92 protein-coding genes and 3 pseudogenes (1 of these 95 cut by a window edge) are annotated in these 115,343 nt (G+C 71.3%); 70 read left to right on the top strand and 25 right to left on the bottom strand.

The window, feature by feature from the left end:
* The 8 genes from AB0I66_RS03925 to AB0I66_RS03890 form a co-directional block, all read left to right on the top strand.
* Positions 1 to 13,104, top strand: the 3' portion of a protein-coding gene (locus AB0I66_RS03925; protein WP_363206074.1) for an amino acid adenylation domain-containing protein. It extends 1,008 nt beyond the left edge of the window; only the last 13,104 of its 14,112 coding nucleotides appear in the window; its start codon lies beyond the left edge, outside the window; the stop codon is at positions 13,102 to 13,104.
* A 40-nt stretch (positions 13,105 to 13,144) separates the two neighbouring features.
* Positions 13,145 to 19,687 (top strand): amino acid adenylation domain-containing protein, encoded by a 6,543-nt coding sequence (locus tag AB0I66_RS03920; protein WP_363206073.1) that lies wholly within the window; start codon positions 13,145 to 13,147, stop codon positions 19,685 to 19,687.
* The gene (locus AB0I66_RS03915) at positions 19,684 to 19,911 is read left to right on the top strand and encodes an MbtH family protein (RefSeq protein WP_363206072.1); all 228 of its coding nucleotides are present in this window, start codon (positions 19,684 to 19,686) and stop codon (positions 19,909 to 19,911) included. The genes AB0I66_RS03920 and AB0I66_RS03915 overlap by 4 nt, the downstream gene beginning before the upstream one ends.
* Positions 19,912 to 21,198: a cation:proton antiporter gene (locus AB0I66_RS03910; RefSeq protein ID WP_363206071.1), complete on the top strand. Its 1,287-nt coding sequence runs from the start codon at positions 19,912 to 19,914 to the stop codon at positions 21,196 to 21,198.
* Between the two features lie 115 nt (positions 21,199 to 21,313).
* Positions 21,314 to 22,819, top strand: a complete 1,506-nt coding sequence (locus AB0I66_RS03905; protein WP_363206070.1) for a tryptophan 7-halogenase — start codon at positions 21,314 to 21,316, stop codon at positions 22,817 to 22,819.
* 33 nt (positions 22,820 to 22,852) lie between these two features.
* Positions 22,853 to 24,025, top strand: coding sequence for a cytochrome P450 (locus AB0I66_RS03900; protein ID WP_363206069.1), 1,173 nt, complete (start codon positions 22,853 to 22,855; stop codon positions 24,023 to 24,025).
* Between the two features lie 7 nt (positions 24,026 to 24,032).
* Positions 24,033 to 25,241 carry a cytochrome P450 gene (locus tag AB0I66_RS03895; protein WP_363206068.1) on the top strand — a complete coding sequence of 403 codons (1,209 nt, stop codon included), beginning with the start codon at positions 24,033 to 24,035 and terminating at the stop codon, positions 25,239 to 25,241.
* Positions 25,242 to 25,265: 24 nt separating this feature from the next.
* Positions 25,266 to 25,484, top strand: a complete 219-nt coding sequence (locus tag AB0I66_RS03890; protein ID WP_363206067.1) for a ferredoxin — start codon at positions 25,266 to 25,268, stop codon at positions 25,482 to 25,484.
* Positions 25,485 to 25,965: 481 nt separating this feature from the next.
* On the opposite strand, the gene AB0I66_RS03885 is transcribed toward AB0I66_RS03890, so the two are convergent.
* A complete protein-coding gene (locus AB0I66_RS03885) occupies positions 25,966 to 27,039 on the bottom strand; it encodes an alpha-hydroxy acid oxidase (protein ID WP_363206066.1) in 1,074 nt (357 codons plus the stop codon).
* Between the two features lie 10 nt (positions 27,040 to 27,049).
* Positions 27,050 to 28,153: a 4-hydroxyphenylpyruvate dioxygenase gene (gene hppD, locus AB0I66_RS03880; RefSeq protein WP_363206065.1), complete on the bottom strand. Its 1,104-nt coding sequence runs from the start codon at positions 28,151 to 28,153 to the stop codon at positions 27,050 to 27,052.
* Positions 28,154 to 28,331: 178 nt separating this feature from the next.
* On the opposite strand from hppD, the gene AB0I66_RS03875 reads away from it, so the two are divergent.
* From AB0I66_RS03875 to AB0I66_RS03845, 7 genes and pseudogenes are all read left to right on the top strand, one after another.
* On the top strand, positions 28,332 to 29,675 hold the full coding sequence (locus AB0I66_RS03875) for a PLP-dependent aminotransferase family protein (protein ID WP_363206064.1): 1,344 nt from the start codon (positions 28,332 to 28,334) through the stop codon (positions 29,673 to 29,675).
* On the top strand, positions 29,672 to 30,571 hold the full coding sequence (locus tag AB0I66_RS03870; RefSeq protein WP_363206063.1) for a prephenate dehydrogenase: 900 nt from the start codon (positions 29,672 to 29,674) through the stop codon (positions 30,569 to 30,571). The genes AB0I66_RS03875 and AB0I66_RS03870 overlap by 4 nt, the downstream gene beginning before the upstream one ends.
* Before the next feature lie 125 nt (positions 30,572 to 30,696).
* Positions 30,697 to 31,269 (top strand): hypothetical protein, encoded by a 573-nt coding sequence (locus AB0I66_RS03865; RefSeq protein ID WP_363206062.1) that lies wholly within the window; start codon positions 30,697 to 30,699, stop codon positions 31,267 to 31,269.
* A complete protein-coding gene (locus AB0I66_RS03860; RefSeq protein ID WP_363206061.1) occupies positions 31,269 to 32,624 on the top strand; it encodes a peptidoglycan-binding protein in 1,356 nt (451 codons plus the stop codon). Before AB0I66_RS03865 ends, AB0I66_RS03860 begins: the two co-directional genes overlap by 1 nt.
* Positions 32,621 to 33,328, top strand: a complete 708-nt coding sequence (locus AB0I66_RS03855) for an ABC transporter ATP-binding protein (RefSeq protein WP_363206060.1) — start codon at positions 32,621 to 32,623, stop codon at positions 33,326 to 33,328. The genes AB0I66_RS03860 and AB0I66_RS03855 overlap by 4 nt, the downstream gene beginning before the upstream one ends.
* A gap of 92 nt (positions 33,329 to 33,420) precedes the next feature.
* Entirely contained in the window at positions 33,421 to 34,593 is a 1,173-nt protein-coding gene (locus AB0I66_RS03850) for an ABC transporter permease (protein WP_363206674.1), read from the top strand.
* A gap of 139 nt (positions 34,594 to 34,732) precedes the next feature.
* Positions 34,733 to 35,200 (top strand): annotated as a pseudogene (locus tag AB0I66_RS03845) (PPOX class F420-dependent oxidoreductase); the annotation flags it as partial.
* Positions 35,201 to 35,316: 116 nt separating this feature from the next.
* Here the strand turns inward: AB0I66_RS03845 and AB0I66_RS03840 are convergent.
* Positions 35,317 to 36,168, bottom strand: a complete 852-nt coding sequence (locus tag AB0I66_RS03840) for a LysR family transcriptional regulator (RefSeq protein WP_363206059.1) — start codon at positions 36,166 to 36,168, stop codon at positions 35,317 to 35,319.
* 246 nt (positions 36,169 to 36,414) lie between these two features.
* Between AB0I66_RS03840 and AB0I66_RS03835 the strand changes: the two genes are divergently transcribed.
* From AB0I66_RS03835 to AB0I66_RS03825, 3 genes are all read left to right on the top strand, one after another.
* Positions 36,415 to 37,221, top strand: coding sequence for an EamA family transporter (locus tag AB0I66_RS03835; RefSeq protein WP_363206673.1), 807 nt, complete (start codon positions 36,415 to 36,417; stop codon positions 37,219 to 37,221).
* A gap of 198 nt (positions 37,222 to 37,419) precedes the next feature.
* Complete coding sequence (locus tag AB0I66_RS03830; RefSeq protein ID WP_363206058.1) at positions 37,420 to 38,325, top strand: DMT family transporter; 906 nt, start codon at positions 37,420 to 37,422, stop codon at positions 38,323 to 38,325.
* Positions 38,326 to 38,354: 29 nt separating this feature from the next.
* On the top strand, positions 38,355 to 38,573 hold the full coding sequence (locus AB0I66_RS03825; RefSeq protein ID WP_363206057.1) for a hypothetical protein: 219 nt from the start codon (positions 38,355 to 38,357) through the stop codon (positions 38,571 to 38,573).
* A gap of 26 nt (positions 38,574 to 38,599) precedes the next feature.
* Here AB0I66_RS03825 and AB0I66_RS03820 read toward each other — a convergent pair whose 3' ends face one another.
* The gene (locus AB0I66_RS03820; RefSeq protein WP_363206056.1) at positions 38,600 to 39,367 is read right to left on the bottom strand and encodes a hypothetical protein; all 768 of its coding nucleotides are present in this window, start codon (positions 39,365 to 39,367) and stop codon (positions 38,600 to 38,602) included.
* A 168-nt stretch (positions 39,368 to 39,535) separates the two neighbouring features.
* On the opposite strand from AB0I66_RS03820, the gene AB0I66_RS03815 reads away from it, so the two are divergent.
* The 5 genes and pseudogenes from AB0I66_RS03815 to AB0I66_RS03795 all read left to right on the top strand — a co-directional run bounded on the left by AB0I66_RS03815 (position 39,536) and on the right by AB0I66_RS03795 (position 42,340).
* Positions 39,536 to 40,039: a methylated-DNA--[protein]-cysteine S-methyltransferase gene (locus tag AB0I66_RS03815; protein ID WP_363206055.1), complete on the top strand. Its 504-nt coding sequence runs from the start codon at positions 39,536 to 39,538 to the stop codon at positions 40,037 to 40,039.
* Positions 40,040 to 40,079: 40 nt separating this feature from the next.
* Positions 40,080 to 40,813, top strand: a pseudogene (locus AB0I66_RS03810) (2OG-Fe(II) oxygenase).
* Positions 40,810 to 41,124 carry an Ada metal-binding domain-containing protein gene (locus AB0I66_RS03805; protein ID WP_363206054.1) on the top strand — a complete coding sequence of 105 codons (315 nt, stop codon included), beginning with the start codon at positions 40,810 to 40,812 and terminating at the stop codon, positions 41,122 to 41,124. Before AB0I66_RS03810 ends, AB0I66_RS03805 begins: the two are co-directional and overlap by 4 nt.
* Entirely contained in the window at positions 41,121 to 41,684 is a 564-nt protein-coding gene (locus tag AB0I66_RS03800; protein ID WP_363206053.1) for a hypothetical protein, read from the top strand. Before AB0I66_RS03805 ends, AB0I66_RS03800 begins: the two co-directional genes overlap by 4 nt.
* Entirely contained in the window at positions 41,681 to 42,340 is a 660-nt protein-coding gene (locus tag AB0I66_RS03795; protein WP_363206052.1) for an alpha-ketoglutarate-dependent dioxygenase AlkB, read from the top strand. Before AB0I66_RS03800 ends, AB0I66_RS03795 begins: the two co-directional genes overlap by 4 nt.
* 22 nt (positions 42,341 to 42,362) lie before the next feature.
* Here AB0I66_RS03795 and AB0I66_RS03790 read toward each other — a convergent pair whose 3' ends face one another.
* Both AB0I66_RS03790 and AB0I66_RS03785 read right to left on the bottom strand, forming a co-directional pair.
* Entirely contained in the window at positions 42,363 to 42,983 is a 621-nt protein-coding gene (locus AB0I66_RS03790; protein WP_363206051.1) for an L-threonylcarbamoyladenylate synthase, read from the bottom strand.
* An 84-nt stretch (positions 42,984 to 43,067) separates the two neighbouring features.
* Entirely contained in the window at positions 43,068 to 43,832 is a 765-nt protein-coding gene (locus AB0I66_RS03785) for a protein phosphatase 2C domain-containing protein (RefSeq protein WP_363206050.1), read from the bottom strand.
* Between the two features lie 221 nt (positions 43,833 to 44,053).
* Between AB0I66_RS03785 and AB0I66_RS03780 the strand changes: the two genes are divergently transcribed.
* From AB0I66_RS03780 to AB0I66_RS03770, 3 genes are all read left to right on the top strand, one after another.
* Entirely contained in the window at positions 44,054 to 45,010 is a 957-nt protein-coding gene (locus AB0I66_RS03780) for an AraC family transcriptional regulator (RefSeq protein WP_363206049.1), read from the top strand.
* Between the two features lie 79 nt (positions 45,011 to 45,089).
* On the top strand, positions 45,090 to 45,755 hold the full coding sequence (locus AB0I66_RS03775; protein ID WP_363206672.1) for a dioxygenase: 666 nt from the start codon (positions 45,090 to 45,092) through the stop codon (positions 45,753 to 45,755).
* Positions 45,756 to 45,891: 136 nt separating this feature from the next.
* Positions 45,892 to 47,430: an FG-GAP-like repeat-containing protein gene (locus AB0I66_RS03770; protein ID WP_363206048.1), complete on the top strand. Its 1,539-nt coding sequence runs from the start codon at positions 45,892 to 45,894 to the stop codon at positions 47,428 to 47,430.
* 90 nt (positions 47,431 to 47,520) lie between these two features.
* Here AB0I66_RS03770 and AB0I66_RS03765 read toward each other — a convergent pair whose 3' ends face one another.
* Entirely contained in the window at positions 47,521 to 48,099 is a 579-nt protein-coding gene (locus AB0I66_RS03765) for a TIGR04222 domain-containing membrane protein (protein ID WP_363206047.1), read from the bottom strand.
* 214 nt (positions 48,100 to 48,313) lie between these two features.
* On the opposite strand from AB0I66_RS03765, the gene AB0I66_RS03760 reads away from it, so the two are divergent.
* The 3 genes from AB0I66_RS03760 to AB0I66_RS03750 all read left to right on the top strand — a co-directional run bounded on the left by AB0I66_RS03760 (position 48,314) and on the right by AB0I66_RS03750 (position 50,979).
* A complete protein-coding gene (locus AB0I66_RS03760; protein ID WP_363206046.1) occupies positions 48,314 to 49,294 on the top strand; it encodes a winged helix-turn-helix domain-containing protein in 981 nt (326 codons plus the stop codon).
* 185 nt (positions 49,295 to 49,479) lie between these two features.
* Complete coding sequence (locus tag AB0I66_RS03755) at positions 49,480 to 50,193, top strand: peptidoglycan-binding protein (protein ID WP_363206045.1); 714 nt, start codon at positions 49,480 to 49,482, stop codon at positions 50,191 to 50,193.
* Positions 50,194 to 50,268: 75 nt separating this feature from the next.
* Positions 50,269 to 50,979, top strand: a complete 711-nt coding sequence (locus AB0I66_RS03750; protein WP_363206044.1) for a C39 family peptidase — start codon at positions 50,269 to 50,271, stop codon at positions 50,977 to 50,979.
* 247 nt (positions 50,980 to 51,226) lie between these two features.
* Here AB0I66_RS03750 and AB0I66_RS03745 read toward each other — a convergent pair whose 3' ends face one another.
* Positions 51,227 to 51,817, bottom strand: coding sequence for a sigma-70 family RNA polymerase sigma factor (locus AB0I66_RS03745; protein WP_363206043.1), 591 nt, complete (start codon positions 51,815 to 51,817; stop codon positions 51,227 to 51,229).
* Positions 51,818 to 51,971: 154 nt separating this feature from the next.
* Here AB0I66_RS03745 and AB0I66_RS03740 point away from each other — a divergent pair, with 154 nt between their 5' ends.
* Positions 51,972 to 52,985 (top strand): MerR family transcriptional regulator, encoded by a 1,014-nt coding sequence (locus tag AB0I66_RS03740; RefSeq protein WP_363206042.1) that lies wholly within the window; start codon positions 51,972 to 51,974, stop codon positions 52,983 to 52,985.
* 130 nt (positions 52,986 to 53,115) lie between these two features.
* On the opposite strand, the gene AB0I66_RS03735 is transcribed toward AB0I66_RS03740, so the two are convergent.
* The 3 genes from AB0I66_RS03735 to AB0I66_RS03725 are packed head-to-tail and all read right to left on the bottom strand — an operon-like array spanning position 53,116 to position 55,061.
* Complete coding sequence (locus AB0I66_RS03735; RefSeq protein WP_363206041.1) at positions 53,116 to 54,162, bottom strand: iron-containing redox enzyme family protein; 1,047 nt, start codon at positions 54,160 to 54,162, stop codon at positions 53,116 to 53,118.
* Entirely contained in the window at positions 54,152 to 54,439 is a 288-nt protein-coding gene (locus AB0I66_RS03730) for a CDGSH iron-sulfur domain-containing protein (RefSeq protein WP_363206040.1), read from the bottom strand. The genes AB0I66_RS03735 and AB0I66_RS03730 overlap by 11 nt, the downstream gene beginning before the upstream one ends.
* On the bottom strand, positions 54,423 to 55,061 hold the full coding sequence (locus tag AB0I66_RS03725) for a HemK2/MTQ2 family protein methyltransferase (RefSeq protein ID WP_363206039.1): 639 nt from the start codon (positions 55,059 to 55,061) through the stop codon (positions 54,423 to 54,425). The genes AB0I66_RS03730 and AB0I66_RS03725 overlap by 17 nt, the downstream gene beginning before the upstream one ends.
* A 410-nt stretch (positions 55,062 to 55,471) precedes the next feature.
* Between AB0I66_RS03725 and AB0I66_RS03720 the strand changes: the two genes are divergently transcribed.
* The 3 genes from AB0I66_RS03720 (at position 55,472) to AB0I66_RS03710 (ending at position 59,410) form a co-directional block, all read left to right on the top strand.
* Positions 55,472 to 56,776, top strand: coding sequence for an ATP-grasp domain-containing protein (locus tag AB0I66_RS03720; RefSeq protein WP_363206038.1), 1,305 nt, complete (start codon positions 55,472 to 55,474; stop codon positions 56,774 to 56,776).
* Between the two features lie 51 nt (positions 56,777 to 56,827).
* Positions 56,828 to 58,891, top strand: a complete 2,064-nt coding sequence (locus AB0I66_RS03715; protein ID WP_363206037.1) for a CocE/NonD family hydrolase — start codon at positions 56,828 to 56,830, stop codon at positions 58,889 to 58,891.
* Positions 58,892 to 59,053: 162 nt separating this feature from the next.
* Entirely contained in the window at positions 59,054 to 59,410 is a 357-nt protein-coding gene (locus tag AB0I66_RS03710; RefSeq protein WP_363206036.1) for a PRC-barrel domain-containing protein, read from the top strand.
* Positions 59,411 to 59,484: 74 nt separating this feature from the next.
* Here the strand turns inward: AB0I66_RS03710 and cpt are convergent, their stop codons facing one another.
* On the bottom strand, positions 59,485 to 60,051 hold the full coding sequence (gene cpt, locus AB0I66_RS03705) for a chloramphenicol phosphotransferase CPT (RefSeq protein ID WP_363206035.1): 567 nt from the start codon (positions 60,049 to 60,051) through the stop codon (positions 59,485 to 59,487).
* Between the two features lie 23 nt (positions 60,052 to 60,074).
* Positions 60,075 to 60,590, bottom strand: a complete 516-nt coding sequence (locus AB0I66_RS03700) for a hypothetical protein (RefSeq protein ID WP_363206034.1) — start codon at positions 60,588 to 60,590, stop codon at positions 60,075 to 60,077.
* Positions 60,591 to 60,695: 105 nt separating this feature from the next.
* Between AB0I66_RS03700 and AB0I66_RS03695 the strand changes: the two genes are divergently transcribed.
* The 5 genes from AB0I66_RS03695 to AB0I66_RS03675 all read left to right on the top strand — a co-directional run bounded on the left by AB0I66_RS03695 (position 60,696) and on the right by AB0I66_RS03675 (position 65,622).
* On the top strand, positions 60,696 to 61,919 hold the full coding sequence (locus AB0I66_RS03695; RefSeq protein WP_363206033.1) for a 4-hydroxybenzoate 3-monooxygenase: 1,224 nt from the start codon (positions 60,696 to 60,698) through the stop codon (positions 61,917 to 61,919).
* Positions 61,920 to 62,025: 106 nt separating this feature from the next.
* A complete protein-coding gene (locus tag AB0I66_RS03690; protein ID WP_363206032.1) occupies positions 62,026 to 63,567 on the top strand; it encodes a SulP family inorganic anion transporter in 1,542 nt (513 codons plus the stop codon).
* Between the two features lie 143 nt (positions 63,568 to 63,710).
* On the top strand, positions 63,711 to 64,241 hold the full coding sequence (locus AB0I66_RS03685; RefSeq protein ID WP_363206031.1) for a YceI family protein: 531 nt from the start codon (positions 63,711 to 63,713) through the stop codon (positions 64,239 to 64,241).
* A gap of 56 nt (positions 64,242 to 64,297) precedes the next feature.
* Positions 64,298 to 64,846, top strand: a complete 549-nt coding sequence (locus tag AB0I66_RS03680) for an isochorismatase family cysteine hydrolase (RefSeq protein WP_363206030.1) — start codon at positions 64,298 to 64,300, stop codon at positions 64,844 to 64,846.
* Positions 64,843 to 65,622: a uracil-DNA glycosylase gene (locus AB0I66_RS03675; protein WP_363206029.1), complete on the top strand. Its 780-nt coding sequence runs from the start codon at positions 64,843 to 64,845 to the stop codon at positions 65,620 to 65,622. Before AB0I66_RS03680 ends, AB0I66_RS03675 begins: the two co-directional genes overlap by 4 nt.
* Positions 65,623 to 65,649: 27 nt before the next feature.
* Here the strand turns inward: AB0I66_RS03675 and AB0I66_RS03670 are convergent, their stop codons facing one another.
* The 4 genes from AB0I66_RS03670 to AB0I66_RS03655 all read right to left on the bottom strand — a co-directional run bounded on the left by AB0I66_RS03670 (position 65,650) and on the right by AB0I66_RS03655 (position 67,833).
* Positions 65,650 to 66,336: a DUF6766 family protein gene (locus AB0I66_RS03670; RefSeq protein ID WP_363206028.1), complete on the bottom strand. Its 687-nt coding sequence runs from the start codon at positions 66,334 to 66,336 to the stop codon at positions 65,650 to 65,652.
* An 83-nt stretch (positions 66,337 to 66,419) separates the two neighbouring features.
* Positions 66,420 to 66,830: a hypothetical protein gene (locus tag AB0I66_RS03665; RefSeq protein ID WP_363206671.1), complete on the bottom strand. Its 411-nt coding sequence runs from the start codon at positions 66,828 to 66,830 to the stop codon at positions 66,420 to 66,422.
* A 227-nt stretch (positions 66,831 to 67,057) separates the two neighbouring features.
* On the bottom strand, positions 67,058 to 67,249 hold the full coding sequence (locus AB0I66_RS03660) for a CsbD family protein (protein WP_363206027.1): 192 nt from the start codon (positions 67,247 to 67,249) through the stop codon (positions 67,058 to 67,060).
* Between the two features lie 122 nt (positions 67,250 to 67,371).
* Positions 67,372 to 67,833, bottom strand: coding sequence for a VOC family protein (locus AB0I66_RS03655; protein WP_363206026.1), 462 nt, complete (start codon positions 67,831 to 67,833; stop codon positions 67,372 to 67,374).
* A gap of 92 nt (positions 67,834 to 67,925) precedes the next feature.
* Between AB0I66_RS03655 and AB0I66_RS03650 the strand changes: the two genes are divergently transcribed.
* Positions 67,926 to 68,906 (top strand): YafY family protein, encoded by a 981-nt coding sequence (locus AB0I66_RS03650; protein WP_363206025.1) that lies wholly within the window; start codon positions 67,926 to 67,928, stop codon positions 68,904 to 68,906.
* Positions 68,907 to 68,998: 92 nt separating this feature from the next.
* On the top strand, positions 68,999 to 70,126 hold the full coding sequence (locus AB0I66_RS03645) for a S1 family peptidase (protein WP_363206024.1): 1,128 nt from the start codon (positions 68,999 to 69,001) through the stop codon (positions 70,124 to 70,126).
* 86 nt (positions 70,127 to 70,212) lie between these two features.
* Here the strand turns inward: AB0I66_RS03645 and AB0I66_RS03640 are convergent, their stop codons facing one another.
* Positions 70,213 to 71,343: an agmatine deiminase family protein gene (locus AB0I66_RS03640; RefSeq protein WP_363206023.1), complete on the bottom strand. Its 1,131-nt coding sequence runs from the start codon at positions 71,341 to 71,343 to the stop codon at positions 70,213 to 70,215.
* A 135-nt stretch (positions 71,344 to 71,478) separates the two neighbouring features.
* On the opposite strand from AB0I66_RS03640, the gene AB0I66_RS03635 reads away from it, so the two are divergent.
* A complete protein-coding gene (locus AB0I66_RS03635) occupies positions 71,479 to 72,069 on the top strand; it encodes a helix-turn-helix domain-containing protein (protein ID WP_363206022.1) in 591 nt (196 codons plus the stop codon).
* Between the two features lie 54 nt (positions 72,070 to 72,123).
* Here AB0I66_RS03635 and AB0I66_RS03630 read toward each other — a convergent pair whose 3' ends face one another.
* A complete protein-coding gene (locus AB0I66_RS03630; protein WP_363206021.1) occupies positions 72,124 to 72,684 on the bottom strand; it encodes a DinB family protein in 561 nt (186 codons plus the stop codon).
* A 320-nt stretch (positions 72,685 to 73,004) separates the two neighbouring features.
* Between AB0I66_RS03630 and AB0I66_RS03625 the strand changes: the two genes are divergently transcribed.
* The 4 genes from AB0I66_RS03625 (at position 73,005) to AB0I66_RS03610 (ending at position 78,524) form a co-directional block, all read left to right on the top strand.
* Positions 73,005 to 74,087 carry a serine hydrolase domain-containing protein gene (locus AB0I66_RS03625; RefSeq protein WP_363206670.1) on the top strand — a complete coding sequence of 361 codons (1,083 nt, stop codon included), beginning with the start codon at positions 73,005 to 73,007 and terminating at the stop codon, positions 74,085 to 74,087.
* Positions 74,088 to 74,457: 370 nt separating this feature from the next.
* Positions 74,458 to 75,963: a hypothetical protein gene (locus AB0I66_RS03620; protein ID WP_363206020.1), complete on the top strand. Its 1,506-nt coding sequence runs from the start codon at positions 74,458 to 74,460 to the stop codon at positions 75,961 to 75,963.
* 147 nt (positions 75,964 to 76,110) lie between these two features.
* The gene (locus AB0I66_RS03615; RefSeq protein ID WP_363206019.1) at positions 76,111 to 77,529 is read left to right on the top strand and encodes an NAD-dependent succinate-semialdehyde dehydrogenase; all 1,419 of its coding nucleotides are present in this window, start codon (positions 76,111 to 76,113) and stop codon (positions 77,527 to 77,529) included.
* Between the two features lie 167 nt (positions 77,530 to 77,696).
* Positions 77,697 to 78,524: an aldo/keto reductase gene (locus tag AB0I66_RS03610; RefSeq protein WP_363206018.1), complete on the top strand. Its 828-nt coding sequence runs from the start codon at positions 77,697 to 77,699 to the stop codon at positions 78,522 to 78,524.
* 12 nt (positions 78,525 to 78,536) lie between these two features.
* Here AB0I66_RS03610 and AB0I66_RS03605 read toward each other — a convergent pair whose 3' ends face one another.
* Positions 78,537 to 80,981 carry a SpoIIE family protein phosphatase gene (locus AB0I66_RS03605; protein WP_363206017.1) on the bottom strand — a complete coding sequence of 815 codons (2,445 nt, stop codon included), beginning with the start codon at positions 80,979 to 80,981 and terminating at the stop codon, positions 78,537 to 78,539.
* A 221-nt stretch (positions 80,982 to 81,202) separates the two neighbouring features.
* Between AB0I66_RS03605 and AB0I66_RS03600 the strand changes: the two genes are divergently transcribed.
* Positions 81,203 to 82,081: a carbon-nitrogen hydrolase family protein gene (locus AB0I66_RS03600; RefSeq protein WP_363206016.1), complete on the top strand. Its 879-nt coding sequence runs from the start codon at positions 81,203 to 81,205 to the stop codon at positions 82,079 to 82,081.
* Positions 82,082 to 82,108: 27 nt separating this feature from the next.
* On the opposite strand, the gene AB0I66_RS03595 is transcribed toward AB0I66_RS03600, so the two are convergent.
* A complete protein-coding gene (locus AB0I66_RS03595) occupies positions 82,109 to 83,884 on the bottom strand; it encodes a siderophore-interacting protein (RefSeq protein ID WP_363206015.1) in 1,776 nt (591 codons plus the stop codon).
* Complete coding sequence (locus AB0I66_RS03590; protein WP_363206014.1) at positions 83,884 to 84,870, bottom strand: ABC transporter substrate-binding protein; 987 nt, start codon at positions 84,868 to 84,870, stop codon at positions 83,884 to 83,886. Before AB0I66_RS03590 ends, AB0I66_RS03595 begins: the two co-directional genes overlap by 1 nt.
* Positions 84,871 to 85,010: 140 nt before the next feature.
* On the opposite strand from AB0I66_RS03590, the pseudogene AB0I66_RS03585 reads away from it, so the two are divergent.
* The 7 genes and pseudogenes from AB0I66_RS03585 to xdhC all read left to right on the top strand — a co-directional run bounded on the left by AB0I66_RS03585 (position 85,011) and on the right by xdhC (position 94,876).
* Positions 85,011 to 85,756, top strand: a pseudogene (locus AB0I66_RS03585) (helix-turn-helix domain-containing protein).
* A 101-nt stretch (positions 85,757 to 85,857) separates the two neighbouring features.
* Positions 85,858 to 86,907 carry an iron chelate uptake ABC transporter family permease subunit gene (locus AB0I66_RS03580; RefSeq protein ID WP_363206013.1) on the top strand — a complete coding sequence of 350 codons (1,050 nt, stop codon included), beginning with the start codon at positions 85,858 to 85,860 and terminating at the stop codon, positions 86,905 to 86,907.
* Positions 86,904 to 87,938 carry an iron chelate uptake ABC transporter family permease subunit gene (locus AB0I66_RS03575; RefSeq protein WP_363206012.1) on the top strand — a complete coding sequence of 345 codons (1,035 nt, stop codon included), beginning with the start codon at positions 86,904 to 86,906 and terminating at the stop codon, positions 87,936 to 87,938. The genes AB0I66_RS03580 and AB0I66_RS03575 overlap by 4 nt, the downstream gene beginning before the upstream one ends.
* An 86-nt stretch (positions 87,939 to 88,024) precedes the next feature.
* Complete coding sequence (locus AB0I66_RS03570) at positions 88,025 to 89,647, top strand: AMP-binding protein (RefSeq protein ID WP_363206011.1); 1,623 nt, start codon at positions 88,025 to 88,027, stop codon at positions 89,645 to 89,647.
* Positions 89,648 to 90,133: 486 nt separating this feature from the next.
* Entirely contained in the window at positions 90,134 to 91,648 is a 1,515-nt protein-coding gene (locus tag AB0I66_RS03565; RefSeq protein ID WP_363206010.1) for an FAD binding domain-containing protein, read from the top strand.
* Positions 91,645 to 94,035 carry a xanthine dehydrogenase molybdopterin binding subunit gene (gene xdhB / locus AB0I66_RS03560; protein WP_363206009.1) on the top strand — a complete coding sequence of 797 codons (2,391 nt, stop codon included), beginning with the start codon at positions 91,645 to 91,647 and terminating at the stop codon, positions 94,033 to 94,035. The genes AB0I66_RS03565 and xdhB overlap by 4 nt, the downstream gene beginning before the upstream one ends.
* Position 94,036: 1 nt before the next feature.
* The gene (xdhC, locus tag AB0I66_RS03555; protein ID WP_363206669.1) at positions 94,037 to 94,876 is read left to right on the top strand and encodes a xanthine dehydrogenase accessory protein XdhC; all 840 of its coding nucleotides are present in this window, start codon (positions 94,037 to 94,039) and stop codon (positions 94,874 to 94,876) included.
* A gap of 7 nt (positions 94,877 to 94,883) precedes the next feature.
* Here the strand turns inward: xdhC and AB0I66_RS03550 are convergent, their stop codons facing one another.
* Positions 94,884 to 96,104 (bottom strand): metallophosphoesterase, encoded by a 1,221-nt coding sequence (locus AB0I66_RS03550; RefSeq protein WP_363206008.1) that lies wholly within the window; start codon positions 96,102 to 96,104, stop codon positions 94,884 to 94,886.
* Between the two features lie 97 nt (positions 96,105 to 96,201).
* On the bottom strand, positions 96,202 to 96,882 hold the full coding sequence (locus AB0I66_RS03545; RefSeq protein WP_363206007.1) for an SGNH/GDSL hydrolase family protein: 681 nt from the start codon (positions 96,880 to 96,882) through the stop codon (positions 96,202 to 96,204).
* A 253-nt stretch (positions 96,883 to 97,135) separates the two neighbouring features.
* On the opposite strand from AB0I66_RS03545, the gene AB0I66_RS03540 reads away from it, so the two are divergent.
* The 6 genes from AB0I66_RS03540 to AB0I66_RS03515 all read left to right on the top strand — a co-directional run bounded on the left by AB0I66_RS03540 (position 97,136) and on the right by AB0I66_RS03515 (position 103,787).
* Positions 97,136 to 98,716 (top strand): MmgE/PrpD family protein, encoded by a 1,581-nt coding sequence (locus AB0I66_RS03540; RefSeq protein ID WP_363206006.1) that lies wholly within the window; start codon positions 97,136 to 97,138, stop codon positions 98,714 to 98,716.
* Positions 98,717 to 98,867: 151 nt separating this feature from the next.
* A complete protein-coding gene (locus AB0I66_RS03535; protein ID WP_363206005.1) occupies positions 98,868 to 100,013 on the top strand; it encodes a cytochrome P450 in 1,146 nt (381 codons plus the stop codon).
* Between the two features lie 7 nt (positions 100,014 to 100,020).
* Positions 100,021 to 100,797, top strand: a complete 777-nt coding sequence (locus AB0I66_RS03530; RefSeq protein WP_363206004.1) for an HAD family hydrolase — start codon at positions 100,021 to 100,023, stop codon at positions 100,795 to 100,797.
* A complete protein-coding gene (locus AB0I66_RS03525) occupies positions 100,794 to 102,251 on the top strand; it encodes an MFS transporter (RefSeq protein ID WP_363206003.1) in 1,458 nt (485 codons plus the stop codon). Before AB0I66_RS03530 ends, AB0I66_RS03525 begins: the two co-directional genes overlap by 4 nt.
* Positions 102,248 to 102,871: a GDSL-type esterase/lipase family protein gene (locus AB0I66_RS03520; protein ID WP_363206002.1), complete on the top strand. Its 624-nt coding sequence runs from the start codon at positions 102,248 to 102,250 to the stop codon at positions 102,869 to 102,871. The genes AB0I66_RS03525 and AB0I66_RS03520 overlap by 4 nt, the downstream gene beginning before the upstream one ends.
* 175 nt (positions 102,872 to 103,046) lie before the next feature.
* Complete coding sequence (locus tag AB0I66_RS03515) at positions 103,047 to 103,787, top strand: BTAD domain-containing putative transcriptional regulator (protein ID WP_363206001.1); 741 nt, start codon at positions 103,047 to 103,049, stop codon at positions 103,785 to 103,787.
* Positions 103,788 to 103,811: 24 nt separating this feature from the next.
* Here the strand turns inward: AB0I66_RS03515 and AB0I66_RS03510 are convergent, their stop codons facing one another.
* On the bottom strand, positions 103,812 to 104,849 hold the full coding sequence (locus AB0I66_RS03510) for a DUF2156 domain-containing protein (protein ID WP_363206000.1): 1,038 nt from the start codon (positions 104,847 to 104,849) through the stop codon (positions 103,812 to 103,814).
* A gap of 97 nt (positions 104,850 to 104,946) precedes the next feature.
* On the opposite strand from AB0I66_RS03510, the gene AB0I66_RS03505 reads away from it, so the two are divergent.
* The 11 genes from AB0I66_RS03505 to AB0I66_RS03455 are packed head-to-tail and all read left to right on the top strand — an operon-like array spanning position 104,947 to position 115,246.
* On the top strand, positions 104,947 to 106,632 hold the full coding sequence (locus AB0I66_RS03505) for an aldehyde dehydrogenase (protein WP_363205999.1): 1,686 nt from the start codon (positions 104,947 to 104,949) through the stop codon (positions 106,630 to 106,632).
* Complete coding sequence (locus tag AB0I66_RS03500) at positions 106,620 to 107,756, top strand: acyl-CoA dehydrogenase family protein (RefSeq protein ID WP_363205998.1); 1,137 nt, start codon at positions 106,620 to 106,622, stop codon at positions 107,754 to 107,756. Before AB0I66_RS03505 ends, AB0I66_RS03500 begins: the two co-directional genes overlap by 13 nt.
* An 8-nt stretch (positions 107,757 to 107,764) precedes the next feature.
* Positions 107,765 to 109,075 carry an aminotransferase class III-fold pyridoxal phosphate-dependent enzyme gene (locus AB0I66_RS03495; protein ID WP_363205997.1) on the top strand — a complete coding sequence of 437 codons (1,311 nt, stop codon included), beginning with the start codon at positions 107,765 to 107,767 and terminating at the stop codon, positions 109,073 to 109,075.
* A complete protein-coding gene (locus AB0I66_RS03490; RefSeq protein WP_363205996.1) occupies positions 109,062 to 109,580 on the top strand; it encodes an SRPBCC family protein in 519 nt (172 codons plus the stop codon). The genes AB0I66_RS03495 and AB0I66_RS03490 overlap by 14 nt, the downstream gene beginning before the upstream one ends.
* The gene (locus AB0I66_RS03485; protein WP_363205995.1) at positions 109,580 to 110,074 is read left to right on the top strand and encodes a hypothetical protein; all 495 of its coding nucleotides are present in this window, start codon (positions 109,580 to 109,582) and stop codon (positions 110,072 to 110,074) included. Before AB0I66_RS03490 ends, AB0I66_RS03485 begins: the two co-directional genes overlap by 1 nt.
* On the top strand, positions 110,065 to 110,613 hold the full coding sequence (locus tag AB0I66_RS03480) for a flavin reductase family protein (protein WP_363205993.1): 549 nt from the start codon (positions 110,065 to 110,067) through the stop codon (positions 110,611 to 110,613). The genes AB0I66_RS03485 and AB0I66_RS03480 overlap by 10 nt, the downstream gene beginning before the upstream one ends.
* Positions 110,610 to 111,602 carry a VlmB-like protein gene (locus AB0I66_RS03475; protein WP_363205992.1) on the top strand — a complete coding sequence of 331 codons (993 nt, stop codon included), beginning with the start codon at positions 110,610 to 110,612 and terminating at the stop codon, positions 111,600 to 111,602. Before AB0I66_RS03480 ends, AB0I66_RS03475 begins: the two co-directional genes overlap by 4 nt.
* Entirely contained in the window at positions 111,599 to 112,678 is a 1,080-nt protein-coding gene (locus AB0I66_RS03470; RefSeq protein ID WP_363205991.1) for an acyl-CoA desaturase, read from the top strand. The genes AB0I66_RS03475 and AB0I66_RS03470 overlap by 4 nt, the downstream gene beginning before the upstream one ends.
* On the top strand, positions 112,675 to 113,700 hold the full coding sequence (locus AB0I66_RS03465; protein ID WP_363205990.1) for a beta-ketoacyl-ACP synthase III: 1,026 nt from the start codon (positions 112,675 to 112,677) through the stop codon (positions 113,698 to 113,700). Before AB0I66_RS03470 ends, AB0I66_RS03465 begins: the two co-directional genes overlap by 4 nt.
* Before the next feature lie 53 nt (positions 113,701 to 113,753).
* On the top strand, positions 113,754 to 114,002 hold the full coding sequence (locus AB0I66_RS03460) for a phosphopantetheine-binding protein (protein WP_363205989.1): 249 nt from the start codon (positions 113,754 to 113,756) through the stop codon (positions 114,000 to 114,002).
* Positions 113,999 to 115,246 (top strand): beta-ketoacyl-[acyl-carrier-protein] synthase family protein, encoded by a 1,248-nt coding sequence (locus tag AB0I66_RS03455; protein ID WP_363205988.1) that lies wholly within the window; start codon positions 113,999 to 114,001, stop codon positions 115,244 to 115,246. The genes AB0I66_RS03460 and AB0I66_RS03455 overlap by 4 nt, the downstream gene beginning before the upstream one ends.
* The last annotated feature ends 97 nt before the right edge of the window (positions 115,247 to 115,343 follow it).

Genomic DNA, 115,343 nt, shown 5'->3' with positions numbered 1-115,343 from the left:
GTGCAGGGGCTCGCGGATTCCGGTGGCGCGGTCTTCGACACCCTCGTCGTGTACGAGAACTACCCGAGCCCGCCCGCCGAGCGCCCGACGCGGGACACCTTCGGCGTGCGTCTCGCTGTGGGCCAGGAGACCGCGCACTATCCGCTCACGCTGGTCATCGCGCCTGACGGCGAACGGATGCTCTGCAAGCTCGACTACCGCCCTGACCTGTTCGACCGCGAGACCGCCGACTCGGTGTACGCCTGGCTGGTGCGGGTGCTCGAACAGCTGGTGGCGGACCCCTCGGTCCTCGTGGGACGGATCGGAGTGCTCGCGGCGCCCGAGCGCGGCCTGGTCGTTGAGGGCTGGGGCGGCACGGCGGGCGAGGTGCCGAGTGGCCCGGTCCCGGAGCTGATTGCCGGACGCGTGGCGGCGATACCGGGCGCGCCTGCCGTGGAGGGCGAGGGTGTGGGCGAACAGACGCTCTCGTACCGGGAGTTGTGGGAATCCTCCGGCTGCTGGGCCCACTACCTCGCGGACGCGGGCGTACGGCGCGGTGACCGCGTCGCCGTCGTGATGGAGCGGTCAGTGGAACTGCTGCCACTGCTGCTGGGAGTGTGGCGGGCGGGCGCAGCCTATGTGCCGGTCGACGCGGGCTCTCCGCCGGAGCGCGTGGGGTTCGTCCTCGCGGACTCGGCTCCGGTCGTCGTGCTGTGCACGGAGAAGACCCGGGCCGTCGTACCGGACGGCGGTGCCGAGCTGATCGTGGTGGACGACCCGCGTGTGCGGAGGGCTGTGCTCGCCGTGGACGCCGCGGACGATTCGCCTGTCCTCGTGGGTGCGGAGGACGTGGCGTACGTGATGTACACCTCGGGTTCCACGGGCGTGCCGAAGGGCGTGGCCGTGTCGCACGGCAGTGTCGCGGCGCTGGTGGGGGAGCGGGGCTGGGCGGTCGGCCCGGACGACGCGGTGCTGATGCACGCGCCGCACGCCTTCGACGTATCGCTCTTCGAGGTGTGGGTCCCGCTGGCGGCGGGCGGCCGCGTGGTCGTCGCCGGGCCGGACGCGGTGGATGCCGAGCAGGTGCGGGAGCACGTGGGCCGCGGGGTCACTTCGGTGCATCTGACCGCGGGTTCGTTCCGTGTCGTCGCGGGGGAGTCGCCCGAGTGCTTCACCGGGCTGCGCGAGGTCCTGACCGGTGGGGACGTGGTCCCGGTGGGGGCGGTGGCACGGGTGCGCGAGGCGTGCCCCGATGTGGTCGTACGGCACCTGTACGGGCCGACCGAGGTGACCCTGTGCGCCACTTGGCGGCTCTGGGGACCGCAGGACGCCATCGGGTCGGTGCTGCCCATCGGCCGCCCCTTGGGTAACCGGCGGGTCTTCGTCCTCGACGCGTTCCTCCAGCCGGTGCCGTCTGGCGTGACCGGGGAGCTGTATGTGGCGGGCGAGGGCCTGGCGCAGGGGTACTGGGGCCGCGCTGAGCTGACGGCGGAACGCTTCGTGGCCTGCCCGTTCGTGCCTGCCGGGCGCATGTACCGCACCGGGGACCTGGTGCGTTGGTCCGACACCGGTGAACTGCTCTTCGTCGGGCGTGCGGACGCGCAGGTCAAGGTACGCGGCTTCCGCGTCGAGCTCGGCGAGGTGGGAGCCGCGCTCGCCGCGCATCCGACGGTGGCGCAGGCGGTGGTGGCCGCCCGTGAGGACGGGCCGGGGGAGCGCCGACTGGTCGCCTACGTCGTGCCCGCGACGCCGGACGGCGTGGAACCCTCCGTCATCCGCGCACATGTGGCACGGACACTGCCCGACTACATGGTCCCGACTGCCGTGCTCGCCCTGGCGGAACTCCCCGTAACCCGTAACGGCAAGGTCGACCACGACGCCCTGCCCGCCCCCGACTTCGCGGCACGGGCGACGGGGCGCGCACCGGGCACGGAGACCGAGGCGACGCTCTGCGACCTCTTCGCCGAGGTGCTCGGTCTGGAGCGGGTCGGCGTGCAGGACAGCTTCTTCGAGCTGGGCGGCGACTCGATCATGTCGATGCAACTGGTCGCACGAGCCCGCCGCGTCGGCCTGGTGATGACGCCTCGGCAGGTCTTCGACGAGAAGACCCCCGAGCGGCTGGCACGCGTGGGGGCGGAAGCCGGGGGCGCGGGGGGTGCCGGGCATGCCGCCGAAGGGGCACGCGGCGTCGGATCTTCGCGGGAGGCGGCGCTGGGTGACGTGCCCTGGACGCCGGTGATGCGGGAGCTGGGTGAGCGCGGTCTGCGCGGTGGGTTCGCGCAGTGGATGATCGTCGGCGCCCCGGCCGGCCTCGGTTGGGACGTGCTGGTGGGCGGCTTGGGCGCCCTCCTCGACGCGCACGACATGCTGCGGGCACGGGTGGAGGCCGACGGGGGCGAGCCCAAGTTGTCCGTACGGCGCCGGGGTTCGGTCTCTGCCGAGAGCCTGGTCGTCCGAGTCGGCGCGGAGGTCACGTCGGCGGACCTGCTGGATGACGTGGCGGTGCGGGCGGCGCGCGAGGCGGTGCAGAGGCTCGACCCGGCCGCGGGTGTGATGGTCCAGGCCGTGTGGGTGGATGCCGGGCCGGAGCGTGACGGCCGACTGGTTCTTGTGGTGCACCACTTGGTGGTGGACGGGGTTTCGTGGCGGGTTTTGCTGCCTGATCTGAGGGTGGCGTGTGAGGCGGTGGCTGCGGGTGGGGAGCCGCGGCTGGATGCGGTGGGGACGTCGTTCAGGCGTTGGTCGCGTTCGTTGGTGGCGGAGGCGGCTGGTGAGGGGCGGGTTGCTGAACTCGGCGCGTGGGTGCGGCTGTTGGAGGGTGCTGAAACGCCGTTCGGTGGGCGGGAGTTGGACCCGGGTCGTGATACTGCCGCGTCGATGGGGCGTCGTTCGTGGGTGGTGAGGGCTGAGCTTGCGGCGACCTTGGTGGGTCGGACGCCGGTGGTCTTTCACTGTGGTGTGCATGAGGTGTTGTTGTCGGCGTTGGCTGGCGCGCTTGCCCATTGGCGACCGGAGGGGGCTCCGAGTGTGCTGGTGGATGTGGAGGGCCATGGTCGCCGATCCGACGGTGGGGTGGATTTGTCGCGGACGGTGGGCTGGTTCACGAGCGTGCATCCGGTCCGGCTGGATGTGGGCGGTATTGATGTGGGTGAGGTGGTGGCCGGTGGCCCGGCTGCCGGGGTGTTGTTGAAGCGGGTCAAGGAGCAGGCTCGGGCGGTGCCGGGGGATGGGCTCGGTTTTGGTCTGTTGCGGCATCTCAATCCCGACACCGCACCCGTTCTGGCAGCGTTGCCTCGCCCGCAGATCGGCTTCAACTACCTGGGCCGCTTCACTGCCGACACGGCGCAGAGCACGGTGGGTGCCTGGCAACCGGCCGGGAGTGAGGCGGTCGGCGGCTCCATCGATCCCGACACGCCCGCGCTGCATGCCGTGGAAGCAAGCGCCGTCGTACAGGACACTCCCGAAGGGCCGGAGCTGACCGTCACGTTGAGCTGGCCCTCCGCACTCCTCGACGATGCCGACGTGGCGGAGCTCGGCCGTGCGTGGGAGCAGGCGCTCGGCGGTCTGGCCGCGCACACGGCCGACGATCCGGCCGCCGGCGGGCACACGCCGTGCGACTTCCCTCTCCTTGACCTCGCGCAGCACACCGTGGCGGAACTGGAGTCAGTGGAACCGCAGTTGGAGGATGTCTGGCCGCTGTCGCCGTTGCAGGAAGGGATGCTGTTCCACGCGACGTTCGACGAAGAGGGGCCGGACGTCTATCAGAGCCAGCGGCTCATGGCGCTGGACGGCCCGCTGGACGTGGACAGGCTGCGCGCGTCATGGGAGGCGCTCATCGCCCGGCACGCGGCACTGCGGGCGAGTTTCCATCGGCCCGGTTCGGGTGAGGCGGTGCAGGTCGTCGCTCGGCGGGTGGAGCTCCCCTGGCGTATGGCCGACGTGTCCGGGCTTGCGGAGGCCGACGCGCAGGCCGAGGCGGAGCGGCTGGCCGAGCGTGAGATGGCGCAGCGTTTCGATCTGACGAGGGCCCCGCTGCTGCGCCTGCTGCTCATCCGCTTCGGGGAGAACAGGCACCGCCTCGCCGTCACCAGCCACCACATCCTGGTGGACGGCTGGTCCATGCCGGTCATCCTGAACGAGGTGTCCGCGCTGTACGCGACAGGCGACCGGGCGGCAGACGGCGATGCCCGGCCTCTGACGCCGACCGCCTCCTACCGCGACTATCTGGCCTGGTTGCGGCAGCAGGACGCGGAAGCCGCACACGCCGCCTGGCAGACGGAGCTGGCCGGTGCGGACGAACCGACGCTGGTGGCGCCCGCCGACCCGGGCCGGCCACCGGTGCTGCCCGAAGTCAGCTCGGCGGAGCTTTCCCGGGAGGAGACCCGGGCGCTGACCGAGCTGTCCCGCGCTCATGGTCTGACGGTGAACACCGTGGTGCAGGGCGCGTGGGCGCTGGTCCTCGCTCGCCTCGCCGGGCGCACGGACGTCGTGTTCGGCGGCACCGTGGCCGGGCGGCCACCGGAGCTGCCCGATGCCGAGTCGATGATCGGCCTCTTCATCAACACCCTTCCGGTGCGCGTGCGGCTCGACGCGGATCAGCCGGTTCTGGAGATGCTCGCCGAGCTGCAGGAACACCAGGCCGCGCTCATCGCCCACCAGCACGTGGGCCTGTCGGAGATCCAGCAGCTCGCGGGCCCCGGCGCGGTCTTCGACACCATGCTGATGTTCGAGAACTATCCGCGGAACGCGGCCACGCTCGCTGGACCGGCTGGACCGGCTGGACCGGCTGGACCGGCTGGACCGGCCGGCGGCCCCGCGGCCGACGAGGTCACGATCACCCAGCTGCACACCCTGGCCGGGACGCACTACCCGCTGGCGGTCGGGGTCGTCCCCGCCGAGCGGCTCCGCGTCCTGGTGACCTACCGGCCGGACCTGATCGGCAGGGAGAACTCCCTCCGCACGGCACGGGAGGTCGTACGGGTCCTGGAGCAACTGGTGGCGAATGCCGACCTGTTGGTGGCGCAGGTGGACGCGTTGGGCGCTCGTGACCGCGCGACGGTCGTGGAGGAGTGGAACGCCACGGGGGCGCAGGCCGTCCGTGTGACCGTGCCCGAGTCGATCGCCGGGCGGGTGGCTTCGTCGCCGGACACCGTGGCGATCGAAGCCGAACGGCAGGTGTCGTACGCGGAGTTGTGGGCGGAGTCGGGGCAGTGGGCCGCGTACCTGGCCGGGCTCGGTGTGGGGCGGGGTGACCGGGTGGCGGTGGTGATGGAGCGGTCGCCCGACTTGCCTTCGCTGCTCCTGGGGATCTGGCGGGCCGGAGCCGCGTATATGCCGATCGACGTCGGATGGCCGGTGGAGCGGACCGCTTTCGTCGTGGACGACGCGGCACCAGCGGCCCTGGTGTGCACGTCGGACAGCCGTGGAACCGTGCCGGTTGGAGGCGCCGTGCCCGTCGTGGTCCTTGACGACCCCCGGGTGCGGGCGGCGCGGGCCGAGGGCGACGGCGAGCGGCCGGTCGTCCCGCTGACAGCGCGGGACATGGCGTACGTGATGTACACGTCTGGCTCGACCGGCACACCGAAGGGTGTGGCCGTGCCGCACGGGAGTGTGGCGGGACTTGTGGGGGAGCACGGCTGGTCCGTGGGCCCGGACGACGCGGTGCTGATGCACGCCCCGCACGCCTTCGACGTGTCGCTGTACGAGATGTGGGTGCCGCTGGCTGCCGGTGGCCGCGTGGTCATGGCCGAGCACGGTGTGGTCGATGCTCGGCGGATGCGCGAACTCGTGCAACGCGGGGTGACGTCGGTCCATGCCACGGCGGGCCAGTTCCGGGCGCTGACGGAGGAGACACCCGACTGCTTCTCCGGCCTGCGAGAGGTCCTGACCGGCGGCGACGTCGTCCCCGCCGGATCAGTGGCCCGGCTGCGCGAGGCGTGCCCCGACGTGACCGTCCGCCACATGTACGGGCCGACCGAGGTGACCCTCTGCGCGACCTGGCATGTGCTGAGGCCGGGCGACGCGATGGGCGCGGCGCTGCCGATCGGGCGCCCGATGAGCGCGCGGCGTACCTACGTCCTGGACGCGTTCCTCAAGCCTCTGCCGCCGGGCGTGACCGGCGAGCTGTACGTGACCGGGGATGGCGCCGGGGCCGGGTTGGCGCAGGGCTACTGGAGCCGTCCCGGCCTGACCGCCGAGCGGTTCGTGGCCTGTCCGTACCTGCCCGGCGAGCGGATGTACCGTACCGGCGACCTGGCGCGCTGGACCGAGGACGGGGAGCTGCTCTTCGTCGGTCGGGCGGACGCGCAGGTGAAGATCCGGGGCTACCGCGTGGAGCTGGCCGAGGTGGAGGCGGCCCTGGCCGCGCACCCCGACGTGGCTCAGGCGGTCGTCGTCGCCCGCGAGGACCGGCAGGCGGAGCGCCGCCTGGTCGGCTACGTCGTGCCGGACGGCGGAAGTGCGCCGCCGGATCCCGAGCTCGTACGTGCCCACGTCGCGAAGACGCTGCCCGAGTACATGGTCCCCGCGGCCGTGCTCACCCTGGACGCCCTCCCGGTGACCCGCAACGGCAAGGTCGACCGCGACGCCCTGCCCGCCCCGGACTTCGCGGGGAAGGCCACCGGGCGCGAGCCGCGCACGGAGACCGAGGCGGTCCTGTGCGCGCTGACGGCCGAGCTGCTCGGCCTGGAACGGGTCGGGCCCGACGACAGCTTCTTCGAGCTGGGCGGCGACTCGATCATGTCGATGCAACTGGTCGCCCGCGCGCGCCGGGCGAACCTGCTCCTGACGGCGCAGGACGTCTTCGAGCACGAGACGCCCGCGGGCCTCGCGGCCGTGGCCCGGCACGAGGGCGTACGACCGGCCACCCCGGAGTCGGGCGTCGGTGAGATGCCCTTGACGCCCGTGATGCGGGAGCTGGGCGAGCGAGGGCTGCGCGGCAGGTTCGCGCAGTGGACGATCGTCGGCGCCCCGGCGGAGCTCGGCCGGGATGTGCTGATCGGTGGCGTGGCGGCCCTTCTCGACACGCACGACATGCTGCGGGCCCGCGCCATGACGGGCGCGGCCGATGACCCCGGTGAGCAGGGGTTCGAGCTGACTGTGGGTCCGCGTGGCTCGGTCGACGCGACAGCCCTGGTCACGCGCGTCGACGCGTCGGACCTGCCGGACGACCGGCTGGACGACGCGCTGGACGGCCTCGCGTACGACGCGGCCCGTGCGGCCACCGAGCTGCTCGATCCCTCGGCGGGGGCGCTGCTGCGGGTCGTCTGGGTGGATTCAGGGCCGGGGCGGACCGGCCGACTGGCGCTGATCGTGCACCACTTGGTGGTCGACGGACTGTCGTGGCGCCTCCTCGTCCCCGACCTGCGGGCCGCGTGCGAGGCGCTGGCGGCCGGGCGGCCGCCGGAGCTCGACGCGGTGGGCACGTCGTTCAAACAGTGGACGGAGATCCTCGCCGGTCAAGCCATCGGCGAGAGCAGGACCGCCGAGCTCGCGGACTGGGCGGCTCTGCTCGGCGGCCCGGCCCCGGCCGGCCCGGCCTCGCCCGAACCGCTGCTGGGCGCAAGGGAACTGGACCCCGCGCTGGACACCGCCGCGACCATGCGGCGCCGGTCCTGGACCCTGCCGCCGCACCTCGCGGACGCGCTGGCGGGCCGGGTGCCGACGCTGTTCCACTGCGGGGTCCACGAGGTGCTCATGGCGACGCTCGCGGGCGCGGTCACGCACTGGCGCGGTGAGGGCGGACATGAGGGCGGACTCGGGGGCGGAAAAGCTAGCGGACACGTACTCCTCGACGTGGAAGGCCACGGCAGGGAGCCGTTCGCCGGCGCCGAACTGTCGCGCACGGTCGGCTGGTTCACCGCCACCCACCCCGTTCGCCTGGACGCGAGCGGCATCGACCTGGACGAGGCGCGGACCGGCGGACCAGCGGCAGGCGCCCTGCTGAAGACCGTCAAGGAGCAGGCGCGCGCGATACCCGGCGACGGGCTCGGCTTCGGGCTGCTGCGCCACCTCAACCCCGAGACCGCGCCGGCCCTCGCGGCTCTGCCGGCCCCGCGGATCGGCTTCAACTATCTGGGCCGGTTCAGGGCGGAGGCTCCGGCGGGCCCGGTCGCCCCCTGGCAGCAGGCGGGCGGCGAGGCGATCGGCGGTTCGGTCGACCCGGACATGCCCGCCCTGCACGCCCTGGAGGCGGGCGCCGCGGTACAGGACACGCCAGCAGGGCCGGAACTGACGGTCACGCTGACGTGGCCCACCGGCGTCCTGGAGGACGCGCAGGCGGAGCGGCTCGCCCGGACCTGGCTCGACCTGCTCGAAGGTCTGGCCGCGCACACCACTGCCCCCGAGCCCAGCTCCGCCACCAGCCCCACCCCCGGCTCCGCCACCAGCCCCACCGCGGGCGGGCACACCCCCTCCGACTTCCCTCTCCTCGACCTCGCACAGCATGAGATCGACGAACTTGAAGCCGGTGTACCCGAGTTGGTAGACGTATGGCCGCTCTCGCCCCTGCAGGAAGGGCTGCTGTTCCACGCGGGGTTCGACGATCAGGGACCGGATCTCTACGAAGGGCTTCGTGTCCTGGACCTGGACGGCCCTCTGGACGTGGACCGGCTGCGAGCCTCGTGGGAGGCCATCCTCGCCCGGCACCCGATCCTGCGGGCGAGCTTCCACCGGCGCGCGTCGGGCCAGGCCGTGCAGGCCGTCGCCGGGGAAGTGCACCTCCCATGGCGCGAGGTCGACTTGTCGGCACTCCCGGCCGCCGAGGCACGTGCCGAACTCGACCGGATCGTCGGGGAAGAACGTGCCCGCCGACTGGACGTGACGGCGGCTCCGCTGCTGCGCCTGCTGCTGATCCGCCTCGGCGAGAACCGGCATGCCCAGGTGGTCGTCAACCACCACATCGTCACGGACGGCTGGTCGCTGCCGGTCCTCATCGCCGAGATGTCCGCGATCTACGCCGCGGGCGGCGACGGGCACACCCTGCCCCCCGCGACCTCGTACCGCGAATATCTGGCGTGGCTGCAACGCCAGGACAAGGAGACGGCCCGCGCGGCCTGGCGCACGGAGTTCACGGGCGCGGACGAACCCACCCTGGCGGCGCCGGACGACCCGTCGGTCGCGCCGGCCGTGCCCGAACGTCTGCCCTTCGAGTTCGGTGAGGAACTCACCCGGAGCGTCGTCGAACTGGCACGTGGACACGGCCTGACGGTGAACACCGTCGTGCAGGGCGCCTGGGCGCTGCTCCTGGCCCGGATCGTGGGGCGTACGGACGTGGTGTTCGGGGCGACGGCGGCCGGACGGCCCGCCGAGCTGCCCCGCGTGGAGTCGATGGTCGGCCTGTTCATCAACACGCTTCCCGTACGGGTCGACCTGCGCGGGGAGCAGTCGGTCGCCGCGATGCTGACCGGCCTCCAGGAGCGGCAGGTGTCGCTCATGTCCCACCAGCACATCGGCCTCTCCGAGATCCGTGGCCTCGCCGGACCGGGCGCAGGCTTCGACACCCTCGTCGTGTACGAGAACTACCCGCGCCCACCCCTGCGGGAGCCCTCACCCGACACCCTGTCCATCCGCCCCGGCGGCACACCGGAGGACACCGGCCACTACCCGCTGACGCTGATCGCGGTGCCCGGCGAGCGCCTGCACGGCGAGTTCATCTACCGGCCCGGCGTGTTCGACCGCGCCTGGGCCGAGGAGATGGTGGCGTCACTGGGCCATGTGCTCGAAGGCATGGCCGCCGATCCGTCGGCGCCCGTGGCCCGGGTGGGCGTCCTGGACGGGGCGCGCCGCGAGCGCGTCGTGCGCGCGTGGAACCGTACGCGGGTCCCGGTGGCCGCCGAGACATTGCCCGAGCTGTTCCGGCGACAGGTGGAGCGGTCGCCGGATGCCGCCGCCCTGGTGTCGGGCGAGCGGACGCTGACGTACGGAGAGCTGGCGGGCGAGGCCGGGCGCTGGGCGCGCTGCCTGATCGCGGCAGGCGTGGGGCCCGAGCGCCGGGTGGCCGTCCTCGCCCCGGGGTCGGCGGCGACGGTGGTCGCTCTCCTCGCGGTGTCCATGGCGGGCGGGGTCTTCGTGCCGGTGGACCCGGGATACCCGCCGGAGCGGGTGACGTTCGTGCTCGCGGACACGGACCCGGCGGTGCTGCTGTGCACGCGGGAGACGCGTGCCTCGGTGCCGGAGGGGTTCACGGGCCGCCTGATCGTCCTCGACGACCCGGAGGTCGTCGCCGACGTCGCCGCGCGAGCCGCCGGTCCCGTCGGCCCCGGGGAACGGTTTGGGCCGCTCGGACCGGACAACGCGGCCTACGTGATCTACACCTCGGGGTCGACGGGGACGCCGAAGGGCGTGGTCGTCCCGCACGCCGGGCTCGCCAACCTCGCGCGGGCGCAGATCGAGCGGTTCGCGGTGGGGCCGGACGCGCGGGTCCTTCAGTTCGCGTCACCGAGCTTCGACGCGGCGGTGTCCGAACTGTGCATGGCGCTGCTCTCGGGAGGCACGCTCGTGGTGCCGGGCGCGGACGCCCTGCCGCCGCAGGTGCCGCTCGGGCAAGCACTCCGCACCTGGCACGCCACCCATGTGACGGTGCCCCCGAGCGTGCTCGCGGTGGAGGAGGAACTCCCCGAAGAACTGACGACGTTGGTGGTCGCGGGAGAGGCCTGCCCTCCGGCACTCGTGGACCGCTGGTCCCCGGGGCGGCGCATGGTGAACGCGTACGGGCCCACCGAGCTGACGGTGTGCGCGGCCATGAGCGCGCCCCTGACGGCGGGGGAGGGAACACACCGGCCACACCGGGACGCGGTGCCGATCGGCCGCCCGATGGCCAACGTCCAGGTGTTCGTGCTGGACCGCTTCCTGCAGCCCGTACCACCGGGAACGCCGGGCGAGCTGTACGTCACGGGCGCGGGTGTGGCCCGCGGCTACTGGGCGCGGCCCGGTCTGACCGCCGAGCGGTTCGTGGCGTGCCCTTACGCGAGCGGCGAGCGGATGTACCGGACCGGCGACCTGGTGCGCTGGACCGAGGACGGCGAACTCGTCTTCATCGGGCGCGCGGACGCGCAGGTGAAGGTGCGGGGCCACCGGATCGAGCCGGGCGAGGTCGAAGCGGCCCTCGCTGCGCATCCCGGGGTCGCCCAGGTCGTGGTCGTGGCCCGCGACGACCGGCGGGCGGGCGAGCACCAACTGGTGGCGTACGTCGTCACCGATACCTCCGAGCCACGGCCGACCAATCAACTCATCGCCGAGCTGGGGGACTTCGCCGCTCAGCGGCTCCCCGCCTCCATGCTTCCCTCGGCGTACGTCCCGCTGGAACGCCTGCCCCTGACCCCGAACGGGAAGGTGGACCGGCGTGCGCTGCCCGCCCCCGACTTCGCGGGGAAGGTCTCGGGAGGGGAGCCGCGGACGGAGACCGAGGCACTGCTGTGCGGTCTGTTCGCCGAGGTGCTCGGTCTGGAACGCGTCGGTGTCACGGACGGCTTCTTCGAGCTGGGCGGCGACTCGATCTCCTCGATGCAGCTGGCTTCCCGCGCCCGCCGCTCCGGCCTCGTGGTGACGCCCCGGCAGATCTTCGAGGAGAAGACTCCCGAGCGTCTCGCGACAGTGGCGGAGACGACCGACGGCGGCGGGCACGACACCGTCGAGGACATCGGCGTGGGTGAGGTGCCCTGGACCCCGGTGATGCGGGAGTTGGGCGAGCCCGCACGCCGGCCGCGATTCGCGCAGTGGGCGGTCGTCGGCGCCCCTGCGGGCCTCGGACACGACGTACTCCTGGCCGGTGTGGCCGCGCTCCTCGACACCCACGACATGCTGCGCGCACGCGTGGTCACGGCGGCCGACGACCACACCGCACCGCTGCTAGTCGTCGGCGAACGGGGGTCCGTGGACCCGGAGGCCGTGGTGACCCGCGTGGCCGCCGAAGACGCGGCAGCCGAAGCCCTGGACGAGATCGCGGAACACGCGGCGAAAGAGGCCGTCGGACGCCTCGATCCGGCGACGGGGACGATGTTCCAGGTCGTGTGGGTGGACGCCGGTCCGGAACGTGTCGGCCGACTGGTCCTGATGGTGCACCACCTGGCCGTGGACGGAATGTCCTGGCGGATTCTGGTGCCCGACCTGGCCCTCGCCTGCGAGGCCGCGGCGGCGGGACAGGAGCCCGTGCTCGACCCCGTGGGGACTTCCTTCCGGCGCTGGGCGAACCTCCTTGCCGCGCAGGCGACGGGACCCGACCGAGTGGGGGAGCTCCCCGCGTGGACGGCACTCCTGGACGGCACGGAACCGCTCCTCGGCCGACGCGCGCTCGATCCCGCCCTGGACACCGCCGAGACGACGCGCCGGGCGTCCTGGCAGGTCCCACGGGAGGAAGCGGCCACGCTGGCGGGCCGGACCCCCGCACTGTTCCACTGCGGGGTCCACGAAGTGCTCCTGGCTACGCTCGCGGGCGCGGTCACGCACTGGCGCGGCGAGGACGGGCCCGTACTCCTGGACGTGGAAGGGCACGGCCGCGAACCGGTCGAAGGCGTCGAACTCTCACGCACCATCGGCTGGTTCACGGGCACGCACCCCCTGCGCCTGACCGTCGCCGACGTGGATCTCACCGAGGCGGCACAGGGCGGACCGGCGGCCGGAGCACTCCTGAAGGCGGTCAAGGAACAGGCGCGGGCGGTGCCCGGCGACGGCCTCGGACACGGCTTGCTGCGCCACCTGAACCCCGAGACGGCCCCCGTCCTCGCCGCCTTGCCCAGGCCGCAGATCGGCTTCAACTACCTGGGCCGGTTCACCGCCGGTGACCCGGCCGACGGCCGCACCGTCACTGCCTGGCAGATGGCCGGCGACACGGCGATCGGCGGCTCGGCCGACCCGGACATGCCGTCCATGCACGCCCTGGAAGCGGGCGCGGCCATCGTGGACACTGCTGACGGGCCCGAGCTGACCGTCTCGCTCAGCTGGCCGGGCCACGCGGTCGACAGCGCCGACGCCGAACGTGTCGGGCGGCTCTGGCTGGACATGCTCCGCGGCCTCGCCGCCCACACCACCGATCCCACGGCCGGTGGCCACACACCTTCCGACTTCCCCCTGCTCGGCCTGGCGCAGAGCCAGATCGAGGAGCTCGAAGCCGGGTTCGGTCCGCTCTGACACGAAGTTCCGAGGCTCCGAAGCTCCGAGGAGAGAAGAGATGACCCGATCACCGGTCGAGGACGTGTGGCCGCTGTCGCCGCTCCAGGAAGGACTGCTCTTCCACGCCGCCTTCGACGACCAGGGCCCGGACGTGTACACCGTGCAGTCCGCGCTCGACATCGACGGTCCCGTGGACGCGGGCCGGTTACGGGCATCGTGGGAGGCGCTCCTCACCCGGCACGCCGCACTGCGCGCCTGCTTCCGGCAGGTGAGCGGCGCGCAGATGGTGCAGGTCATCGCACGCGAGGTGGCACTGCCCTGGCGCACGGAAGACGTGTCGCACCTCGTCGGGTCCGAGAGGCCCGCCGCGCTGAAGCGCCTTGCGGAGAGCGAGCGGGCGGAGCCCTTCGACCTGGGGGCGCCCCCGTTGCTGCGCCTCCTCCTGGTCCGCGTCGGCGAAGAGCGGCACCGCCTGGTGATCACCAGCCACCACATCCTGATGGACGGCTGGTCGGCGCCGATCCTCATCGGTGAACTCTCCGCCCTCTACGCGGCGGGCGGCGACGCCTCCCGCCTTCCCCGTACGACCTCCTACGGCGCGTACCTGAAGTGGCTGGAACGCCAGGACAGGGAAGCCGCGCAGGAAGCCTGGCGGGCGGAGCTCGCGGGTGCGGACGAACCGACGCTGGTGGCACCGGCCGTCCCTGACCGGCTCCCCGTCTTCCCCGAGAACGTGAGCGAAGACCTCTCCGAGGAGGTCACGCGGGGTGTGGTGGAGCTGGCCCGCGCCAACGGCCTGACGGTGAACACCGTCGTGCAGGGCGCGTGGGCGATGGTCCTCGCGCGGCTCGCGGGGCGCACGGACGTGGTGTTCGGCGCGACGGTGGCGGGGCGTCCCCCCGAGCTGCCGGGCGTGGAGTCGATGGTGGGGCTGCTCATCAACACGCTGCCCGTACGCGTACAACTGCACGGCGCGCAGCCGGTGATGGAGATGTTCCGGGCCCTGCAGGAGCGCCAGTCCACCCTGATGGCGCATCACCACCTCGGTCTTTCGCGGATCCAGCAGGCCGCGGGCCCCGGAGCGGGTTTCGACACACTCCTGGTGTTCGAGAGCTTCCCCCAGCCCCCTGCCGCCTCCTCAGAGGCTGCCGCAGTCGGCGAGAGCCTCTCGCTCAGGCCGGCGGGGTTCACCCGCGAGGCCGCGCACTATCCGCTGACCCTGGTGGTCGGCCCCGGCGAACGCATGCACCTGAAGCTGGAGTACCGCCCGGACCTGTTCGACCGCGATGTCGCCGTGGCGGCGCTCGCCTCGCTGGTGGGGGTCCTCGAACAGGTGGCCGCCGATCCCGCGGCGGTGGTGGGAAGCCTCGGATCGATGGCGCAGGCCGGACGTGCGGCGGTGGTCCGGCCCCCGCGCGAGGTGGTGCCGGAGCTGATCGCCGGACGCGTGGTGTCGTCGCCGGGTGCGGTGGCCGTGCAGGGCGAACGGGAGCTCTCGTACGGGGAGTTGTGGGCGGAGTCCGGACGCTGGGCCCAGTACTTGGCCGGCGCGGGAGTGCGGCGCGGCGACCGTGTCGCGGTGGTGACGGAACGCTCGGCGGACCTGGTGCCGCTGCTCCTGGGAATCTGGCGCGCGGGCGCCGCCTACGTGCCGGTGGACGCGGGCTGGCCGAGGGAGCGCGTGGCCTTCGTGCTGGCGGACGCCGCTCCGGTGCGTGTGGTGTGCGCGCCGGAGTGCCGGGACCTGGTGCCGGAGCGGGACGCCGCGCGTCTCGTGGTCCTCGACGACCCGCAGGTGCGCGCGTCACTGGCGGCGTGCGGAACCGACAAGCCGCCGATCGTTCCGGTGGACGCGCGGGACGTGGCGTACGTGATGTACACGTCGGGTTCGACCGGTGCGCCCAAGGGCGTGGCGGTGCCGCACGGAAGCGTCGCGTCGCTGGTGGGGGAGCGGGAGTGGGCGGTCGGCCCCGCGGACACGGTGTTGATGCACGCGCCGCACGCCTTTGACGCCTCGCTCTTCGAGCTGTGGGTTCCGCTGGTCGCGGGTGCCCGCGTGGTGGTCGCCGAGCCTGGCGTCGTCGACGCCCAGCAGGTGCGCGAGCACGTTAAGGGCGGTGTCACGGCGGTGCACCTGACCGCCGGGTCGTTCCGGGTGCTTGCCGAGGAGTCGCCGGAGTCATTCGCCGGGTTGCGTGAGGTGCTGACCGGCGGGGATGTCGTCCCGGCCGCGTCGGTGGCCCGGGTGCGTGAGGCCTGCCCGGACGTCACTGTCCGGCACATGTACGGGCCGACGGAGACGACGTTGTGCGCGACTTGGCACGTGTTGCAGCCGGGCGATGCGATGGACTCCGTACTGCCGATCGGAAGCCCGCTGCCTCAGCGTGAGGCATTCGTGTTGGACGCGTTCCTCAGGCCGCTGCCTCCAGGGGTGACCGGCGAACTCTACGTGGCGGGTGCTGGGTTGGCGCAGGGCTACTTGGGCGGGTCCGGTGCTACCGCCGAGCGGTTCGTGGCGTGCCCGTACGCGCCGGGGGAGCGGATGTACCGCACCGGGGACCTGGTGCGCGAGACCTCGGGCGGGGAGCTGGTCTTCGTCGGGCGGGCGGACGCCCAGGTGAAGATCCGTGGTTTCCGGGTGGAGCTGGGCGAGGTGGAGGCGGCTCTGGCATCTCACCCGGACGTCGCCCAGGCCGTGGTCGTCGCGCGTGAGGACGGCCCGGGCGAGCGGCGGCTTGTCGGCTACGTCGTACCCGAGGGGACGGCGGCCCTCGACCCCCAGCTCGTGCGTGCCCACGCCGCCGAGACCCTGCCCGGCTACATGGTCCCGGCCGCCGTACTGGCCCTGGGTGCCCTGCCCGTGACCCGCAACGGCAAGGTCGACCGCAAGGCCCTGCCCGCTCCCGACTTCGCCGAACGCGTCTCCGGCGGCAAGCCCCGGACAGCCGCCGAGGAGACGCTGTGCCGCCTGTTCGCCGAGGTGCTCGACCTGGAGCGGGTCGGGCCCGACGACAGCTTCTTCGACCTGGGCGGCGATTCGGGGCTCGCGATGCGCCTCGCGGGACGGGTCCGCGAGGAGTTCGACGCCGAGCTCGGCATCCGGCAGTTCTTCGGCTCGCCGACGCCGGTGGGGGTGGCCCGGCTGCTCGCCACCAAGGCGCGGCCCGTGCTCCAGCCGGTCGAGCGGCGTGACGAAGTACCGGTCACGGCAGGCCAGTTGCACACCTGGCTGATGTCCCGCCTCGACGACGAGGCAGGGACCGACCGTATCCCGGTGGCGTTGCGGCTCAGCGGCGAGCTGGACCAGGAGGCGTTGCGGGCGGCCCTCGGTGATGTGGCTGCGCGGCACGAGATCCTGCGCACCACGTTCGACGGCGCACGCGGTGGCGCCCTGCGGCAGCGTGTGCTCGACGCCGCCACGTCTCGCCCGGCGCCGGCCATGCTGCGGACGACCGAGGCGGAGCTGGCGGAGCTGCTGACCACCCGGGCGAGGCACGCGTTCGACCTGGGCCAGGAGGTGCCGTGGACGCAGACGCTGTTCCGCCTCTCGGACACCGAACACGTGCTGCTCCTGGTGGTGCACCGGATCGCCGCCGACGAGGCCTCGCTGGACGTTCTGATCCGTGACCTGGCGACCGCGTACGGCGCGCGCCGCGAGGGCCGGGTGCCGGAACGGGCCCCCTTGCCGCTCCAGTTCGCCGACTACGCGCTCTGGGAGCGGCAGCTTCTCCAGGGCGAGCAGGAACCCGAGAGCCTGGTCAACGATCAACTCGCCTACTGGAAGGACACCTTGGCGGACATCGTCGTCGAGAACGAACTGCCCGCCGACCGGACGCGGCCGTCCGTCGCCTCGCACCGGGCGGGCACCGTCCCGCTGGGTCTGGACGTCGAGGCGCACGGCCGTATCGCCGACCTCGCCGACGACGACGGGACGACCACGTTCATGGTGGTGCAGACGGCCCTCGTGATGCTGCTCGCCCGGCTCGGCGCGGGCACCGACGTCACGATCGGCACGCGGATCCCGCGACGGGACGAGTCCGGTCTCGAAACGCTGGTGGGGCCCTTCGCCGGGGCGCTCGCCCTGCGTACGGACGCGTCGGGCGACCCCACGTTCCGCGAGCTCCTCGGCCGGGTCCTCGCGGCGAACCAAGAAGCACACGAACACCGGGACGTGCCGTTCGAACGCCTCGTGGACGCCCTGGAGCTGCCGCCCTCGCTCGCGCGCCACCCGGTGTTCCAGGTGCTCCTGGAGGTCGACGACAGCGTCGCCGAGCCGTGGGACCCCTGGGAGCTGCCGGGTCTGCGCACCGCACGCCTGGATGCCGGCACGCAGGCCACCGAGCTCGACCTGGAGTTCAGCCTGACCGAACAGTACGAACCCGACGGTGACCTCGGCGGCATCCGGGGCCGACTCCGCTACGCCACCGAGCTGTTCGACCACGGGACGGCGCAGACGCTCGCGCGACGGTTCGTGCGCGTGCTCGACCAGGTGACGGCCGATCCGGAGCGGCGCCTGAGCGCGGTGGACGTGCTGCTGGACGCCGACGAGGCCCGTCGCCTCGCGGCGGGCGTGACCGGGGCGGCGGCGGAGCGCCCGACGCGCTCCGTGGTGGAGATGCTGGCCGAGCAGACGGCACGTACGCCCCACGCGGTCGCCGTCACGGACACCCAGGGCTCACTGACGTACGAGGCGTTGGACGCCGCGGCGGAGCGCCTCGCGCGGCGGCTGACCGCACGCGGAGCAGGCCCGGAGGACGTGGTCGTGGTGGCCCGGCCGACCGGCACCGCGTCGGTCGTCGCCCTGCTCGGGGTGCTGAAAGCCGGTGCGGCGGCGTCCTTCGTCGAATCACCCGAAGATTCCGCCCGACCGATGCCGATGGAGGGTGACGGCCTTGCGGCCGGAAAGATGCTGGTCTGCTCGACGGCGTTCGCCGCGTCGCTGCCTGCCGACACCACGGTTCCGGTCGTGGTGCTCGATGCCGGGACGGATGTGGCACCAGCGCATACCGGAACTCTCCGACCCGCCCTTGCCGGGCACTCGGCGCTCGTCATCGCGGGCGCCGTCGTGGAACACCGCACGCTCGCCTCCCACACGACGCACCGCATGCATGCCTCCCCGGCGTTGGGAGCGGCACCGCTGCTGGATGCCATGGCACCGTTCGCGGCGCTCGTGACGCCGCTGCTCGCGGCACTCTGTGCGGGAGGGAGCGTGCGGCTCGGCCTGCCCGGCCAGGACCCGGAAGCGGCGGAGGCCGGGACCCTGGTGGTCACCATCCCCGAGCTGTTCGAGTCCGCACCGGAGGCTCTGGTCGTGGACCTGGCGGGCGGGCCGCGTGCCCTGGACGAGTTGCGCGACCGGTTCGAGCGGCACCCCTCGCCTTCGCCGACGTGCGGTTACGGAGTGCCCGAGACCGCAGGGGTCTGGCTGGAACACCGGCCGGGGTCCGGGGCGGCCGCCGCGTGGGAGCCGCGCACCGGCGACCCGGTACCGAACACCCGGGCTCTCGTGCTCGACGAACGCCTGCGCCCGGTGCCGCCCGGCGTCACGGGCGACCTCTACCTGGCCGGCACCACGCTGGCCCGCGGCTACGCGGGCGACCCGCGACGCACGGGTGAACGGTTCGTCGCGTGCCCCTTCGGCTCCGCGGGCGAGCACATGTTCCGTACCGGGGAACGGGCGAAGCGGACGAACGAAGGCCGCGTCGCCGTACAGCCCGCAGACCAGGGACGGACGCGGGGAGCCGGCGCGGGGCGGCGACTGGGCAGGAAGCGCGGCGACTTGAACGTCCTGCTGCCCCTGCGCCCGGAAGGCAGCCGCTCCCCGCTGTTCTGCCTGCACACCGGCATGGGCCTGAGCTGGACCTACGCCGCTCTCCTGCCGCACCTTCCGCAAAATCTTCCGGTGTACGGCGTCCAGGCGCGCGGCATCGCGCGGTCCGAGCAACTGCCGGGCAGCGTCGAGGAGATGGCGGCCGACTACGCGGAGGAGATCCGCAGCGTCCAGCCCGTCGGCCCCTACCACCTCCTGGGCTGGTCCATCGGCGGGACCATCGCCCAGGCCGTCGCCGCGCGCCTGGAAGAACTGGGCGAGGAAGTGGCGCTCCTGGCGCTGCTCGACGCCTATCCCGGCAGTGGCGCGGCGAAGTCGCGGTTCCGCGGCGAGGAGGGGCAGGAGTCCGAGGGCTACGGCGTGCTGCGGCAGGGGGAGGGGCAGGAAGGGGGGCAGGCGCAGGGTGCCGACGTGGCCTCCCTCTACCGGTCGTCCGGCATGAGCGAGCAGGCCCTCGCCAATCTGGAGACGGTCGTCCGCAACATGTCGGGTTTCGCACCGGACCACACGCCTCGCCCGTCCCGCGGCGACCTGCTGCTCTTCGTGGCGGCCGCCGACCGGAGCGAGGACCGGCCCGTGACGGAGGCCGTCGCGAGCTGGCGGCCCTACGTCCAGGGCGACATCGAATCGCACGAAGTACCCGTCGGCCATTACGACATGCTCAAACCCGAGGCCCTCTCGCGCATTACGCGCGTGATCGCAAGGAAACTCGGCACCACGGAAAAGAATCCCGACCGGAGCACAGCAGCTGAAAAGGAGACCGAACGATGACGAATCCCTTTGACAACGAAAACGGCACCTTCCTGGTTCTCGTCAACGACGAGGGGCAGCATTCCCTGTGGCCCGCGTTCGCCGAGGTCCCCGAAGGGTGGACCACCGTGCACGGCGAGGGCACCCGGCAGGAATGCCTCACGTACATCGAGGAGAACTGGACGGACATGCGCCCGAAGAGCCTCGTCGCGGACATGAGCAGGAACGAGACGGCGGCTCCGTAGATGGACACGGAGTCGCTGGTGACCGTGGCGATCGGCGATGTGGCCGTCATCCTCATCGCCTCCCGCCTCCTCGGAGCGCTGGCCCGCCGCTGCGGCCAGCCGGTGGTCATCGGTCAGATCGTCGCCGGTGTCGCCCTGGGCCCGACGCTCCTCGGCCGCCTGCCCGGAGACCCGACCTCGCGGCTCTTCCCGTCCGAGGTGCTGCCGTTCCTGACCGTCCTCTCGCAGATCGCCATCGTGATCTTCATGTTCGTCGTGGGGTACGAGATGGACTGGCGGCAGCTGCGCCAGGGAGGCAGAGCGGCGGCCACGGTGGCACTGTGCGCCTTCCTGGTCCCGGCGGCTCTGGGCGTCGGCTCGGTGGGGCTGTTCCATGGGGCGTTCGACGCGGTCCAGCCGGGGCACGCGGACGGCAGGGCGTTCTGGCTGTTCATGGCCGTGGCGGTCTCCGTCACCGCGCTGCCCGTGCTGGCGGCCATCGTCCGTGAGCGGGGGCTCGCGGGCACCCCCGAGGGCACCGTGGCCACCACCGCGGCCGCCCTCATGGACGTGGTCGCCTGGCTGGTCCTGGCCGCCGCGCTGGCCGGCACCGGGCACGCCACGGGGCGCTCGTGGCAGCTGTCGCTGCTGCTGATCTCCCTTTTCGTGGCCGCCCTGTTCCTGGCGGTGCGACCGGCGCTCGGGTGGTGGCTGCGGCGCTCCGGGGCGGCGTCGGCCAACCAGCTCACGATCGCGCTCGGCCTCGCCCTGGGCAGCGCCTGGGTGACCGCGGAGCTCGGCCTGCACCCCGTGTTCGGCGGGCTGCTCGCCGGCCTCACGATGCCCCGCACGGGCGGTGTGCCGGACGCCGATGTGCTGCGGCCGCTGGAGCAGACCGCCGACCTGCTGCTCCCGCTGTTCTTCGTGACGACAGGGCTGTCCTTCAACCTGGGCGCGCTGGACGGGGACGCCGGCCTCCTGCTCCTGTTGATCCTCGCCGTGGCGGTCCTCGGCAAGCTCGGCCCCGCGTACGCGGCATCCCGCATCAGCGGCCTGGACGCCTACCGGTCGGCGACCGTGGCCGCGTTGGTGAACACCCGCGGGCTCACGGAACTCATCGTCCTGAACGTCGCTCTGGACGCGGGGATCATCGGTCCCGCCCTTTTCACCGTTCTCGTGCTGGTGGCTCTGGTCACCACCTTCATGACAGGTCCTCTGCTGTACCTGACCCAGCGCAGGAAGCAGCGGAAAACCCCGCGCGGTCCGGAAAAGAAGGCCGTCCCCGCATTGACGGATGGACAGCCTTGACGCCCCGTCCCGGCGATTTCAGACTCGATTGAGCATCAGAAATTAATTGGGGCAGCGGGATTCTCCGGGCGGGTGCCGAGGCATTCGGTTCTCCGGCCGGGGAAAGGGGAGAGGGATGACCTTGCCGGATTCCGAGCAATTCGACGTGGTGGTGGTCGGCGGAGGACCCGCCGGGTCCACGCTGGCCGCACTGGTGGCCATGCAGGGCCGACGGGTCCTGGTCCTGGAGAAGGAGTTCTTCCCGCGCCACCAGATCGGGGAGTCCCTGCTGCCGTCCACCGTGCACGGCGTGTGCAGGCTGACCGGCGTCGCGGACGAACTGGCCAAGGCCGGCTTCCCGCGCAAGCGGGGCGGCACCTTCAGGTGGGGGTCCAACCCGGACCCCTGGACCTTCTCCTTCTCCGTCTCCCCGCGCATGAGCGGGCCCACGTCGTTCGCCTACCAGGTGGAGCGCTCCAAGTTCGACGACATCCTGCTCAAGCACGCCCGCACCGTGGGCGCCGAGGTGCGCGAGGGCTGCGCGGTGCTCGACGTCGTCGCCGACGACGAGCGGGTCAGGGGCGTCACGTACACCGACGCCGACGGCAACGAACGCCGGGCCCTCGCCACCTTCGTCGTGGACGCCTCGGGCAACAAGAGCCGCGTGTACCAGCGGGTGGGCGGCAAGCGCGAGTACTCGGAGTTCTTCCGCAGCCTCGCGCTGTTCGGCTACTTCGAAGGCGGCAAGCGGCTCCCCGAGCCCAACTCAGGCAACATCCTGTCGGTCGCTTTCCCCAGCGGCTGGTTCTGGTACATCCCCCTCAGCGACACCCTGACGAGCGTCGGCGCGGTGGTGCGGCGTGAGATGGCCGAGAAGATCCGGGGCGACCAGGAGAAGGCGTTCATGGCGCTCGTCGACGAATGCCCCCTGATCGGCGAGTACTTGGCGGACGCCAAGCGGGTCACCACCGGTCAGTACGGCCAATTCCGCGTCCGCAAGGACTACTCGTACCACCAGACGACCTTCTCCCGCCCCGGGCTCGTCCTCATCGGCGACGCGGCCTGCTTCGTCGACCCGGTGTTCTCCTCGGGCGTCCATCTGGCGACGTACAGCGCGCTGCTTGCGGCCCGCTCCATCAACAGCGTCCTGTCCGAACGCGTCGACGAGGACGCGGCGTTGAAGGAGTTCGAGGCCCGCTACCGTCGCGAGTACGGCGTGTTCTACGAGTTCCTGCTGTCCTTCTACGACATGCACCACGACGAGGACTCCTACTTCTGGCAGGCCAAGAAGGTCACCAGGACCGAGCGGCCCGAACTCCAGTCGTTCGTCGAGCTCATCGGCGGTGTCTCCTCCGGCGAGCGCGTCCTGACCGACGCCGAGATCCTCGCCAAGCGCTTCTCGTCGGGCTCCGCGGAGTTCGCCGCGGCGGTCGACGAACTCGCGGACAGCACCGACGGCAGCATGGTGCCGCTGTTCAAGTCCTCGGTGGTGCGCGACGTCATGCAGGAGGGCGGACAGGTCCAGATGAGGGCCATGCTCGGCGAGGACGCCGAAGCGGAGGCACCCCTGTTCAGCGGTGGCCTGGTGCCGTCACCCGACGGCATGTTCTGGCAGCGGCCCGCATCCGGCCCGACCGCGTAGGCGGCAGCCGAACAGACAGAAGGAGGTCCGCGCATGGCGCGGCCGACAGAGCTCTCCATGCACAACCGCAGGGACCGTCTCGACCCGCTGCCCGAACTGGGCGAACTCAGCGCGAGGGCCCCGCTGTCCGAGGTCGAGCTCGGCGAAGGGCCAGGCTCGTCCACGGGCTGGCTCGTCACGGGCCATGACGAGGTGCGCGCGGTCCTGGGCGACGCGGAACGGTTCAGCACGGCGCCGCCCGCGGGCGGCAGCCGGCCGGTCCAGGCGGGCAACCTCATCCAGTACGACCCGCCCGACCACTCCCGGCTCCGGCTGCTGCTCACACCGGAGTTCACCGTCCGCCGGATGCGGAAACTGGAGCCCGCCGTCGAGGCCGTCGTGACGGACTGCCTGGACTCCATGGAGAAGGCGGGGCAGCCCGCCGACTTCATGCGGCACGTCGCCTGGCCCGTCCCGGGCCTCGTCATGTGCGAGCTGTTCGGCGTGGCACGCGACGACCGGGCCGAGCTCGCACGGCTGCTCAAGGTCAGCAGGCCCGCCTTCCGCGGCCGGCGACTCCAGATGACCGCGGGCGCCGCCTACCTCGCGTACGTCGACCAGCTCGTGGCCCGCAACCGGCGCGCGCCCGGCGACGACCTGCTCGGCAGGCTGGTGCGCCGGCACGGCGACGACATCGACGACGACGAACTGGTCGGCCTCACCGCGTTCGTCATGGGCTCGGGCGTCGAGAACATGGCCAGCATGCTGGGCCTCGGCATCCTCGCGCTGCTCGAACACCCTGATCAGCTCGCCCTGTTGCGCCGGTGCCCGCATCTGATCGACCAGGCCGTGGAGGAGTTCATCCGCTACCTGTCGATCATCCCGACGGCGTCACCGCGGACCGCCCGCGAGGACGTGCCCCTGGCGGGCGAGGTGATCAAGGCCGGTGACCAGGTGGCCTGTTCACTGTTCGCGGCCAACCGCGTACGCCCGCCCGGCGCGCCGTCGGATACCCTCGACATCACCCGCGAGGCCACCGCCCACGTGGGGCTCGGCCACGGCATCCACTACTGCATCGGGGCCTCCCTGGTGCGGATGGAGCTCAGGAGCGCCTACCTGGCGGTGCTGCGCCGCTTTCCCGCGCTGCGCTCCGCCGTGCCGCCGAAGGAAGTCCGCTTCCGGACGCAGGCGCCGTACGGCGTGGAGACACTGCCCGTCACCTGGTAGGGGAGCGATGACACCGACGACCGAGCCCGGCCCCGTCCACGTCCGCCGTGAACGCTTCGGCCCGGGAGAAGACCTGCGGCGGCTCTCCGCGGCACGCGCCGTCACCCGGATCGAGGTGGGGCCGGGCACCGACGGGATGCCCGTGTGGCTCGTCACGGGCCACGCGGAGGTACGCCAAGTCCTCGCGGACCACCGGCGGTTCACGACCCGGCGCCGCTTCGGGCCGCGCTCGCCGGCCGGGCGCGGGGAGGGGCCGCGGCCCGACGAGCTGATCGGGCAGCTCATGGACTACGACCCGCCCGAACACACCCGGCTCCGGCAAATCCTCACGCCCGAGTTCACCCTGCGCCGGATGCGCAGGATCGAGCCGGGCATCACCGGCATCGTCACCGAGCACCTCGACGCCATGGAACGCGCGGGACCGCCCGCCGAGCTGGTCGCCGCCTTCGCCTCGCCCGTCCCCGGCGCCGCCCTGTGCGAACTGATCGGAGTGCCCCGCGACGACCGCGGCGACTTCCTGCGCCGCTGCCACGCCTTCCTCGTCCCCGGCCGGGGACGGCAGCGGCGGGCGGCGGCCGGAGAGCTGCTCTCGCGGTACGTCGCCGCGATGGTGGCCCGGCAGCGGACCGACCCCGACGAGGGCTTCCTAGGCATGCTGATCCGCGACCACGGAAAGGACATCACAGACAAGGAACTGCGGGGCGTCTGCGTCCTGTTGGTGCTCGCCGGCCTCGACAACATCTCCGGCATGCTGGGCCTCGGCACCCTGCTGCTGCTCGGCCACCCCGACCAGCTCGCCGCCGTGCGCGACGACCCGGCGGCGGTGGACGGCGCCGTCGAGGAACTGCTGCGCCACCTGACCGTGCCGCACGCGCCGACACCCCGCACCGCGCTGGAGGACGTCACCGTCGGAGGTCAGCTCATCAGGGCGGGGGAGCACGTCCTGTGCTCGCTGCCGATGGCCAACCGTGACCCCGCGCTGCTCGCCGACCCGGACCGTTTCGACATCACACGCGAGCCGGGGGCCCATGTCGCCTTCGGCCACGGCATCCACCACTGCCTGGGCGCGGCACTGGCCCGGATGGAACTGCGCATCGCCTACCCGGCGCTGCTGCGGCGCTTCCCCGGCCTGCGCCTCGCCGTGCCGCAGGACGAGGTGCCGTTCCGCGCGCACGCGCTCGCCCACGGCGTGGAACGGCTCCCGGTCACCTGGTGACCCAAGAATGCGGAGGAGACGCACATGGACGTACGGGTCGACGTCGACCGCCACCGATGCGCGGGTTCCGGGCTCTGCATGGCCCAGGTCCCCGCGGTCTTCGACCAGTCGGACGAGGACGGCAAGGTCCTGCTCAACGTACCCGCACCGGGCCCCGAACTGACGCCGGCCGTACGCGCGGCGGCCGCACGGTGCCCATCCGGCGCGATCACCCTGCACGAACACGACACCGCCGCCCACTGACACGCGTTGCCCTGCCCGGCCGGCCCCGTTCTCTGGACTGCGCACCATACGCAGCCCCGTTGACGGCGACCGCACGGTGCCCGTCCGGCGCGAACACGACACCGCGACCCACTGACACCGCGTAGCCCTGCCCGGCCGGTACCGGTCTACGGGATGCGCACCGTACGCGGCTCCGTCGACGGCGGCCGTGCGGTGCCCGTCCGGCACCGCGGGCCGCTGACACCGACGAACCCTGCCCGGCCGGTCCCGGTCTACGGGATGCGGACCGTGCGCGGCTCCGTTGACGGCGGCCGTGCGCGCGGCGGCTGCACGGTGCCCGTTCGGCACCGCGGGCCGCTGACACCGACGTAACTCTGCCCGGCCGGTCTCGGTCTACGGGGTGCGGACCGTACGCGGCTCCGTTGACTGCGGCCGTGGCGCGGTGCCCGTCCGGCACCGTGGGCCGCTGGCACCGACGTAACCGTGGCCGGCCGGTCTCGGTCTACGGGGTGCGGACCGTGCGCAGTTCCCTCGCTGCCTCGATACCGGGGCAGCCCGCCAGCCCCAGCGCGTCGCGCAGTTCGTCGGCCAGCAGATCGAGGATCTGGCGGACGCCGGTCTCTCCGGCCGCGGCGAGTCCCCACACCGGCGGCCGCCCCACCAGCACTCCGTCGGCCCCCGACGCCAGCGCCTTGAGCACGTCCGTGCCGCTGCGGACGCCGCCGTCCACCAGGACCTCGCAGGCACCGCCGACGGCCGCCACCACCCCGGGCAGGGCCTCGATGCCGGGCAGCGCACCGTCGAGCTGACGGCCGCCGTGGTTCGACACCACGACGGCATCAGCGCCGACATCGGCGGCCCGCACCGCGTCCTCGGGCGCTAGGACCCCCTTCACCACCAGCGGGACACGGATGGCGGCGCGCAGTTCCTCCACGCACCGCCAGGTCACCGCGGGCGAGAATGCCTCGGCCGTGTGCGCGGCCACTGCCGAGCCCCCCGCCGACGAGCGGTGCGCCGCCGAGGCCGCACCGCCGTCGAGATGCGCCGCCCGCACATCGCCGGGCAGCGTGAAACCGTTGCGCACGTCCCGCGTGCGCCGCCCCATCCAGGGCACGTCGACGGTGAGCATCAACGCCTCACAGCCCGCGGCCTCGGCCCGGCGCGCCAGGTCCAGGGAGCGCCGCCGCTCACGGAGCCAGTACAGCTGGAACCACACCGTGCCGCCGACCGCCGTGACCTCCTCGACGGGGACGCTGCTCAACGTGGCCACAGTGAACGGCACCCCCGCCGCCTTCGCCGCCCGCGCGGTCGCCAACTCGCCCTCGGGATGCACCAGTCGGTGGTACGCGACCGGGGCGACGGCCACCGGCATCCGCACCGGGCGTCCGAGGAGCGTCGCGTCCGTGGCGCACCCCGAGACGTCCCTGAGCACCCGGGGCGCGACGAAGACACGGTCGAACGCCTCCCGGTTCGCGGCGAGGGACCGCTCCCGGCCACTGCCACCCGCGACGAAATCCCACACCTCGGGTGGCAGGGCCGCCGCAGCGGCCCTCTCGGCGTCCCCCAGATCGCGCACGGCCGCCGGCTCAGCGCGCCACACGCTGCCCGGTCCGTTCCAGCTCCACGGCCTCGTACAGCGCCTTGATGTTGGAGCTGCCGAAGGTCTGGGCGCCCTGGCGCTCGATGACCTCGTAGAAGATCGTGCTCCTCGGATGGGCCGACGCGGTGAAGATCTGGAACAGCTGGCCGTCGTGGTCCTCGTCGACGAGGAGGTTCGTCGCGCGCAGTTCGCCCAGCGTGTGGGACTTGAGGCCGATCCGTTCGGCGAGCAGTTCGTAGTACGTCGACGGGGTCCGGAGGAATGCGACACCGCGCGCGGACAGCGTGCGCACGGAGCGGACGGCGTCCTTGCTGGAGAAGGCGAGATGCTGGACCCCGGCGCCGTGGTGGCTCTTGAGGAATTCGTCGATCTGGCCGGGCTGCGCCAGCGGATCGGGCTCTATCAGCGTCAGCGTCACCGCTCCGGTCGCGCTCTGCACGACCTTGGAGTCCATCGCCTGGGCGCCGACGACGATGTGCTCCTTGAAGACCTCACGGAACCCCAGGGCCCGCTGATAGAAGCGCGCCGTCGCATCGAGGTCACCCGCGTTCAGGCACACCGCGATGTGGTCGATGTCGATGAGCCCCACCTCGCTGGTGCGCGCCTCGCGCGAGCCGAGCGCGGGAACGAAGCCGGGCGGTAGACCGGGACCTTCCCCCGGGGCCCGCTCGACCAGCGTGTGCACCACGTCGCCGAAACCGGCGACGGCGGCCGTCACCGCGGGGCCCTCGCCCGCGTGCCGGGTCGGCTGCCGCAGGGGACGCGCGCCGCCCGCCACCGCGGCGTCGAAGGCCGCGGACACATCGGTGGTGCGCAGGGCGATGTCGGCCACGCCGTCACCGTGCGTGGTCACGTACGTGGTGGCGGGGTGCCGTCCGGCGGTCGCCTCGGTGAGCACCAGGGTCATCCGTCCCTGGCGCAGGGCGATGCTGCGGTGCTCGGCGGATCCGCCGGTGCCGACGACCGTGAAGGCGTACTTGTCGACCCAGGCGAATACCGCGGCCTCCAGGCCGTCGACGTACATCTCGACATAGTCGATCGCGAGATCCGAGTGGTGATGGTGCGGGGCCGTTGCGGGTAAATCCGTCATCGGAGTCCTCGTGGGAAGAAGAATGCGGATTCTTGCTCTCGCGCCGGTTCACGGAATGCCGGAACAGCAGAAAGCGCGGGGCAGAATTTTCTTTGCGCGCCTATGCTACGACTGACTTCTTTGTGTCCGCACCTGTCAAGCCATTGCTGTGGATCTGTTGTCGGGAGACGCTGAAGTGATGGAAATCCTGCAAACTGAAATCGCCGTCGCGGAGTTGAACGCGGCCACCCTGCACGCGTCGCTGTCCGATGTGTCGATGGAGTCCATGAACCTCCTCAACCAGGTCGCCGACACCTATCCGGACGCGGTCTCGTTCGCGGCGGGACGCCCGTACGAGGGCTTCTACGACGTGGCGCAGATCCACGAACACCTTCAGGTCTTCTGCGACCACCTGCGGAGCCGGCTCGGTCTCAGCGAGGCGCAGACCGCACGCACGCTGTTCCAGTACGGCGCGACGAAGGGCATCATCGGCGACCTCGTCGCACGCAACCTCGCGGTGGACGAGGGCATCGACGCCGACCCGGCATCCGTCGTCGTCACGGTCGGCTGCCAGGAGGCGATGTTCCTTCTGCTGCGGGCGCTGCGCGCCGACGGCCGCGACGCCGTGCTCGCCCCCAGCCCCACCTATGTCGGCCTGACGGGGGCCGCGTTGCTCGCCGACATGCCCGTCCTGCCCGTGCGCACCGCGGCGCACGGCATCGACCTCGACGACCTGGTGGTCCAATTGCGCCGGGCACGAGCCGAGGGAAAGCGGGTCCGTGCCTGTTACGTTACGCCCGACTTCGCCAATCCGGTGGGCGTCAGTCTGCCGCTCGCCGACCGCCTCCGGCTCCTGGACATCGCCGCCGACGAGGACATCCTGCTCCTCGAGGACAACGCGTACGGCCTTCTGAACAGCGCCGCCGACCGGCCGCCCACCCTGAAGTCACTCGACCGCCGCCAACGCGTCGTCTATCTCGGCTCGTTCGCCAAGACCGCGATGCCGGGCGCCCGCGTCGGCTACGTGGTCGCCGACCAGCGGGTGACCGGCGGCAGTGGGGGCAGCGGTGGCAGCGCGGACGGCGTACTGCTCGCCGATGAGCTGTCGAAGCTCAAGAGCATGCTCACCGTGAACACCTCACCGATCGCCCAGGCCGTGATCGGCGGCAAACTCCTCGCCCACGACTGCAGCCTGGTCGTCGCCAACCGGCAGGAGACGGAGGTCTACCGCCGCAACCTGAGCCAGGTCCTCGAAGGGCTCGACCGGCGCCTCGGCAGCTGCCCCGGCGTCACCTGGAACGTGCCGACCGGCGGGTTCTTCATCGTGCTCACCGTGCCGTTCACCGTCGACGACAGCCTCCTGGAGTACGCGGCGCGCCGCCACGGCGTGCTGTTCACGCCCATGCACCACTTCTACGGCGCCTCGGCCGGGTTCCGCCAACTGCGCCTCTCCATCAGTACGTTGACACACGACCGGATCGAACGAGGACTCGACGGGCTGGCCGCGCTGATCCGCGAGCGCCTGGACGGTGAGGTCACGTGACGATCCGCACCCTGGCCGTCGTCGGCACCGGACTGATCGGCACCTCCGTGGCCCTCGCGGCCCGCGCGCACGGCGTGAGCGTCTACCTCTCCGACCGCGACGAGTCCGCAGCCCGCGCGGCGGCGGTGCTTGGCGCCGGACGGCCGGAGCTCCCGCGGGACCCCGTGGACCTGGCCGTCCTCGCGGTGCCGCCCAGCCAGATCGCCCCGGTCCTGTCCCAACTCCAGTCGCGAGCCCTCGCGTCGAGCTACACCGACGTGGCGAGCGTGAAGGCGCTCGCCGAGCGGGAGATCCTGGACACCGCCCCCGACCCGTCCCGCTACATCGGCGGCCACCCCCTGGCCGGCCGTGAAAGGTCGGGCCCGCTCGCCGCCCGCGCGGAGCTGTTCCGCGACCGGCCCTGGGTGCTCACCCCGACCCGCCTCACCTCCCGGGCCGCCTTCGGCCGCGCCCTGGAGCTCATCGCGCTGTGCGGCGCCGTGCCGCGCGTGATGCGGGCCCGCGCGCACGACGACGCGGTGGCGCTCACCTCGCACGCGCCGCACCTGGTGGCCAGCCTGATGGCGGCCCGCCTGCGGGAGGGCCCGGCGGACGCCACCCGCCTCGCGGGGCAGGGGCTGCGCGACACCACCCGGATCGCCCGCGGCGACTCCCGGTTGTGGAGCGACATCGTCGAGTCCAACGCGGCGGCGGTCGCCGACATCCTCACCCGGCTCCAGGAGGACCTCTCCAGCGTCGTCGCCGCCCTGTACGACCTCGCCGACCGCGAGCGGGGGCGGGAACTCTCCGGCAAGAGCAGGCACACGTTGGTGGACCTCCTCGACCGCGGGGCCGCCGGCGTGGGGGAGCTGGACGAGCCGCGCCCTGGACAGCCCGTGCCCTGTCCTCCGAGCTGAAGCCAGCGTCCTGGCAGGTGAGTCGGGGTGCCTCGCCGGCGCCTGTGGTGGGGTGTCGGTGAGGCTGTACGGGCGGTGTCGTTTGTATCCGCCGTGTGACCGGTGCCCGCGTAGAACTTGGCCCCATGTCCACCACACACAAGCGAACCGCACAGACACTGCTCGCGGCGTCGGCGCTCGTCGCCGGCGTCTTCCTCACCGGCTGCTCCGGTGACTCCTCGGCCGCTTCGTCGGACGACCCGAAGAAGCCGGACGCCTCGCCCACCAGCCCCTTCGACCAGGCCCTGGCCTTCTCCCAGTGCATGCGCGAGAACGGCGTGTCCGGGTTCCCCGACCCGCAGAAGGACGCGGGCGGCGGCATCGCGCTCACACCGGGCGGCGACGTCGATCCCAACTCGGCGGAGTTCCAGTCCGCCACGGAGGCCTGCCGCGACAAGATGCCCCAGGGCGGCCAGCTCGGCGGGGGCGGGGGCGGCGGCGAACCGCTGGACTCGGCGAAGGTCTCGGCCTGGGCCAAGTGCATGCGCGAGAACGGCCTGCCCAAGCTGCCCGACCCCGAGATCAACGGCGGCAACATGGCCCTCGACTTCGGCGCGAGCGGCATCGACCCCGGCAGCGACGAGTTCCAGAAGGCCAGGATCGCCTGCCAGGACAAGTGGCCCGGCGGCGGTCTCACGGGCTCCGGCGGCGGCGCCTGATGACCGCGCCCGACGAGACCCGTGAACGGCAACGGGACGATGAGGCAGGGGAGTTCGAGGAGCCTGAGGAGTCGGTTCAAGGCTCCGGCAACGGCTCCGGAGCCTTGGAGCTGCACGCGCCGGGCGAGGTGTCCGAGCGGATTCCCGGCGCGGTCGCCGCCGAGTCCGCGGAGACCGCCCCCGAGCCGGGCGGTGGCGATGACGACGACGGCGGCGAAGGGGCGACACCCCCGCCCGTGAGAGGCCGCAGGCGCCGCCCCCTGCGCATGTCGCTGATCGTCGTCGCGGCGATCGCCGTGGTCGCCGCGGCGGGCGCCGCCACCACCGGAGTCTTCGGCGACGACGGCTCCGGATCGGCGGGCGACGCCCCCTCCGCGCCGCCCAAGACCGCCGAGGTGGAGCGGACCACGCTGACACGCACGGAGACCGTGGACGGGAACCTCGGCTACGGCGACGCGACGGCCGTACAGGCCCCCGCCGCCACCAAGGCGGGCGCCGGGATCATCACCTGGGTCCCGGGTGACGGCGACACCATCAAGCGCGGCGGCACCGCCTACAAGGTGCAGGAGCAGAAGGTCCCGCTGCTCTACGGCTCCACCCCCTTCTACCGCCAGCTGGAGACGGGCACCGAGGGCAAGGACGTCGAGATCCTGGAGAAGAACCTCTCCGCGCTCGGCTACACCGGCTTCACCGTCGACGAGACGTACGACGCGGGAACCGCCGAAGCCGTACGGGACTGGCAGGACGACCTCGGTCGTGAGGAGACCGGCACCGTACAGCCGTCGGACGCAGTCATCGCCCCCGGCGCCCGGCGCGTCGCCGAGGTGAAGACCACGGCCGGAGCCCCGTCGAACGGACCCGTCCTCACCTGGACCGGCACCGAACGCACCGTCACCGTCGACCTCGACGTGCAGTACGAGGACATGGTCGAGAAAGGCACCAAGGCCACGGTGACCCTTCCCGACGACACCACGGTCAAGACCGAGGTGACCGACGTCGGCACCCCCACCACGCCGTCCCAGGAAGGCGGCTCCGAAGACTCGGGCGGTCAGTCCGGCGGCGCCGACAAGCCCACCCTGCCCGTGGAGTTGAAGGTCGAGGACCAGAAGGGGCTCGGCCGGTACCAGGCGGCCGCCGTGGAGATCTCACTGAAGGCGGAGACCCGAAAGGACGTGCTCGTCGTCCCCGTCAGCGCCCTGGTGGCGCAGCAGGGAGGCGGCTACGCCGTGGAGGTCGTCGGAGCGGACGGCAAGGTGAAGCCGCGGCCGGTGAAGGTCGGCATGTTCGCCGACAGCATGGTCGAGGTGTCCGGGGCCGGCATCACCGACGGCACGGTCGTGGGGGTCCCCAAGTGACCACTGCGGCGCACCCGGTGGTCGAACTGGCGGGAGTCTCCAAGACGTACGGCGAGGTCGAGGCGCTCAAGGGAGCCGAACTCGTCATCGGGCGCGGCGAGTTGCTCGCCGTCGTGGGACCCTCCGGTTCGGGGAAGTCCACCATGCTCAACATCATGGGCACCCTCGACCGCCCCACCACCGGCACGGTGCACATCGACGGCCACGACATCGCCCGACTCAGCGACCGGGAGCTCTCCGCGCTGCGCGCCGGGACGATCGGCTTCGTCTTCCAGCAGTTCCATCTCGCCCCCGGCGTACCGGCGCTCGACAGCGTCGCGAACGGGCTGCTCTACAGCGGCAGGCCGCGGGGCGAGCGCCGCGGACTCGCCGAGCGGGCCCTGCGCCGGGTCGGCCTCGGGCACCGCCTCTACCACGAGCCGCACCAGCTCTCCGGCGGCGAGAAGCAGCGCGTCGCCATCGCCCGCGCGGTCCTCGGCGATCCTCCGCTGCTCCTCGCCGATGAGCCGACGGGCGCTCTCGACTCCCGTTCCGGCGCGGTGGTGATCGAGCTCCTGCACGAACTGCACCGGGCCGGGACCACCGTCGTGGTCATCACCCATGACCGGGACATCGCGGGCTCCCTGCCGCGCGAGGTCCGGATCAAGGACGGCCGCATCGAGCAGGACGCCGCCGCCCTGCCGCCCGAGGAGGCCCTGCGATGAGCGTGACCAGGGAGCTGAGTACGACGGGTGAGCGGGGCACGGCGCGTGAACTGCCCCGTCCCGCGCCGCCGCCACGCCCCAAACCGGCCCGGATGGGACCGGCCGACGTGCTGCGGGTAGGCGGCTCCGGCCTGCGTTCGCGGCCCATGCGGGTCTTCCTCTCGGCGCTCGGCATCGCCATCGGCATCGCGGCGATGGTCGGTGTGGTGGGCATCTCCACCTCCAGCAGCGAGGACCTGAACCGGCGCCTCGCCGCCCTCGGCACCAACCTCCTGACCGTCTCGCCGGGTCAGTCCTTCGCCGGTGATGCGGCCCATCTGCCCGACTCCTCCGTCGACATGATCGGCAACATCAAGGACGTCGAGTCGGTCTCCGCCATCGGCAAGACCAGCGCCAAGGTCTACCGCAACGACCACATCAAGAAGGAGGAGACCGGCGGCCTCAACGTCTATGCGGCCCGTACGGATCTGCCGGGGACCGCGGGCGCGGAGGTCGTCGACGGCCGCTGGCTGAACACCGCCAACCAGCGCTACCCGGCCGTCGTGCTCGGCCCCAAGGCCGCCGAACAGCTGGGCGTGTTCCGGGCCGGACCTGACACGAAGGTGTGGCTCGGCGGCCAGTGGTTCACCGTCGTGGGGATCCTCGCGCCCAACGAACTCGTCCCCGACCTGGACTCGGCCGCCTTGGTCGGCTGGCCCGTCGCGGAGAAGGAGCTGGACTTCGACGGCCACCCGACGACGGTCTACACCCGGGCCGAGGAATCCGCCGTGGGCGACGTCCAGTCCGTGCTCGGCGCCACCGCCAACCCGGAGAACCCCAGCGAGGCCAACGTCTCGCGCCCCTCGGACGTCCTGGAGGCGAAGGAGGCCACCGACGACACCCTCAGCGGCCTGCTGCTCGGCCTGGGCGCGGTCGCCCTGCTGGTCGGCGGGGTCGGCGTCGCCAACACCATGGTCATCTCGGTCCTTGAACGCCGCTCGGAGATCGGCCTGCGCCGCTCGCTCGGCGCCACCCGCGGCCAGATCCGTACGCAGTTCCTCTGCGAGGCCCTGCTGCTGTCGGCTCTCGGCGGCCTGGGCGGGGTCCTGCTCGGCATCGCCGTCACCTCCGGCTACTCCACTTACCAGGGCTGGCCCTCGGTGGTGCCGGTCTGGGCGATGGCGGGCGGCGTCGGCGCGACCCTGGTCATCGGCGGGCTCGCCGGGTTCTATCCCGCGGTCCGCGCGGCCCGGCTGCCTCCCACGGAGGCGCTTGCCACGACGTGACCCCATAACCGATCCCCAATGGACGCGGTGCCTTCGTCAGCCCAAATCCCCCGCGGGCGACGAGGGCATCGCTTTTGGGTGGTCGTTTCTCCCGGCACACACTTTCTTGGACAGCCTATTCCTCTCGTATTCTCGCCCCATGACTGAGCACTTGGGGAAAACCGAGCACGTGAGGAAAACCGAACACTTAGGGAAAGCCGACGAACGTTCCCTGTTCGACCTGCTCCAGGAGCAGCGCATCGGCACGCTCGTCACCCTCAAACGTGACGGCCGCCCGCAACTCTCCAACGTCGGCTACGCATACGACCCCGACGAACGCGTCATCCGCCTCATGGTCACCGACAGTCGCGCCAAGACCCGCAACCTGCGCCGCGATCCGCGCGCGAGTTTCCTCGTCACCGACGGTGCCGGATTCTCCTACATGATCGCCGAGGGTGACGCCGAACTGACACCGGTCGTGACCGATCCGCATGACGTGGTCGCCGACGAACTGGCCCTGGTCTTCAGGGGGTTCCAGGGCGAGCACCCGGACTGGGAGGGGTTCCGCGCCGCGATGGTGCGGGAGCGGCGCCTGGTGATACGGCTGCACGTCAAGCACGTGTACGGAGCCGCGGGGAAACGGGTCCTGGCGGGCAGCGGCCCCAAGGTGGCCATCAAGGGACCCGGCAGCGAGCCGGTCGCCGGCGGCCCCGGCCTGCAGCTCGGCACGGACGGCCCGCCGCCTCACCTGCGGTAGAGATCAGTCGCGAGCGCCACCGCGGCGTGCGTCATGGGGTGCGGGTCGTGCCGGCGCCAGATGAGATGCACGGCGATGGGCTCGGTGTCGCGCAGCGGGCGGAACACGACGCCGTCGCGGCGGTACTGGTTCGCGGTGCTCTCCGGGGTGAGGCCGACGCAGCGGCCCGACGCGATGATCGCCAGCCAGTCGTCGATGTCCTGGGTGTACTCCACCGGGGGGCGGGCCTCTTCGGGCCACAACTCGGCGGTGGTCGTGCCGGTGCGCCGGTCGATGAGGAGCGTACGGTCCCGTATGTCGGCCAGCGGGACGGAGCGCCGTCTGGCCCACGGGTCGTCGCTCGCCAGGGCGCAGAAGCGCCGCTCGTGACCGACGACGGCGCTGGCGAAACGCGACTCGTTGAAGGCGGTGCGCACCACGGAGAGGTCGCACAGACCCTCGGCCAGACCGCCGGTCGCGGAATTCGTCCGGATCAGCGACAGCTCGACGTCGGGGTGCCCGGCGGCCCAGCGGCGCTGGAACTCCGCCGTGTGACGGCCCATCGCCGACCATGCGTGGCCGATGCGCAGCCGGGTGTGTCCGGTGGTCGCCTCCCGGATCAGGTCGTCGGCCTCCGCGAGCACGTGCCGGGCCCGGGCGAGCACCTGAACTCCCGCGGTCGTGGGCGTGATGCTCCGGCTGGTGCGGTGCAGCAGGCGCACCCCGAGCACCTCCTCCAGGCCGCCGAGGGTGCGGGAGACGGCCGCCTGCGAGACGCCCAGCTCGGCGGCGGCGTCGGTGAAGCCGCCGGTGTCCACGATGGCGACCAGGCAGCGCAGATGCCGCAGTTCCAGATCCATGCCCGCAGTGTAGGGACGACAGGTGCGCATGCATAACCAGGCCGTATCGATAACCTGAGCGTATACATGGTGCCTCGCATGCATTTTTCGTATGCGTGAGAATGACGCATCCTGCGGTGCATGCGAACGTCTCAGAGTCAGGCCGTGCCCGCCGCGCCAGCCGCGCCAGCCGTGCCCGCTGTCGTCGAGGGCGTCCCGGAGCAGGTGATCGATCCGGCGGCCAGCTCGCGAGGTCGCCTCTCGGGCATGGCGATGATGTTCGGCAGCGGTCTGTCCAATCAAGTCGGCGCCGCGACCGGCGCGTTGGCGTTCGACGTCATCGGCCCCGCCGGTGTCGTGGCCGTACGGCAGTGGGTCGCGGGAGCGGTCCTGCTGGCGGTGGGCAGGCCGAAGGTGCGCGCCTTCACCTGGCGCCAGTGGTGCCCACTGCTCTGCCTCGCGGCGGTCTTCGCCACCATGAACCTCTCGCTCTACACCGCGATCGACCGCGTGGGCCTGGGTCTCGCGGTGACCCTGGAGTTCCTGGGTCCGCTGGTCGCGTTGGCCGCTTCGCGCCGTGCGGTGGACCTCGGGTGTGCGGTCATAGCGGGGGCTGCGGTGGTCGCACTGGCCCGCCCGCAGCCCAGCACGGACTACGTCGGCATCGGGCTCGGGCTGCTCGCAGCGGCCTGCTGGGCCTCCTACATCCTGCTCAACCGCACGGTCGGAGCCCGCCTCCCCGGCGTCGAGGGTTCGGCCACGGCGGCGGGGATCTCCGGGCTCCTCTATCTGCCGGTCGGCATCGTGGTGCTCGTCCACCACCCGCCGACGGCCGCCGCCCTGGCCTGCGCGGCCGCCGCCGGAATCCTCTCCTCCGCGGTCCCGTTCCTCTCCGACCTGCTCGCCCTGCGCCGGGTCGACGCCCGCTTCTTCGGCATCTTCATGAGCGTCAACCCGGTCCTCGCGGCACTGGTGGGCATGGCCGTCCTGGGGCAGTCCCTGGGCTGGGTGGAGTGGCTGGCGATCACGGCGATCGTGACGGCGAACGGGATCAGTGTCCTGAGGCGGTCCTGAGGCGGTCCTGAGGCGGTCCTGAGGCGCCACGGGCAGTCGCCGCCCTGCAGATGTAGATCAGCTTAACAATGCTGAAGAACTTGTTGCTTGTCCTTTCAGGTTGGCGACGGCATCGTTTCGTTCGGCGACAACTGCCGCCAGTGGCCCGCCAGGACAGGGAGATCAACAGTGAACGGCGTCCCCGGAAGAACGTGGGCAGTGGCAAGGGTGGGCGTGCTGGCCCTCCTCTGGGGATCGACCTTCCTGTGGATCGAACTGGCCCTGGAAGGCTTCTCTCCCGTGCAGGTCACGCTCCTGCGCTGCGCGCTCGGGGCGGCGACCCTGACGGTCCTGCTCTTCAGCACACGCAACCGCCTTCCACGGGGCGGCGCGACGTGGAAGCACATCTTCATCGCCGCCTTCTTCTGCAACGCCCTGCCCTTCGGGCTCTTCAGCGTCGGGCAGCAGACGGTCGACTCCGGCGTGGCCGGGGCGCTGAACGCGACGACTCCGCTGTGGTCCGTGCTGATCGGCCTCGGCATCGGCACGGAACGCGGGCTGCGCCCCGTCCGCCTGGCCGGACTCCTCCTGGGGTTCGCGGGTACGTCGCTGATCTTCGCCCCGTGGCAGCAGTCGGGGCTGACGAGCTGGGGCGCTCTCGCGATCGTGGGAGCGGCGGCCAGTTACGCCGTCGGCTTCACGTACATGGGGCACCATCTCGTCGGCAAGGGCATGCCCACCCTGTCCCTCTCCGCCGCCCAGCTCATGGCGGCGACGGGCCTGACGGCGCTGGCTCTGCCGGTGGGCGGCCTGGAGACGGTCCACGTGGCCCCTACGACCCTGATGGCCGTCACCATCCTGGGAGTCTTCGCGACCGGCATCACCTTCCACCTCACCTACCGGATCATCGCGGACGAGGGCGCGACGAACGCCGCGACGGTCGGGTACCTGCTGCCGGTGGTCTCCGTGGCACTCGGCGCCATCGTGCTGGACGAGCCCTTCAGCCTCCGGGTGGCAGCGGGGATGGCGGTCGTCCTCATCGGAGTGAGCATGACGCGCCGCCAGAAGCGGACTTCGGCCGCGCCGCCGGCGAAGATCCCGGAAGCCTCGAGTCAACTCGGCTGACGCGCGGCATCCGTGGGTACATTGCCCGCATGACTGATGCCGTGGACTCCGACGAACTCCTGCGCCGCATCCAGCGCGCCCGAGCCTGGGCCCAGCAGGAGGAACAGCACTGGAAGACCCAGTCCGACAAAGCGGAAGCGGAAAACCCGACCGAAGCCACGACGGCAAGAACCTCCGCAACCGCGTACGAGGCAGTCCGCAGGGTCCTGGACGAGATCATCGAACCGGGGATCAACGACGGCGACTAGAGCGCCGACTGATCTGTGCCAGAGCGCTAGATGCTGTCGACCGCGAGAGTAAGGGCAGCGACGAACAGGCTCAGCGTGGCGACGCAAAGACCGCCGAGGGCGATCTTGTCCGTGGTTGAAGAGCGTCGCCACCAAGAGCCATGCGGTATCTCGCCGGTAACGTTGAGGACGGCGCGGTTCGCCCACTCCACGACTCGGGAGTAGAGGAACTGCGAAACCAGCATCACGAGCAAGGCCACGGCTGCTGCGAGGTTCTCGCGGCCGCTGCCCCAGTGTCGCCAACTCTGCAATGACGCTGGATCGATGATCGCTGTGATCATGAACAGGACCGCTATCCACGGCAGAATGGAAAGCATTCCGAGGAGTGCGGCAGCAAGGTTTCCCAGAAGCGAGACCTCGGACCACCGTGAGCCACCCGTGCCTCGCAGGAACAGTTCGATTCGAGCAGCCTGCCCGTACACCCATGTCGCATCGTGCCCTGTGACCTGTACCTGCACGCGCTGCGTGTCTATGGTGAGGGTGACCTTGCGGCCGACGGCGGTGTCCTCGGCGGCCTGCATCAGGTTGTCCGAGGAATCCGCGTCGATCACCGCATGGGAATCGCGCAGCAAGTCGATCAATTCCGCCAAGGTGCCTGCCTGGTACCGGGTGCTGTCACATTGCGTTGAGACGGTCACGCCTGCTGACGGGATTCCTTCTGGAGCCAAACTGAAGAGCCGGTCCAGTTCACTGCGTCCGAGGCGGCACGCTTCGTAGATTCGATACACCTCTGTCTGCTGGCTCGGTCCTGCCATGACAGGAGCATGGGCCCGTACCTGCACGCTGACCAGAGCTTTCGCAACGCCCGCCGGCGTCAGCGCTCTGTCCGAATCCCGCCAGCATCTGTGCTCCCGGCACCGCACTGTTGAGGTTGCAAGGCAAGCAAGGGAATCAAGGCGCCAGGGAAGAAAAAGGAGATCGTCATGACCGTCTACGCCACCGTCGCCGGCCCGCTCGGTGAACTGCTGCTCGTGGGTGAGCCGACTCCGGGCGGGGTCTCGCTGACGTCGTTGTCCATGCCCGGGCAGAGGAACGCACCTGCGGTGAACGGCAGCTGGGTCCGTGACCCCGGCCGCTTCTCGGAGGTCGCGCGGCAGCTGTCCGCCTACTTTGGTGGCGAACTCACCACCTTCGACGTCGAGTTCACCCCGAGCGGCACCGACTTCCAGCGGCGCGTCTGGAGTGCCCTGGAGGGGATTCCGTATGGGACCACGACCACCTACGGCGAGCTCGCCCGGCGGATCGGTGTGGAGCGGGGGCGGGTCCAGGCCCTGGGTGCCGCCATCGGCGCGAATCCGCTGCTCCTGGTGCGCCCCTGTCACCGCGTGATCGGCGCGGACGGCTCCATGCGCGGCTACGCGGGCGGCGTGGAGCGCAAGGTCCAGCTCCTCACCCACGAGGGCGCCCTGCAACCCGCCCTCGTCTGAGCCTTTGTCCGACCCGCACGACCACGAAGGACCCCTTATCATGATCGACACCGATCACCCGGCAGCCGCCCGCGTCGGCGAACGCGTCGCGGCGCAGGACTGGGGCGCGCTGGCCGCCGAGCTCGACGAGCACGGTCACGCCCTGACCGGTCAGCTCCTGGACCCCGGCGCCTGCCGTGACATCGCCGCCCTGTACGACGACACCGACCGCTTCCGCAGCACCATCGACATGGCCCGTTACCGCTTCGGGTCGGGCCAGTACCGGTATTTCACCCACGAACTGCCCGACAGCGTAAGGGAGTTGCGTGAGGCGTTCTATCCCCGGCTGCTTCCCGTCGCCCGCGACTGGGCCGCCAGGCTCGGCAACCCCGCCCCCTGGCCCGACAGCCTGGGGGAGTGGGTGGAGATGTGTCACGCGGCCGGACAGGCCAAGTCCGCCCAGATCCTGCTCCGTTACGGCCCCGGCGACTGGAACGCCCTGCACCGCGACGTCTTCGGCGACATGCTCTTCCCGCTCCAGGTCGTCATCGGTCTCGACGCCCCGGGAGCCGATTTCACCGGCGGCGAGTTCCTCATGACCGAGCAGCGCCCCGCGCCCAGTCCCGCGGCTCGGCCACGACCCTGCCGCAGGGTCACGGCCTCATCTTCACGACTCGCGACCGGCCCGTGGCCTCCAGGCGCGGCTGGTCGACCGGGCCGATGCGGCACGGCGTGAGCACCGTCCGCTCCGGGCGCAGGCACACGCTCGGCCTGGTCTTCCACGACGCGTCGTGAGCCTGAGAAACCTGCTCCCGGCCGCCGACAGGCCGAGCCCCCGTACGTACAGACTGTGCGGGCCCGACGGAAAGCCGTACCCCAGCGACACACCCGGCACCCTGGGCGGACACCGTCGCGCACGCCTGTACGGCCGCCTCGACTGCCCCTCCGCGCTGCGGGCCGTCGCCCGCGGCCCGTACGCCACCCATCGGGTGTTCTTCCCCGACGAGGCCACCGCGATCGCGGCCGGATACCGTCCCTGTGCGGTCTGCCTGCCCGCTCAGTACGCTCGGTGGAAAGCAGACCCAGAAAGCACCGGCACATCATGAGCATCCTCAAGGACCGGGAAACGTCCGGCTCACCCCTCGTCAGCGCCACCGAGCTGGCCGCGCACACGGACCTCCCCGCGCCCGCCGCGGACACCGAGGCCGAACTCGCCTCCCTCATCGGCCTGTTGGCCCGGCCCAAGGCGCGGATCGAGACCGTCACGGTGGGCCACAGCCGCGACCCGGCATCCCGCGCTGCCGCAGAAGCCCTCGCCGTCGCGTGGACGGCCCGCGGCGGCACCATCCTCACCACGGTGAGCTGGCCGGAGGCCGCCGCGTCCTGGCTGCGCCCCGCGCACCGGCTGACCGCGGAGCTCCCCGACGCCTGGGTGATGGCCGCCGCGCCCGTCGGGTTCGCCCAGCTGGCCCGGCGCCTGCGCCACTCCACCGACTGGGACCCGGCCCGCACCTACGCCTTCGCCTCCCTGCGGGACTCCCGCGTCCCCGCGCTCGCCGGGGACGACGTACTGCACGGCCTGCGCGGCGCCACCCCTGACGGCGACACCTGGGACGTACGCCACCGCTGGGTCACCACCCACCTGTCCGCGGGGGTGACCTCGTGAGCGCCCTGATCCCCAGGCCCCCGCGGGAGATCGCCCCCGGCGCGGTTCACGTGCCGGAGTGGCTCACCCTGGACGAGCAGCGCCGCCTCGTCACGGCGTGCCGCGACTGGGCCACCGGACCGGTGCCGATCCGCCACACCCAGCTGCCGCGCGGCGGGGTCATGTCCGTGCAGACGGTGTGCGTCGGCTGGCACTGGCAGCCGTACCGGTACACGCGGGACGCCGGTGACGTGAACGGCCGGCGCGTCGCCGCGTTCCCGGACTGGATGGTCGAACTCGGCCGCCGGGCGCTCACGGCGGCGTACGCAGACGCGTCGGCCGCGGCCGATTACACACCCGACACCGCGCTGATCAACTTCTATGACGGGCAGGCCAAAATGGGCATGCACCAGGACAAGGACGAGCGGTCCACGGCCCCGGTGGTGTCCCTGTCCATCGGCGACACCTGCGTGTTCCGCGTGGGCAACACGCAGACCCGGACCAAGCCCTACACCGACGTCGAACTGGCCTCGGGCGACCTGTTCGTCTTCGGCGGCCCCTCGCGCCACATCTTCCACGGCGTGCCCAAGGTCCACGAGGGCACCGCGGACCCCGCCACCGGCCTGGCGTCGGGCCGCCTGAACATCACGATGCGGGTCACCGGTCTCACCGGCTGACCGGGCGGCCCGGGCCATTCGCCTACTCGAAGCGCGAGGTGTCGCCCGCCCCTCGGCGCACGATCTGCGCCTCGCCGTCGGAGAAGTCGATGACCGTGGTCGGGCTCGTGCCGCAGTCGCCGGAGTCGACCACCGCGTCCACCACGTGGTCGAGGCGTTCCTTGATCTCCCAGCCCTGGGTCAGCGGCTCCTCCTCGTCGGGCAGGAGCAGCGTGCTGGAGAGCAGCGGCTCACCGAGCTCGGTGAGCAGGGCCTGGGTGACGACGTGGTCCGGAATCCGGACGCCGACCGTCTTCTTCTTCGGGTGCAGGAGCTGGCGCGGCACTTCCTTCGTCGCGGGCAGGATGAAGGTGTAGCTGCCCGGCGTGGCCGCCTTGATCGCCCGGAACACGTCGTTGTCGACGTGCACGAACTGACCCAGCTGCGCGAAGTTCTGGCACACCAGGGTGAAGTGGTGGCGATCGTCGAGGTTCCGGATCTTGCGGATCCGGTCCAGGCCGTCGCGGTTGCCCAGCTGGCAGCCGAGCGCGAAACAGGAGTCCGTCGGATACGCGATCAGCGCACCGGAGCGGATGCTGTCGGCCACGGTGCTGATGCTGCGCGGCTGGGGGTTGTCGGGGTGCACGTCAAAATACTTCGCCATCCGCCGAGCCTACGGGATTGCCCCAGCAGCCCCCGGTTCCACAGCGGCCTCACGGGTACGTCCGAGGTGCCACACGTCGCTGCGTCAGTCGTCGTCGACGACCGTGATCAGCGCGAGCGTGATGTTGTCGGGGCCGCCGGCGTCGATGGCGGCCTTCCACAGCTCGAAGACCGCGCGGCCTCCGTCGTGGGCCGCGAGCAGCTCGGCCAGGGTCTCCTCGGGCACGGGGTCGGTCAGGCCGTCGGAACACACCAGGAAACGTTCACCCCCGACGAGCGGCACGGTGCTGACGTGCGGGGTGATCGCGCTGAACCGGAGGGCGCCGCCGAGCGCCTGCGTGACGATCGACGTGGTGCGCCGGCCGGGCGCGGGCGGCGGGCTGTCGTCGACGCTCACCTGGCGCAGCGTGCCGTTCGCGCCGCTGCCGCTGCCGCTCACGTCGAGCACCCTGCTGTCGCCGACGTTGAACACGAGGAGTTCTTGCCCCAAGAGCACGACGCCCGCGACCGTCGTCCCCATCGTCGTCAGCTCCGGGTCGCGTTCGGCGGCCTCGTACACGGCGTGATTGCAGGCGTTCAGCGCGTCGCGCACAGCCTCCTCGCTGTCCAGCAAGGCCCCGAGCGCCGCAAGCCGCCGTACGACGAGGCCGCTGGCCACCTCGCCGCCCGGCTGACCGCCGATGCCGTCGGCGACCGCGACGACGAGGGGGTTGCCGAGCGGGAACCCCAAGGTCTGCGGGTTCTCGGTCGTCGTCCCGCACAGCGTCCAGGGGCCGACGGCCAGACTGTCCTCGTTGTGGTCGCGTACGAGACCGGGGTGGCTCAGTGCGGTGACTGTGATGTAGGGCATCCGTGGGTCGCCTCTCCGCAGCGGCTGGCGTGTTCCGCAAGACCATTGTCGCGCCGTGCGCCGCTCCCGGCTCAGTGGCGGACCGTGGGCGCCCCCTGCCCGGCGGTGACCGTGCGTGCCATGGTGGGGGAGTCGGCTGGTCTGGACCAGTCTCCGGTCTCGGTGAGGTCAGGTTGAGGTCAGGTTGAGGTCATGGTGAGGCCTCGGTGAGGAGCATAGGCATGCGCGGCACAACGGTCTTGCCCGGCGAGGGGAACAGCGGCTTACCCGGCGAGGAGGGCATGCCGACGCATCGCCTGGAAGTGCCCATGCCCAACGCGCTGCCGTTCGCCATCGGCACCTTCGACACCATCGGTCCGATGTCGCGGGCGTCGTTCCCGCACCGGCACACCTTCCACGAGATCGTGCACGTCACCGGCGGCACCGGCGAGCACGTCGTCGACCTGACCCGCTTCGCCCTGCGGCCGCCCCACCTGTGCTTCATCGCCCCCGGCCAGGTCCACCACTGGGAGAACGCCACCGGCCTGGAGGGAAGCGTCATCCTCTTCACCGAGGACTTCCTCCTGGACCACTCCGCCGACCGCCACGCGCTGCGCGGGCTGGGGCAGCGCTCGCGGGTCGACCTCCCCGACGAGGAGGCCGACCGGACCGCGCGCCTCGTCGCCGACCTCGACGGTGAGTACCGTGCGGGCGCCGACGGATTCCAGGGCGTGCTGCAGGCCCTGTTGCACGTCCTGGTGGTGCGGGCGGCACGGCTGCCCGCACGCCGGTCAGCCGAGGTCCCGCCCGAACCCCGCACCGGGCCCGGGTCCGTGGCCGCGCGGTTCCTGAACCTGCTCGGCAGCCAGGAGGGCCCCCTGCGGTCCGTGCGCGCGTGCGCACGGCAGCTGGGCGTCTCCGAGGGCTACCTCAGCGAGGCGGTCAAGGCATCCACCGGTCGCACGCCCGGCGAGCTGATCCGGCAGGCGCGTGTGCACGAGGCCAAACGCCTGCTGCTGCGCACGGAGTTGTCGGTCCGTCAGGTCGCGGCCCGGGTCGGCTTCGGTGACCCCGCCTACTTCTGTCGCTTCTTCCGCCGCGAGACCGGCGCGAGCCCCGGGGACTTCCGGCGCGGCGACGGCGATATTCACCACGACCACCGACTTGAGTCCATCGCCCGGGCCCTGCCGCCCGCATAGCTTCGGAGCCGATCCGGAACCCACCCCACCCCCTTCAGGAGGAGCGATGGAGCGCGAGATCGGCACGACAGAGAACGGCATGCCTGACGACGACGGAGCAGGCCCGGCCACGGAGCGGCGCGAGGGCGGCGGCCCCAGCCGCAAGACCGTCCTGAAAGCGGCCGCCGCAGTGGGCATGGCCCTGCCGGTGGCCCTGATGGGGGTCCCCGCCCTGGCCAGGACGGCGGGCGAACGCGGGGTGGCGCCGGAGGCGACCCCGGCCTGCGACGACGGCGACGACCCGACGCCCCCGCAGATGGAGGGGCCCTACTTCAAACCCAACTCGCCCCGGCGCACCTCGCTCCTCCAGCCCGGCACCCCGGGTGTGCGGCTCACCGTCACCGGTTACGTCTTCGGGAGCGCCTGCCGGCCCATACCCAGGGTCCTGCTGGACTTCTGGCAGGCCGACACCTACGGGACGTACGACAACACGGGGTTCCGCTTTCGGGGCCACCAATTCACCGACGCGAGCGGCGCGTTCAGGCTCACCACGATCGTGCCCGGCCTCTACCCGGGCCGCACCCGGCACCTGCACGTCAAGGCGCAGGCCCCGGGCCGCCCGGTCCTCACGACCCAGCTGTACTTCCCCGGCGAACCGCGCAACAACACCGATCCGATCTTCGACGCGCGGCTGCTCATGAACGTACGCACCGTCGGCAACGCGAAGGAGGCGGACTTCGACTTCGTCCTGAACGTGCCCCAGTAGCCCTGGGAGCCCTGGGCGTCGTGGGGCGTCGTACAACCTTTGGTGGACGTGGGGGGTCAAGTGTTCGGCCGGCGTGAACCGGCGGTGACATCTGCCGGGCAGCCACCCCACCGCACTCTGAACCAAGGGAACCTGTATGTCGCGAGCCAAACAGCACGCCGTCGGTCGTCGTGCCCGTCGCACCCTGCCCCTGATGGCCGCCTCCCTGCTCGTGGGCAGCGGCCTCTCGGCCCTGGCCATCGGGCAGGGCAGCGCCTGGGCGGCCACGCCGGACGCAGGTGCCGGCCGTGCCGGTGCCGCCGCCGCGAAGGTGACGGACGACCTCAACGGCGACGGCTACGCCGACCTCGTCGTCGGCGCCCCGGGCGCCACCGTCTCCGGCAAGGCCAAGGCCGGGTATGTCGTCGTGACCTACGGCTCCAAGGAGGGTCTCGACCCCGCCAACAAGAAGATCATCAGCCGCTCCAGCAGCGGCGTGCCCGGCGCGGCCACCGCCAAGCAGGAGTTCGGCAGGCACGTCACCAAGGCCGACCTGGACCAGGACGGGTACGCGGACCTGGTCGTCGGCACCGGTGTCGCCGGCGGAGGCTCGGTGATCCTGTGGGGCTCAGCGAGCGGTCCGACCGGCGGCACCGCCGTCAACACCTTCGGATTCGCCCCGCAGGCCGGGGACTTCGACGGGGACGGCACCACCGACCTGGCGCTGTTCGACCTGGTGGCCTATCACGGCGACGACCCGGTGGAGCAGAAGGCGCGTCTGTGGAAGGGGCCCATCGCGCGCACGGGCGCCCCGGCCGCCACCCTCGACTTCATGGACAAGTCGGAGTGGTGGAGTTATGAGAGCGAGGAGCGCCCCTATCCGGGCTGTCGCGAGAAGCCCGAGATCTGCGTCGACGGACCGCTCTCCGTCCAGGGTCCGGTGATCCCGAGGGCCGTCGGTGACATCAACGGCGACGGCCGCTCCGACATCGCCATCAACGACTACACGGGCGACGGCAGTTGGACGAACAGCATCCTGTACGGCAGCCCCACCGGCTTCAAGCGCGGCGAGGCGGCGGGGGCCAGGGGGCAGCTCGGCATCGGTGACATCAACGGCGACCGCTACGACGACCTCGTCGTCGGCGAAAGCGAGTATGACGAAACCGAGGCCCCGGTCATGGTCGCCTACGGCTCGGCGGACGGCCTGAAGCCGGAGGTCCAGAAGTTCGACCAGAGCCTGCCCGGCATCCCCGGCGCCGAGGAGGAGGGCGACCGCTTCGGCAGCTCCGTCTCTGTGGGCGACGTGACGGGTGACGGCTTCGCGGACATCGCGATCGGCGTCGCGGGCGAGGACGTCAAGACGGTCGGCGACGCGGGCGCCGTAGTCCTGGTGCACGGGAGCGCGAACGGCGTGACCGGCACCGGCGCCCAGGCCTTCCACCAGGACACCGCGGGCATCCCCGGGGTCGCCGAAGCCGACGACCAGTTCGGTGCGGCCACGGCGCTGCTCGACGTCACGGGCGACGGACACCGCGACCTCGCGGTGTCCTCCACACGGGAGAACGCCCAAGCGGGCGCGATCTGGTCGCTGCGCGGCACGTCCACCGGCCTGACCGCCACGGACTCCGTCGCGTTCGGCCCCAAGGACGTCGGTGCCCCGGACGCCGCGGCACTCTTCGGCACCACCCTGCGCTAGACGCGGAGCGGCACAAGTACGGGCCCGCGCACGAGGAGTGACTGTTTGTCACCCTCGTACGCGGGCCCGTCCCGTCCGTCGCTCGCCCTGTCAGTCGCCTCCGCCTCCGCCGCCCCCGCAGCCGGAGTCCCCGTGATCGGAGCCCGACTCGCGTTCCAGGGCGTTGCCCAGGCGGATCATGGCCCGGCCAAGGCCGGACGGGACGAACTGCGCTTCCGTGACGGCGCGTCGGACCGTGCCCTTCGGGAGAACCTCGGGTCCGAAGAACACGTGGTCGGGGAGGGCCCCCTCCTCCTCGGCCGCCTGGAGCCGCTGCCTGCCGACCCGGGTCAGCTGGTGCCGGGACCTGGTCACCAGGCCCCACTCCGCGAGCCGGTCGCCGATCTCCTCCACCTCCGGGCACTCGCGCAACTCCGCGCACACCGCGGCAGAGCTCCGGCTGTCGGGGCACGCCGCCAGCAGGGCGCGCTCGACCGGATGCCGGGGTATCTCCTCGCCAACGGCGCACACCCGTGACGCCCTGAGCCTGAGCAACCCACGCTCGGCGAGCCCGATCACCGCGCACTCCACCACGCGTCGCGGCCCACCCGCCAGATAGGCGATGTCGTACGCACCAAGGGCCCGTCGTGCTGCCGCCGCCGTCGTGGCCCGCCTGAAGTACACCCGCATGCCCCCACCCCCTTCGGACACCCCGTCTTTCGCGTGTGGTGCCCGACGCCGGGAGCGCGCACCCCTCGCGTGCGCCCCTTCAGAGCAAAACTTGAGGGTCCGGGCATCACCCGTCTCCCTTGACAGCAACCGCCCCACGGCGATGGCCTTGAGCCCTGCCGCGCGGTGACGCGGCGGCCACGGAACCGGGCACGGGGCACAGGGGGAGAGGGCCATGCTGCGGGTGCACTTCACGGCCGAGGACCTGTCGCGGGTACGGGTCGCGTCGGGGCCGGACTTCCTCTGGGAGATCAGCAACAGCGTCCAGACGCTCCAACGGCGTGACGGAGCGCGGGTGTTCGGGGAGTGGCGCCGCTGGGCGAGGCCTCGCCTCTCGGACAGTTGCCGTCTCCTGTCGCCCCTCCTGCCGCCGCACGGCTGCTCCCCGGACTTCCTCACCCCCACCCATGGAGAGGGCGAGACGCTTCAGGCGGCGGTCGACACCCTCGTGCGCACTCCTCGGCCGCGCCTGCGCACCGATCTGACGCGCGTGGCCGCCTCGCGTCGGCTGCCGGGCTGGACGGAGTCGCTCGCGCAAGGAGATGCCGCCGCCTTACGGCAGTTGGGGCAAGCGCTGCACACGTACCACCTGGAGGCGCTCGCGCCGTTCTGGCCCCGCATCCACGCCCAGATCGACGCCGACCGCATCATCCGTCTGCACAGCCTCCTGGACGGCGGGACCGACGGCCTGCTGGCAGGCCTCGGGCCGCAACTGCGTTGGAACTCAAGGGTGTTGGAGGTCGACTATCCGGTGGACCAGGAGCTGCGCCTCGACGGCCGGGGCATCACCCTGCAGCCCTCGTTCTTCTGCTGGCCCACGCCCGTCACGCTCGCCGACGGCCAACTGCCGCCCGTCCTGGTGTATCCCATCGACCACGCGATGGACTGGACCCACCCCACACCCGCCGACCGCACGGACGACGGCGCCCTCGGGCCGCTCGTCGGGCACACGCGCGCCGCTGTCCTCAGGGCGGCGTGCACCGGCTCCTCCACGGTCGAGCTCGCACGCTTGCTGGCGGTCACGCACCCGGCGATAAGCCAGCACGTCAAGGTGCTGCGCGCGGCAGGCCTGCTGACCACCGTCCGCAGGGCGGGACGGTCCCTCCATGTCGCCACCGCGGAGGGGCGCGCGCTGCTGCGCAGTTGCGGGTCGTAAGTCTGGGCTTTCATCGATTGCGTGTGGCATGGGCATGCAAGGAAGCTGACCGAGCAGTTGCCCACGCATCCCCCCACCGCGTCGCGTCCCGACATCCCGCCCTGCGCTCGTTCAACGCGCGTCCACGTGTGAACTTCCGGGCACGGCACGCCAGGACGCCTCGACGATCCGATGAAGGAGTGGCGTTGCGCACGACTCGTACCCTCCCCCTCACCCGCCGCGCGGCCATGGTTGCCTCGCTCGCCCTGGCCGGCACCCTCTGCGCCGTGCCCGGCATGGCGCAGGCCGCCGCGTCCCCCGCGTCCCCCGCGTCCCCCGCGTCCCCCACGGCGCCCGCGGCCTCCTCCGGGCACGGCCTGAAGTGGTTCCAGGAACGCCACGGCCTGCCCCGCACCGGCTCGGTCGACGGCGCGACCGCCAGAGCCCTGCGGCAGGCGCCCGACGCCGAACTGCGCCGCACGTTCCGGACGGCGGCCGACCTCGGCCCCGAGGAACTCGCCAACGCACGCACCGTCATCGGTGTCGGCAAGGGGGCGCAGATCCCCGAACAGGGCCTGGTCATCGCCCTGATGACCGCCATGCAGGAATCGAAGTTCGTCAACTACCTGACGCCGGTCGACCACGACTCCCTGGGAATCTTCCAGCAGCGTCCGAGCACCGGCTGGGGCACCCCGGAGCAGATCACCGATGTCGCCACCTCGTCCAAGTCCTTCTACGGAGTGGCCCCCTTCGGCAGCAACCCGGGCCTGATCCAGATCGACGGCTGGCAGACGATGCCCCCGGGTGACGTCTGCCAGGCGGTCCAGGTCTCCGCCTACCCCGACCGCTACGCGCAGTGGGAGCAGTTCGCCCGCGATCTGCTGGCCCAGGAAGGGCCCACGGTCCCGCCGATCCCGTGACCCGCACGCCTGCGTGCCCACTGCCCCCGCTCAACCCCTCACTTCCCCTCACGTCCCCTCACGCCAGGAGTCCGTATGCGCAAGAGACTTGTCTCCACAGCGATCGCCGTCGCCGCCGTCGGCGCGCTCGTCACCCCGGCCGCCGCCCAGGCCGACCCCGCGCACCCGCACAGCGTGTCCGTCCTCGCCGAAGGCTCCAGGGCCGGGACCGCGGTCGTCAGCGGACAGAACGAGCCCGGCACCCGGCTGAGCATCGGCGGTGCGCGGACCAGGAGCGCACACACGCTCCCGGTCGACTACCAGGTCCAGGAGACCGGCTACTGGTGCGGCCCCGCCGCCACCCGCATCGCCCTGTCCGCGCGGATCGCCCCGCCGAGCCAGGGCGCCCTGGCGGCCCAGCTCGGCACCACCGAGGCAGGCACCGATCACATCAGTCAGGTGACGGGCGTGCTCAACGCCAACCTCGGCACCGGCTGGTACGAGACCAAGGAGATGCCGAACGACCCGCCCACCCAGGCCCAGAAGGACCTGCTGTGGAACGACATCGTCCTGGACATCGACAACAACTACCCGCTGGTGACCAACATCGTGGCCCCGCCCGGCAATCAGCCGCCCGGCTACCCGTCGGACCAGACGATCTACCACTACTTCACCGTCATCGGCTACGACGACGCGAACCGCACCGTCCTGATCGCCGACCCCGCGTCCTTCGGCGGCAACCAGATCTACTGGCTCTCCTTCGACCAGCTCGCCACCCTCATCCCGCCGAAGGGGTACGCCGCCTGATCCGGGAGCCGAGTGCCGCGAAGCGGCGACTGTGGGCGGCGCCACCGACACATGCGCCACCCACAGCCCGCTCGGTCGCCGTCTCGGGGGTGGCGGCGACAGCCTCAGCGGCACCGACTCCGCTGAGGCCGAACAGGAAGCAGGGTCCAGGCGGTCCTGCCGACCTCAGGCACACGGACGGTCACGACGAGCTACCTATTGCTTCCGTCGCGACCGGGCACTTGGATGCACCATCGACCAAGATTCTTCAGCAGCCCTCCTGGGCGTCCTCCAGACGAAGGCGCAGACTGTGGATGCCGCGCCGGGCGTGGCTCTTCACCGTGCCCAGGGGCCACCCGGTGTGCTGCGCGATCTGCGGATGGGTCAGGTCCTCGTAGAACGACAGGCGCAACACCGTCCGCTGCGGCCCCGGGAGCCTTGCCAACTCCTGTGCCAGCAGCGTCCGTTCGACCGTCGAGTCCATGCCCTCGTGGGCGCCGTGATCCATCGTGGCGAACTGCGCCACCGCGCCCTCGACGAGTGCCGCCCGCCGGGTGCGCGCGCTGAGCGCGTCCGCGATCCTGTGCCGGGCGATGCCGGTCAACCAGGCGCCCAGACCGCCGAGTTCGGGTCGGTAGCCGTCCCGGCCGCGCCATGCGGCGAAGAACACCTGCTGGGTGACGTCCTCCGCCTCGCGGCTGTCGCCGAGCGCGCGTTGAGCGAGGGAGTGCACCAGCGGCCCCCACCGGCGGTACACCGCCGCGAGACTCGCCTCGTCCCCACCGGCGAGACCTCGGGCCAGGTCTGTGGTCCGCTCCCTGACGGGGGCTCGCACGGGCTGTGGCGCCAGTGTGCTCATCGGCGTGTCGTCAGCTCCTTCCGGCGATCGCAATCGCCGTACGAACGAACGTAATCGGGCAGTCGCGCCGTCGCTGTGGCCGCGATCCGGTCATCCTGGGAACAGCTGCACCGGCACGGCAACTCGCATCGGTTGTGCGTCGTATCGTGGCCGGATGAGCGAGGGGAAACGCCGCGGTCAGGGCAGCGAACCGGCGGGTACCGGAGTCACCACCGGTGCTCTGGCGCGGCGGTTGGGGGTGTCACCGACGACGCTGCGGACCTGGGACCGCAGATACGGCCTCGGCCCTGCCCGGCGCGATCCCGGTCACCATCGCCGCTGGTCCGAGCGTGATGTCGCGATGGTGGAGGAGATGGGCCGCCTCACCTCGTCGGGGGTGCCGCCTGCCGAGGCCGCGCACCAGGCGCTGAAGCTGCTCGATCCCGGCGTGGCCTCCGGGACCGGGCCCGGCCCTGCCTCCGTGCCGCGGCCGAGGCGGCGGGCACGTCAGGCGCCGCCGTCCCCCGACACGTTCGTCCGCCGGCAGCGGGGCCTGTCGCGTGCCGCCGTGCGGCTCGACGCGCCCACCATGCAGGACCTGCTGGACGACGCGGTGGAGAGCCACAGTCTCGTCACCGCGTGGCAGGAGGTGATGGTGCCGACGCTGCACGCCGTGGGCCGCAAGTGGGAGGAGGCGGGCGACCGTTACGTGGAGGTCGAGCACATGCTGTCGTGGCACGTCTCCCGCACCCTGCACCGCTGCTCCATGGCGCCGACGGCGTCGGCCGCGGACGCGCCGCTGGTGCTGGCCTGCGTACCGGGCGAACAGCATTCGCTCCCGCTGGAGGCACTCAGCGCGGCGCTCGGCGAACTGGGCATCCCGCAGCGCATGTTCGGCGCCGCCGTGCCGGTCGAGGCGGTCTCGTCGGCCGTGCGCAGGACGGGCCCGGCCGTCGTGGTCCTGTGGGCCCAGGCCCGCTCGACAGCGAGCGTCCCCCTGGCCCGCCACATCGCCGAAACCCGCTGGGGCGTACGAGGCGCAAGAGGCCACCCCACAGTCATGCTGGCCGGCCCCGGCTGGGCAGGCCCAACAATCCGCGGCGCACTACGCCCCACAAACTTGCCCGAGGCACTGACCCAGATCGGCAGGGCCCGGGGCGGGGCCGCGGCTGACCGGGGAACGGCGTGAGGCGCGGGGTCCCGGCCCGCTGATGCCGGCGGCGCTGCGGCCCGACAGTTTGCGCGTGGCGCAGCCCAGGGTGAGTGGGGGTATGGCGGGGCCGCAGGGGCGTTTGCGTGCCGCATGGTCCCACGGGGGGTTAGCCCGCTGGTGTCAACGGTGTGCGGAGTGCGCTGCGTTCGTTTGTCCAGGCCGTCAGGAGGCGGGCGCCCAGGCGGTCTTCCAGGAAGTCCGTGGCTTCGATGCCGAAGACCACGTCGGACTCCAGGCCGGGTTCGCTCGCGAGCAGGCCGCCGATCACGTCGCGGCGCACCACCTGTTCGTGGACGGCGTCGGCCTCCACATGTTCGTCGTAGAACCGCTCGGCCGCTTTGCCGGCACCGCACTTGCGCATCGCCTTGGCCAGCCGTCGCGAGCCCGGGGACGACGTCACCTCGACGGCGGCGAAATGTCCGACGAGGGCTCCGCGCAGCGCCCGGTGCAGGCCCAGCAGGGACATCAGGTTGACCGTCGCGAGCGCCTCCGCCGGGGCCGCGTCGAGGTAGTGCCCGTACATGGTCTTGAGGGAGAGGTCCCGCATGAGGTCGGCGTAGAGCCGGGCGTGGATGTCCTCGGCCCGCCCCGCCCCGAACTCGTCGAACTCGACGGCCACCATGCCCGCCTTGGCCCGGCCGTGCAGCCGGGGGATGACCCAGGCGTGCGGGTCGGCCTCCTTGAGGTGGTACAGCGAGCGCAGCGCCGCGTACTCCCTGAGCTGCCACAGTTCGCCGTCGCGTTGCAGATGGTGGCTGACGCTGGTCGGGACGTGTCCGATCGGCTCCAGCAGCAAGTCGGCCAAGGCGCGCTCCGCGCTGTCCGTGGAGCGGCAGTTGGCGCGCAGCGCGCCGAGGAAGCGTCCTTCGAGCGCGCGGCGCAGCCCCAGCAGCTCGGGGTCCCATTCGAGGTCCTCGCGGACCCCGTCGAAGCCCTGGTAGTGCAGCTCGTAGAGCGTGTAGAGCGCGAGCTGGAGGTCGTCCCCGTAGGGGTCGGCGTCGTGCGTGTCGAGGGGAAGGGGCCCTGAACTCCCGCCCGCGCGAAGAGTGTTGATGATGAGCTCGGACAGTACGCCGCGGGGCTCGGGCAGGGGCGGGCTCGTGAGGCGTGACTCGCGGACACCGTCCGGCAGCGTCTGGTTCTCAGCGGGCATCGGGTGCTTCCTCCCCCTTGGTGTGCTCGTCGGTGTCCTCGGGCTTCACGCGGCGGCGGTGACTCGTGTCGCACCACGGGTAGGCGCGGCTCCGGCGGCAGGTGCAGATCGCGGTGGTGAAGCGCCGGGAGGCGATGACGCTGCCGTCCTCGGCGACGACCTCGACGGGTCCCTCGACCAGCAGGGGCCCCTCGGGGTCGATCGTGACCCGGCGCGGCCGTGGCTCCCGCGGCAGCCGGTCCGTCCCGGCCGCCGTGGGTTCAGGTGCGTTCGGCACGGATGACCACCAGTTCTTCCATGTCCTCGTCGCCCAGCAGCCCTTGCCTGCGCAGGAAGTCCCGGCGCGAGCGCAGGACGGGCCCGAACGGAATGAGCGCGCGGTCGGTGACCGACGCCTCAAGTCCGGCCTTGGAGAGCCGGGACAGGGTGGCGTCGGTGTCACACAGCGCCGAGTGGACCATGAGCAGCACACCTCCGGGACGCAGCACCGCGGGCGCCGCGTCGCAGATGCGGTCGACCAGCGCGCGGCCGTCCTGCCCAGCGTCCCAGGAACGCGCCGCGCCGCGCCGCGGCACCCGGCCGGAAGGCGAGGGCACGTACGGCGGATTGCTCGCCACGAAGTCGTAGGACCGCCCGGGAACGGCGGACGTGAGGTCGCCCCGCAGAACGGTGATGCGCTGCCGCGCCACCAACGCGTTGAGACGGGCGGTCAGCACGGCACGCCGCGCGATGTCCACGGCCGTCACCCGGGCGCCGAGCCGCGCCGCGTGAACGGCGAGCGCGCCGCTGCCGGTGCCGAGGTCGAGCAGGGCCGTGCCGGGGCCGATGGCCTCGCGGCACAGGGCGCGAGCGAGCAGACCCGTGTCGTCCTGCGGTGCGTAGACCCCGGGAAGGGTCATCAGGTGTCCCGGGGCAGCACCAGCGGCTGTATCGGTGACCATCACGCACCTCCGGTGATTGCGGGGCCGGCCGGACGATGCCCTTCCTGGCCCGGCCCTCTCACCACACTCCGCTGTTCCCGCACCTGCCACCACTCGGGTGGTGACACACAGTGACGAGTCGGACCGACCGGGTGTCTCTCTGGACTCATGGATTCCTCGGCTGCTCGGTGCTCGCTCCCGCGACTGTCGATCTCCCAGGTGCCCTGCGAACCGGGGTGCACACGTATCGGCCACGTGGAGCCACCGGACCCGGGGCGGAGGAACGGCGAGGCGGAGGGGTCGCGATTGCGCCACTGCGACGTGGGTACGCGGCCATCTCAGAAACTCAGCGGAACAGCCGCTGGCACCCCGGACACAGAAAGGGCGCCATGCCGCTCAATATCTTCGTACTCGGCCTGGACGAGGCCAACCTGCCGACCCTGCGCGCGGTCCCCGACGCGCAGGACTACGTCTTCCACCCCCTCCTGACAGTGGACGAGCTGCAGAGCGGTGAGGTCTCCGTCCCCGCGCTGCTGGAGAAGGCGCAGGGGATACTCGACGCGTTCGACGGTCACATCGACGCGATCGTCGGCTACTGGGACTTCCCCGTCAGCACGCTCGTGCCGATCCTCAGCGAGCGCTACGGGACGCGGAGCACCAGTCTGGATTCCGTGGTCAAGTGCGAGCACAAGTACTGGAGCCGCCTGGAACAGCGGCGCGTCACCGACGCGCATCCGCCGTTCGGGCGGGTCGACATGGACAGCGACGACCCCAAGCCCCCCGAGGGCATGGACTTCCCGATGTGGCTCAAGCCCGCGCTGTCCTACTCGTCGGAGCTGGCCTACGGGGTCGGCGACCAGGCCGAGTTCACCGAGGCGGCCGACCGCATCCGCAACGGGATGGGGCGCATCGGGCGGCCGTTCGAGGACATACTCGCCCGCGTCGAGCTGCCCCCGGAGATGGCAGACGTGGGCGGTCAGGTGTGCCTCGCGGAAGGCGCGCTGACCGGCATCCAGGTCGCGGTCGAGGGCTACGTCCACGAGGGCGAGGTCACCATCTACGGCATCCTCGACTCGATCCAGTACCCCGACTCGTCGTGCTTCCTGCGCCACCAGTACCCCTCCGCTCTCCCCGGGCCCGTGATCGAGCGGCTGCGGGACGTGTCGGAGCGGGTGATGCGGCAGATCGGCATGAACGCGGCGACGTTCAGCATCGAGTACTTCTACGACCCGCGGACCGACGCGATCAACCTCCTGGAGATCAACCCGCGGCACTCCCAGTCGCACGCGGAGATGTTCGAGTACGTCGACGGCGTGCCCAACCACCACTGCATGCTGAGCCTCGCCCTCGGCAAGGACCCCCAACTGCCGTTCCGCCAGGGTGAGTACGCCACGGCCGCCAAGTGGTACTACCGCTGGTTCGCCGACGCCACCGTGCACAACGTGCCCTCCCGCAAGGACATCGAGAGCATCGAGCGCCGCATCCCCGGCGTGCGCATCGACGTGGCGGTCGAGGAAGGGCAGCGGCTGTCCGACGCGTCCGAACAGGACAGCTACAGCTACGAGTTGGCCCACATCTTCACGGGCGGCGAGAGCGAGGAGGACATGCGGGCCAAGTACGACCAGTGCGTGGCGGCCCTCGGCCTGACCTTCGACGAGGCGAAGCCCGGCGGCCGCGACACGAAGAACGACTGAACGGCGAACCCCCCACAAAAGCACCCCCGCAACACGAAGGAGCGTCTCGGCTTGCGCTATGTGAGCGACCTTCCGTACGAGACCAAGGAAGAGGAGAACGTCACCATCCCCGTGGCGGACGGAACCCGCCTCGCGGCCCGCATCTGGCGGCCGACGTCCTCCGACCAGGAACCCGTCCCCGCGGTCCTGGAGTACATCCCCTACCGGCAGCGTGACCTGACCGCCGAGCGCGACTCCATCCATCACCCCTACATCGCCGGGCACGGCTATGCCTGCGTCCGCGTGGACCTGCGCGGCACCGGCGACTCCGAGGGGGTGCTCAAGGACGAGTACCTGGAGCAGGAACAGACCGACGCCGAGGACGTCCTGGCCTGGCTCGCCGACCAGCCCTGGTGCGACGGCAGCACCGGCATGATGGGGATCTCCTGGGGCGCCTTCGCCGCGCTGCAGGTCGCCGCGCGGCAGCCGGAGAGCCTGCGCGCCATCGTCATCGCGTCCTTCACGGACGACCGGTACGCCGACGACATGCACTACATGGGCGGCCAGCTCCTGTCGGACAACCTCGCCGAGGCGGGCACCATGTTCGCCTACGGCACCATGCCCCCGGACCCGGTGATGGTGGGGGACCGGTGGCGCGAGATGTGGCACGAGCGCATGGAGGGCACCCGCCCCTGGGTGCTCGAATGGCTCAAGCACCAGCGCCGCGACGACTACTGGCGGCACGCCTCGGTCTGCGAGGACTACCAGGCCGTACGCACGCCCGTCCTCGCCTCCAGCGGCTGGGCGGACGGCTACTCGAACGCGGTGACGCGGCTGCTCGGCAACCTGGACGTGCCGCGCAAGGGCCTGATCGGCCCCTGGTCCCACAAGTTCCCGCACCTCGGTCAGCCGGGCCCCGCCATCGGCTACCTCCAGGAAGTGGTGCGCTGGTGGGACCACTGGCTGAAGGGCGTCGACAACGGCGTCATGGACGGGCCGATGCTGCGGACGTGGATGCAGGACAGCGTCCCGCCCTCCACGTCGTACGAGGAACGTCCGGGACGCTGGGTGGGCGAGCCGTCCTGGCCGTCCCCGCACATCACGCCCGTCGTGCGGCGCCTCACCCGTCACGGGCTCTCCGAGCCGGTCTCGGAGGCCGCGGCGTCGCGCGATTCCCCCGAGGGGGAGCAGGCGGGCTCGGGCGAGGGAATGTCCGTCCAATCACCGCTGTCCGTAGGCCAGTTCGGCGGGAAGTGGGCCTCCTACAACGCGCCCCCCGACCTGCCCTACGACCAGCGTGAGGAGGACGGCGGCTCGCTGGTCTTCCAGACCGAACCGCTGACCGAGCGCACGGAGATCCTGGGCTCGCCCAGCGTCGAACTCGACCTGAGCGTCGACCAGCCCGTGGCCATGGTCGCGGTCCGGCTGTCCGACGTGGCGCCCGACGGCAGCGCCACCCGTGTCAGCTACGGCCTGCTCAACCTCACCCGCAGCGAGGCGCACGGCGATCCGCGTCCCCTCGAACCCGGGCGGCGTTACCGCGCGGCCATTCCGCTCAACGGAGTCGCCCAGGCCTTCCCGCCGGGTCACCGCATCCGCGTGTCCCTGTCCACCTCGTACTGGCCGCTGGCCTGGCCGCCGCCCAAGCCGGTGCTCCTGACCGTGTACGAGACGTCGAGCACCCTGACGCTCCCGGTCCGGCCGGTCTCGGAGCCCGATGCCCTGCCTGAGGAGCCCTTCGGTGAGCCGGAGGGCACGCGGCCGAGGTCTCCCGTGCAGCTGGTCGCCCCCGAGGAGCGCTGGCAGGTCAAGCGTGACCTGGTCGACTACTCCGCGGAGCTGGAGATCGTCAAGGACCGGGGGACGGTGCGCCTGGAGGACATCAACCTCGACGTCGGCCGCCGGGCCTACGAGCGCTACACGTCCAGGGCCGAGGACTTCACCTCTGCGGCCGGCGAATCGGCCTGGACGATGTCCTTCAAGCGCGACGACTGGGACGTACGGGTGGAGACCCGCACGGTCCTCAGTTGCGACGAGGACACCTTCCGGGTGGACGCCACCCTGGACGGTTACGAGGGCGACCGCAGGGTTTTCTCGCGTACCTGGAATGAGACCGTGCCCCGCGATTTGCTGTGACACCACGGTTGTCGTGACACCACGGCGGAATGCCGCGGTGAGACGGCCGGAAGTTTCTGTTTGGCCGCCATACGGCAGGGCACCCGGTGCGTTGGAGGTTGATCATCTCCTCCCGCTATGTGAATCCCTGCCGTTCGGGGAAAACGAATTGAGGAGTTCTCGATGAGCAACGAAATCTGGAGCTACGCTCCCACCGCCGGGCACGGCCCGGACGCCGATCTGACCGGCTACAAGGTCGAGGCCGCCGACGGCCACATCGGCAAGGTCGACAAGCACTCGAACGAGGTCGCCAACCAGTACATCGTGGTCGACACCGGAGTGTGGATCTTCGGCAAGGAGGTGCTGCTGCCCGCGAGCACCGTCACCGCCATCGACCACGAGGCGCGGAAGATCCTCGTCTCGCGCACCAAGGAGCAGATCAAGGACGCTCCCGAGTTCGACAAGGAAAAGCACCTGGGCGACCCCGCCTACCGTGACCAGCTCGGCGGCTATTACGGCGGCCTGGGTCCGGGTCACTGACCCGAAGCGGTGGCGTGAACATTCCGCCCCATTGACACCGATGGCGTCCGAGGCAGCACCTGCCTCGGACGCCGTCAGGCGTTTATGCCGGAATCCCGGAATTTCGCTCGGCCGACGCGGGCGGCGATGGCCCGGGCGCATTCCAGGGATTCGGTGTGCGTCGTGTCCACCTCCATGTCGTAGAGCACGCCGTGGTGGACCAGTTCGGCCTGGGACGCGGCCATCCCGGCGGCCCGGTCGCCCCGTGCCGTCTCCCGGCCCGCGGCGACCGCGCTGTCACAGCGGACGCCGACCCAGAGCACCCCGACATCCCTGAGGGCCTTTCGCCACCGCTCCTGGGAGGCCGGACCGCCGAGGAAGACCTCGTCGACGATGATCCGGGCTCCGGCGCGGGCCATCGAGGCGATCCCCTCGATCCAGGCCGCCTCCAGCGTCCGGAACTCGGGGCCGACGGCCACCTTGCCGTCGTCGGCGATCTCGATTCCCTCCGAAGCGGTCCGCATGGACGCGGGCATGGCGTCGACCAGCGTGTCGCAGCCGAAGGCCAGCCACGGATCGGGCAGCACCGCCTGCAGACACCGGGCGATGCCGGACTTTCCGGAGCTGGACCCGCCGTTGAGAACGATCACTTGAGTGGTCACCGCGCCAGGGTAAGTCGGCCGGGTCAGCCTCTGCCGTCGTACGGGCTGACGCGACGGTAAGCGGCCCGCGCGTGGAGGACCCGGCCCGCCGTCGTGCCGACCAGGGCCGCGGCCAGCAGGCACGTGATCCACTCGGGGTCCCGGTGTCCGGCCCAGGAGATCTCACCGATGGGATGCGCGGCGAAGAAGTTCAGGAGCAGCCAGCACAACAGGGCCGTCCCCGGCGCCGCGACGAAACGGCCCCGCACCCCGAGGAGCGCGGCAAGGACCGAGAGAGCCGCGAGCGCGATCCCCGTCCGGTCGAGCGCACCGAGCAGATCGAGCACCATCACCAGCACGAAGGCGCCCGCATAGGCTCCCGTCCAGATGAAGGGCGTGGCAACCGGTTCGGGGACGACCCGCACGCCTTTGGCGATGTACCGCCACTCCACCACCATCGTTTCCTCCCCACCGCCGGTCCGCCGGGGCGCCGCTGCCCCGGGGACGTCCGTGACCGGCGCCGCCTCCCGCAACGGGACGACGCACCGGAGATCGGGCACGGGCGTGGTCCCGGGCAGATTGTCGCACCACATCGGACGGCCGCCGTCCCGAAGGACACCCGCCAGATGGTCTCCGGCTCGTCGTGTCCGCGTCATAATTCCCGGATGAACCTCGCCTCGGCTCCCGAGCCCTCCGCGCCCCGACGGCGTGCCCGCATCGTGGTCGTGGGAGCCGGACCGGCGGGCCTCACCGTCGCCAACATCCTCCGTGCCGCCTCCGTCGACTGCGTGGTCCTGGAGACGGAGAGCAGGGAGTTCATCGAACAGCGGCCCCGCGCGGGCTTCATCGAGGAATGGGCCGTGCGCGCCCTGCAACAGCGGGGCTTGGCCGACCGGCTCCTGTCCCACGCGCAGACACACGGCGAGTGCGAGTTCCGCTGGGCGGGGGAGCGCCACCGGTTCGCGTACGCGGAGCTCTCCGGGCACCGCCACTTCGTCTACCCCCAGCCCCTGTTGGTGACGGACCTGGTGGGCGCCTACGCCGACCGGGCGGGCGGCGACATCCGGTTCGGCGTACGCGACGTGCAACTGCACGGCATCGACACGGACCGCCCATCGGTGTCGTACACCGACCAGGAGACGGGCGAGCGCGTGCGCATCGAGTGCGACGCCGTCGCGGGCTGCGACGGCGCGCGCGGCGTGACGCGCACCTACGCCGCGGCGCGGCGGGCCACCGTCGCCCGGCACGACTACGGCATCGGCTGGCTCGCCCTCCTCGCGCAGGCGCCGCCGTCCTCGGACTGCGTCGTCTTCGGTCTCCATCCGCGCGGCTTCGCGGCCCACATGGCCCGCAGTCCCCAGGTCACCCGCTACTACCTGGAGTGTCCGCCCGGCGACGACCCCGAGAACTGGCCGCACGAGCGCGTCTGGTCCGAGCTGCGCGCCCGCCTCACGGTGGCGGGCGCGCCACCGCTCACCGAGGGGCCACTGATCGAGAAGCGCGTCCTCGACATGCACAACTACGTGGTGGAACCGATGTCGTACGGGCGGCTGTACCTGGCGGGCGACGCCGCGCACCTCGCCGCCCCGATCGCGGCGAAGGGCATGAACCTGGCCCTGCACGACGCCCTGCTGCTCGGTGACGCGCTCGTCGCCTACTACGCGCGAGGGGACGAGAGCGGCCTGAGCGGATACTCGGAGGCCTGTCTGCCGAAGGTGTGGCAGTACCAGGAGTTCTCCCGGTGGCTCTCGGAGCTGCTGCACGGGGCGTCGTCGGGTGACCCGTTCCAGGCGGGCATCGCGACCGCGCGGCTGCGCGGGATCCTCGGCTCTCCGGCGGCCGCGGCCGCGTTCGCCGAGCTCTACATCGGCAAGGGGGCCGACGGCTGAGGATCTTCGTGTGCTCGCCGCCCGGTTAGGCTAGGGGCCTCCCCCCGCCGTCGCGCAGCTGTCGAGCGCAGCGCTCCCGGCTCCTTCTTCCCGCACGCCCAGGGTGATGCCAGGCGCTGCCCGAGCACGACAGGTACTTCTCTTGTCCACGTCCGCACCGTCCCCGGCCGCCCGGCTGCGTGGCCTGCGCCCCGACTGGCTGTCCGACCCGAAGGTGTGGCGCACCGAGGTGCTCGCCGGTCTGGTGGTCGCGCTCGCGCTGATCCCCGAGGCGATCTCGTTCTCCGTGATCGCCGGGGTCGACCCCGCGATCGGTCTCTTCGCCTCCTGCACCATGGCCGTGACGATCTCGATCGTCGGCGGACGCCGCGCGATGATCTCCGCGGCGACCGGCGCGGTGGCCCTGGTCATCGCCCCGCTCAACCGCGAGCACGGGCTCGGTCATCTCGTCGCGGCCGTCATCCTGGCAGGCGTCTTCCAGATCGTCCTCGGCGCGCTCGGCGTCGCCAAGCTGATGCGTTTCGTGCCCCGCAGCGTGATGGTCGGCTTCGTCAACTCCCTCGCCATCCTCATCTTCATGGCGCAGGTCCCCGAGATGCACGACGTGCCCTGGCCCGTCTATCCGCTGATCGCGGCCGGGCTCGCCCTCATGGTGTTCTTCCCGAAGATCACCAAGGTGATCCCGGCGCCTCTCGTGTCCATCGTGATCCTCACGGTCATCACGGTCGGCGCCGGGATCGCGGTGCCGACCGTCGGCGACAAGGGTGAGCTGCCGTCCTCCCTGCCGGTGCCGGGCCTGCCCGATGTGCCGTTCACCATGGACACGTTGACGACCGTCGCGCCCTACGCGTTCGCCATGGCGCTGGTCGGCCTGATGGAGTCCCTGATGACCGCCAAGCTCGTCGACGACATCACCGACACCCATTCCTCCAAGACCCGTGAGTCCATCGGCCAGGGCATCGCCAACATCGTCACCGGCTTCTTCGGCGGCATGGGCGGCTGCGCCATGATCGGCCAGACGATGATCAACGTGAAGGTGTCCGGGGCCCGCACACGGCTGTCCACCTTCCTCGCGGGCGCCTTCCTGATGGTCCTGTGCATCGTCTTCGGACCCGTCGTCTCCGACATCCCCATGGCCGCGCTGGTCGCCGTGATGGTGATGGTCTGCTTCGCGACCTTCGACTGGCACTCGATCGCCCCGAAGACGCTCAGGCGGATGCCGGCCGGCGAGATCGCGGTCATGCTCGTCACCGTGGTGTGCGTGGTCGCCACGCACAACCTCGCCGTCGGCGTGGTCGCGGGCTCGGTCACCGCGATGGTCATCTTCGCCAAGCGCGTCGCCCACTTCGCCGAGGTCACCGCCTCCACCGACCCGGACGGCGGCCGGGTGACCTATGCCGTCACCGGCGAGCTCTTCTTCGCCTCGTCCAACGACATCGTCGGACAGTTCGACTACGCGGGCGATCCCGGCAAGGTCGTCATCGACCTGACGGCCGCCCACATCTGGGACGCCTCCTCCGTGGCCGCCCTGGACGCGATCGAGAACAAGTACGCCCAGCGCGGCAAGGCCGTGGAGATCATCGGCCTGAACGAGCCGAGCGCCCAGATCCACGAGAAGCTCACCGGCGAACTGACCGGCGGGCATTGAGAGTCCGACACGGGTGACATTTGTACCGGGAGACCGGCGACATCCGGATCTGTCCCGCGCCGCTCCCGACCGGCACGCTGAGGGGAGTACCGCGGGGCTGTCCGAGCCACCCGCGGACGGCAGCAGAGGGAGGCGCTGAGGCCATGGTCCTGTCGGGTCCGACAGAGCAGAGCGTGCCGATGAGCGGTACGTACGAGATCGACGCGGCGGCTTCGACGGTGCGGTTCCGCACGCGCACCGTCTTCGGCCTGTTCCCGGTCCGGGGCACCTTCGGCATCAGCCGCGGGCAGATCACCGTGGCCGACCCCGTCGACGCGTCCTCGGTCGATGTCACCGTCGGGGCGGCCTCGTTCGACTCCGGTCTGGAGCGCCGCGACCGGCACGTCACCTCCGCCGACTACCTGGACGCGGCCAGGCACCCGGAGATCGAGTTCCGCAGCCGCCGGGTGACGCGGTCCGCGACGGGCACGGCCGTGCTGCAGGGCGAGTTGACGGTACGAGGCGTCACGCGGCCCGTGGCCGTCACGGTCGGGGCGGTCGAGGTGAACGGACGACGCCTGTCCGTCGAGGGCACGGCCACCGTCGACCGGTACGCGTTCGGCGTGACCACGGCGAAGGGCATGACCGGCCGCCGCCTGGACATCCGCCTCGCAGTCGAAGCGGTCGCCGGCTGATCAGCCTCAGGCGGGGCGTCCGTCGATCCGGGTGCGGCGCATGATGGACTCGGAGCATGGCTGTAGAGGCTCTCATCGTCATCGACATGATCAACACGTACGACCACCCCGATGCGGACCTCCTCCGTAAGTCGGTCGAGGAAGTCCTGCCCAACATCCGCAGACTGATCGAGCGGGCGCGGGAGAAGGACATCGCGGTGATCTACGCCAACGACAACTTCGGCCTGTGGCGCTCGCACCACGACGAGCTGCTCGAAAAGGCCCTCAGCGGCCCCCACGCCGATCTGGTCGCCCCGATCCGTCCCGAGGGCGACTCGCTCTTCGTGGTGAAGGCCCGACACTCGATCTTCTACGACACCCCTCTGGAGTACCTGCTCCGCCAGCGCGGCATCGAGTCCGTGCTCCTCTGCGGCCAGGTGACCGAGCAGTGCGTCCTCTACTCGGCGCTCGACGCGCACATCCGGCACCTGGACGTCGTCGTGGCCGAGGACGCCTGCGCGAGCATCCACGGTGACCTCGCGGCGGCCGCCCTGCAGATGATGGAACGGAACATGCAGGCGCGCCTGGTCCGCTCCACCGACGAGGCGCTGTTCGGGTCCGCATGAACCCGCTGGACGAACTGGACGCGCGGGTCGCGGAGTGCTTCGCCTGCCCCCGCCTCGTCGAGTGGCGGGAAGAGGTGGGGCGGGTCAAACGGGCCGCCTTCATGAACTGGACGTACTGGGCCAGGCCCGTGCCCGGCTTCGGGCCGCCCGACTCCTCCATGCTCGTCATCGGGCTCGCGCCCGCGGCGCACGGCGGGAACCGGACGGGCCGGATGTTCACGGGCGACCGTTCCGGAGACGTCCTCTACCGGGCCATGTACGAGCTGGGCCTCGCGTCGAGCCCGCACGCGGTGTCCGTCGACGACGGCCTGACGCTGCGCGGGGTGCGGGTGACCTCTCCGGTGCACTGCGCGCCGCCCGAGAACAAGCCCACCCCCGGCGAGCGCGACACGTGCAGGCCGTGGCTCGTAGAGGAGATGGGGTTGCTGGGGCCGCGGCTGCGGTCGGCCGTCATCCTGGGGGCGTTCGGCTGGCAGGCCGCCCTGCCGGCGTTCGCGGCGGCGGGCTGGCGCGTGCCGAAGCCCCGGCCGCGGTTCGCGCACGGAGCGCGGGTGACGCTGGAGCGTGACGACGCGGAGGTGGCCGGGGGCCGCGCCGGGGCTGTCGCGCCCGGGGAAGCCGGGCCGGGCCCCGTCACCCTCTACGGCTGCTTCCACGTCAGCCAGCGGAACACCTTCACCGGCCGGCTGACCCCGGACATGCTCAAGGACGTCCTGCGGGAGGCGGCGGGCGAGGCGGACATCCCGCCCTACGCACGGGCGGACCGGCAGGACTGACCGGCGGGGCGGTCGCCGCCGGTGGCCTCAGCCGCCTTCGACGCCGGTCGAGTCATGGGCCGAGCCGACCGGCTTCGACTCCGGCGAGCCCCGCTGGCGCAGGTACACGGAGAAGATGGCCATCGACCCGACGGCCAGCAGTTCGGACTGCCAGTTCTGCAGCGTGCGGTTCCAGAAGTCGGCGGCGCCCAGGTACTGCAACCAGCTGATGGGCGCCTGCAGTTCCCGCAGGTGTTCCTCGTTGTACGCGGCCACGCCGGTGACGGACTGCGCCAGCCAGGAGAACAGGAACAGCGTGCACATGAGGGCGCCCAGGGAGCGGGAGTACCAGGCCTGCCGCGCGCCGCCGGCAGCCGCCCAGCGGGGCGAGTCGGCCTTCGCGTACGGCCCGACCTTCTGGTCCTTGTCCGCTTCGAGGCCCGCCTTGCCGAGCTCCTTGGACTCGGGCGATCCGCGCTGGAGCAGCCAGACCGTGCCGAAGATGTAGAGGAAGAACTGCAGATACTCCGACTGCCAGTTCTCCGTCACGTCCACGGCGAAGTCGGAGGTGAGGAGATAGCCGCCGAAGCTCACCGGCCGCAGTTGCCCGGCAACGAGATGGTTGTTGAAGTCGGCGTGCCCGGCGATCGCCTGGCCGGCCAGAGTGAGGACGAAACCGGCGCCGAACACCAGGGTCAGTCCGTTGTCGCGCAGAAAGCGCCCCGCCCGCGTCATCGCTGCATCAGCCCCAGCGTGATGCAGTAGACAAGGCCTCCGGTCACCACCAGGAGATACAGCGTGAACAACGACCGCACCCGTCAACCGCCCTTGATCAGACACTGATACGGCATCTCCGGGCGCTCGGTGCACCCGGCCGCCGTGATCTTCCATCCGCCGGGGAAGGACGACAGGAAGAGCGTGTCGCGGTTCGTCACGACACGGGCCTGACGCCCGTACACATCGACGACGCGTACCTCGTCCGCGGTGCCGGCCTTGGGCAGCCCCGCATCGGAGAGGGCGCGGGTGCACGGCAGTTCGGCGTTCTGCTCCAGCTCGTCGCGGGTCCCGGGGGCCAGCGCCGCGCAGCCGCGCGCGATGTCCGTCATCCGCAGATGTTCCTGGAAACGGAGCACCACGGCCGACGCCGAGTCCTCGCGCTCCTGGACGCTGCCGCAGCCGCTCAGGGCGGCGGCGAGCAGCACTGCCGCGAGCGCACCCGCTCCCCGCATACCGCGCACCAGATCTGCTCTCCTTCACGGACCGCCGGTCCCGGGCGACGATGCCGCACACCCTCCCGGCGGGCGGACCCCACGCGCCCGACACGCTGTGGCGAGCGGAACGATTCATCTCGGCGGCCTAGAGACAACCGGGAGGCAACCGGGGGAGGGCCGGAAGGCCACCGGGAACGGCAAAAACCCCCGCACGGGAGTGGGCGGGGGCTTCTGCGGAAGTCTGGTCAGGCGTCGCGGCGCTTCATGGAGTCGCGCGCTTCCTCGGCCCGGTCACGGGCGTCGCCCATGGACTTCTTGGCCTCGCCCTTCGCCTGGTCCATCTTGCCCTCGGCCTGCTTGCCGCGGTCGCCGGTGACCTTGCCGGTCATCTCCTTGGCCTTGCCCTTCATCTTGTCCATGCCGCCCTTGTCAGCCATGACCACTCCTTTGTCGGTACAGCGCCCACCGGGTGTCACACACGGTGTGGGCCTCTGCGTTCAACGTAAGCGGCACACGGAGACCTCGCCCGTCCAGCCGTCACACACCGTGACGGTGGGGCTCAGTCCAGGCAGAACTCGTTGCCCTCGGGATCGGTCATCACGATGAAACCGGCGCTCAACGGGGGAGCGGGCTCGTCGCGCCGCACCCGCTTCGCTCCCAGCGCGACGAGACGGTCGCATTCGGCCTCAAGTGCCGCCATGCGCTCCTCCCCCTGAAGGCCGGGGGCCGCACGGACGTCGAGGTGGACGCGGTTCTTGGCGATCTTGTCCTCCGGCACCTGCTGGAAGAACACACGCGGCCCGTCTCCCTCGGGGTCCTCGATGGCCGACTTCGAGTTGCGCTGGTCCTCCGGTACGCCGACCCGCGCGAGGAACTCGTCCCACGCCGCGAGCGCGTCGGCGCCCTCGGGCAGGTCGACCCCGGGCGGTCCGGGGTGGACGTAGCCCAACGCGTCGCGCCAGAAGGAGGACAGGGCCCGCGGGTCGTGGGCGTCGAAGGTGATCTGGAGGTGACGGCTCATCGGACTGCTCCGTTCGTGGCGGGACTCATGGGCCTCACCCTGCCAGCAATGGCGGACAGGATCGGTCCGCCATTCCTGACAGGGTGGCCCTCATGGACGAGGGACTCGACGACGACCTGGGTACGACCGAGCGCGTGCTGACCCTGCTCGGGCTGCTGCAGCAACGCCAGGCATGGACCGGCCCCGAGCTCGCCGACCGGCTCGGGGTCACGACGCGCACCGTACGGCGTGACGTGGAGCGGCTGCGCACACTCGGCTATCCGGTGTACGCCGGCCAGGGCGTCGGCGGCGGCTACCGGCTCGGCCCGGGGCGCGAACTGCCGCCGCTGCTTCTCGACGACCAGGAGGCGATCGCCACCGCGGTCTCCCTGCTGGCGGGGGCGGGCGGCGCGGTCGCCGGGGCCGGTGACGCCGCGCTGCGGGCCCTGTCCAAGCTCGACCAGGTCCTGCCCGCGCGGCTGCGGCACGAGGTGCGTACGCTCTCCGACTCCGTGGAGTTCTTCGGGGGAGGGCGCGCGCCCGTCGATCCCGGGGTGCTCATGACGCTGGCCAGGGCGTGCCGCGACGAGGTCGAGGCCGGTTTCGACTACCCGTCCAGGGGCCAGATGCGGGGGCGGCGGGTCGAGCCCTACCGCCTGGTCGCCTCCGACCGGCGCTGGTACCTGTTCGCCTACGACCTCGACCGCGACGACTGGCGCAGCTTCCGCGTCGACCGGATGACCGACGCGTCCGCGCGGACCTTCCGCTTCAGCCCGCGCGAGGCGCCCGACGCCGCGGAGTACGTACAGGAAGGTGTGGCCAGCCGGGTCTACCCGCATCAGGCGCGCTTCCTCGTGCATGCGCCGGCCGGCACGGTGCGCGCGCAGATCCCGGCGTCGGCGGCTGTCGTGCGGCCGCGGGGGAGCGGGAGCTGCGAGGTGCTCAGCGGCGCCGAGCGCCTCGACGCCGTGCTCATGCACGTCCTCCTGCTGGGGCACGACTTCGAGGTGCTCGATCCACCGGAACTGGGCGAACGCTGTCACGTGCTGGCCAAGAGACTCCTCGCGGCCAAAAACGCAACTCCCGTTCGATGAACGCAACTCTCGTCGCACCCGTATCTAGGACCGGACATGTCCCCGGCTCCGGCCGGTGAACGTATTCGGAATCCCCCACAGGAGGCGACGAGTTGAGGCACAAGCGAATACCCAAGCGAAAGGCCGTGCTGGCAGGGGCTGCGGCGTTGGGCATGGTCGCGACGGCCGTCCTGCTGCAGCAGGCCAACGCCTCGCAGTCGGGGTCGGAGACCGGTGCGGGGGCCGCTGCCAAGAGGCTCAGCGCGGCATCGGCGACGAAGCTGGTCGAGCCGTTGGCCTCGCGATTGGGTGACTCCTACGCCGGGGCGTACTACGACGAGGAGAAGCAGCAGCTCGTCGTCAACGTCGTGGGCGACAACAACGACGTCGACGTGCAGGTGAAGAGAGCGGGAGCGGTGGTGCGCAACGTCGACAACAGTTCCGGTGAACTGGGTTCGGCCACCAAGACGTTGGCCAGTCGGGCCACCATGTCCGGCACCGCGTGGGCCACTGATCCCAGGACCAATCAGATCGTGGTCACCGCCGACCGCACCGTCACCGGCGAACGCTGGGACAAGCTCGAGGCGACCGTCGACTCACTCGGCTCGGGCATGGCCCGCATCCAGAAGTCGGCGGGGGAGTTCAAGCCCTTCGCGGCGGGCGGCGACGCCATTTTCGGAGGCGGCGCACGCTGCTCGCTCGGCTTCAACGTGACGACCGAGGACGGCAGCCCCGGATTCCTCACGGCGGGGCACTGCGGGGTGGCCGCCGAAAGCTGGTCCGACGCCCAGGACGGTGCGGCCATCGGAACCGTCCAGGCCGCCACCTTCCCCGGTGACGGCGACTTCGCGCTGGTCACGTACGACGACCCGGCGACGGAGGCCCCCAGCACGGTCGACACCGGCGACGGCCAGACCACGGAGATCGTGCAGGCCGCCGAGGCGGCGGTCGGGCAGGAGGTGTCCCGCATGGGCAGCACCACCGGACTGCAGTCCGGCACGGTCACCGGCCTCAACGCCACGGTGAACTATCCGGAAGGCACCGTCAGCGGGCTCATCCAGACCGACGTCTGTGCCGAACCCGGGGACAGCGGGGGCTCGTTGTTCACCGCCGACGGCAGCGCGATCGGCCTCACTTCGGGCGGCAGCGGCGACTGCACCGCCGGCGGCGAGACCTTCTTCCAGCCCGTGACCACCGCGCTGGAGGCGGTCGGTGCCGAGATCGGCGCGGGCGGCAACTGAGGGGCGTACGCAGCTCTGACAGACAGGAGCCGTGACCATCGCGGCGCCGATCGCCCTCGGGTGTGAGGCGCCGCGATGAACGCCCGTCAGTCGACCGGCTTGCCGGGCTGATCGTGGGTGGAGCAGTGGATGCCGCCCCCGCCGGAGGCGATGGTGTCGATCCGGACCGGCACGACGTCCCGCTTGGGGAAGTGCTCCCGCAGGATGCTCCGCGCGCGTTGGTCGGCCTTCCGGTCCCCGAACTCGGGCAGGAACACCGCGTCGTTGGCGACGTAGAAATTGGCGTACGTGGAGACGAAGTCGTCGCCCTCGCCCCTGATCCTGTCCGGGTCGGGCTGCGGCAGATCGATGACCTCGAAGGACCGGCCCTTGGCGTCCTCGGCCTCGCGGAGCACGGCCTTCGCCTGGTCGGCCGCTCGCGACCAGGAGTCGACGGGCGTGCCGGGAACCGCGCGGTCGAGCAGCACCACACCGGGCGCGGTGAACCGCACGAGGCTGTCCACGTGCGCGTCGGTGATGTCCTCGCCGCGCACGCCGGCCAGCCAGATCACCTTCTCGACGCCGAGGGTCCGCTTGAGCTCGGACTCGATCTGGTCCCGGCTCTTTCCCCGGTTGCGGTTGTCGTTGACGATCGAGCTCTCCGTGATGAGCAGAGTGCCCTCGCCGTCGGTCTCGAAGGAGCCGCCCTCGGCGACCAGAGGGGCCTTCCTGCGCGGGATGTCGTACTCCGACAGGAGGGTGCGGCCCACGCGGGCGTCGTTGGTGTGCTCCTGCTTGTTGCCCCACCCGTTGAAGTTGAGGTCGACGCCGATCACGTCGCCGTCCTGCTCCACGAAGACGGGCACGGTGTCACGGGCCCACAGGTCGTCGACGGCCAGGGAAATGACCTCGACGTCGCGCCCGCAGGCCTTCTGGGCGGCCTTTTGCTGCTCGGGCCTGGCCAGCATCACGACGTACTCGTACTCGTACTCCGCGACGGCACGGGCGACGCGCGCGATGTCCTCGCGCACGTAGGGGAGGTCCTCCTCCCACACCGACTGCAGGGCGGGCCACGACATGAAGGTGCGCGCGTGACTCTCCCACTCGGCACCCATGCGCAGCCCTTTGTCCGGCGTGGCCGCGGCGTTCGGCCCGCACGCCGAAGCCCCGAGAGCGGCGGTTCCGATTCCGGCGATGGCCCGGAGGGTGGTGCGACGTGAGGGGAAGAGAGGGGCCACGGTGCGCTCCGGACATTCGAGGGGGGTTGCACGGCTGTGCTGATCCTCGACTCTGGCATGAACTGAAAATTCAGTCAAACATGCCGTCGCATCCGGGGGCGCCGCGCTCGCGGAGGCCCGATAGGGTTCGGATCCATGGCGTCTCGCACCACTCAGATCCTCGAAGCGGCCGCACGGCTCATCGCCCGTCGCGGCGTCCGCGGCCTGCGCGTCGAAGAACTCGCCGCCGAGGCGGGGGTGTCGACCGGGTTGATCTACTACCACTTCAAGGACCGCACCGGCATCCTGCGCCACACGCTGGAGTTCATCAACGACCGCGCCGAGCGCTACACCACCGGTCGCGCGGCGGACGCCGAACCGCTGTCCCCGCGTGCGGAACTGGACGAGACCCTCCTGCTCGAACTGCAGGAAACCCAGCTGGTCAGGGAGAACAGCACCGCGTGGGGCGAGCTGCGGGCGAGCGCCGTCTTCGACGAGGCACTGCGCGAAGACCTCGCCAGGGCGACCCTGGTGTGGGTGCAGGAGGTGGCGGCCCTCCTCGGCCAGGTGCAGCCGACGGCCCCGGCGCCCGCCCTGGCCGCGGCGGCCGAGCGGCTCACCGCCCTGCTCGAAGGACTCAGCATGCGCTGGCTCAGCGGCGGCCTGCGCATCGACCACGCGCGTGACCTGATGCGCGGCGCCATCGATGCCGAGCTGGGGCTGCTCCGGGATGAACAGCGGCAGTGAAGTGAATGTTGCTGCCGCTGAAAATTAGGTCAGCTGGGCGGCAGCCGTCCCGCCTCACGCCATGCTCGTCGCACCATCAAGGGACTCGCGGATGATGTCGGCGTGGCCCGAGTGCTGCGCTGTCTCCGTGACGACGTGCATCAGGACCCGGCGGGCCGACCACTGCGCGGAGTCCTGGAACCAGGGAGCCTTCGGCAGCGGCCACGAGACGTCCAAGTCGGGCAAGGCGGCGACCACTTCGTCCGTCCGGCGGGCCACTTCGGCGTAGTCGGCCAGCACGCCTGCCAGTGTCTCGCCCGGCAGCAGCCGGAAGCCGTCCGTGCGAGCGGCCCAGTCGGCCTCGGTCATGGCCGTGAAGTCCGGCATCGCCGACGGGCCGTCCAGAATGAAGTGCACCCAGGACTCCTCCACCGCGGTGACGTGCTTGATCAGGCCGCCGATGCACAAGTCGCTGGCGGTGGTCCGCTGCCCGGCCTGCTCGTCGGTGAGGTCACGTGCGGTGAAGCGCAGGAAGTGGCGGTGCTTGGCCAGCGTCTCCAACCACTCGGCGCGCTCGCCGCTGACAGCCTGGGCCTTCGCTGCGTCGGGGGTGGTGGTCGCTTCGGTCGCAGTCATGGTTTACGCCTTCCGGTGTGCCTGTCTCGCCGGTCAAGGAACACGTTAGGAGGCGTATAGGCCAGGAGCTGTCCTAGATGGTGAGCTGCCCTCAATGGCACGCCGCCCTGGGGTTAGCCCTACCCGAGCCGGGCGGCCAGCAGGATCGTGCCGGGCCGCCGCCCCCGGACATGCTGGGACCGGCAAATGCCGCTGGTTTTCCCGGAATCCACAGGAGTTGGCGCGTGCGCGAGCAGGTATGGCAGAGGTCCCTTTCTTCCCGGCGGCAGGGAGGTCCGCGCAGAGCCCTCCCCGTCGCGGTCGCCGTGGCCGTCGGCGTCATGACGGCGGGCGCCCTTGCGCCACCGGCCGCAGCCGACGCCGGGCCGCACGCCGTCGACACCGTCCAGCAGGGTCTCGACAGACTTGTGCGCTCCGACGGACTGCCCGCCGCGCTGGCCGGTGTGCAGAGCCGCGGGGACCGCACCCGTACCTACACCGCGGGGGTCGGCGATGTGACCACCGGCTCGAAGGTGCCGAGGGACGGTCGGGTGCGCATCGGCAGCAACACCAAGGCCTTCACCGCGGTGGTCGTGCTGCAACTGGTCGGCGAGGGAAAGATCGGCCTCGACACCTCGGTCGACACCTATCTGCCGGGCCTCGTCCGCGGGGAGGGCATCGACGGCAACCGCATCACCGTCCGTCACCTCCTGCAGCAGACCAGCGGCCTCCCCAACTACAGCAACTACCTGGGGGAGGACGTCCGTTACTTCGCACCGTGTGAACTCCTCGACATCGCCCTGAGGCACAAGGCCGACTTCGAACCAGGGGAGAAGTGGGCGTACAGCAACACGAACTACGTGCTGGCCGGCCTGCTCGTCGAGAAGGTCACCGGCCACCCCCTCGCCGAGGAGATGGACCGGCGCATCATCAAGCGCGTCGGGCTGCGCCACACCTACTTCCCCGCGCCCGGCGACGCGAGCATCCGAGGCCCGCATCCCCACGGCTACTACCGGGACTCGCCCGACGGGCCCCTGCGGGACATCACGGAGATCGACCCCTCCTGGGGGTGGGCCGCGGGGCAGCTGATCTCCACCAACTCCGACCTGAATCGCTTCTACTCCAAGCTCCTGGGCGGCCACCTCCTGCCCCCGGCCCAACTCGCGCAGATGCGCGGTTCGACCCGTCCCGCCGACGAGACCTTCGGACCCGGCGCCCGCTATGGCCTGGGGCTTGTGCGCAAGCCGCTTCCGTGCGGAGACGGCCTCTACTGGGGCCACGGCGGAAGCTTCCCCGGCTACGAGACCCGGGGCGGAGCCACGGACGACGGCCGCGCGGCCAATGTCGCCGTGACCATGCAACTGGACGACGCGGCGGGCAGGGCGCGCGTCGACGAGGTCGTGAATGCTGCTTTGTGCCGATGAACACTGCCGATGAACACAGGCACCCCAGGGCGCTGAGTTCGTGCCCCCGTCCCGGTGCTCGGCGCCGAGGCGGGGGCGGCAGCAGACGGATCGTCAGTTAGGCCATCTGTGCTGGGCGTCGGCGTCCACGGGCAGTGCGGACCCACCCGGAAGGATCAGTGTTCCGGTCCACGTCCGGGAGAGGTGGGCGCCCTTTGGCCTGCCGGTTCTCCCGTCCTTGTCTCCCTTGTCGAGCCATGCCCCGGATCTTCGCGCTGCGCTCCCCAATAAGTCGGGTTAGTTTGTGGACGTTTTTCCGACTTATGCCTTTCGTCCTGCGTCCTGTGGGCCGGAAGGGGAGCCCTGCTGCGTGTAGGGGGGAAGGCAGGCGATGGTCAAGACCTTGAGCGCCCCGCTCGTCGGAGTGCAGAGCCGCGGCCCGACGCCGATCGTCCGTACGCCGCGACGCGCCGCCGGCCAGGGGTGGCTGGCTGCCGTGGCACTGGCTTTCGCGCTGGTCCAATTGGCCCTCGTACGGCCCGACATGGGGCTCGGCTGGGACGAGGCGGTGTACGTCAGCCAGGTCAGCGGTCACGCTCCGCCGGCGTTCTTCAGCGCGCCACGCTCCCGCGGGATCTCCCTGCTCGCCGCGCCCATCGCCTCCTGGTCGTCGTCCACCTCACTCCTGCGGGTCTACCTGGCCCTGCTGTCCGGCCTCGGCCTCTTCCTGGCGCTGCGGGTCTGGCGCGGGCTCTTCCCGCAGCGGGTGGTGGTCCTGGCCGGCGTCCTGTTCGCGACGCTCTGGGTGACCGTCTTCTACGGCCCTGAGGTCATGCCCAACTACTGGGTCGCGATCGGCGCCCTGGCCGTGGTCGGCTGCTTCCTGCGGGTCCAGGCCGACCGGCGCGACCGGGCCGCGCTGTGGGGAGCGGGGGCGGGTGCGGCGCTCCTCGCCTGGATGCGGCCCACCGACGCCGTCTGGGTGGTCCTCCCGCTGTTCGTGCTGCTGCTGTGCGTACGCCGGTGGCGGCGACCGCGGCTCCTCGCGGCGCTCGTCGCGGGGCTCGGCTCGGGGGCCGTCGGCTGGGTGGCCGAGGCGTACGCCAGCTTCGGCGGCCTGGACGCGCGGCTGGCCGATGCCTCCCGGATCCAGGGCGGCCTCGGCTGGAACATCGCCGTCCTGGACCAGCTGCGCGGCCTGGGCGGCCAGACCCTGTGCCGCCCGTGCGACAGCCCGGTCCCGGCCCCGGAGCTGATCGCGTGGTGGTTCGCCCTGCCGGTGCTCGCCGCGCTGGGCCTCGCCGTCGCGGTCAGGGGCCGGCGCACCGCGCGCACGCTTCTGCCGCTGGCCTGCGCCACGACGGCGGGCATCCCGTACCTCTTCATGATCGGCTACGCCGCGCCCCGCTTCCTGCTGCCGTTCTACGCGCTGCTCGCCATCCCGGTCGCCGACGCCCTCGTCCACCTGGTCACCACCCCGCGCCGGACATGGCGGCCGGTGGTGGTGACGCTGGCGGCGCTGGTCTTCGCCGGGCATCTGGCCATGCAGTACGTGGTCCTCCAGGACACCGTGGCCCGCTCGACCGCCGGTCGCCAGGAGTGGGCCCGCACGGCGGCCGAGCTGCACCGGCTCGGCGTACGGCCGCCCTGCGTGGTGAACGGCCACGAGGCCCTGCCGATCGGCTTCTACGCCGGGTGCTCCTCCGCCCAGACCCAGGGGCACAACGCGAGCATCAGCCAGGCGGACCTCCTCCGGACGGCGCAGCGGACACCGACGGCCACTCTTGTCCCGGAGAAGGACGGGCCGCCGGGCTACGCGCGCGACTGGCCGTCCCGTCGGGTCGGTGACCTGCGCATTCATCTGGGTCCCGCGGTCCGGGCGGACAGCCGGGGATGACGCGGGCCGGGAGCCCGCCTCCCGACGCGGGCATACGCACCCTTTTTGGCATATGAACTGTTTGCGTCTCGTGGTGACGGGTACCCCGGGATGGGGCCGGAACGCGGAGTTCCGCCCCACGCCCACACCCGTCGCTCTGGAGAGTTCATGTCGGATCAGCGCAAAAGTTCGTTCGCGACCGTGAGCCCGTACACGGGGGAGACCCTCGTGGAGTTCCCGGTCATCGAGGGCGAAGAGGTCGACGCAACGCTGGAGACCGCGGGCCACGCCTTCGACGTGTGGCGCGAGCGCCCGATCGCGGAGCGGGCGGCCGTCGTCGCACGCGCGGCCGACCTGATGAAGGAACGCAAGGAAGAGCTGGCCCAGCTCATCACCCTGGAGATGGGCAAGCTCATCTCCGAGGCGCGCGGCGAGGTCGACCTCGCCGCGTCGATCCTGGAGTACTACGCGCGGCACGGGCCGGACTTCGCCGCCGCGGAGCCGCTGGACTTCGAGGGCGAGGGGGAGGCGTACCTCGTCAGCGAACCGCTCGGTGTGCTGCTCGGCGTCATGCCGTGGAACTTCCCGCTCTACCAGGTGGTCCGTTTCGCGGGCCCGAACCTGGTGCTCGGCAACACCGTGCTGGTCAAGCACGCCGGCATCTGCCCGCAGTCCGCGCTCGCCCTGGAGACGCTCTTCCGCGACGCGCAGGCCCCGGAGGGTGTCTACACGAACCTTTTCGTGAGCCACGAGGAGATCTCCCGCATCATCGACAGCCCGGTGGTCCGCGGAGCCTCCCTGACCGGCAGCGAGGGAGCGGGGGCCAAGGTCGCCGAACGGGCCGGGCGGAACATGAAACCCAGCCTCCTCGAACTCGGCGGCAGCGACGTCTTCATCGTCCTGGACGGCGAGAACCTCGAGCGCACGATCGGGGCGGCGGTGGCGGGCCGGATGGCGAACACCGGCCAGAGCTGCGTCGCCTCGAAGCGCTTCATCGTCCTTGAGGACGCGTACGACGACTTCGTCGAGGGGATGCGCCGCAAGTTCGAGGAGCTGCGGCCGGGCGACCCCGCGGACGAGTCGACCACCCTGGGCCCGCTCTCCTCCGAGCAGGCGGCCTCGGACCTGGCCGACCAGATCCGCGAGACGGTGGAGCAAGGGGCGGAGCTGGTCACCGGTGGCCACCGGATCGACCGTCCGGGCGCCTTCGTCGAACCGACGGTCATCACCGGCGTTAAGCCGGGCATGCGCGCGTACGCCGAGGAGCTCTTCGGGCCCGCCGCGGTCATCTACCGCGTCGCCGACGAGGACGAGGCGATCGCCCTCGCCAACGACAGCCAGTACGGCCTCGGCGGATCCGTGTTCTGCGCGGACGTGGAGCGGGGCCGCCGGGTGGCGGAGCGCGTGGAGACCGGCATGGTCTGGGTGAACCACCCGACCTCGACCCAGCCCGACCTGCCGTTCGGCGGCATCAAGCGCTCCGGCTACGGGCGGGAGCTCTCCAAGCTCGGCATGCAGGAATTCGTGAACCGCAAGCTCGTCCGGATCCTGCCGCCCGACGCGAAGCTGCACGGCATCGCCGGCTGAGCGAGCCGGCCCGCCCGTACTGCCCGCAACACCCGCACCACCGGCGCATCCGCCGCGGGACAAAAGCTGACCATACGTGTGTTTTGCGGCCGAGTGAACGGCAAGGCGTCCTGACGGACAGCCCATGGCGTCCTTGGCCCGCGAGACCGACAAAGCAAGGAGCCACCGTGACCGCAGTACCCGCCATCACCCTCAACAACGCCGTGCGGATCCCCCAGCTCGGCTTCGGCACCTTCCAGATCGAGCCGGAGGAGACCAGGGAGACGACGCTGGCCGCCCTTGAGGCCGGCTACCGCCACATCGACACGGCTCAGATGTACGGCAACGAGAAGGAGGTCGGCCAGGCGGTCCGTGACTCCGGCATCGACCGCGCCGACGTCTTCGTGACCAGCAAGCTCAACAACGACGCCCACGCGCACGACGACGCGCTCAAGGCGTTCGACCGGTCGATGGACGAGCTGGGCATCGACTACCTGGACCTCTTCCTCATCCACTGGCCGCTGCCCGGCGAGGGCGACTTCGTGGAGACCTGGAAGGCCCTGGAGGAGATCTACCGCTCGGGACGTGCCAAGGCCATCGGGGTCTCCAACTTCCAGCCCCACCACCTGCGCCGTCTGATGGAGGGCAGCGACGTGGTCCCCGCGGTCAACCAGATCGAGGTGCACCCCTACCTCACCCAGGACGACGTCAGGGCCTTCGGCGCCGAGCACGACATCGCCACCGAGGCCTGGTCGCCCATCGCGCAGGGCAAGGTCCTCGACGACCCGACGATCAACCGGATCGCGCAGCGCGTGGGCAAGACGCCCGCCCAGGTGACCCTGCGCTGGCACCTCCAGCGCGGAGACATCGTCTTCCCCAAGTCGGTCACCCAAAAGCGCATCGAGGAGAACTTCGACCTCTTCGACTTCGAGCTCAGCCAGGGCGACATCGGCGAGATCTCCGCCCTGAACCGCGACGAGCGGACCGGCCCCGACCCGGACCGCTTCAACGGCTAGGACAGGTCACGCTCACACCGTCGTGGGGAAGGCCTGCTCCGTCCAGATGGTCTTGCCGGAGCGGGAGTAGCGCGTTCCCCACCGCTGGACGAGCTGCGCGACGATGAACAGGCCGCGCCCGCCTTCGTCCTCCTCGCCGCTGTGGCGCAGGTGGGGCGAGGTGTGGCCCCGGTCCGCGACCTCGCACAACAGGGTGCGGTCACGGATGAGCCGCACCTGGATCGGGCCTTCGGCGTACCTGACCGCGTTGGTGACCAGCTCGCTCACGACGAGCTCGGTCGCGAACGCCAGTTCCTCCAGGCCCCACTGGTGCAGCTGTTGGGTCGCCAGCTCCCGGGCCTGCCCGGGGGCGACGGGCTCGGGGGGCAGCTCCCATTCGGTGACCTGCGCGGTGTCGAGCTCGCGCGTCCGGACGAGCAGCAGGGCCGTGTCGTCGGCCGTCGAGCCGCTCGGCAGGAGCTCCGCCACGGCCCGGTCGCACAGTTCCTCGAGCGACGCGTGCCGGTCGCTGAGCACCTGTCCCAGGGTGTCGAATCCGTGGTCGATGTCGCGGTCGCGCGCCTCGACCAGGCCGTCGGTGAACAGCGCGAGGAGGCTGCCCACCGGCAGCTCGAACTCCGCCGACTCGAAGGGCAGACCGCCGAGGCCGAGCGGCGGTCCCGCCGGCAGGTCGGGGAAGGTCGGCGGGCCCTCCGGGGTGACCACGGCCGGCGGCAGATGCCCGGCCCTGGCCATCACGCAGCGCCGCGACACCGGGTCGTACACCGCGTACAGACAGGTCGCCCCGGTGGTCACATCGGCGTACGTCCCGTCGGGTGTGCCCAGCTCGCTGCGCTGCTCCTCCGCGGACTGCGCCACCAGATCGTCGAGGCGCGACAGGAGCTCGACGGGGTCCATGTCCATCTGGGCGAACGCGCGGACGGTCGTACGGAGCCGGCCCATGGTGGCGGCCGCCTGCAGGCCGTGACCCACCACGTCCCCGACCACGAGCCCGACACGGGTGCCGGACAGCGGGATGACGTCGAACCAGTCGCCGCCGACCCCCGTCACGTCGTCCGTGGGCAGATAGCGGTGCGCGACCTCGACCGCCGACTGCTCCGGGACGTGCCGCGGCAGCAGCTGGCGTTGCAGGGCCAGGGACGCGGTGCGCTCACGGGTGAATCGGCGGGCGTTGTCGATGGACACGGCCGTACGGGCGACCAGCTCGTCGGCCAGGGCCACTTCGCCGCTGTCGAAGGTGGCCGCTCCGGTGTCGCGGACGAAGGTGACGAGCCCCAGCGTGCTGTTCCCGGCCCGCAGCGGCACGACCAGGGCCGTGTCGTCGAGCACGAGCCCGCCCGAGGAGAGGCTGCGATGCTGCGGCGAACCGGGCGGGTACTCCACCGGCGGATGGTTCTCGGCGGGAGCGGCGCGCCCGTGCTGGGCGGGACCGCGGTCACTGGGCCCGCAGTGGGAAGGATGCCCGCCCGGCTCCAGCCGTTCGGCCTCATCGGCCGAGCAGCGGGCGACCCGCACCAGGGATGCCGCCGCCGCGCCGATGGTGGCGGGCACCTCGCCGTCCAGGACCGCCCGGGCGAGGTCGACCGTCACCGTGGTGGCGAACTCCGGCACCGCCACCTCGGTGATCTTCTCGGCGGTGACCCGCACGTCGAGGGCGGTCCCGATCCCGCGGCCCGCCTCGACGAGCAGCGCCAGACGCCGCTGGGCCTTGTGGCGGTCGGAGATGTCGAAGGCGTCCTCGCACACCCCGATGACACGGCCGTCGGCGTCCTGGAGCCGGTAGTAGGCACACGACCAGAGATGGTCCGTCTCCGGGGCGCTGGGCGGCCTGCCCTTGAAGTGCAGGTCCAAAAACGGCTCCCCGGTCTCCAGGACGTGGCGCATGACCGCTTCGAGAGTGGGCGGATGCCCCTTGCTCACGAATGCCCCGCCGGAGTACAGCTGATCCGCCCGAAGACCCCGGAACTCGGCGAACGGTCGCCCTATCTCCCGCTCGTACGCCGCGTTGCACCAGGTCAGACGCAAATCGGTGTCGTAGATGCCCAGACCGACGGGTGACTGGGTGGCGAGGCCCTGCAGCAGGGCGAGACGGGATTCCCACTGCCGCAGATCCTGCAGCTCCGTCGCGACGAGGACGCGCGCGGCCGGGCCCGCGCCGGGCAGGGGGCACACCGCGGTGGCGACGATCAGGTCACGCCCGTCCTGATGCCGGGCGACGTGCAGCTCGTTCCCCCGGACCTGGGGAGGCAGAGGGAGGAAGGAGGGCGTCGGGCCGGGGGCCAGGAACGTGGTCAGGGACCTGCCGACGATCTCCTGCGGCGGGTAACCGAGGAGCCGTTCCGCCGCGGGGCTCCAGCCGATGACCGTGTCCTGGGCATCGACGACCACCGTGGCCGCCCTGGTGACGTCGAGGGGACCACGAAATTCAGCACCCTGCTCCTCGTTCCATGCCTTCATGGCGCCACATCAGCCCCGTTCATCCCCTACAGAATCCGCTGTCCCCGGGACGGGCACAACTGCGGTGCACCCGCCCGGCGAAACCATGGGGCCCGCGCACCCGCAGGATTGTCCTGTGGTTCGCACAGGAAAGGGGGATCTTGTCCCGTCGGCAGCCGGGTGATTACCTGCTGCACGTCCCTCGCCCGGACGCCCCCGAATGCGGAAGGTGCACCCTCGCCATGCCCACCCCCCTGCCGATCGGCCTGGTGCAGGCGGCCGCCCTCCACCACGCCGACGACAGCCTCGACACGTTCGCGGACCAGCTGCGCCGCCTCGCCCGCGCCTACCCCGGGGTGCGGCTCTTCGCGTTCCCGGAGCTGCACGTGTGCGGCCACCGGCCGGACGAGGACCCCGAGCGGGTCATGACCGAGGCCGCACAGGACATCGACGGACCCAGGGGCAGGATGCTGGCCGTCCTGGCCCGTGAACTCGGACTGTGGCTCATCCCCGGAAGCGTGTACGAGCGCGCTGCCGACGGCCAGATCTACAACACGGCACCGGTGTACTCGCCCGAAGGGCTGCGCGTCGCCGAGTACCGCAAGGTCTTCCCCTGGCTTCCCTACGAGACGACGGCGGCAGGCAGCAGCTTTGTCGTCTTCGACCTGGAGGGGCACGGGCGGGTGGGTCTGTCGATCTGTTACGACGCGTGGTTCCCGGAGGTCACGCGCCACCTCGCGTGGCAGGGCGCGGACCTCGTGGTGAACCTGGTGCGCACACCGACCGTCGACCGCGCCCAGGAACTCGTCCTCGCCCGCGCCAACGCGATCGTCAACCAGGTGTTCCTCGCCAGCGTGAACGCGGCGCCCCCGGACGGCATCGGCCGCAGCGTCGTCGTGGACCCCGAGGGCCGGGTCCGCGCCGAGTCGGGCGCCGAACCGGAGATCGTCGTGACGGACGTCCTCGACCTCGCCGAGGCCCGCCGGGTCCGCACCTGCGGCACGGCGGGCCTGACCCGGGTCTGGGACCCGTTCGCCCATGGCCGCCCGCCCCTCGAACTGCCGCTGTACGAAGGCCGGATCGACCCGTCGCGCTGGCGCGACGGGCCGCGGGAGACCTGATCGGGCGGGCCCTGACACCCCGGGGCGTCAGGGCCGGCGCAGCACCGTCGCCTCCGCGCCCCAGCCGAGGGCGATGGTCCGGTCGACGTGCCAGCCTGATCCCTCCGCCAGGGCGGCGATGGCGGCGGAGTCGCGCAGAGGGCTTCCGGTGGCGGCGTAGGCGCGCAGGGCCGCCTCGGTCGCGTGCGGGCTCAGGCCGTCGGGGCGGGATGCCTCGACGAGGACCGCCGTCCGGGTCCACTCGGCGAGCCGGGTGAGCAGCGACGCGGCCTCCTGATCGGTGCGATGCGCGAGGGCCTTGGCGGCCACGGCCACATCGGCGGGACCGGCCGTCCAGTCGATCCGTTCCGGCGAGGGGACCGAACCGCGCAGGACCGTGGCCGGTATGTCGTCCTCGGCGACCCGCAGCCGCGGCCGCCGTCCGGCGTCGTCGAGAGCGGCGACGACCGAGGCGCTGCCCGGCCCGGTCAGGAGACAGGTCCCGATGTCCTCCCAGAGGGGGTCGGCGGTCAGACCGTCCAGCAGGAAGAGCAACTGCTCGCACTCCTCGACCAGTTCGCCGTAGCGCTCCGCGTCGTGGGTCACCGTGTCGTGCAGGGGAGCGCCGGAGGCGAGCTGCCAGGGGGACGTACCGTCCCGGAGCGCGGGTGCCAGGTGCGTGAGGGCGAGCAGCAGCTCGGCCTCGTGACCGGTGTACTCCTCGCGCTCGTGGTCGTCCAGAAGTTCCTCGCCCGCAGGGCCCAGGCGCAGTCCGGCCTCGTCATCGGCGCCGGTGACCACGTCGTACGCGGCGAGCAAGGGGAGCAGTACGCCGATCCCCGTGGCGGGCACCCCGACGCGTGTCGCGAGCGCGTCGGGTGAGAGGCCCGGCGCGTCGGCGACCGCGTCGATGACGCCGAGCCGCAACGCGGCCCGTACGACCATCCAGGGCAGCGGCGACGGAATCCGGCCGTCGGCGGCGCTCTCCGTGGGGGCGGTGGCGGCGGATGATTCTCCCGCTGCCGAGGGCTCCTCGCGATGCCAGTAACCCGTGATGTTCAGGCGGTCCTTGGGGAGTTTCCGTTCGCGCTGCAGATACCGGCGTACCGGAAGGAGCGCCCGGCTCTCCGCCGCCGCCCAGGCGTATCCCTCGCCCGCGGGCACCGGGAGCGTGCGGACGGCTGTGTCCAGGGCCGCCGCGTCACCGGGCTCCGCGACGACCCAGGTGATGGTGTCGTCGTCCCGCAGGGCCAGTTCCTGGCGTGCCGCGTCGTCGGAGACGGTCACCAGGACATGTGCCGGTGCGTCGACGGGACGTTCGTCGAGGAAACGGCCGATCGCGGGCAGCGCGGTCTCGTCCCCGACGAGGTGCACCCAGTCCAGCTCTTCCGGCAGGCGCAGCGACGACTTCGGCCCGACGAACCACAGTTCGTCGCCCTCGCGCGCCGACGCGGCCCACGCCTCCGCGGGCCCGTCGCCGTGCACCACGAAGTCGAGGTCGAGCTCGCCCGCCCCCGCGTCCACCCGTCGGGGCGTGTAGTCCCGGGTCAGCCGGTGCTCGGCCGGGGTCCACTCGATGCCGTGCGGCAGTTGGGCGGGGAGCGCCGCCGCGATGTCCCCGTCGGCGGCCAGGATCAGCTTGATGTGGTCGTCGAACCCTGGCGCCGCGAAGGCCGGGTGGTGGATTCCGTCGCGGGTGAACGGGCCGAGCTGGTCGCCGCCGAGGACGACCCGCCGCATCCGGGGAGTCACCTCGTACACGCGGCGTACCGTGACCCGGCGCAGGACCAGGGGGTGCGTCGTGTACGCACGCTGGGCGGCCATCAGGAGAACTGCTTCTCGATGATGTCGAGCAGCGCCATCGACTCGTCGTAGTCACCGCGGAGCACCCAGTGCGGCAGGTCGTAGGCGTGGTTCTTCTTGAAGGCGGGCAGCGCGCCGTAGACGGGGTTCTTCTTGAGCGTGGCGATGTCGGTGGTGTCGGCGTTGAAGCCCATCACGAACACGGAGGGCTGGGTGATCGTCTGTCCCACCTTCTCGGTCGACAGCTCGAACATGTCACCGCCTCCTCCGTAGACCTTGAAGCCGCCCTCGGCGAAGACCGGCGCCGGCTCGATGCCGACCTTCTTGAACTCGGTGGGCAGGCCCACGCTCTCCACCAGGCCATAGGCGGTGCCGTCGCCGGTCAGGGCGAGGAAGGAGACGGGTCCCGGCGGCGGGTTGATGGCCTTCTTCACCTCACCGACCCGCTTGTCGTAGGCGGCCAGGCGCTCGTCGTAGACGTCACCCTTGTCGAACACGTCGTCCGCGAGGAAGGAGAACTGGCTGCGCCAGTCGCCGAGCTTCTTGCCGACGAGCACCGTGGGGGCGATGTCGGAGAGGTCGTCGTACACCTTCTCCGCCTGGAACAGCGGGAAGCCGATGCCGCCGCCGACGATGAGGTCGGGGTCCAGGGCGAGGATCGCCTCCAGGTCGAAGCCGTCGACGCTCCACGGCAGGAACGTCGTGCCGTCCTTCTTCGCCTCCTTCTCCCAGTACGGGGAGAACTTGCCCTTGCCGTCGGCGTCTTCGGGGATCGTGGCGCGGACCGGCACGTCGAGGTCGTAGAGGTACCCGGCGAGCGCGTGGTTGAGCACGACCACGCGCTTGGGCTCGGTCGGCACCTTGACCTCGCCGTAGTCGGTCTTGACGGTACGACTCTTCGCGGCGGACACCTTGTCGCCGTCGTCCGACGAGTCGGTGGCCGAGCAGCCGGTGAGGGCCAGCACGGCGACGAGCGCGACGGCGAGAAGGCGGGCAGGAGCAGACATGAGACCTCATGTGAACGGGCAGGCTCGACGGTTCGAGCCGGTTGGTAAGGTGAGGCTAACCTCGCTGGCCGCACGTCGTTGATCCGAGTGCGACATCACCGGTGACGGATACGACGCTTCGTACGCAGGGGGAGGAAGGCTTGCCGGTGAGATCTCTCGGCACCGTGGTCGCCGTGAACGCCATCCGCTTTCTCGGACACGACACGCATCAGCACGACGAGCCGCACCTCGTCTACGTGGTGACCGGCACCGCCCGCCTGACCGCCGACGGCGAGGAGCGGCAGCTCGGGCGGCACGAAGCCGTCTGGCTTGCGCCCCAAGTGCCGCACGCACTGCGGATCGAGCCCGGCGGCCTGGTGCTCGGCCCCTTCCTCGACCCCGCTGACCTGCCACGATGTCCCGTTCAGCCGCTCGGAGTGGTGCCCGCGGTCGTCGAGGTCATGACCGCCGCACTCGGCGCGGCTCCGGCCACCTCGGAGGAGGTCCGGCCCTTCCGCCAGGCACTGGGGCGCGTGCTGCGGGGCATCTCCCGGCAGTACTTCCCGGTGGTCCTGCCCGCCCATCCCGTGGTGCGCGCGCTCGCCCGGGAGGCCCTGCGCGCCCCCTCCACGACGCTCGAGCAGCTCGCCGCACAGCACCGGATGAGCTCCCGTCAGGTGCAGCGAGTCTTCCTCGACGAGACCGGACTGCCCTTCACGCGGTGGCGGAACCGGGCCAGGATGAACGCGCCGTCGAACACCTCCGCGGCGGAGGCGAGCTGACGGCGGCGGCCAGGGCCGCGGGCTACGCGACCCGGGTCGGTCTGCTGCGTGCGCTGAGCCGCGAGTCCGGGGTGCCGGTGAGCGTGCTCGCCGAGGACGCGGTGAGGGCGCTCAGCACCCGCTGAACCGCAGCCGAGTCGAGCAAGCACGTCGAGAGTCAACCAAGTACGTCGAGCAGGTACGGCACTTCGGGCTGTCCGGGCGGCGGACAGTTCAAGGAGGTCCGATGGCACAGGCGCTCGCGACGACGGCCGCGCCCCCGCCGACCACTCCGTCGCGTCACGGGACGCGCAGGCTCCTGGGCCTGGGCGTCGCCTTCGGCGTGCTGTTCGTGGCGGTGCTGCTCAGCGTCGCCATCGGCTCGGCGATGCTCCCCCTGGACGTGGTGTGGCAGGCGCTGACCGCTCCCGACGGCTCCGCGTCCCACGCCACGGTCAGTGACGCCCGCGTCGACCGCACGCTGCTCGGCATCCTGGTCGGCGTCTGTCTGGGCGTGGCGGGTGCGCTCATCCAGGCGCTCACCCGCAACCCGCTCGCCGACCCCGGGATTCTCGGCGTCAACGCGGGCGCGGGGTTCGCCGTCACCCTGGGCGTGGCCGTCTTCGGCATCACACGCATCGAGCAGTATCTGCCGTTCGCCTTCGGCGGGGCGATCGCCGGTTCCGCGGTGGTCTACCTCGCCGCGAGCGGCGGGCGGGGCGGGCCCTCACCGGTGCGGCTCACCCTTGTCGGCGTCGCCTTCGCGGCGGTGCTCTCCGGCATCTCCCAGACCCTCGCCCTGATCGACACGGAGACGTTCGACCGCATGCGGTTCTGGGGAGCGGGCACGATCACCGACCGCCCGTCGGGCATCGCGACCACGATCCTGCCCTTCGTCCTGGCCGGGCTGCTGATCGCCCTGTGCTGTGCGCGCCCGCTCAACGCGATGGCTCTCGGCGACGATGCCGCGCGGGCCGTGGGGCTGCGGGTGGGCGCGACCCGGACCGGCGTGGTGATCGCGGTGGCGCTGCTCTGCGGGGCCGCGACCGCCGCGGCGGGCCCGCTGATGTTCGTCGGCCTCATGGTGCCGCACGCGGTGCGCCGGCTGACCGGGCCCGACTGGCGCTGGATCCTCGCCTATTCGGCCGTCCTGGCCCCGGCGATCGTGCTGGTCGCCGATGTCCTCGGCCGGCTGATCGTGATACCCACCGAGCTGCAGGTCGGCGTGATGATGCCGCTCATCGGCGCCCCCGTGCTGATCGTGCTCGTGCGCCGAAGCCGGGCGAGGGCGCTGTGAGCGGGGCCTTCGTCCTCAGGGCCGGCTCCCTGAGCCTGCGGGTGACGCGCCGGGCGGTCGTCGTCTGCGCACTGCTGGGGGCCGTCCTGATCGCGCTGGCCATGTGGGCCTTCACCCTGGGCAGTTATCCGCTGAGCCTCGGCGACCTGACCGCCGTCATGACAGGAACGGCCAGCAACAGCGTCCGTACCGTCGTCCTGGAGTGGCGGGCGCCGCGCATCGTCGCCGCCGTGCTGTTCGGGGCCGCCCTCGCCGTGGGTGGCGCGGTCTTCCAGTCGCTGACCCGCAATCCGCTCGGCAGCCCCGACGTCATCGGGTTGACCACCGGTTCCTACACCGGTGTCGTCCTCACCCTCCTTGCGGGCGCGTCCAGTTACTCGGTGCTCGCGGCGGGCGCGATCGTCGGCGGACTCGTCACCGCCTTCGCCGTGTATCTGCTGGCGTTCCGGCGGGGGGTGCAGGGCTTTCGGCTCATCATCGTGGGCATCGCGGTCGGCGCGCTGCTCTCCTCGGTCAACTCGTGGTTCTCGGTGAAGGCCGACGTGGACACCGCGCTGCGGGCCGCGGTGTGGGGCGCGGGCTCGCTGAGCGGCGTCGGTTGGCCTGCCATCACGCTGGCGGCCGTAGTGCTCGCGGCCGTCGCTCTCGCGGCCCCGGTGGCACAGCGCCGGATGCGGCGGCTCGAACTGGGCGACGACACCGCGTCGATGCTGGGCATACCCGTCGAGCGCACGAAGGTGCTCCTTGTCGTCCTCGCCGTGGTCGCGACCTCCGCGGTGACCGCCGCGGCGGGCCCCATCGCGTTCGTCGCCCTCGCGGCCCCGCAGATCGCCCGTCGCCTCACCGGCCGCGGCGCCTCCGTCGACCTCGCCGGTTCGGCGCTCGTCGGCGCGGTCCTGCTGCTCGGCGCCGACCTCGCGGCGCAGCACGCGATCCCGGGCGTGCTGCTGCCGACCGGCGCGGTCACCGTATGCGTGGGCGGGGCGTATCTGCTGGTGCTGCTGGTGCGGGAGAGCCGCCGGGGAGCGTAGGTCCGGGGCATGGTACTCCGCGGTCCAATGGCCGGATCGACCCCCTGTATGGGTACTACACCTAAGTATCATGTTTGCATGTGTCCATGATCATTAATGCACAGCAAACACCTGGGCCGCAGACGTACGTGGACCGCATCCTGGAGCAGTGGCACACGGACGAGAACGCGGAGGCGCTCGTGCAGGGCGCCCAGCGGCTGACCCGGGCGGAGGCCCGGCAGCGGCTGTTCCGCCTGGGGCACGCACTGCGTCGCCAAGGGCTCGCGCCCGGCGACGGAGTGGGGCTGTTCCTGGCCAACCGTGTGGACTCCGTCCTGGTCCAGCTCGCAGTCCATCTGATCGGCTGCCGCGTCGTGTTCCTGCCGCCCGAACCCGGGCCCGGGGAGCTCGCCGCGCTGGTCGAGCAGTCCCGGGCACGTGCCGTCGTCACCGATCCGCTCTTCGCCGAGCGGGCCGCCGACGCGGCGAACCGCAGCGTCCACGCCCCCGTGCTGCTCAGCCTCGGGCCCTGCGAACGGCGCTGCACGGACCTGCTGGCCGCGGCGGCCGAATCCCCCGCGGAACGTCCCGAGGGGGTGCCCGCCCCGGGCCCCGACGAAGCCGTCACCGTCCTCTACACCGGCGGCACCCTGGGCCGCCCCAAGCTCGCCGCGCACAGCCACCGGCTGTACGACGCACTGGTGGACCTGGCGGAGGGCCGACAAGGATCGAGCCCCGCGGTCTTCCCGACCGCGAACCCGGGCACGGACCGGGTGCTCGCCTCCACGCTGCTCACCCACGGCAGCGGCCATCTCACCTCGGTACAGGCCCTCGTGACAGGCGCCGCCCTCGTGGTCCTGCCCGAGTTTGAGGCGAACGCGGCTCTGACGGTGCTGCGCGAGGAGCGGATCACCGCCACCATGTTCGTGCCGCCGATGCTGTACTCGCTCCTGGACCACCCGGAGTGCGTGCCGGGCGCCCTCCCCGCGCTGCGACGGATCGTCGTGGGCGGCGCGGCCTCCTCGCCCAGCCGTCTGCAGCAGGCGGTCGAGGTCTTCGGACCGGTCCTCAGCCAGGGCTACGGACAGTCGGAGGCGCTCGGCATCGCCGCGTTCGGCGCGGACGACCTCGCCTCGGAAGGGACTCGACGCCCCGAGCTCTGGCGCAGCTGCGGTCGCGCGATCTCCGACACCGAGATCGAGATCCGTGGTGAGGACAGCGCGAACGCACTGCCCGCCCGGCAGGTCGGCGAGGTGTGTGTCCGGGGCGAGACGGTGATGCTCGGCTACTACGAGGACCCGGAGCGCACCGCGCAGGCGCTGCACGAAGGCTGGCTGCGGACGGGGGACCTGGGCTATCTCGACGCCGACGGGTATCTCTTTCTCGTCGACCGGGCCAAGGACATCATCGTCACCGGCAGCACCAGCGACAACGTCTACTCCAGGGTCCTCGAGGACTTCCTGCTCACGCTGCCCGGCGTGCGCAACGCGGCGGCTCTCGGCGTACCGGACGAGGAGTTCGGGGAGGCCGTACAGATCTTCCTGGCCACGGCAGAAGGCGCCGACGTCGACCCTGACACCGTCGGCGCGGCGGTGACGGCCGAGCTGGGAGAGCTCTACACACCCCGCAAGACGGTCCTCCTTGACCGGCTGCCGACGACCAAGGTCGGCAAGGTGGACAAGAAGGCGCTGCGCGCCGCATGGACGGACGCGGCTCTGGCCACGAGGTAGGCGCCACGGTCGCCGGGGGCACGGATCACCTGACCGTACCCCCTTGACCTCGGTGGCTCCGGCCAACTAGTTTGCGGTGGCCATCGACCTGTCACGAACGAAAGGGGGCGACCCAGCGGATGAACACCAGCTCTGATCTCGGTCGCCTCGCCCAGCGCACTGTCTGGGTTCCGGGTCGGATCGCGCACGGCGCCTGAGTACGCCTTCACGGCGCCCGAGTAAGCCCTTCTGATGTGCCCGTCCGCGGCACATGCGTGCCTGCTGTCCGCGGCGCGTCAACGTCGGCTGTCTCGGGCGCCGTTCGCGTACCCATCACCTCCACCTCGTCACCTCACCACCGCCTTCCGGCACGTCACTGCCGCGTGCTGTCGTGCGCCCCTCCCGCGTGGCGCGTCTGAACACAGAAAGCTGCCTGAAATTGGCGAACATGAAGAATCAGATGAGTCAGATGCATCAACCGATCGCGCAGCGAAGCGAAGGCCTGTCATGACAGAGGCGCGCATCACCGTCAACGGGACAGAAACACCGATCTCCCCGGCCGCGTCCCACACCTCGGCGCTGGACTTCCTGCGCGACCGTGGCCTCACCGGCGCCAAGGAGGGATGCGCCGAGGGCGAATGCGGTGCCTGTTCGGTCCTGGTGGCCCGGCCCGGGGTGAACAAGCCGACCGACTGGGTGGCGATCAACGCCTGCCTGGTGCCGGCCGCGGCCCTGGACGGGCAGGAGATCGTCACCTCCGAAGGTCTGGCCACCGACGGCGGACCCGGCACACCCCGCACGCTGCACCCGGTGCAGGAGGAGATGGCGGTCCGCGGCGGATCCCAATGCGGTTACTGCACACCGGGGTTCATCTGCAGCATGGCCGCCGAGTACTACCGCCCCGACCGGTGCGCGCACACGGCTTCCACGGACTCCGCCACGAGCGACGGCACGAACGGCGACACCGACACCGACACCGGCACCGGCATCGACGCCGAGCACGGTCCGAACGGGTTCGACCTCCACGCGCTGAGCGGAAACCTGTGCCGCTGCACCGGCTATCGCCCGATCCGCGATGCCGCGTTCGCCGTCGGCACGCCCACCGACGAGGACCTGCTTGCGCAGCGCCGTGAGCAGTCCCCGCCCCCGCCGGTCGCCACCGCATACACCCGTGAGGGCAAGGCGTTCCTGCGGCCGGACACTCTGACGGACGTACTGCGGCTGCTGCGTGAGCGGCCCGACGCGGTGGTGGTCGCCGGGTCCACCGACTGGGGCGTGGAGGTCAACATCCGCTCCCGCAGGGCGGATTGTGTGATCGCCGTCGACCGGCTGCCCGAACTGCGGGAGCTGCGCGTCGCATCCGACCACGTCGAGATCGGGGCGGCGCTGACGCTCACCGAGATCGAGCGCCGCCTCGACGGCCAAGTGCCGCTGCTGGGAGAGCTGTTCCCGCAGTTCGCGTCCCGGCTCATCCGCAACAGCGCGACCCTCGGCGGCAATCTGGGCACCGGATCTCCCATCGGCGACAGCCCGCCGGCGCTGCTCGCCCTGGAGGCCTCGGTGGTCCTCGCCGACGCCGACGGCGAGCGCGAGGTCCCGCTGGCGGACTACTTCACCGGATACCGGCAGAGCGTGCGCCGTCCCGGTGAGCTGATCCGCGCGGTGCGCTTTCCCTTGCCCCTGTCGCCCGTCGTGGGCTTCCACAAGATCGCCAAGCGGCGTTTCGACGACATCTCCAGCGTCGCGGTCGCTTTCGCGCTCGACATCGAGGACGGGCTCGTACGCAAGGCGCGCATCGGCCTGGGCGGCGTGGCGGCCACGCCGATCCGCTCCCTCGCCACCGAGGCGGCCCTGGAGGGCAAGCCGTGGGACGCGGAGACCGTCGAGGCCGCCGCCCGGGTGCTGCGGGCGGAGGGCACGCCGATGAACGATCACCGCGCGAGTGCCCTGTACCGTTCCGCGATGCTCGGCCAGAGTCTGCTGAAGCTGCACGCACAAACCAGCGAGGGTGTGTCGTCATGAGCCATCTGTCCGAGCGCCCCGAGAAGCCCGTCGTCGGCGTCTCCGTGCCGCACGAGAGTGCTGTCCAGCACGTCACCGGCAGCGCGCTCTACACCGACGACCTGATCCACCGCACCAAGGACGTGCTGCACGCCTACCCGGTCCAGGCCACGAAGGCCCACGGCAGGATCACCGCGCTGCGCACCGCCCCCGCACTCGACGTGCCGGGCGTGATCCGCGTCCTGACCGGCGCCGACGTCCCCGGCGTGAACGACGCCGGGATGAAGCACGACGAACCGCTCTTCCCCGACGTGGTGCAGTTCCATGGGCACGCCGTCGCCTGGGTGCTCGCCGAGACACTGGAGGCGGCCCGGCTCGGCGCGGCGGCCGTCGAGGTGGAACTCGACGAACAGCCCTCCCTGATCACCCTGCGGGACGCGATCGAGGCCGACAGTTTCCACGGTGCCCGGCCCATGATGCTGGCCGGTGACGTCGAGGCCGGCTTCGCCGACTCCGCGCACGTGTTCACCGGCGAGTTCCAGTTCTCCGACCAGGAGCATTTCTACCTGGAGACGCACGCGGCGCTGGCCCACATCGACGAGGCCGAGCAGGTCTTCGTGCAGAGCAGCACCCAGCACCCTTCGGAGACCCAGGAGATCGTCGCGCACGTCCTCGGCCTGCACAGCCACGAGGTGACCGTGCAGTGCCTGCGGATGGGCGGCGGCTTCGGCGGCAAGGAGATGCAGCCGCACGGGTTCGCGGCCATCGCCGCACTCGGCGCCAAACTCACCGGCCGTCCGGTACGGCTGCGGCTCAACCGGACGCAGGACCTGACCATGTCCGGCAAGCGCCACGGGTTCCACGCCCGGTGGAAGATCGGCTTCGACACCGAGGGCCGCATCCAGGCCCTCGACGCCGAGTTGACCGCCGACGGCGGCTGGAGCCTGGACCTGTCCGAACCGGTGGTGGCTCGCGCGCTCTGCCACATCGACAACACCTACTGGATCCCCAACGCACGCGTCGCCGGTCGCATCGCCAAGACCAACAAGGCGTCCAACACCGCCTTCCGGGGCTTCGGCGGTCCGCAGGGAATGCTGGTGATCGAGGACATCATGGGCCGGTGCGCGCCGCTGCTCGGCCTGGATCCCACGGAGTTGCGCGAGCGCAACTTCTACCGGCAGGGCCAGTCGACGCCGTATGGACAGCCCGTCGCTCAGCCCGAACGGATCTCCGCCGTCTGGGAGCAGGTCAAGCACAACGGCGGTCTCGCCGATCGCAGGCGCGAGATCGCCGCCTTCAACGCCGCGCACCCCCACACCAAGCGGGCACTCGCGATCACCGGCGTGAAGTTCGGGATCTCGTTCAACCTCACCGCCTTCAACCAGGGCGGCGCACTGGTGCTGATCTACAAGGACGGCTCCGTCCTGATCAACCACGGTGGCACCGAGATGGGCCAGGGCCTGCACACCAAGATGCTGCAGGTGGCGGCGACCACCTTGGGCATCCCGCTGCACAAGGTACGGCTGGCGCCCACCCGAACCGACAAGGTCCCCAACACCTCTGCCACGGCGGCGAGCGCCGGTACGGATCTCAACGGCGCGGCGGTGAAGAACGCCTGCCACCAACTGCGCGAGCGACTGCTGCAGGTGGCCGCCACGCAGTTGGGGTCGAGTGCCGCGGACGTACGCATCGTCGACGGCGTCGCCCGCAGCCTCGGCAGCGACAAGGAACTGGCCTGGGACGACCTGGTACGCACCGCGTACTTCCAGCGGGTTCAGCTGTCGGCGGCCGGCTTCTACCGCACCGAGGGCCTGCACTGGGACGCGAAGTCCTTCAGCGGCTCGCCGTTCAAGTACTTCGCCATCGGCGCCGCGGCGGCCGAGGTGGAGGTGGACGGCTTCACCGGCGCGTACCGCATCCGGCGCGTGGACATCGTGCACGACGTCGGCGACAGCCTGTCCCCGATGATCGACATCGGTCAGGTCGAGGGCGGGTTCGTGCAGGGCGCGGGGTGGCTCACACTGGAGGACCTGCGCTGGGACGCGGGGGACGGGCCGGGCCGCGGCCGACTGCTGACCCAGGCCGCCAGCACCTACAAGCTGCCGAGCTTCTCGGAGATGCCCGAGGAGTTCAACGTGGCACTCCTGGAGAACGCCACCGAAGAGGGCGCGGTGTACGGGTCCAAGGCGGTGGGCGAGCCCCCGCTGATGCTGGCCTTCTGCGTACGGGAGGCGTTGCGGCAGGCCGCCGCCGCGTTCGGGCCGAGCGGGATCAGTGTCGAGTTGGCCTCGCCCGCGACTCCGGAAGCGGTGTACTGGGCGATCGAGGGAGCGCGCCAGGCGCGCGTGTCTCGCGAGGCCGACGATGCCGAGGTCCGAACCGGCGCAAAAACGTTGAGCGGTGCCTGACATGACGTGGATCGCCGCGGTCGCGCGGTTGCGGGCACGCCGGGAGCCCGGCGTCCTCGTGACCGTCGCGTCCGTGCGCGGACACGCCCCGCGCGATGCCGGTGCCAAGCTCGTGGTGGGGGAGACCGAGGCATGGGGCTCGATCGGTGGCGGCAATGTCGAGGCCGTCGCGATCGACCGGGCCCGGGAAATGATCGCCACGTCCATGTCCGGCGCCACCTCCACCTCCACGTCCACCTCTACGCCGGAACTGATCGATTTCGCCCTGAACGACAAGGTGACGAATCAGCACGGCGTGCAGTGCTGCGGCGGAACGGTCTCGGTGCTGCTCGAACCGCTGGCGGTGGTACGGGCCGTGGCGATCTTCGGCGTGGGACACGTCGGCCTGGAACTGGCGCGCATCCTGGCACGTCAGGACCTGGACCTCCATCTGGTCGACACCCGCTCCGACATCCTCACCGAGGAGCGGCTCGGTGTGCTGGCAGACGCGGTGGGGGAGGTGCATGTGCACCACACTCCGCTGCTGCCCGAGGAGGTTCTGGAGGAGTTGCCGCGCGGCACCCACGTCCTGATCATGACTCATGATCATGCGGAGGACGCCGCCCTGTGCGACGCCGCCTTGCGCACCGCCCATCTCGGTTCCATCGGACTGATCGGTTCGGCGGCCAAGTGGGTGCGATTCCGCCACCGCCTCACCACCGAGGGCGGCCACGACGAGTCCACCATCGGCCGGATCAAGACACCGATCGGCCTCGCGGACATCACCGGAAAGGAACCCGCGACCATCGCGGTGAGCGTCGCCGCGGATCTGCTGCGCACGTTCGAGGCCGAGGGGCTCTGACCTGCTCCTACGGTGACGGAGGCCGCCCCGGCGAGCGGAGCACGAGCAGGGTGATCTCGCTGGGGGCGAAGACGCGGAAGGGCGGTCCCCAAAAGCCGGTGCCACGGCTCGTGTAGAGGAGGGTGCGGGTGCCGTGGCGGCTGAGGCCCGCGACGGCGGGCTGGTCGAGGCGGACCAGGTGGTGGAAGGGCCAGATCTGGCCGCCGTGGGTGTGGCCGGAGAGCTGGAGATCGACGCCGCCGGCTGCCGCCCGGTCGATGAACTTGGGCTGGTGGGCCAGGAGCAGGACGGGCAGTTGGGGGTCGGCGCCGTCCAGTGCTCCGGCGAGGTGGGCGCGGTGGCCGGCCAGGCCGGAGGACTCGGCGGTGACGTCGTCGACGCCGGCGACCACGAGCGTGTCACCGCCGCGTTCCAGCAGCAGATGGCGGTTGCGCAGCGGCTCCCACCCCAGCTCGTCCATCAGGTCGACCCAGCCTTGCGCCTCGCTGTAGTACTCGTGGTTGCCGGTGACGTAGACCTTGGCCCGGGTGGCCCGCACGGTGGCGAGCGGGGCGGCCTGGGCGCGACGGCGTTCGGCCGTGCCGTCCGCGATGTCGCCGGTGTGGCAGACCAGATCGGCCTCCAGGGTGTTCACCGTCTCGCAGACCTTCGCCGACCAGCGTGCGCGGTCGAGCGGGCCGTAGTGGGTGTCGGTGATGAGGGCGACGCGGGTGCCGTCCAATCCGGCCCCAAGCCGCGGGAGTTCCACCTCCAGACGCCGCACCCGAGGCACCCGGCGCGCCTCGGCGTACCCCCAGGCGAGGAGCACGGCGGTGACACCGAGGACCGCCCACGTGACGATCCGGGCCCGGTCCTGGCCCTCGCCGACGCCGGCCACGGTCAGGGCGATGCGCAGCAGGAGGCCGAGCACGACGGACCAGGTGAACAGGACCCAGCCGGCGCCCAGCAGGGTGTCCCCGACGATCGCCGCCCGGTCCTCCTGACGCCGGCCGTGGCCGCGCATCATCGCGATCGGCATACCGACCAGACCGAGGGCGAACAGGGCGGTGCCGCCCAATGCGACGGGCAGCGGCCAGTGCTGGCCGGTGTGCAACAGCACCCAGCAGGGCACGGCCCACAGCAAGACAGGGGCGATCAAGGGAAGGTAGCGCATCAGGCGGCGCAGCGGACTGTGCTGAGTCGTCTGCGCCGCGCTGTCGGCGGGTTGGGTTTCGCTGGTGTCGGTCACGCGTGCCCTTCTCAAGCAACCAGGCTGCCGTCGCGCGCACTGTACCGGTACGGTCCAGCCAAGCCCCAACCGCAGATCCTGCCGCCGTCAACAGCGCTCAGACGTTGCCCAGTCGGGTGCTCAAGGCGCGGACGATCTCGGTGCCGAGGACGGCCTGGCCTCGTGCGTTGAGGTGGATGCCGTCGGTGCTCCAGATCGACTCGTCGCGCTCGGTCGGGTGGCTGTGCAGGTCGACGTGGACGGCGTCCAGGCGCTCCGACACCGATCGGATCCTCCGCGACAGGACGGCGAGGCGCTCACGGGCCACGTCCCGGTACCGCGCGTCGAAGTACGGGTTGCCGCTGATGTCGAAGAAACCGGCGGTCACCAGAGTGCCGGCGGTACGCAGCGGCGTGAAGAGGGTTTCGAGTTCGCCCTCCACGGCATCCGCGTCGAAAGCCTTGCGCAGGCCGTCGTTGCCCCCGCACAGCGCGATCACCAGGTCAGGTCCGAAAGCCAGCGCGGACTTCAGCTGCGTCTCGCGCACCTGCGCGGTCACCAGGTCACGCTGCCCCAGGTTGAGGTGCACCAGTTCCGGCCGCACTTCGCGGAGAGCGGCGATCACCAGGCTCGACCAGGAGCCGGCGCGGTAGCCGGGGCACGGCTCGCTGACGCCCCGGGCGACGCTGTCCCCGACGATCACCAGCCGGGACCACGGGGCGCCCCGCAGCAGAGCTGCGCCCTCGGCCGGTGACACCACGTGCGGGTCGTTCCTCTCCGTCATCCGGATCGTTTCCACGTCCCCATCCCCTCCTGAGCCCGGTGCCTGTTCATCGACGTCATCGACGGTGGCATCCGGTGTCCGTGACCGCTGGCGGAAAAGCGCCATCACCGCGGTGCCGTGTCCCGGCCAGTGTCGGTCTCGTCGGCAGGAGTGGGACTGAGACGTCTGCGCCAGCGGAATTTCAGGGTGCCACCACCCTGGGCCCCAACGATGAAACAGCACTCCGTCGCACCGCCGGTGCGTTCCCAGCTCTCGGAAGGAGCGAGGTGTGGACAAAGCAGCCGGGACGGACCGGCACGGCACGGCCGACCCCGGTCAGAAACCCGGTCGGGCGCCCGGCGTACCCTCCCTGACCCGGCAGCTCGCCGAGTGGTCCGCGGGTCTGCGCCACGCGGATCTGCCCGGGCGGATCGAGGAGTACGCCACCAGCCAGGTCATGTCGCATCTCGCGGTGCTGCGGGCGAGCTTGGCCCACCCCCTGGGGCGCAAGCTGGTGGGGGCCTTCGGCACCCCGCTCATGACCGACCCCTGTCAGGCGGCGCAGGTCATGGCCGCGCTGTCCTCGTGCCTCTACTACGAGGACAGCATGTACGCGGGTCATGTCACCCACGCCTCCGTCGGCGTTCCGCTGGCCTTCCGGCGGGTGCAACGGCTCAACGGTCGGGCCCTGCTCACAGCGGTCGTCGCCGCGAACGAGTGCGCCGCCCGGGTCACCGCCGCCTGCGCGCTGGGCCCGCTGCGGGGGCAGGGGACCTCGTACACCCAGCTCGTGGGTGCCGTGGCGGGCCGCCTGCACGGTGCCCGGGTCCCGGCCGGGTTGTGGACCAACGCCTGGGGCCTGGCCCTCGCGATGCCGCCATGGCCGCTGCGCAGAGCGCTGCTCGGCAGTGAGGCGAAGGTCCTCTCGGCGGCGACGCCGGTGCGGACCGCGCTGGACGCCTGCGACGCGGCGGCTGCGGGGCTGCGGGGCGCGGAGGACATCCTGGAGCACCCCGGCGGCCTGCTCGCCAAGTTCTCGGACGTGCCGTCGCCGGCGGCGGTCACGGCCGGACTCGGCACGCGTTGGCACACCGAGACACTGACCTTCAAGCTCAATCCGGCGGGCGCGTACGTGGACGCGGCCGTCGACTGCGCATCGCAGCTGCATGCCCGGCTCTCCCGCGAAGACCTCCACGACATCGAGGAGATCGTGGTCTCGGCGGCCCGGCTGACCATCGCCATGGACCAGGACGGTGCGCCGTACGTGGACCGCGACCGGTCGGCGATCATGGCGCTCAACGTCTCCGTCGCCTACAACGTGGCAACCGCCCTCACCACCGGCGCCGTCGTCCCCGCGGACCTCGCGCAGCCGGCGACCGCGGACCGTCTGCGCTGGTCCCTCGCGGACCGGGTGCGGCTGGAGTACGACCTCGGGCTGAGCCGCGAAGTGCTCCGCGGGACCGCCCCGTTGGGCGAGGCGCTGCGGCAGGCGGGGGAGAACGGCAAACGGTGGCTCGTGGCGGTCATGGGCGAGGGCATCACGGCGACCGCCGACATCGCGGGGCCGCCGAGCACCACCTTCCAGAAGGCCGACAAGGCGGTGGGTGCCCGGCTGCGGGTCACCCTGCGCGACGGCCGGGTGCTGACCGCTTCGTGCGGGCGCCCCAAGGGGGCGGCCGGCCCCGAGACGCGGCACGGCCACCGTGAACTGGTCCGGTCCAAGCTCGCGTCGACCGGAACCTCCACCGAGGTGATCAATGGCCTGGACCGTCTCGCCTCGCTGACCGCACGCCAGGTCGACGCGCTCGTGACCAGAGCACTGTCCGAACCGCTGCTCACAGCCGAAGCCGATCCGGCTTCGATCCGCTGAACACCAGAAGGGGAAACGCACGATGGGCCACCGTGAACCTGACGACCGCGAACCTGACGACCGCGAATCTGCTGACCGCGCACCCGACGACCGTGAACCCTCGTGCCACACACCCAGGTTCACCTATCCCACGAAGCGCACCGACCCGCTCGTGCCGGCCGACGTATACGCACAGGCGCTGCGCGAGGAGCCGGTGTGCCCGATCACCCTCGCGACCGGCGACCCCGCCTGGTTCGTGGCCCGCCATGAGGACGTACGGACCGCGCTGTCGGACCGCCGGTTCAGCAGGGAGGCGCTGTTCCGCCCCGGAGCCGCTCGCGCGCAGGTGGTCGAGCCCGACCCGCACAGCATGATCACCATGGATCCCCCACGGCACACCCGGATCCGCAAACTCGCCAACCGGGCGTTCAGCCCGCAGCGCGTGCGGCGCATGCGGCCGTACGTGGAGGAGGTCACCGCGGAGCTGCTCGACGCCATGGAGGCGGGCCCGCCCGCGGGTGACCTCGTCGAGACATACGGGCGCCCGCTCGCGCTGCGCGTCATCTGCCGCATACTCGGGGTCCCGTTCGCGGACTACGACAAGTTCGGGGGCTGGTGCGACCGGTTCTTCTCGCTCACCAAGTACCCGCCCGAGGAGCTCCAGCAGGCCAACGAGGACATGCGGGCCTACTTCGCCCGGCTGATCGGACACCGGCGCGAGGAGCCCGGCGACGATCTGATCAGCGCCCTGGTACAGATCCACGACGAGGAGGGCGAGCCTTCCGAGAGCGAGATCGTCAGCCTGGGCGCTCTGTTGCTGTTCGCGGGACACGACACCACGGTGACCGTGCTCTGCGCCGGGACGGCGACCCTGCTCGGCAATCCCGACCAACTCGCGCTGCTGCGCGCGGATCCCTCGCTCTACCCCGATGCCGTGGAGGAGCTGGTGCGGCTCAACGTCCCCGGCGGCGGGACCGCCATCCGGATCACGACGAGCGACGTGAAGCTGGGCGGCACGGTCATCCCCGAGGGCTCGGCGGTGCTCGCCTCCGTCGGCACCGCCAGCCGGGACCCCGAGGTCTACCCCGACCCCGACCGCTGTGTCATCCGGCGCGAGCAGCGCTCCCAGATGGCCTTCGGGCAGGGCCCGCACTTCTGCATCGGCGCAGGTCTCGCCCGCCTCGAACTGGAGGTCGGCCTGCGTGCCCTGTTCGAGCGGTTCCCGCGCATGCGACTGACGGTGCCGGCCAAGGAGTTGCGCTGGAAGGACTTCGCGCACCTCGGGGGTCTGGAAGAGATGCCCGTGGCCTGGGATTGATCACGCGATGACCGAGCCCCCGCACGCGCACCCGACCCCGTCTTCGGCTCCGCTCGCCGCCGCCTTCTTCGACGTCGACGAGACGCTGATCTCGGTCAACAGCATGTCCCGCTTCCTGCGCCACCACTGGCGGACCGCCGGCCGGCCACGCCCGGCCTTAGACGAGGCGGTGCGCGGTCTGCGGGCCCTCGCGGCGCGCGGTGCTTCCCGTTCCGAGCTGACCCGCGCGTATTACCGCCTCTACGCCGGCTGCGACGCCCAAGAGCTCGCCGCCCAGGGCCGTGCCTGGTTCGCCGCGGAAGTCCGCGTCGGCGACCTGTTCCTGACCGCCACCGTGGCAGCGCTGCGCAAGCACCGGCGCCGCGGCGACACGGTCGTGCTCGTCTCGGGGTCCTTCGCGCCTTGCCTGGATCCCGTCGTGGAGTGGCTCGGTGCCGACGAGTTGCTCTGCGCCCGTCCCGAGTCGGTCGGGGGAATCCTGACCGGCAAGCTCGACGTCGCGATGGTCGGCGAGGAGAAGGCCGCCGCGGTACGCGCCCTGCTCCGTGCGCGCGGGATCCCCGCGGCCCGCTGTCATGCCTACGGCGATCACGCCTCCGACCTGGCGATGCTGCGAGCCGTGGGCCATCCGGTGGTGGTGGGCGCGGATCCACTGCTGATCCGGCACGCCGAGGAGCATGGATGGCGTCGGATTCCTGCCAGCGCACGCCCCCGGAGCTTGCCAGATTGGAGCGGACAGCGGCCGCCACTCCAGGGCCGTACGACGAAGGGTGAAACCGCATGAGCCGGAACCCCGATGCGGCCCGCGGACAGCCGAGTTACCCGGTCGTGGTGACGCTCGCGGCGGGCGCGATCTTCCTGTCGATCCTGGACGCCACCGTGGCCAACCTCGCGGTGACCGACCTGCAACGCAGCTTCCCCGCCGCCTCGGTGACCGACCTGACCTGGGTCATCTCCTTGTACGCCATCGTGTTCGCCGCGTTCCTCGCCCCCGCGGGACGCCTCGCCGACGTGCTGGGGCGACGCCGTCTGTACATCGCCGGCATGGGCCTGTTCACCGTCGCCTCGATGCTGTGCGCCGTGGCCCCCGCCCTCCCGGCGCTCCTCGTCGCACGGGGGTTGCAGGCGCTGGGAGCGGCGGCCATGATCCCGGCCTCCCTCGCCGTGCTCCTCGCCGATGTGGACCCGCGGCGCAGAGGGGCGGCGATCGGGCTGTGGAGCGCCGCGGCCTCCGCCGCGGCCGCGGCGGGGCCCAGCCTCGGCGGCATCCTCATCGACGCGGCCGGCTGGCGCGCGGTGTTCCTCGTCAACGTCCCCCTGGGCCTCGCCCTGCTCGCCGGGATCAGGGCCGTACGCGCACCGGCACACGGCGGGCAGGGGCTTCCCGACCCGCTCGGCACGCTGCTTCTCACGGCCGGCACCGGGCTCCTCGTGCTCGGTGTCACCCAGGGGCGGGAGTGGCACTGGGCCGACCCGCGCACGCTGGGCACCCTCATCGCGGGCCTCGTACTGTCGGCATGGGCCCTGCTGCGTGCCAGGCGGCACCCGCGGCCTGCCCTGCAGACCAGGCTGTGGCGCAGCAGGCCGTTCGCGCTGGCCAACCTCGTCTCTCTGTTCTTCGGTGCGGCGCTGTACGCCTGGCTCCTGGTCGGGGCGCTCTTCCTGGTGGACGTATGGCATTACCCGTGGATCACGGCCGGTCTGTCGATGACGCCGGGGGCGCTGCTGTCCGCGGCGGTCGCGGTGATGGTGGGACGCTCCCTGAGCAAGAGCCGCCCGCATCTGGTGGTGTTCTGCGGCGCGTTGACGCTGGTCGCGGCCGGACTGTGGCTGGGCCTGACGCTCTCCTCTCAGCCCGCCCTGTGGAGCATGTGGATCCCGGTCGGCCTGCTGGCCGGTGCCGGCATCGGCGCCGTCAGCACCGGGGTGTCCAGCGTGGCGGCCTTGTCCGTGGAGCCGGCGGACTTCGCCGGTGCCACCGGACTCAACCTGGCGGTACGGCAGATCGGCGGAGCTCTGGGCATCGCGGCGCTGGCCGCCATCCTGCCCGTGGCGACCTCGTCCGACCCTGCCCCGTACCGCCACGTGGTGTTCTTCTGCTGTGCCACGGCTGCCGTCGCGGGCCTGCTGGGCCTCGGCTTCGCCCGGCGCCGCGGCCTCCCCGCGCCGCACGCCGTGCGGACCGCCGCGCCGACGCTCGCCGCCGGCACCGTCGCCGGCAAGGAAGCACAGCCGTGACGGTCTTCGACCACGACCCGCCGCGCCACGAGTCGGCCTCCCTCGCCCGCATGCCCTGGCGGCGCTTCATCGTGCTGGGCGGCGGCGCCGAGGGCCCCGGGCCCGCCCGCGGTTCCGGCGACCCGGGCTGGGCGGACCAGGTGGCCGAGGCGCTGAGGTCGGTCCGCCCGGACCTCGCCTATCTCAACCTGGGCCGGCACGAGCTTTCGACGGCCCAGGTCCGGGCCGGTCAACTGGCCAGAGCGCTGGCGTTCCGGGGAGACCTGGCCGCGGTCGTCGCCGGTGGCCGAGAGGTGGTGCGCGAGCCCTTCGACATCGACGCCGTAGAGGCGGAGCTGAACAGGATCGTGGGTCCGCTCCGCAGCTCCGGGGCCGATGTGCTCACCCTCGGTCCGTGCGGGCCGGGCCTTTCCGCCGCGCCGGCCGAGGAGCAGCGGAGCGGACCGCGGCGACGGCTGCGAATCCTGGCGGAGCGCACCCGCGACCTCGCTCTGCGGCACGGCGCGTTGTACGTCGACGTGCCGCCGCGGGCCGGCGAGGCCGGCGGCCGGAGCGTGGCCGCCGCGGTGATCCACCGCCTGGTGGATCACCTCGACGCGACCCGAAACACCCGTTACTGAGGTGTAACCCGGGCCGTCGCTCCGCAACGATTGCATGAGTTCAACCGAAGTGTGTCTCCCACCAATCCGGGTGCGCCCGCACAACGAAGTATGGGCGAGAACACACGTCAGTCACTTCCCATGTGGCAGAAAAACGGGGGTTCACATGCAGGTAAGGCTACTTGGGCCGCTCCATGTGATCGAGGAAGACATTCCCATCCAGCTGCCGGGGGAGAAGCTCAGAACGATTATGGCGGCACTTGCTGTCACACCTGGCACCCCGGTACCGGCCCTTGATCTGCTGGACGAGCTCTGGGGAGATCAACCTCCGAAAACCGCGGACAACTCCCTGCAGTCACATGTCGCGCGGTTACGCCGTGTCCTCACCGAACAGACCGGCAAGCCCAAGGCCCGCCATGTCATCCGTACGACCCGCTCCGGATATCTGCTCGACGTCGAACCGGCGGACGTCGACGCATTGCGCTTCTCGGATGCCGTGGAGGCGGCCGGCCAACACCTGAACGCGGATTGCGAACTCGCCATCAAGCTGCTCACCGATGCGTTCTCCGAATGGCGGGGGCCGGCCCTCATGGATACGGGGAACGGCATGATCTGCCGCATCGCGTATACGCGGCTCGAGGAAACCAGGCTGATCGGCCGGGAGTTGTTCGTCGAGGCACACTTGAGGCTCGGCAGGCACTGGCAGGTGATCCCGGAACTCGAGCAGTTGCTGACCCAGCACCCCTTGCGTGAGCGCTTCTGCGAACAGCTCATGACCGCCCTGTACCGCTCCGGCAGGCAGGCGGACGCCCTCAGTGCCTACCGCAGGGTCCAGCACAACCTGGGCGCGGAACTGGGCATCGAGCCGGGCCCGGGAATGCAACGGCGGTTCAGGCAGATCCTTCAGCAGGAGGGGGCGCTGCTGCGCGGTGCCTGAGACGGGATCAGATGTGACAGTTACTCAGATGGATTTGGTCAGCCGGAGTATGCGCCATACGGCGCGCAGACTGGCGCCCCCCTCGAAGGCCAGATACTCGGGCAGTACCAACTGCGGGTCCCACTTGCTCTTGTACGCGAGCTGACTGGCGGCCGGGTAGACGGACTCCCCCTTTTCCGCGAGGAAGCGCAGGAGTTTTCCCGTCAGGGCGCTGCTCGGCGTCAGTTCATGTGCCGCGTCCAGGCCGGTGAAGGGCGTGAACCCGAAGTGCAGCCACTCGGCCTGCTCACGCGTGAACGCCTCCAGGGCGGTGGCGTTGATGGCCTCCATCACCCCGGGTCCGGCGTCCGGCATGCGTCGGCTGAGATCGTGCAGCCAGCCGGGGCGGGATCCGAACGCGGGAGAGTAGGAGATATAGGCCAGCGGCCTGCCGCCGAGCGTCCCCAGGAACAGCCGCCGGTGCCGCTGCACCGGCCCGCCGGTCTGCCCTACCAGGAACTCGATCTCCTTGACGTGCCTGCCTTTGCCGCGCAGCCACGCTTCGTCGATCCGCCCGACACTGTCCCGGTGTTCCGCGAACGAGACCTCCTGGACGGCAAGTCCGTCACGCCTGGCCCGCGAGATCTTGTTGCGCAGCTTCATGAACCGCGTGCCGCGCAGCGTGAATTCGGGCAGCCGGACGGCATAGGAGGACCCCACCTGATTGAGGACGAACCCCGCAGTCGAATATAATTCGGCGTCGGCGCGCTGCAATTGAATGCTGACGATCGCGCGTTTTCGTGCACGCGCATACTCCTTGAAGTCCCGGAGTGCCGCCGCCTGTCGTGCCGGAGGCCCGAATGCGCCACCGAACTGAACTAAGAAGCCCCCCGCCTCCCGGTGGGCGACGAGCGCACCTCCGTCACCGATGAACATCTTGTTGCCGGCGTTCAGTGCCAGGAAAGCGCTGGGGTTGTCCGCGTATTTCTGAATCGCGGTCAGCGCCAGCTCTGCGGCTTCGGGGCCCTCCGTGCACGCTTGCAATATATTCGGCACTCGGTTCATCTGTCGCACGCTCTCCATCAGGCGGACAATATCGGCCAACCTATCCGAAGGCCGCCGGAACTTACTGGCACAGCGGTCTCAGCGGATTTTCAGTTGGCCTTCAGTAATTCTTGCCATGCTCGCCGCCATGTACCGCAACTATTCATCCTATGTAAACGCGCGACACGTGCCCGGCGAGGAATGGGTCTACGTGCTCAGCGCGGATTCCTTGCTGGACGACGTCTTCGCGAGCCTGGCACTCAAACGGAAACTGGAACAGGGCCGCATCCCCCCGCACGACCTCCCGTCGACCGTCGTCGGACGCGTCGCCAAGGCCGATCGCGCCACGGTCCAGCGCGCCGTCGAAGCCGCGGCCGCGGCCGTACCCGCCTGGGGCGCCGTTCCGCCGCAGACCCGCATCGAGACCGTGGGCCGGCTGCTGCACGCCCGCCTCGCCGACCACGCCGAGGACATAGTCGCCGTCCTGGTCGAGGAAGGGCACCCCCTGGCACTGGCGCGGTGGCAGGTCTCCGGCATGCTGGAGTGCTTCGGCCCGGAGTCGGTCAGCTTCTACCGGTCCCAGATGCTGCAGGAGTTCCATCGCGGCGAGCGCCGCCTCCAGGTGCGCCGGCAGCCCGACGGAGTGGTCTGCCTCAACCCGCCGCAGAACGCGCCCCTGTCCAGTGCCCTTCTGGGCGTGACGGCGCTGATGGCCGGCAACGCACTGGTGGTGCGGGCCCCGCGCAGCGCGCCGCTGGGCGTCATGTACGTCATGCAGGAGATCGTGGCCCCCGTCCTCGCGGAGTGCGGCGCTCCGCCGGGCACGCTGAACGTCGTCTGCGGCGATCCGGCGCCGATGCTGAGCTGCTGGCTGGAGCATCCCGCGGTGAACGACATCATCTATTTCGGCAGCAGCGACGCGGGGCTGAAGTTCGAGGCACGCTGCATCGCCGCCGGCAAGAAGCCGATCCTGGAACTGGCGGGCAACGACGTCGTCACCGTATGGAAAGACGCCGACATCGACCTCGCGGCCGAGGCCCTCACCGAGAGCTTCTACGGCTCCGGGCAACTGTGCATGATTCCCAACCAGGTGCTGGTGCACCCCGATGTGGCGGACGCGCTCGTCGCGTCCCTTGTGCGGCAGATCGGCCACATCCGGCCGGGCTACCCATGGGAGCCCGACGTGCTGCTGACGCCCGTACTGCGCAACGAGAAGTTCTTCAGCTGCCTGGAAGACGCCCGCTCCAAGGGCGCCAAGGTGGTCTGCGGCGGCCACCCGATGCAGCTCGACGAACTCCGCGACCCGGGCGGCATCTTCCTGGAGCCGACCGTGATCCTGGTGCGCGGCGTCGAAGGCGCACGCGAACTCCACGCCGTGCGGCACGAGACGTTCTTTCCGCTGCTGCCCGTGATCGTCGCCGAATCCGCGCCGGACACCGAGCTGATGGCCACCTTCATCGGCTTCGTCAACTCCAACCGCTACGGCCTGCGCAACTCGCTGTGGGCCAAGGACCCGGACGTCATCGACGAGTTCACCGCCCGCGTCCACACCGGCGGCCTGCTCAAGGTGAACGACTCGCACATCGGCTTCCTGCCGTATATGCCCACGCACGGCGGCACCGGGCTGACCGGAGGCGTATTCGGCGAGGCCAACTACCCGATCCTGCGGACCTCGCACCTCCAGGGTGTGAGCGTCAGCCCGGGCTCCCGGCCCCGGGACGCGGTCTTCGGCGCCTGGCAGAACCTGGTCGACGAGCGCCTCGGCAACGGCAGCCGCTCGCGGCCGGACGTCCACAAGGAGACGACGCCATGCGCTCGATGAACACCGCCCGCCGCACCTGCGAAGAGTTCCTGCCCGGCTTGCTGGCCGCACTCGACGACATTCCGCTGGCTGATCTGGAACGTCCGGGCAGCCCGGCCATCGGCCTCTTCCGGACGCATGGCGGCCCAGGTCTCGTCATCCCCCGTACTTACTCGGGAAGCGGTGCCACACCGCTGCAAGCCGTGGACGTCACACGGGCGCTGGCCGCCGTCGCCCCGTCTCTCGCGGTGGCCACCACCATGCACCACTTCTCCGTGGCCACCCTGTTCGCGCTCGCCGACAGCCCGCAGAGCGCCGGTGTGGAGTGGGCGCTGCTGGAAGGGATCGTCGAACAGCGGCTCCTGGTCGCCTCGGGTTTCGCCGAGGGACGCCCCGGCCAGGGCATCCTCAGCCCCACGGTCCTGGCACGGCCGGACGGAGAGGGCTACCGCATCAGCGGGTCGAAGAAGCCCTGCAGCCTCTCTCGCTCCATGGACCTGCTCACCGCCAGTGCCGCGCTGCCGAACGCGGACGGCACGAGCGACATGGCGGTGGTGCTCGTACCGCGGCAGGCGGAGGGGCTGACCGTGGAGCCGTTCTGGTCGAGCTGGGCTCTGGCCGGCGCGGAGAGCGACGAGGTGCGGCTGCGGGACGTCTTCGTCGACGAACAGCAGCTGATGCGCACCGAGCCCGGCGAGACAGGCGAGCTGGACGAGCTCCAGACCGTCGGCCTCATCTGGTTCGAACTGCTCATCACCGCCTCGTACGCCGGAATGGCCGGTGCCTTGGTCGAACGCGTCCTGGCCGGCGGCCGCGGCACGAACACCGAACGGGCCGAGCTGCTCACCCGCTGCGAGACGGCGACGCTGCTCACCGAGGGCACCGCCCACATGATCATGGACAAGGCGGTGGGCGACGAGGGACTCGCCCGTGCCCTGGTCGCGCGCTACGGCGCGCAGGACCTGATCCGCGAGGTCGTGGCCCGCGCCGTGGAGCTGCTCGGCGGGACGGCCTTCATCGGCTCGCCCGACATCGCCTGTCTGGCTGCCGCCTCGCACGGCCTGTCCTTCCACCCGCCGTCCCGCTCCAGCTTCGCCGACCCCTGGCTCGAACACGCCGCCGGCCATCCGCTGCGGCTGTCATGAGGAGCGCCATGACCACTGCCGCCGGGCCCGCGCAGCCGCCGGGCCGCGAAGAAATCGGCCGACTGTACCGGACCCGCCTGAGCAAGGGCCGCGCCACCCTCGGCGAACTGCTGGGCGGCGAGCTGGAAACAGAGTCGCAAGGCGCCTGGGTGACCACCGCGACCGGACGGCGGCTGCTCAACTGCGGCGGCTACGGAGTCCTCCTGATGGGCGCCCGGCACCCCGTCGTCGTAGCCCACGTCACCGAGCAACTGCACCGCAACCCGGTGGCCACCCGCGTCCTTCTCGAACCCCAGGCGGCGTTGGCCGCCGACGCGCTGGTGGCCAAGGCGCCGGCAGGACTCGACCGGGTGCACTTCGCCTGTTCGGGCGCGGAGGCCGTGGAGGCCGCCATCAAGATCGCCCGAACCCTGGGCAAGGACCGGCTGATCGCCACGCACGGCGGCTACCACGGGAAGACCATGGGCGCGCTCGGCCTCACCGGCGCGGACCTGTTCAAGGAGCCGTTCCGCCCCCTGCTCCCCGGCATCTGCCATGTGCCGTACGGCGACGCCGAAGCGCTGGCCGAACGGCTCGACGCGGCATCCGGCCGCGCCTGCGTGGTGATCGAGCCGGTCCAGGGCGAGGCGGGCGTTGTGCTGCCGCCACCCGGCTATCTGCGCACGGTCCAGGAGCTGTGCCGCGCCCATGACGCGCTCTTCGTCCTGGACGAGATCCAGACCGGACTCGGCCGGCTCGGCTCCTGGTGGGGAGCGGACGAGGAAGGGCTCACCCCGGACCTGCTCCTTGCCGGCAAAGGCCTCGGCGGCGGCATCATGCCCGTCTCTGCGGTCATCGCGGCGGCGGACGTGTTCGGCGCCTTCGACCGGGACCCGTATCTGCACACCTCCACCTTCTCCGGCATGCCGCTGGCGATGGCCGCCGTGCGTGGCGCGCTGCGGGCCATCGAGGAGGAGGACCTGGTGGCCCGCGCCCGCGAGCTGGGCGGAGTGCTCCTGGCCGGGATCGGCCGGATCGCGCGGGAGTGTTTCGGCGATCTCGTACGGGAGGTGCGCGGCCAGGGGCTGCTCATCGGCGTCGAGTTCGCCGGTCCCGGGCCGGCCGGCGACCTGCTGGTCGAGCTGATCCGGCAGGGCGTGGTGGCGAACCACTCGCTCAACTCCCACCTGGTGCTGCGTTTCACCCCGCCCGCCGTCCTCAGCCCCGCGGAGGTGCGGTTCCTCCTCGCGGCGTTCGAACGTGCCTGCCGTGTGCAGGCAGCCCGCTATGTCCCGGACATCCAGACTCACGAAGGTGGCGCCGCCCATGCGCAGCGTTGATGTGACCATCGGCGTCCCCGGTATCGCCGCGGAAGCGGTGTACGACCGGGTCGCGGAATTCGCCCGTTATCCCGAACTCGCCCCGGTGGTCCTGTCGGTCACCGTCCACGACCTCAGCGAGACGGAGGAGACCAGCGCCTGGGAGGTGTACTTCCGCAACGGCATCCTGCGCTGGACCGAGGCCGACCACTTCTACCGGCCGGCGCTCGCCATCACCTTCGAACAACTCGACGGTGACTTCGAGGTGTTCGAAGGCACGTGGCGCATCACCGCCGCGGGCGGCGAGGCACGGGTCGGCTTCCACGCGGCCTTCGACTTCGGTATCCCCAGCCTGGCGGGCATCCTGGAGCCGGTGGCCGAGCGGGTCATCAAGGAGACCATCGCCCAGGTGGTGCTCGGCCTGTTCCCTTCGGGCGCGGTGCTGGGCGACCAGGCGCTGGCCCGCGCCGTGGGACCCGTTCCGGCCGCGCCGCCGGCTCCCGCCCCTTCTCGGCAGGCCGGCTGATGGACACCAAGAACCTGTTCATGACGCCGGTGACCGCGCGGCTGATACGGGCGGAGTACGGGCTCGGTCTCGTCGTCGCCACCGTCTTGTTCTTCGTCCACCTCGATCAGGTGCGGTGGCTCCCGGCCCTGGTCCTCTTCACCTATATCGACCTGATCGGATACCTCCCGGGCGCCATCCAGTACCGACGCCACGAGGGCCAGATCGGCAAGGGCTATTACGTCGCCTACAACACCATGCACTCCATGGTCACCCAGGGCCTGCTGGTGCTGGGGTGGATCTGGCTGTGGGGCTTCGAGTGGGCGCTGCTCGCGCTGCCCATCCACCTGTGCGGCGACAGGGCGCTGTTCGGCAATTACCTCAAGCCGTTCGCCCTGCGCTTCGAGCCCGTCACGCACCAGGCGTACCGCCGTTTCCGCGGTGAGTTCGCGGCGGCGGACGCGGTGGCCGCCGGCAGCGACGCCACGAGCCGGGACCCGTTGCCATGGCCGTGACCACCCGACGCGCTCCCGCGACGGCCCGTGCAGCCGGCGACACCGCCGTCCTCACCGCGATGCGTCACTTCGTCACCGGAGTGACGGTCCTCACCTGCGGGGTGGGCGAGGCGGCCGAGGGGGTGACGGTCAGCACGTTCAGCACCGTCCCCGGCGACCCCCCGATGGCCTGTGTGGCGCTGCGCCGCGGCAGCCGGGGACTGCGCGCCCTGGCGAACAGCCCGGCATTCGTCGCCAATGGACTGGCGGCGACGCAGGAGCCCCTCGCCCGGCACTTCGCCCGCCGCGGCAGGCCCCGCGGTCTGGGGCAGCTGCCGCCGGACGCCTGGCTCGGCGACCCGGGCGACGACGTGCCGCGGCTCAGCGGATCGGTGGCGTGGCTGGAGTGCCGGCCGAAGCTCACCATCGCGCTCAGCGACCACGAACTGGTGGTCGCGGAGGTCGTATCGGCGGTCCACACCGGTGCCGCCCCGCTGGTCAATTTCGCCTACGACCTCCACCCCGGCCCCGTAGCCCAGATCGAAAGGGACTCGTCATGACGACACCGACCACTGAACCGGCACCGAGGACCGTGCCGGCGGCCGTTCCCGCCGAGGCCGACCGGGACACGGCTCCGTCGCTCCTGGACGGCGCGGAACGCCTCGAACTCACCCCGGCCGTCTGCAACGTGCGGTACTGGCTCAGCGCCGTACCGCACGGCACCTTGCGCGGCAACGTCTCGGGCCACGCCGCGAACGTACGGCCGCTGCCCGTGGTCAGTGCGCCCGGCCCGCTCAACAGCGCACTCACCCAGGAGCTCGCCTACCGCTCCATCGCAGAGGAGAAGGCCACCCGGGCCATCGGTTATCTGACGGCGCTCGCGCCCGACACCGACAGCATGGAGTTCTACGCGACCCAGCTGCTCGACGAGGCCCGGCACGCCATGGTCTTCCGCGACCACCTGCTCGACCTCGGCGTGTCCCGTGCGGAGCTGGGGGACACCGTGGCCCGCCTCGCGGCCGCCGACGAGGAGCGGATCCTCGTCCCTCTGGAGGACTTCGGGCTGCGCGTACTGCGCGACGAGCGCGACTTCATCGGCGGCGTACTGGTCCTCACCGTCCTGGTCGAGGGCGTGCTGGCGCCGGCCGCCGAGCTCAGCGAGCGCAAGTGGCGGATGTTCGACCCGGCGGCAGCCGACATCGAGCGGGGCGCCGGAATCGACGAGATCCGGCATCTCACGGTCGGCAGCACCATCGTCCGCGACCACCTCCGTGCACGCCCGCAGGACAAGGCGCGGCTCCTGGAGCTGATCCAGGAGGGCTACGCCCTGTGGGACAAGCTGCCGACCACCGAGGTGCTGGCACACCGCGAGGAGCTCTTCCAGCAGGGCATCGAGCGGCACGCCGGTCTCCTGGGCGACTACGAGATCTGGCCAGGCCGTCGCCTGGCGGACACCACCGCGCGCGAACGCCTCGACACCGCCCACGCATGGGCCGCGCACCTGCAGCGGACCCGGCTGGCCTACATGGGCCTGCAGGAGGCGATATGAGCTCCCTGGACGGCACCCCGCGCCCCCTGGCCACGGCGCCGCAAAGCCCCGCGAACATGCAGGAGATCACCCGCCTGGTGCGGGAAGCCGGCCTCCTGGACTCCCGACCCGGCTACTACGCCTTCAAGATCATCACAAACCTGTTGCTCCTCGCCGCCGGCTGGACCTGCTTCGTGCTGCTCGGCGACAGCTGGTGGCAACTGGCCGTGGCAGCCTTCCTCGCGGTGTGCTGCGGGCAGACCGACCTCATCGGGCACGACGCCGGCCACCGCCAGATCTTCCGGAACCGGCGGGCCATCGAGGTGATCGGGTACACCCACGGCAATCTGCTCACCGGCGTGAGCTTCGGCTGGTGGGTCGCCCACCACACCAAGCACCACAACTACCCCAACCACCTCTCGCTGGACCCGGACATCCTCCGCCGACAGGTGATCTTCGACGCCAAGGACCGCACCAAACGCACCGGAGCCGTCGGCCGGTACATCGTGCGGCATCAGGCGTGGATGTTCTACGTGCTCATCCTCATGGAAGGACTGCGCCTGCACGCCTCCGGATACGTGGCGGCACGCAAGGGCGCACTGAAGCGTCACGTCGCCCTCGACCTGACCCTGGTGACACTCCACCTGGCCGTCTATCTGACCGCGGTCCTGATGGTCCTCCCGGCAGCCATCGCCGTGGCCTTCATCGTCGTCCACCAGGCGCTCTTCGGCTTCTATATGGGCCTGCTGTTCGCCCCCAACCACAAGGGTCAGCCCGTACGCGACGGCACGGAGGAGGAACTCGACTGGCTCACCCGGCAGGTGATCACCTCGCGCAACCTGGCACCCAACCGGATCACGGACTTCTTCTACGGCGGGCTCAACTACCAGATCGAACACCACCTGTTCCCGTCCATGCCCCGCAGGAATCTGCGCCGCGCCCAGCCGCTGGTGAAGGACTACCTGGTGCGCGGCGGCCTGCCGTACGCCGAGGAGCGGCTGCTGCGCTCCTACATCATGGTCGCCGACCACCTCGGCGAGGTGAGCCGGACCGCGGCCGGTCTCGACCGCGCCGCGTCGCCCCGGGAAGCCCGGTGAACGCCCCGGCAGCGGTGCTGTGCGGCCTCGGCACCTGGCTTCCGCCCCAGGCGGTCACCAATGACGACCTGGCCCGCGAACTGGACACGTCCGACGACTGGATCCGCAGCCGTACCGGGATCGGGACCCGCTTCGTCGCCACCCCGCCCCTCGCCACCTCGGATCTCGCGGTGGAGGCGGGCCGGAGGGCGCTGAAATCCGCGGGCCGCGATGCCGTGGACGGGGTGGTCCTTGCCACCACCACCCCGGACCGCCCCTGCCCGGCCACCGCCCCGCTGGTGGCGGCCCGGCTCGGACTCGGCACCGTGGCCTCCTTCGACGTGGGCGCGGTCTGCACCGGATTCCTGTACGCCCTGGCCGCCGGTGCCGGGCTGATCGCCGCGGGCACGGTGGGCAGCGTGCTGGTCATCGGCGCGGACACGTACTCCCGCATCCTCGACCCAGCCGACCGCTCCACGCGCGCCATCTTCGGCGACGGCGCCGGAGCGGTGGTGCTGCGGTCCGGTGGCGCGACGGAGCCCGGCGCGCTCGGCACGCCGGTGCTCGGAAGCGACGGCACGGGCAGCGAGCTCATCACCGTCCGCTCGGGCGGCTCCCGCGAGCCGCTGCACACGTCCGGCGCGGACTTCGGCACGGGTGGTCCCGTGGACCCGGACCCGTACTTCCGGATGGCGGGCAAGGCCGTCTTCCGCAGCGCCGTGCAGCGCATGGCCGACGCCGCGCTGACCGCGGCGAGTCGGGCCGGCTGGACCACGGACGACATCGACCGACTCGTCGCGCACCAGGCCAACTTACGGATCCTGCACGCGGTGGCGGACCGGATGCGGCTCCCGCGCCACCGCTGCCCGGTCCATCTCGACCAGGTCGGCAACACCGCGGCCGCCTCCATCCCGCTGGCCCTCGCGCACGCCGCGGCCACCGGCACGCTGACGCCCGGCCACCGCACCGTACTCACGGCCTTCGGCGGCGGCCTCACGTGGGGCGCCTGCGCCCTCCGCTGGCCGGCCCTCACCCCCGCATGAGCACACCGCACCTGTCTCCCGTCCACCCGCACCCACTCATCAAGGAGCACGACATGACCGCCACCACCACCTACGACCGCTTCGTGGGCCTGCTGACCAAGGGCTTCGGTGTCGAGGCCGACGAGGTCTCACCGGAGAGCACCTTCGCGGACCTGGAACTGGACTCACTGGCACTCGTGGAGCTGACCCTCGCCGCACAGGAGGAGTTCGACATCACCCTCACCGACGACGAACTGCAGGCGACGAGCACCATGGCGCACACGGCGGGGATACTCGACGCCAAGCTGGTGACGGTCCGATGACCGTACCCGCCGGCGGGTACGACGCGGCGGTCACGGGCATCGGCATGGTGACCGCCGCCGGCCTCGACACCGCCGCCTCCTGGGACCGCATCAAGGCCGCGTCCGGCACCGCCGCGCGGCAGGTCCCCGGGCTCGCGGGCATCCCCGCCGACATCGGCTGCTGGATACCCGACTTCGATCCGGCCGCGGTGATCGGCGGACGCAAGGCATGGCGCCTGGACCGCAGCAGCCAGTTCGCGGTTGCCGCCGCGGCCGAAGCTCTCGCGGACGCGGGCCTGCGCCCGGCGGACTGGGAGGGCGATGCGGGCGCGCGGGTGGGCGTGGTGCTGGGCAGCGGCATCGGCGGGGCCGGGACCTGGGAGAAGCAGCACGGCGTGCTCCTCGATCAGGGGCCGCGGAAGGTGTCCGCCCTGCTGATCCCCATGCTCGCCGTCAACATGCCGGCCGGTTATGTCGCCATGGAGATCGGCGCCCGCGGGCCCAACTTCGTGACGGCCACCGCCTGCGCATCGGGCGCCACCGCCGTGGGAGCGGCGCGCGAACTGCTGCGTGGCGGGCACTGCGACGTGGTGCTCACCGGCGGCACCGAGGCGTGTCTGGTTCCCTCCATCATCTCGGGCTTCGAGCAGATGGGCGCGCTGTCCCGGCGTCGCGGCGACCCCACGGCGGCCTCCCGCCCGTTCGACGTCGACCGCGACGGCTTCGTGCCGGCCGAGGGCGCCGCCGTCCTGGTCCTCGAACGTCCGGAGAGCGCCCGGGCCCGCGGAGCGCGCATCCGCGCCCACATCAGCGGATACGGGGCCTCGGCGGATGCCTACAACGCCACCGCGCCGGAACCCCGAGGCGCCGGTGCGGAGTTGGCGCTGCGCGCGGCCCTGAAGGACGCGGGAGTGGCCGCGCACGCGGTGGACCATGTCAACGCTCATGGCACCGCGACGCCCCTGAACGACCTGATGGAGGCCCGGCTGATCCGCCGGGTCCTCGGTGGCCGGCCCGCGGTGACCTCGGTCAAGGGCGTGACGGGCCACTCGCTGGGGGCCTCGGGAGCCGTCGAAGTGGCCGTCGCCGCCCTCACCATGGAGCAGCAGCTGATCCCGCCGACCGCGAACCTGGACAGCCAGGATCCTCAGATCGATCTGGACGTCGTCGTAAAGGAGGCCCGCCCGGCCGGCGTGGAGGTCGCCGTCAGCAACTCCTTCGGTTTCGGCGGCCAGAACGCCGTGGTGTTGCTGACCCGTCCCTGATGCATGCCGCTGCCCTACCCGCACACGCGTGCCCAACAACGCATGTCTGCACGCCAGTTGAGTGACTCCCGCCACTTCCGGGTGGCCCGGAAGTGGC

Origin of the sequence: Streptomyces sp. NPDC050439 (assembly GCF_040655335.1) — a bacterium.
Classification (GTDB): domain Bacteria; phylum Actinomycetota; class Actinomycetes; order Streptomycetales; family Streptomycetaceae; genus Streptomyces.
This window is presented reverse-complemented; position numbering and strand designations above follow the sequence as displayed.

What these genes read in the sequence shown, in the direction of transcription:
- AB0I66_RS03725 (WP_363206039.1), bottom strand. Translation starts at nt 55,061, where the DNA reads ATGACCCTTCCCGGGGTCTACGCACCGCAGGACGACACGGGTCTGCTC.
- AB0I66_RS03480 (WP_363205993.1), top strand. Translation starts at nt 110,065, where the DNA reads ATGGCCGTGACCACCCGACGCGCTCCCGCGACGGCCCGTGCAGCCGGC.
- AB0I66_RS03710 (WP_363206036.1), top strand. Translation starts at nt 59,054, where the DNA reads ATGAGCAACGAAATCTGGAGCTACGCTCCCACCGCCGGGCACGGCCCG.
- AB0I66_RS03890 (WP_363206067.1), top strand. Translation starts at nt 25,266, where the DNA reads ATGGACGTACGGGTCGACGTCGACCGCCACCGATGCGCGGGTTCCGGG.
- AB0I66_RS03665 (WP_363206671.1), bottom strand. Translation starts at nt 66,830, where the DNA reads ATGCGGGGAGCGGGTGCGCTCGCGGCAGTGCTGCTCGCCGCCGCCCTG.
- AB0I66_RS03735 (WP_363206041.1), bottom strand. Translation starts at nt 54,162, where the DNA reads ATGCCCGCTGAGAACCAGACGCTGCCGGACGGTGTCCGCGAGTCACGC.
- AB0I66_RS03865 (WP_363206062.1), top strand. Translation starts at nt 30,697, where the DNA reads ATGTCCACCACACACAAGCGAACCGCACAGACACTGCTCGCGGCGTCG.
- AB0I66_RS03630 (WP_363206021.1), bottom strand. Translation starts at nt 72,684, where the DNA reads ATGACTGCGACCGAAGCGACCACCACCCCCGACGCAGCGAAGGCCCAG.
- AB0I66_RS03760 (WP_363206046.1), top strand. Translation starts at nt 48,314, where the DNA reads ATGCTGCGGGTGCACTTCACGGCCGAGGACCTGTCGCGGGTACGGGTC.
- AB0I66_RS03625 (WP_363206670.1), top strand. Translation starts at nt 73,005, where the DNA reads ATGACGGCGGGCGCCCTTGCGCCACCGGCCGCAGCCGACGCCGGGCCG.
- AB0I66_RS03460 (WP_363205989.1), top strand. Translation starts at nt 113,754, where the DNA reads ATGACCGCCACCACCACCTACGACCGCTTCGTGGGCCTGCTGACCAAG.
- AB0I66_RS03920 (WP_363206073.1), top strand. Translation starts at nt 13,145, where the DNA reads ATGACCCGATCACCGGTCGAGGACGTGTGGCCGCTGTCGCCGCTCCAG.
- AB0I66_RS03660 (WP_363206027.1), bottom strand. Translation starts at nt 67,249, where the DNA reads ATGGCTGACAAGGGCGGCATGGACAAGATGAAGGGCAAGGCCAAGGAG.
- AB0I66_RS03655 (WP_363206026.1), bottom strand. Translation starts at nt 67,833, where the DNA reads ATGAGCCGTCACCTCCAGATCACCTTCGACGCCCACGACCCGCGGGCC.
- xdhB (WP_363206009.1), top strand. Translation starts at nt 91,645, where the DNA reads ATGAGCCATCTGTCCGAGCGCCCCGAGAAGCCCGTCGTCGGCGTCTCC.
- AB0I66_RS03620 (WP_363206020.1), top strand. Translation starts at nt 74,458, where the DNA reads ATGGTCAAGACCTTGAGCGCCCCGCTCGTCGGAGTGCAGAGCCGCGGC.
- AB0I66_RS03685 (WP_363206031.1), top strand. Translation starts at nt 63,711, where the DNA reads ATGGTCCTGTCGGGTCCGACAGAGCAGAGCGTGCCGATGAGCGGTACG.
- AB0I66_RS03745 (WP_363206043.1), bottom strand. Translation starts at nt 51,817, where the DNA reads ATGAGCACACTGGCGCCACAGCCCGTGCGAGCCCCCGTCAGGGAGCGG.
- AB0I66_RS03770 (WP_363206048.1), top strand. Translation starts at nt 45,892, where the DNA reads ATGTCGCGAGCCAAACAGCACGCCGTCGGTCGTCGTGCCCGTCGCACC.
- AB0I66_RS03615 (WP_363206019.1), top strand. Translation starts at nt 76,111, where the DNA reads ATGTCGGATCAGCGCAAAAGTTCGTTCGCGACCGTGAGCCCGTACACG.
- AB0I66_RS03825 (WP_363206057.1), top strand. Translation starts at nt 38,355, where the DNA reads ATGACTGATGCCGTGGACTCCGACGAACTCCTGCGCCGCATCCAGCGC.
- AB0I66_RS03455 (WP_363205988.1), top strand. Translation starts at nt 113,999, where the DNA reads ATGACCGTACCCGCCGGCGGGTACGACGCGGCGGTCACGGGCATCGGC.
- xdhC (WP_363206669.1), top strand. Translation starts at nt 94,037, where the DNA reads ATGACGTGGATCGCCGCGGTCGCGCGGTTGCGGGCACGCCGGGAGCCC.
- AB0I66_RS03895 (WP_363206068.1), top strand. Translation starts at nt 24,033, where the DNA reads ATGACACCGACGACCGAGCCCGGCCCCGTCCACGTCCGCCGTGAACGC.
- AB0I66_RS03850 (WP_363206674.1), top strand. Translation starts at nt 33,421, where the DNA reads ATGGGACCGGCCGACGTGCTGCGGGTAGGCGGCTCCGGCCTGCGTTCG.
- AB0I66_RS03565 (WP_363206010.1), top strand. Translation starts at nt 90,134, where the DNA reads ATGACAGAGGCGCGCATCACCGTCAACGGGACAGAAACACCGATCTCC.
- AB0I66_RS03835 (WP_363206673.1), top strand. Translation starts at nt 36,415, where the DNA reads ATGGCGATGATGTTCGGCAGCGGTCTGTCCAATCAAGTCGGCGCCGCG.
- AB0I66_RS03490 (WP_363205996.1), top strand. Translation starts at nt 109,062, where the DNA reads ATGCGCAGCGTTGATGTGACCATCGGCGTCCCCGGTATCGCCGCGGAA.
- AB0I66_RS03785 (WP_363206050.1), bottom strand. Translation starts at nt 43,832, where the DNA reads ATGCCCTACATCACAGTCACCGCACTGAGCCACCCCGGTCTCGTACGC.
- AB0I66_RS03525 (WP_363206003.1), top strand. Translation starts at nt 100,794, where the DNA reads ATGAGCCGGAACCCCGATGCGGCCCGCGGACAGCCGAGTTACCCGGTC.
- AB0I66_RS03485 (WP_363205995.1), top strand. Translation starts at nt 109,580, where the DNA reads ATGGACACCAAGAACCTGTTCATGACGCCGGTGACCGCGCGGCTGATA.
- AB0I66_RS03470 (WP_363205991.1), top strand. Translation starts at nt 111,599, where the DNA reads ATGAGCTCCCTGGACGGCACCCCGCGCCCCCTGGCCACGGCGCCGCAA.
- AB0I66_RS03900 (WP_363206069.1), top strand. Translation starts at nt 22,853, where the DNA reads ATGGCGCGGCCGACAGAGCTCTCCATGCACAACCGCAGGGACCGTCTC.
- AB0I66_RS03765 (WP_363206047.1), bottom strand. Translation starts at nt 48,099, where the DNA reads ATGCGGGTGTACTTCAGGCGGGCCACGACGGCGGCGGCAGCACGACGG.
- AB0I66_RS03910 (WP_363206071.1), top strand. Translation starts at nt 19,912, where the DNA reads ATGGACACGGAGTCGCTGGTGACCGTGGCGATCGGCGATGTGGCCGTC.
- AB0I66_RS03775 (WP_363206672.1), top strand. Translation starts at nt 45,090, where the DNA reads ATGCCTGACGACGACGGAGCAGGCCCGGCCACGGAGCGGCGCGAGGGC.
- AB0I66_RS03495 (WP_363205997.1), top strand. Translation starts at nt 107,765, where the DNA reads ATGACCACTGCCGCCGGGCCCGCGCAGCCGCCGGGCCGCGAAGAAATC.
- AB0I66_RS03860 (WP_363206061.1), top strand. Translation starts at nt 31,269, where the DNA reads ATGACCGCGCCCGACGAGACCCGTGAACGGCAACGGGACGATGAGGCA.
- hppD (WP_363206065.1), bottom strand. Translation starts at nt 28,153, where the DNA reads ATGACGGATTTACCCGCAACGGCCCCGCACCATCACCACTCGGATCTC.
- AB0I66_RS03530 (WP_363206004.1), top strand. Translation starts at nt 100,021, where the DNA reads ATGACCGAGCCCCCGCACGCGCACCCGACCCCGTCTTCGGCTCCGCTC.
- AB0I66_RS03875 (WP_363206064.1), top strand. Translation starts at nt 28,332, where the DNA reads ATGGAAATCCTGCAAACTGAAATCGCCGTCGCGGAGTTGAACGCGGCC.
- AB0I66_RS03800 (WP_363206053.1), top strand. Translation starts at nt 41,121, where the DNA reads ATGAGCATCCTCAAGGACCGGGAAACGTCCGGCTCACCCCTCGTCAGC.
- AB0I66_RS03590 (WP_363206014.1), bottom strand. Translation starts at nt 84,870, where the DNA reads ATGTCTGCTCCTGCCCGCCTTCTCGCCGTCGCGCTCGTCGCCGTGCTG.
- AB0I66_RS03595 (WP_363206015.1), bottom strand. Translation starts at nt 83,884, where the DNA reads ATGGCCGCCCAGCGTGCGTACACGACGCACCCCCTGGTCCTGCGCCGG.
- AB0I66_RS03780 (WP_363206049.1), top strand. Translation starts at nt 44,054, where the DNA reads ATGCGCGGCACAACGGTCTTGCCCGGCGAGGGGAACAGCGGCTTACCC.
- AB0I66_RS03635 (WP_363206022.1), top strand. Translation starts at nt 71,479, where the DNA reads ATGGCGTCTCGCACCACTCAGATCCTCGAAGCGGCCGCACGGCTCATC.
- AB0I66_RS03820 (WP_363206056.1), bottom strand. Translation starts at nt 39,367, where the DNA reads ATGGCAGGACCGAGCCAGCAGACAGAGGTGTATCGAATCTACGAAGCG.
- AB0I66_RS03650 (WP_363206025.1), top strand. Translation starts at nt 67,926, where the DNA reads ATGGACGAGGGACTCGACGACGACCTGGGTACGACCGAGCGCGTGCTG.
- AB0I66_RS03740 (WP_363206042.1), top strand. Translation starts at nt 51,972, where the DNA reads ATGAGCGAGGGGAAACGCCGCGGTCAGGGCAGCGAACCGGCGGGTACC.
- AB0I66_RS03580 (WP_363206013.1), top strand. Translation starts at nt 85,858, where the DNA reads ATGGCACAGGCGCTCGCGACGACGGCCGCGCCCCCGCCGACCACTCCG.
- AB0I66_RS03840 (WP_363206059.1), bottom strand. Translation starts at nt 36,168, where the DNA reads ATGGATCTGGAACTGCGGCATCTGCGCTGCCTGGTCGCCATCGTGGAC.
- AB0I66_RS03605 (WP_363206017.1), bottom strand. Translation starts at nt 80,981, where the DNA reads ATGAAGGCATGGAACGAGGAGCAGGGTGCTGAATTTCGTGGTCCCCTC.
- AB0I66_RS03915 (WP_363206072.1), top strand. Translation starts at nt 19,684, where the DNA reads ATGACGAATCCCTTTGACAACGAAAACGGCACCTTCCTGGTTCTCGTC.
- AB0I66_RS03750 (WP_363206044.1), top strand. Translation starts at nt 50,269, where the DNA reads ATGCGCAAGAGACTTGTCTCCACAGCGATCGCCGTCGCCGCCGTCGGC.
- AB0I66_RS03500 (WP_363205998.1), top strand. Translation starts at nt 106,620, where the DNA reads ATGCGCTCGATGAACACCGCCCGCCGCACCTGCGAAGAGTTCCTGCCC.
- AB0I66_RS03680 (WP_363206030.1), top strand. Translation starts at nt 64,298, where the DNA reads ATGGCTGTAGAGGCTCTCATCGTCATCGACATGATCAACACGTACGAC.
- AB0I66_RS03670 (WP_363206028.1), bottom strand. Translation starts at nt 66,336, where the DNA reads ATGACGCGGGCGGGGCGCTTTCTGCGCGACAACGGACTGACCCTGGTG.
- AB0I66_RS03570 (WP_363206011.1), top strand. Translation starts at nt 88,025, where the DNA reads ATGATCATTAATGCACAGCAAACACCTGGGCCGCAGACGTACGTGGAC.
- AB0I66_RS03475 (WP_363205992.1), top strand. Translation starts at nt 110,610, where the DNA reads ATGACGACACCGACCACTGAACCGGCACCGAGGACCGTGCCGGCGGCC.
- AB0I66_RS03505 (WP_363205999.1), top strand. Translation starts at nt 104,947, where the DNA reads ATGCTCGCCGCCATGTACCGCAACTATTCATCCTATGTAAACGCGCGA.
- AB0I66_RS03690 (WP_363206032.1), top strand. Translation starts at nt 62,026, where the DNA reads ATGCCAGGCGCTGCCCGAGCACGACAGGTACTTCTCTTGTCCACGTCC.
- AB0I66_RS03790 (WP_363206051.1), bottom strand. Translation starts at nt 42,983, where the DNA reads ATGGCGAAGTATTTTGACGTGCACCCCGACAACCCCCAGCCGCGCAGC.
- AB0I66_RS03905 (WP_363206070.1), top strand. Translation starts at nt 21,314, where the DNA reads ATGACCTTGCCGGATTCCGAGCAATTCGACGTGGTGGTGGTCGGCGGA.
- AB0I66_RS03695 (WP_363206033.1), top strand. Translation starts at nt 60,696, where the DNA reads ATGAACCTCGCCTCGGCTCCCGAGCCCTCCGCGCCCCGACGGCGTGCC.
- AB0I66_RS03600 (WP_363206016.1), top strand. Translation starts at nt 81,203, where the DNA reads ATGCCCACCCCCCTGCCGATCGGCCTGGTGCAGGCGGCCGCCCTCCAC.
- AB0I66_RS03815 (WP_363206055.1), top strand. Translation starts at nt 39,536, where the DNA reads ATGACCGTCTACGCCACCGTCGCCGGCCCGCTCGGTGAACTGCTGCTC.
- AB0I66_RS03675 (WP_363206029.1), top strand. Translation starts at nt 64,843, where the DNA reads ATGAACCCGCTGGACGAACTGGACGCGCGGGTCGCGGAGTGCTTCGCC.
- AB0I66_RS03720 (WP_363206038.1), top strand. Translation starts at nt 55,472, where the DNA reads ATGCCGCTCAATATCTTCGTACTCGGCCTGGACGAGGCCAACCTGCCG.
- AB0I66_RS03510 (WP_363206000.1), bottom strand. Translation starts at nt 104,849, where the DNA reads ATGGAGAGCGTGCGACAGATGAACCGAGTGCCGAATATATTGCAAGCG.